This window comes from Bacillus sp. WMMC1349 (assembly GCF_013155385.1).
Lineage (GTDB): Bacteria > Bacillota > Bacilli > Bacillales > Bacillaceae > Bacillus.
In genome coordinates, this window is record NZ_JABJUQ010000007.1 from 3,341,544 (window position 1) to 3,456,886 (window position 115,343).

Genomic DNA, 115,343 nt, shown 5'->3' on the forward strand with positions numbered 1-115,343 from the left:
ACGTTTTTAAAAACTCATTGTACCGATTTTTGTATTGTCTTTGGACTTGGTCAATATTTCGAATAGCACTGAGTAATTCTCCATTATCAGTTAAAATTGGACCAGGCAAATCTTTTTTCATATCAAGATAAAAACCTCTTATTTTATCTTTATAAAGTTCAAAATCATACGCATAAAATAGAATTGGACGTTTTGTATGAGCATACTCGAAAAATACCGAAGAATAATCGGTAATTAAAATATCTGAAATCAGATAAAGTTCTTGTATATCATCATAAGAGGAAAGATCAAATACCGATGATTGAAGCTCTTCAGCAATTTGAAGAGATTCAGAAATTAAGTGATGCATTCTTAAAATCAGAACATGATCTTCTGATAATTGTTCTTGAAATTGTTCAAGATCAATCTTCAGATCAAAAACATGATTCCACGAACCGGAAGCTTGATTATCTCGCCAAGTCGGAGCATATAAAATGACCTTTTTATCTTTCGGAATCCCGATTTTCTCCTTAATTTGCGCAGCTTTATCGGCAGCATTTTCATGATAAAATATATCATTTGAAGGATAGCCTGCTTCTAGCACCTGCTTCTTAAACTTAAACGCCCTTTTAAAAATGTTGCTTGAGTATTGATTAGCAGACAACATGTAATCCCAATTTCGCGATTCTATATAAAAATTTTCTCTTGCCATTTTTTCAGGACCGTCTACTTCAATATCGTATCCAAGTTTTTTCAAAGGTGTACCATGCCATGTTTGCAGATAAATATTACCTTCTCGTTTTCGGTGTACGGGAAAAATAATATTGCTAACCCAATATTTCGAAAGTGCCAAATACTTATAGTATTCTTCACTTTCACGGTTCACAATAATTGGATGACCGGGAATCTCGCCATCTCCTGAGTATGACCAAACAAATGTAAACCGATCGCCGTAACCCAATTTGAGCATTTCTTCATAAATATATTTAGGGTTGCCTGAATAACTTTTCCCTAAGAAACTTTCAAAAAAGACCATCTCTTTTAAAGAAGCTGTTTCACAAATTTCATTGAAAACTGTTTTTCCTTTTGCAATGCCATACGTTCTTTCAAATTGCTGCTTATCCGTGTACCAAAGTGCAAGGCTTTCTTTCCCCATTGTGGCATAAAGAATCGAATGAAGATCATCGACATCCGGATTAATCAGCAAGTATCTATCTTCTTCTTTATCAAAATTAGCGTAACGACTCATTTCGATTAGTTCTTTGAAAATCACCTGATTTGAGCCATTTCTAATTTGTAATAATAAGTCCCATCTACTGTTAACTGCTAAATCGCGTCTTAATTTATCAATCAGAATCAGTTTTTTAAACTGTATGCTATTCTGTTCATGTTGAATATCGAGATTAAATCCGTATGCTTTTTTATTGTCTCTTCTTATCAAAATCAGTTCCATTTTACTTACTTTATCTAAAGCGTTAAAACCTTCAATTTGTCCTTCAATATAAAAGTTTTTACCGACTGTTTTCAGTTCTGTTATTTTCTGAAAAAACAATACTCGTTGCATATTAAAGGATAAAAAGTTGTTTTTTGTTTTATAAGAATTGACTTTGAAATTCTGTTGTTTATTGATTGCTGAAAAACCATGGTTTTCTTTTGAAAAAGGTGTTCTTTTTTGAAAAAATTTATGCTGGAACTTGACCTGAACGTAAAAGTCTAATACATGGTAATCTGTTAATCCTAGCAGATCATTATATTCAAACTCAGCTTTGTTATTGACAATTTTTCTTTTTAACCTTCTGCCCGTTTTCCTATCTTTTATGACAAAAAATTTTTCGCCAATGAACGGAAGTAAACCCGAAAACTGAAATGATAGGATGTCATGATTAGAATGAATACTGACTCTATGATTTTCTATACTCCTGTACATTAGTTTTTTGATCAGTTTTTTTATCATATTTAAACTCCGCTTCAATTTGATTAATGTGTTCTCTTCATCACATTTTTCAGCCAATTTTGATTTTCTAGATACCATTTAATCGTTTCTTGAATACCTGTTTCAAAGTTTACATCAGGTGTCCATCCTAATTCTGTCATAATTTTGTTAGCATCAATCGCATATCTTCTATCATGGCCTTTTCTGTCTTTGACATATGTGATCAATTCTTCTGTAATCTTCTCATCGACTTGTTCATGCAAATATTTTATAATCGTTTTCACTAGTTCTACATTTGTCTTTTCATTCAGACCGCCTACATTATAGATTTCTCCTGGTGCTGCATCTCTAATGACAAGATCAATTGCTTTACAATGGTCTTCAACATATAACCAATCTCTTATATTCAATCCATCACCATACAAAGGGATATTTTTATGATTGAGACAATTGTTAATGACTAATGGAATGATCTTTTCAGGGAATTGATAAGGTCCATAATTATTAGAACATCTCGTAATATTAATAGGAAATTGATAAGTGTCAAAATATGATTTTACAATCATATCTGCTGATGCTTTACTTGCAGAATATGGGCTGTGCGGATCCAGAGGTGTTTGTTCAGAAAACAGTCCCTCTTCTCCTAGCGAACCATACACCTCATCAGTCGAAACTTGAATGAATTTTTTATTTGCTTTGAATTCTCCGTTTTCTAATTCCCATTTGTCCTTAGCTACATTTAACAAATTTGCAGTCCCTAAAACATTAGTTTTCACGAAGATTTCAGGGGTTTGAATACTGCGATCGACATGTGATTCTGCTGCAAAATTAACAACATAATCAATATCATGTGCTTCGAAAATCTCTTTTATCGCCTGTTTATCGGTAATATCCGCTTTCACAAACTGATATCGGTCGTTTCCATCAACTTTGGATAGGTTTTCAAGATTTCCCGCATAGGTTAAACTGTCGACATTAATAATGAATGCATCATGGTGATTGTTTAACATATAATGAATAAAATTAGCTCCAATAAATCCTGCTCCACCAGTTACCAAATAAACCTTCATGGCTTCTCTCCTTAAACTAAATTAAAATTATCGTTATTTTCCAGAATTTTTAGTAAATATTTCCCGTATTCTGTCTTGCACAACGGTTCTGCAAGCCGTCTTAGTTCTTCAGCATTGATATAACCTTTTCTAAATGCAATCTCTTCAAGAGACGCAATATAAAGCCCTTGTCTATTTTGAACAGCTTCAACATAGTTGCTCGCTTCTAACAAACTTTTATGAGTACCTGTATCTAACCACGCCATCCCTCTTCCAATTAACTCAACTTTTAAGTTTCCCTTTTTTAAATAAGCTTCATTAATTGAACTGATCTCAAGCTCACCTCTGGCAGATGGCTGAATTGTTTTCGCTATTTCGACAACATGACGATCATAAAAATATAACCCCGGTACTGCATAATTTGATTTAGGATTCTCTGGTTTTTCTTCTATACCTAAGACATTTCCTTCACGATCAAACTCAACAACACCATAATCACTTGGATTTTTCACATAATAGCCAAAGATCAGTGCGCCTTCTTTCAAAGTAACAGCTTTTTCTAGAACTTCTGTAAAACCTTGTCCATAAAAGATATTGTCACCTAAAACAAGAGCAACATGATCATTTCCGATAAACTTTTCACCGATGATAAATGCATCAGCAAGCCCTCTAGGATGATCCTGAACCGCATAACTAAACGTGATTCCTAAATCTTCCCCAGTCCCAAGCAAATTTTTAAAGTATGGAATATCTCTTGATGTAGAAATGATCAAGATGTCTCTAATTCCGCTTAACATCAAGACTGATAAAGGATAGTAGATCATCGGTTTATCATAAACAGGCACCAATTGCTTGGAAACTCCTCTTGTGATTGGATAAAGTCTTGAACCTGTCCCTCCAGCCAGTACGATACCTTTCATTTTTTACCTCCTATTTATATATAAAAAGTAGTGTATTTATAAAAAAAGAAGTTACTCTTCAATCATATTTTTGATAATACTATACTATAAAAATATTAACACTGATTTTTCCAAAAATGAATCTCTAAATTTTGTAAATAATCACCGAAGTATATTGAGGAAAAACAAAATAGATCAACGGTTATTCTATGTGGTCATCTCTTTAACTGAAAATTTGAATGTTTCGCAGTGTATTAAATTGCAAAAATAATTCCCATGTTATAAAATAGAACAAAAGAACCATTAATAACTAACTCCGAGTAATAATAACATAGATATACCGGAAAGTTAAGTTCTTAATATAGAACAAAGATTACTTTTGAACCAAGTCTTTGGAATCATAAATTACTTTTAGAAATGATTTCATCATAAAAAAACCTGAATAAACACCTATTAAAGGTCTTCATTCAGGTTTTTATTCAGTCGTTATACTTTATCATTAAAAACTTCTTTGACAACTTTTTCGGTTGATTGACCCGTTTCTAGATAGCAAAACTTTTTATAAAACGGAGCAAATATTTGCGGGAGACGGTATTCCGGTGCTTCTGTCTCCCTGATTTTTCCGATCACTTCATCCGTCGTTTTCACTAATGGACCTGGTGCTTCGTTTTCAAAGTCAAAATAGAAACCGCGCAATTTGTCACGATATGTTTCAATGTCAGGAACATAGAAGATCATCGGCCTTTTCAAGTTGGCAAAATCAAAAAATACTGATGAATAATCTGTGATCAGTAAATCAGATACCATATAAAGTTCACGAATATCTTCATATGACGAAAAGTCGTAGGCAAAGCCTTTATATGGTTCAAGATCAAAGTTTTCTGCAACTAAATAGTGCATTCTTAATATGATCACATACTCGTCGCCAATCTCTTCTCTAAGCATGTCAAGGTCTAAATCCAGGTCAAACTTATATTTGCCTTTTTTGTAAAATTGATCGTCTCTCCATGTTGGTGCATATATGATCACTTTTTTATCAAGTGGAATCTGCATTTTTTCTTTTAAAGCCCCGACTGTATCAGGATTATTATCCGTGTGCAGAAAATCGTTTCGCGGATAGCCTGATTCAATCATCGTTTTATTAAACTGAAATGCCCTCGCAAAGATTTCAGTTGAATATGCATTCGGGGAAATCAGATAATCCCACTTGGCAGCTTCCGATGTGAAATTTTGTTTATATTTTTCTGTATTTGTACCAGGCATGTGCACTTCTTCCATATCAACAGCAAGCCGTTTAAGAGGTGTACCGTGCCATGTTTGCAAATATGTGGTGTGCTTCGGTTTTGGAATCCATAAAGGCAAGCGACTGTTTACAACCCAATATTCCGCTCTTGCCATCGCAAACAGCCATTTCATTGAGAACCTTCTAATATAAGGAATGCCTTTTTCCTCAAAGATGTCTGTGTAATCAGCGTTAACACTCCAATATAAATGATAATCAGGAAGATTCTTCTGCATATATTCATATATCGCTCTCGGATTACAGCTATACTGTTTACCGGCAAAGCTTTCAAAGATAACAGATTTTCTTTTGACAGGTAAGTGCCCAGCCAATCCAAACATGAAGTGATATCCTTTTTTTAATCCTTTATCGATCTTTTTCTTTACTTTCTTTTTCTTCTTGCGGAAAAATGAAACAAGCTTATTTCTTTTTCCCTTAACAAAATAAACAGCGCGTGTTTTCAACGAATAGTCATTCATTCTTAGACGCATATGTCTTTTTTTCTTACGAGGATAAATGTAAAAACGAGCAAGCCCTTTATTTGTTTGAAGAATCGTAAACTGGTTTGAATGATTTTTAAATTGAATCGCTTTGCTTCTTCTGATAAATGGTTCACCTGATTCAGAGTCTTCACCGATAAATTCAATATGAAATTGAAACAATCCAGGCATTATATTTTCTTCATATAGCTTTTTAATATCAATTTTTGCGATAAAACCGACATTTTCATCAGGTATGTCTTTCTGTTTGAAATCTTCTAAAGGATATTCAAATATTCTTGCTTCCGTTTGCTTGACTTCCTTTAAGATGAGCCGTCTCTTCTGTACTGATAAAGTTGCATCTTCATGCAGTAAAAATGCAAATCCCTTAATGGTTAATAATCCTTCTGGAGAGAGATGAAAATCGCTGACCTCTGCGACAGCTTTTTTTTGTAGAACCTTTAAAGAGAAATTGCCTTTTTTTGTTGTGTAAGGCAAAAAGAAAACACCTTTTCTCTCATCCCATTCCCAGGAAAGCTCGATTGGCTTATGTTCTGCTTTGATTCTTTTTCTAAGGAGATTGCCTTCTGAATTTTTGTAGGCTGCGTAGAAATCAAGGCATCCTTTATCACTGACATGATCTGCAATCTCATCTAAATTAATCGCCACTCTATACTGTTCCTTTTCGGATTCTATCTTTTCGCATGGGATTGTCAGTTCTTCTTTTGTTTTTCGATTAACTGCCAAAAGATTAATTTCTTCAGCAGATAATGAATTGTCTAAGGCAAACTCATACTGCCAATCCTTCATTTTTAGGTTTATTAAATTGCATCTTTTCGGAACTTCCTTCACCATAAAATAAGTCTACTCCTCTTTTTATTGAAAAATTGTCAAATGAATATACACATTATATCATCACTTTATGTTCTTTAGTGTGTTCACTTGTCCAATGTCCATGAATAATTACCCTTTACAGTAGTATACGGAGTCACTTGATACTCATCCACTGAAAATAGCGGAGCCATCTCTGTTTGTTGAACAAATAATCGTTTTAAAACTTTAACATCGTTCTCATTCATAACTTCCAAATAAAAATCAACAGTTTTCACTTGATTTTTTCTGACCTTTTCAAGATGGATATCTTGATGATAGCGAATATTAAACCGTTTTGTCTCATCATCTGAAACTGCTTGATCCAAAGGTGCTAACACGATTTGTGCTTTGCTTTTTCTGTCCAGACCAATTAATGTGACAGTAACCTTTTCATCAATTTTAGTTGGCGCGTGAACTTGTATGGTGAGCATTTCTGAATCTTGCTGCTCAGACTCTATTGCAAATGGAAGACTGCTTGTTAATGTCTTCGACAGCTCCCGTTTTTCTTCTTTCATTGCTATCATGTTTTGAAGTGCAGATGACCAATGCTCTAAGTAATGGACTGGCAAGTATTTTTTTGCCGTTTCAAAAGCATGAAGTGAAAATTGTTCACGAAGTTGTTCATTTTTCATTAGTAAAATAATTTTTTCAGCAAGCTGTTCAATATGATACATTTCAACAACAAAGCCGTTTTGATTATCACTGACAAGGCTTCTGGCACCGTAATCATAGTCATAGGTCACAACTGGACAGCCATTGCTGAGCGCCTCCATATTTGAAAGCCCAAACCCTTCAAAGTGAGAAGTCGAAATTGTAAGCCATGCTTTTTGAAATTCGTTACTCGGATTTTGTGTATACCCTTTTAGAAAAACATTGTTTTGCAATTGGCATTTTTCAATTTCAGCTTTAATTTTATTTTCTTCTTCACCAGAACCGTAAATCTCTAATTTTGCCTCTGGAATTTGTTTGACGACAAGTTGAAAGGCTTTGACCGCATCAATCAAATTTTTCATCGGAGCTAATTTTGAAATAATAACAGCTTTATACTTTTCACTTGGCACTTTTAAGACTGCTTCATCAAGGGGCTTATCAAGTGCATGCGGCGTAAAGAAAAATGTTTCTTGCTCCCCAGTGATCAGTTTAAAATCCTGCAACTGCTCTTCAGTAATGAAAAACAGTGCATCTAACTGATGCAATTGATTAAAGAGTTCTTTATAACGACCTTTAATTTGGAACTTAGTTTTTCCATAATGTTTGTTGTGAATAATCGCGGCATAATATGTAGACGCAGCTTTTTTGACTTTGAAAACGTTCTGGTCCTGTAGGCGACTATCGACGAGGAACAATTTAGGACGTTCTGAATCGGTTTGAAGAACTTCAATCCAGTACCGCCTTATGTCAAATTCGTCGTAAAATTGTAATGTACCTTTATCTGAATGCCAATTAAAGCAAACATCTTGATTTGAATAATCTTTTTCTAAATAAATGATATTATCTTCATTGACAAATGCCTGCAGATACATTTGATTTGTTTCAGTATTAAAATAATTGATAAGCAATAAAGCACCGCTTTTTGTGTATTCTTCTCTTTTATAGTGCTTTTTTTCATCACTATAATAATCTACAAAACGAATAGACTGCTTATCTTCATAGTAAGTGATTTCAAGAGTATTTTCTCTCCGACCAAACAGTTTTCCTAGCTGTTTCATGAATGGGCTTCGGCTTGCTTGCTTTTTAATTTCTTGCAAACTGATTCTTTCTGAATATGGCTGGCCATTTGTGCGTTTACTTAGAAAATCATCATACATATTGATCACTTTTGTAAATTTCGGATCAATTTTCTGCTGATCATAAAAACTGCTTTTTTTAGCCGAAAATTCTTTGTCAAAACGAAATGTTAAAAAAAATGTAGGAATATTGCAGCCTTCTCCAAATAGTTTGGACCGCAATAACAAAGATTTTGTTAGTCCTCCATAATGATCCGGAATAAGACCAGAAATAAAATAATATTCCATGTCAGGGAATTTCAATCCTTTAAGTTGTTCTTGCTGAACTGGATAACCGGACATATTTTTCTTCCTTTCCTGAGTAGGATAACACTCGCAATTTATATTCACAACTTAGCAAAATATTGATTTAAGAATCAAAAAATACTTCTTACCTCTGTAAGAAGTACTTTTTAAAAATAAGCATTAAAACCGTTTTACAAACCGGCGATTTCTTCTTTAATCTTGGTTGTTGAAATCCCTTCAGTTCTTGGAAGATAGACAACCTCGCAATAATCTTTTAAGAAGTCAAACTTCCCTTCCCAGTCATCTCCCATGACAAAAACGTCAATATCATGGTTGACCACGTCTTGGACTTTCTGATCCCAAGTTTTCTCCGGAATGACTTCGTCTACATAACGAATCGTTTCCAAGATGAGCTTACGATGCTCATAGCTGTGATACGCTTTTTTCTGTTTTTGAAGGTTGAATTCATCCGTGGAAATCGCTACAACAAGATAATCACCTAACTGTTTAGCTCGTTCCAATAGTTTAATATGTCCCCAATGCAATAAATCAAACGTTCCATATGTGATGACTTTCTTCATTGTAGAAATCATTCTCCTTTCTAAGAGCATCTTTAAAGGCTCATCAATAAACTTTATTTAACGAACAAATTGTCCATTTTCTTTATCAAAAATTAATATGAACTTTACACATAATACCACTGATCATAAATTATAACACATTGATTAACATTCGTTAAGTTCTATAACAGTGAACAATTTTCCATTCTTTGAAGATATCGAGTTAAAGCTTGATAACTCTTATTGTTTCAAATAGTAAATTTTCTTAATCTGCTGTAAAGATATTGTTAAGCTTTTATGAAAGATCTATGCTAAAATATACGTTAGACCAATAGATTTTACGTCTTGTCTATTACACTTGCAAATTAAAATTTTTTGTCATATATTTATATTTTTTGGAAGGAGGAATACCATTATGTTACCAACAGAAAAGATACAAAACCTTGCTTTTGTAAATGGAGATTTAACAGGTTTTATCAATCACCTTGAAGAAACCTTTATCAATCGAAGTACAGGCGCATATATCGCAACGGTAAACCCGGAAATTGGATATGCAGCTGCCAAGGATAAAGATTACTTTCAGACGGTTTCTTCGGCTGATTTTATCCTGCCTGATGGTATCGGCATCGTCCTGACTTCAAGGCTAACACATCATCGGCTAAAATCCCGGATCGCAGGGTATGATGTATTTATCAATTTGCTTGGCATTGCCAACCAAAAAAAGAAAAAGGTCTTTTTATTCGGTGCTAAACCGGATGTCATTCAAGCCGCGGCTGAGCGAATCTCACATGAGTATCCGAATATCGAGCTCGTCGGATATTCAGACGGTTATGTTAAAGACAGAGAATCCGTTGCCCTGCAAATCGCCCAAACCAACCCTGACATGGTTTTTGTTGCTCTGGGCTGCCCGCATCAAGAAAAGTTCATTTATGAGCATAAACACTTATTTCCACAAGCAATTGCAATCGGAGTTGGCGGAAGTTTTGACGTGTTTAGCGGAACTGTCAAAAGAGCACCTAAAATATTGATCAAACTAAATCTTGAGTGGTTGTATCGGTTAATGACAAACCCTTCGAGATGGAGAAGGATGTTGAATATCCCCAAATATGTCTTTTCTGTCTTGAAAGAGGAAAAGTTGCAAAAACAGCCTTTACTTTCTGAACCGATAAAAGAACAGTCTAAAATTGATGCATAGAAAAGAGATAGGATAACAGTATGAATATACGCTCATTATTGACTATGGTTTATTCAGTCGGCCTTTCTTTGATCGGCTTTATGTTTAAATGGGTGAAACCGCGAGATAAAGCTGTTCTTCTCGTTTCGTTTCCAGACAATGCAAGAGCATTGCTAAAAGAATATGAGAACTCAGAAAAACCTTTTGATCTAGAAGTGCTTTATACAAGGCATGCGATTCCTCTTAAGAGGGAATATCCATCTGTTAAAGCAAAAGTGATCAATGAAAAAAATCCGTTTCATCTCATTCAGGCTGTTTACAGGATGTTTAGTAGCAAATTTGTGATTTGCGATAATTATTTTTTATTAACAAGTACGCTAAACAATCGGTCTCAGACAATATGTATCCAGGTTTGGCATGCAAATGGGGCATTGAAGAAATTCGGTCTTGAAGATGTAACCAATCAACAGCGACATCCGCGGGATATCAAAAGATTTAAACAAGTATATCGTTCATTTGACTATGTTGTTGTCGGGTCTGATAAGATGGCCGATATTTTCAAGCGGTCATTCGGCATTAAAGATGATCAGCAATTTTTACGGACTGGTGTCCCTTTAACAGATCAATATTTTCAAGTACCACAATCTGTTTCATGTCCCAACAAAAAAATCATTCTCTATGCACCGACATACAGAGACTTTAATATTGAAAATATCACTCTCCCTTTTTCAAAAAAACAGCTTTCTGAAGACTTGAAGGGGGAATTTTTACTTCACGTGAAACTTCATCCTGCCGTGCGCCGTCATATCAGATTAGATGGGCTAGAAGGCTTTGTTAAAGATGTCTCAGATCTTCCTTTAGAAGAGTTGCTATATAAAAGTGATATTCTGATTTCCGATTATTCTTCAGTTGCGTTTGAATATGCCTTATTTCATAAACCGATGCTTTTTTTCACATATGATATTGAGGAATATGATGAAAAACGGGGATTAATCGATCATTATGAATCAGTGATACCGGGGAAAGCCTGCAAGAGCAGCGAGATGCTTCTAAAGGAGCTGAAACATCTCCATCTAAAAGATGATAAGACCAAACAGTTTGCAGAGGAATGGAATCAATATTCACAAGGCGATGCAAGCCGGCGGCTATTGGAGTTTGTCAGCCAGCAAATCCATGCCGGGTGCAAGCGCACTGATTCTGTATGATTTTTTTGGAAAGTTTGTAAAAATAGAACGTTCATATGTTAGAATAGGACTATATAAAAATAGCCCTTATGACTGAGTCTTTAAAACATTTTCTATTGATCTGAAGCTGATCAACAGGTTCAGTGAATTGGCATGCTCTGGCTTGAACAAGAGCGTTTTTTTGCGTGCTACTGAACCATTCTTATTTCGAATATGAATGTTAAAAGGAAGGAGTATTTTATGATCTACGCTGAGATTTTAGCCGGAGGTAAAGGTTCTCGAATGGGAAATGTGAATATGCCAAAGCAGTTCCTTTCCTTAAACAAGAGACCGATTATCATCCATACTGTTGAGAAATTTCTACTAAACGACCGCTTTGATAAAATTTTAATTGTCTCACCTAAAGAATGGATTAATCATACTAAAGATATACTGAAGAAATTTATTGGAGTAGACAGCCGTCTTATTGTTGTTGAGGGTGGAAGTGACCGCAATGAGTCCATTATGAATGGAATCCGCCACATCGATAAAGAATTCGGCATTCAAGATGATGACATTATTGTCACACATGACTCTGTACGCCCATTTTTAACCCATCGGATTATTGAGGATAACATCAATGCAGCCCTACAGTATGATGCAGTTGACACTGTGATTGCTGCTATCGATACAATCATTGCTTCCGAAGATAAGGAATTTATTTCAGAGATTCCTGTTCGGGATACAATGTATCAAGGTCAGACCCCTCAAAGTTTCCGCATCAAAAGATTAGTTGAGTTGTACGAGCAGTTGTCAGATCAACAAAAATCAGTATTGACTGATGCTTGCAAAATCTGTTCATTAGCCGGAGAAAAAGTCAAGTTGGTACGCGGAGAAGTCTTTAATATTAAAGTGACGACACCATATGATTTAAAAGTTGCGAATGCTATCTTACAGGAGCGAATTTCCCAATGATTAATCAAACGTATCGTCTAGTTTCACCTCGTCAGTTTGAAGTGACTTACAAAGATAAAATGATTAATGCGAATAAAGTTGTCGTCCGGCCCACACATCTGTCAATTTGTGCAGCTGACCAGCGCTATTACACAGGTTCCCGTGGTAAAGAAGTCATGGACAAAAAATTGCCAATGGCACTTATCCATGAAGGAATCGGTAAAGTCATGCATGACCCGACAGGTCATTTTAAGGTGGGAGACCGGGTGGTATTGGTCCCAAACACTCCTACAGAACGGCATGAAATTATTGCAGAGAATTACTTGCGCTCCAGCCGTTTTCGTTCTAGCGGATATGACGGTTTTATGCAGGATTATATGTTCATGGATCCAGATCGATTAGTCTTACTTCCAGACAGCTTAAATCCAAAGGTAGCCGCTTTTACAGAATTGATCACAATTACGATGCATGCGATCAGTCGTTTTGAAAGAATCGCACACCAAAAACGCGATATATTTGGTGTATGGGGAGACGGTAATTTAGGGTTTATCACTTCGTTAATTCTTAAAAAACGCTATCCAAACAGCAAAGTGTTTATTTTCGGAAAAACTTCATATAAGCTTGAACACTTTTCTTTTGTTGATGCTGCATATCAAATTAACGATATCCCTGCTGATATCTTAGTTGACCATGCATTTGAATGTGTCGGTGGCCGCGGCAGCGAAAGTGCGATTGAGCAAATGATTGATCATGTTCAACCTGAAGCATGTCTCGCCTTGCTCGGCGTATCAGAGTATCCGGTCGAAATCGAAACAAGAATGGTTCTGGAAAAAGGAATTACATTGATTGGAAGCAGCCGCAGCGGACGGGAAGACTTCGTCCGTACAGTTAACTTTTTAGCAGAATACCCTGAAGTCGCTGACTATTTGGAGACGCTCATAGGGGGATGTTATCCTGTTCGCAGTATTGAAGATATCACGAATGTGTTTGAAGCAGATTTAACATCTTCATGGGGTAAAACTGTCATTGAGTGGGAAATTTAAAAAGTGAAAAACGGTTTAACCTATGCAGTAAAATTACTGTTTCGTTTGACTTACAGTTTATTAGTGATGCTTTTTCCAGTTAATCAACGCAAAGTTGTGATCGCTTCCTACCGGGAAGAAAAAATGAGTGACAATTTCAAGTGGGTCTATGACCAATTGAGTCAAGACTCCTCTCTACATTTTACACTGTTGTTCAAAAAGATGGACAGCGGACTGCTCGGCAAATTCAAATATTTTTGCCATTTACTTAGCTCTCTTTACCATATCGCAACATGCCGAATGTTGTTGCTTGATGATTTTTATTTTCCTTTATATGTTATCAAAAAACGAAAAGAAACGATCAGCATTCAGCTTTGGCATGCTTGCGGGGCTTTTAAAAAATTCGGATACAGTTTGAAGGACAAACCATCTGGACCATCATCTGCTTACTTAAAAATCGTTCCGGTTCATTCCAATTATGATTATGCGATTGTCAGTTCACCGGCCGCTGTTTCTCATTTTTCTGAGGCTTTTCATATGTCTGAAGAAAGAGTTTTATCACTTGGAGTCCCGCGAACCGATTATTTTTATGACAAGGCTCGCCTCCAGTCGCTCAAAACTGATTTTGAGAAAGCTTATCCATCTCTTAAAGGAAAGAAAAAGTTATTATATGCCCCGACTTTTCGTGGAAGCGGGCATGATCAAGTAAACGAATCACTTCCTTTAAACCTGGACGAATTAAAACAAGCATTACATCAAGAGGATTATGTGGTAATGATTCATCTGCATCCATATTTGCGTCATCATCTGCAAATAAAAAAAGATGATTTTGTGATCGATTTTGGGGATCAATATTCATTATACGATCTTATGGCATTATCAGATGCCTTAATTACTGACTATTCATCGGTCATTTTTGAATACAGTATTCTTCAGCGACCGATATATTTTTATTGTCCTGATCTCGAAGATTACTTAAAGGAACGTGACTTTTATTATCCTTTTGAATCATTCGTCCCAGGGCCTATTTCAAAAAGTGTGACAGCATTGGCTGAAGACATTACCCGCTTTCAAAATCCTGATACGAAAAAGATTAAGGACTTTTCAAATACATTTATCGTTCATCAAGATGGCCAATCTTCTAAGCGGGTGGCTGATTTTGTCCAATCCTTTATAACCAGGACGAATGAGGAGAAAGAGAGGTATAATCGTGAAGAAGTTAGCGAGAAAAGTGAAGAACAAAATATTCCGCAAAAGAAACAACCGTAATCAGCAAGAACCTGAGCTTAAACAAGATAAAGTTTATTCACTTTTTGATAGAACAAAAGTCATTAAAGAAAATCAACAGGTTCCTGTTCGAAAAATTTCAAAATTTTCTTGGAATGGTTCAATATTGAATATTTCTGGTTACATTTATATAAAGGGTTTGCCATTATTAAAAGAGGATCAAGTCCGAAAAAGACTCCTTCTTGTAAGCAATGGCTATCTTTTTAAAGCTGTATCATTGCGTGATTGTCCCTTAAGTAAAACGGCAAATCCCGCTGATATTCATGAGAAAATGCTGAAAGATTACAAATGGGCAGGCTTTGAACAGCAAATTAATTTTTCTACACTTGTCAATGATAAACCGATTCCAACAGGAGAATATAAACTTTTCCTAGAAATTGAAGTCGTCGATGATCAAAATGTGAAACATCAAGAAGTTCATACTGTTGGAAATGTCAGCAAGTTTTTGAAGAATGACGTTTACTCTACAAAAATGGAATTTCACTCAGCTAGAAAATTGATGAAATTTAATCTGATTGTGAATTATGATGAAGATGAGAAAACGATTAATTTATCGAGCCACAAGCTCCAAGAAATTGATCCAGCCCTGTTAGAATTGGATACTGGGAAAGAGGCAAACCGCTTCCTTCGTAAGCTGAATACATGGATTTTCAATCTAGCTTACCGAATGTTCTGTCTCCTTCCAATTCAAGCGAACAAAATTGTGTTTGCATCTGACAGTCGTGTTGATTTATCAGGAAACTTTGAGTTTGTTTATGAAGATCTCTTAAAACGAAATGATGACTTTGATTTTAAGTTTTTCTTAAAAGGAAGTATCCGTAACCGAAAAAGTTTATTTGAGTTAATATCAATGGCTCGTCATTTTGCAACAAGCAAAATGATTTTCCTTGATGACTTCTATCCTTTAATATATCCGTTGAAAATTCGGAAAGACGCAGAGCTTGTTCAGCTTTGGCATGCGGTCGGAGCTTTTAAAACATTCGGATACAGCAGGATCGGGCTCCCTGGAGGACCATCTCCTTTTTCAAAAAACCATAAAAACTATACAAAAGTCATCGTCAGCTCTGAAAATATTCGCAAACATTATGCTGAAGGGTTCGGTGTGGATATCGATAATGTGATTGCAACCGGTATTCCTAGAACAGATTTCTTTTTTGACGAGGCAAAAAAAGCCTTTGTGAAAGAGCGGCTTTATAAAGAGTTTCCTTTTCTTAAACATAAAAAAGTGATCTTGTTTGCACCAACATTTCGGGGCAATGGTCAACAATCAGCCTATTATCCATTCGATGTACTGAACTTTGATCAGTTGTATCAAGAATTAAAAGATGAATATATCTTTTTGTTTAAAATCCATCCGTTTGTTAAAAATGATATTAATATTTCTTATCAATACAGTGATTTTTACTATGATTTCTCATCATTTAGAGAAATTAATGAGTTGCTGTTGGTGACAGATATTCTTGTAACCGATTATTCATCTGTTTGCTTTGAGTACGCTTTACTGAACAAACCGATGATTTTCTTCAGCTATGATGTTGATGATTACATTCGCAAACGTGATTTTTACTATGATTATTTTTCATTTATTCCAGGACCGCTTGCCAAAACAACAGAACAAATGATTTCAATTATTCAGAAGCAAGATTATAATTTCGAAAAAATTGATTCCTTTGTTCGCTATTTCTTTGATGATCTCGATGGAAAGGCAAGCGAACGCGTGATTGATCAAATTGTCTATCAGACAGATGAAGACCAAACTTTTGAGGGCAAATCATGCTAGACAGACTAAGAGACTCGGAAAACCGAGTCTCTTTTAGTATTTAGCGATAAACAGGAATATCGTAATACAACGTGTAGTTGTCAAGCATTGTGTAAAGGCTGTACATTCTTCCCACCTGTTTGTAAGCCCAGCCAACATCTGTTGCATATTGATGAATCGCATTTGCCGACCATCTCATTTTATAAAGAGTGTCTTGCTGATAGGTCTGGTGGTGAATGTATTTTTCCCCAATAAATTTAGCTCCGCCAATAATTGCAGCTTCTGGAGTAAACCAACCTTGTTCATAGGCATATTTTGCACCAAGGTAGAGAGGATTACTGTCATAAGCCCCAACACCGTACATATTGTAAACAATTCGTCCATTATAGAGCGTCCCCTTCGCCAAGGCAGAAGTTCCATTTCCTGTTTCAAGTAGTGCATGGGCAATCAGATATAGCTCATTGATTCGATATTGAGTAGCCGCATTTATAAAGGCTTGACCCCTTCCAATTAGGTTTCCTTTATTATAAAGAATTTTTTCGTTTACTTCTGCTGCATTCAAACCAGCTGTTTCTGAAAGCTTTAAAAATTGGAAATAGGCTTGACTGTCTTGGGTAAAGTTTTTCGGATTTACATAGTGCTCAACTTCTTCTCTGCTGGCATTTCTCCAATTCATTCGAATTTTGCCCCAGCCATTTTCCTGTGAGATCACATTAACCTTATCACCTTTTTTCAATTGACCAATAATATTACCGCTACTTATGGTATTAGGGCTTGATCTAACATTCAGCACATCAGCCGTTACAGTTTGATTTGTCATGTCGATATAAGTTAATGAAACATATGCAGGAGAATCTGTTTGCGGGCTGACTTTCATTTGTTTATCGATCATATTATTCAGTGTAATCCCATAATCAGTCGTCATGATTTGTGGACCGTTTTTAATTTTAATGATAGTTGCGGACCAGCCATAATTGGTTTTAAGCTTTTGGACCGCTGCTTCTGCTTGACTATAGCCTGTAAATTCTTCATTGATGATGATTGAAAAAAGTTCAGGTGTTTTCGTGTGATAGGAAGCACTTATTGCGTTTTTCTTGAAAAAATTCACGCCCTTGTCAAGATCTGTTTTGCTTAAAATCGGGCTTGTTGTGATCTTGTACAATTTGTAGCCAGATTGTCCAGTTAACTGCGTTTCACCCGCGATATGTCTCGCACTGAAAAATGCGAGGGCTTGATTTAATTTTTCTTGACTGAGTGAAGCTTCAGATTTCAGCTTGTAATGTCCGTAAAATTGACCCGTTTTAACAGTCGTTGCTTGAAGACCATTTGTTTGGAAAAAACCTAATGCTTTTGTGATTTCACTCTCTTGAAAAACAGCTTCAGATGTCAGTCGAAACTGGCTGTATACCTTCTTCCCTGTTGGTGCAGCAGTCCCTGTTATACCATTTTTCTTAAAGAAGTTGAGCCCTTTTGAAATTTGATTTTGTTCTTTTGTTTCGCCGGAGACAATCCGATACCGGTAGCTAGTCAAACGCCCTGCGGTTGGAGTTGACGCTTTCACTTTTTTATTTTTGAAAAATTGAACACCCTTCTTCAATTTATATTGATCTGTTAATGAAGAAGAAACAATTCGGTAAGTGGTTTGTTTTTTTCCAGCGCTTGTCTTGTTATAACGCCATTTTTTCTTTTTAAAAAACGCGTTCATTTTATTAAGGTTTTGTTTGTTAAGGTTTCTCATGTTTAACATCCAGTATCGCTTTCCTCTCACTTTTGTAACACTTGAGGAAATGCCTGTGCTGCGTTTGAGCTGACTGGCAGCCGTTTTTGCACTGCGATTGTCTTTAAAATAGCCTGACTTTACATTGTAAAATGGTTCACGTTGACCAATCGGCTGGTAAGAGCTTTGGATTTTCAGTTGTTTTTTAAACTGATTTAACATGTTCTTAACGTTTGCTTCACCTTTGATCGTACCGGTAACGATTTTATATTGAACTTGTTGTTTTTTGACCGATTGAACTGAGCCAGTAAGAGCAGTCTCTTTTTTAAATTGTGAAAGTAGACTTTTTGCCTTACTTTGACTATCAATTTCCTTTGATAACAACTTAACAATACTTTGACCTGTTCCATATGGACTGTATGTTCCTTTTAATCCAGTCGCATTTTCAAACAGAGCCAATGTCGATTTTGCTTTCGCTTCACCTGTTATGACTCCTGAGACCACTTTTACATACGGTTCTTGTTTTGTTATCATGTATGAAGCTTTCAAACCAGTCTCTTTTCCAAATTGGCTAACGAGTTCTTTTGCTTTTGCTTCTCCAACAAATTCACTTGAAATCGCTATTGCATAGGGCTCACGCTGACCGAGTGGACTGTATGTTCCTTTCAAACCTGTTTCTTTTCCAAGTTGAAGGAGGAGATTATTTGCTGTGCTTTCCCCTTCAATATCACCTGTGACAATTTCATATGTTGTACCGCTTTTTACTTTATACTTTGCTTGCCAGCCCGTTTCTGCTTTTAATTTCTCGACAGCCTTAGCCGCCTCACTTTCACTTAAAAATACTTGTGAAGTGTCGATTTTATAGACGGAAGTATCCGTATATGATGCAAATGAAGGATTTGCAGGCACTGTCATTTGAATGATCAGTAGAATGACAGTAAATAAACTAAACATCTTGATTTGTTTAAACACTTTTTTCTCCCCCGATCTCAGCCTCCCAATTTTTTAATCTTGCTTTCTCTTTTTATCGTCATCACAACAAAAAAGCTTAATGACCCTTTTGCGGATCATTAAGCTTTTTGATTAAATGTGTGAAACAATAAGTTCACATTTCCCTTCAAGCTTAAAGGCATTCGCTTCAGCCGGCAAAATAAAATTTGTCCCTTTTTGGATTGAGAATGTTGTATCTCCTTGGATCAGCTTAGCTTCACCCTCAATCACACTACATAAGAGGAACGGCGCAGTTTGTGTAAGCTCAGCAAGACCGTCAACCTTCCAATTATACACTGAGAAATACTCCGCTTCTACAAGTGTTTTCATCGTGATTCCTTGTCGGATTTCTGTTGATTGATTAGCGTGTCCGTCAACATGTGGAACGGTTGTTACATCAATAGCTTGTGTAAGGTGTAGTTCGCGTTTCTCTCCGTTCTGATCTGTTCGATCATAATCATATACCCGATAGGTTGTATCAGAACTTTGCTGAGTTTCGAGAACAAGCGTACCTTCACAAAGAGCGTGAATAGTTCCGCTTGGCACATAATAAAAATCACCCGGTTTGATTTTAATTTTTCTTAAGAGGCCATCCCAATCTCCGCTATTCACCATTGTGACAAGCTCTGACTTTGTTCTCGCCATATGACCATAAACTAATTCCGCATCTTCTTGACAATCAATAATATACCAACATTCAGTCTTTCCAAGTTCACCATTCTCGTGCTCTCTTGCATAGGTATCATCAGGATGCACTTGTACGGAAAGGTCTTGATTAGCATCAAGAATTTTTGTTAACAAGGGAAAACGGTCTCCTTCAACACCACCAAACAATTCCCGATGATCCTTCCATAGTTGTGCAAGTGTTTTTCCTTGATAAGGTCCTGACGCGACAACATTCGGACCATGTGGATGGGCGGAAATCGCCCAACATTCACCAGTTTTATCAGAAGGGATGTCATATCCGAATTGATCCCTTAAAGCCGTTCCTCCCCAAATTCTTTCTTTAAATTCAGGTCGTAAAAATATCGGTGCTTTTGTCATGAAGCACTCTCCTTCCATTGTCTGATTTTCAGGAGTTAAAACGCTTTCTTTTATTCCAATCTAGCTTTTCATATTTATTATGAACTTATCTGAAAAGAAGTCAACCTGCTCGAGAGTCTGTGGGACAGTAAAAATATTAACCTTTTAATAAAAGAATCAAAACACTCAAGTAGTGTGGATGAATAAATATGGGGGATTTGCTCGGTTTCCGCAGGAGTCTCGCAAATCCCCCTGATTCACGTTGATAAAGGACTTTTTAGACAGCCCCATCTTTCAAATTCTTCTAGTCGATTATAGCCCGCCATCCGACTCCATTCCTTTTTAGTGCCTTTACTAAATTAACTGAAAAGAAAAGGGTATCCCAAAATGAGAATACCCTTAAAACGCTCTGCTTTATGCTAATTTAATAATTTTCTGGTTAGAACTACCTCTATAAAGCAATGTCAAATCACGTTTATCAATTTCAAATCGACCATCGACTAAGACATCACAATAAGGTAATAATGCACGATGTTTCTCATTGTTTAAAATTTGTTCATACGTAAAGCCACTGTACAGCCAAATATCTTTTTCTGAATGCTGTTTAATTTTCTTAGATAATTCAATTAGCTCATCAACATGTAAGAGAGGTTCTCCTCCTGAATAGGTTACATTTGTGAGCGGGTTTTTCATGATTTCCCCAAACACTTCATCTACACTCATGTCAAACCCATTATTGATATTCCAGCTTTGTTTATTGTGACAGCCTTCACACATATGAGGGCAGCCCGCTAAGAAAACAACGGTTCTTAAGCCCTCCCCATCTACGATGCTGTCATGTATGATATTCATCACTTTCATAGGTGCTTCACTCGGTCCTTTTCTTCCTGTCTTTTGGCGGAATTCCATTTTGACATGTCTCCAACTAAATAGCCGGTAATCCGTCGAATCCGTTCAATTAATGCTTCATCTTTGTTTTTGCATTGTGGGCATTCATTATCAATAATGCCGGTAAATCCACAACTCCTGCAATGATCAACGGGATGATTAATTGATGAATATCCCATCCCTTCTTGACGCATAGCATTAACAAGCATGTCCATCGCTTTAATGTTTTTCTTCGGATCTCCATCAAGCTCAATATAACTGATGTGTCCACCATTGCACATCAGATGAAAAGGAGCTTCTCTTCTGATCTTTTCAAAGGCCGTGATCTTATAATGAACAGGAATATGGAATGAATTCGTGTAATAGATCCGGTCTGTAATATTTGGCAGGGAGCCAAATTGAATTTTGTCTTTTTTTACAAATTTCCCCGATAATCCTTCAGCAGGTGTTGCAATTAATGAGAAATTCAACTTATGTTCCTCTATTGCTTGATCTGCTCGATCTCTCATCATCTGAATAATTCTTTTTCCTAATTCGAATGCTTCATCGCTCTCTCCATGGTGTTTACCGATCAAAGCTGTTAAAGCCTCAGCCAATCCGATAAATCCGATGCTTAATGTGCCGTGTTTTAAAATGTCTTCTAGTGTATCATCTGGTTCTAATTGGTCACTTTCATGCCAAATATGTTGTGAATAGAGGAATTTAAAGTCTTTTGCTCTTTTCTTGCATTGAAAAGCGTACCTTTCTAATAATTGCTCAATCGTTAAATCAATATAATGATTTAATGATTCAAAAAATTGTTCGGTATTTTCACTCAATAATGCAATTTTAACAATATTAATGGAGGTAAATGATAGATTCCCTCGACCAATCGAGTTTTCTTCCCCATTAATATTAGACATCACGCGTGTTCTGCATCCCATATAAGCAATTTCACTTTCCGGTGTCCCATTGTAAAAAGGTTTGTTCACAGGGGAATCAATAAAGCTAAAATTTGGGAACAATCTTTCGGCACTCGTTTCTAACGCTAGTTTGTATAAATCATAGTTTTTGTCTGTCTCGTAAACATTAATTCCTTCTTTCATTTTGAAAATCTGAATTGGGAATATTGGTGTTTCGCCTTTACCAAGACCAGCTTTTGTCGCTTTCAGTACATTTTCAATCAGCATACGACCTTCTTTTGAGGTATCAGTTCCATAGTTTATCGATACAAATGGAACTTGACCGCCTCCTCTTGAATGCATGCTGTTTGCATTATGTATGAAAGCTTCACAGGCCTGATATGTTGAGCGATCAGTCTCTTGCCATGCTCTTTCAATGATTTCTTCTTCTGTTAATGTAGTTGGATATTCTTTGATCCGCTTCAAATGTTTTTCAAATGTTTTGTGAACATATGGTGCCAAATCATAGTCAAACATCGGAAATGACTGGCCTCCATGCTGCATATTTTGATTTGATTGAAAAATGATAGATGCCAAAGACATTGCGCTCATAATATCTTTCGGTTCTCTTAATGAACCATGACCCGTATGAAACCCATCTTTAAGTAATTTTCCTAATGGAATTTGACAACAAGTCGTTGTCCCGCTAGCCATAAAATCCAAATCGTGCGGATATAAAAAGTTATCATCAATTGCTTGCTTAATTTCTGGAGACATAAGATAATGAAGTGCATAATGTCTTGCACTTTCAGATGCAAATCTGCTCATCTGCCCCATTGGAGAACGGCCATCTACATTTGCGTTTTCCTGCATAATATCGTGGTTTCCATATCCCACAATCTCATGAAATGTCTCTGTTAATTGTGATAATTTATCTTCTTGCTCTTTTATGCTCAATGCCATCCTGACCTCTCCTATCAATGCCATATATTGTGTCTATTTTATTTAAAAACACTATATATAGATATTAGCACAAATTTTATTTTTTGAATTTATCAATTTAGTGACCATTATGTGAATATATAATTTAAGATTGCCGTTAAGGCTTTAAGACTACTTTGATACAGTTATCTTCACGTTTCTGAAATAAATGATAAGCTTTCCCAGCTTCTTCTAGAGGAAGTTGATGTGTAATAATTTCTGCAGGGTTAAGTTCGCCTGTTTCAATTAAACGAAATATTTCCGGCATTAAATGAATGACTGGAGCCTGTCCCATTTTCAATGTTACATTTCTTGCGAAAAATGCCCCGAGTGGAAACAGGTTATAATTCCCGCCATAAACCCCTGTCATTTGCACAGTTCCGCATTTTCTGACCGCCTTTGGTAATTTCTTTCAAATGTTCTCCCATATCGGGATATTTTGTAAAGTCAAAGACTTCGACATGGTTTAAGCTTTCAGCCTGTTTTAAGCGGTAATCTAAATAGTCAACAGCTATAACCCGTTTTGCTCCTTTTTTCCAGGCGAATTTTTGTGTCATTAAACCGACTGGTCCAGATCCGAGGACAATGACAGTATCCCCAGCTTTCACACCAGCATCAATCACACTCCAATAGGCAGTAGGCAGGACATCTGATAAAAATAACAGAGATTCATCAGCAAGTTCACAAGATTGAGGAATAACAAACGGGGTAAAATTTCCAAATGGTACTTTTAAATATTCAGCTTGTCCTCCCGGATGGTTTCCGAATTTTTCTGAATAACCAAAATACCCGCCTGAGTCATAGTGCGGATTGGAATGATCGCATTGGCTTTCAAGATTATTTTCACAAAAAAAGCAATGACCGCAAGCGACTGTAAACGGAATGACAACCCTGTCGCCTTTTTTCACCTTTGTCACATCCGGTCCTGTCTCTTCGACGATTCCCATCGGTTCATGACCAAGCTGAAAGCCTTTGGGTAAAGGAAAATTTCCTTGATAAAGATGCAAATCAGACCCGCAAATTGCTGTAGAAGTAATTTTGACAACAATATCGTCCTTTTTCTCAATCTTAGCATCCTCCACTTGGCTTACTTCAATATGTTGAGGACCTTGAAAAGTCACCGCCTTCAATTGAACACACTCCCTTTATTCATTATCTATGATAGTTTTGAACAAAACTGTGATCTTATTCACTTTTTAAACAAACGTTTGATGAAGCGATGGATCTACGACTCTTAAACTTTCAATATAAAATTGAAACGTTTTAACGTCTCTATCGTCATATTAAAGATCGTAGAAAACGATTTAAATTCCAGCAACCCCCATATAGCCAAAAAATGAATTGTCTTGTAAAATCAAACATTAGAAGTTAAGTTAATTGAAATTTTCATATGAATGAACGGACTAATATAAATAAAAGAGGAGTTTACACAATGTCAAGATCACAGCGAACGAAGAAAAAGAAACGAAGTGGATGGGCTAAATTTTTCATTTCATTGACTGCTATTCTCGTAGCCTCTACAGTAGCTGTGGGGGCTTACGCCTACTTTAAAGTTTCGAATGCTGCAAAAGAAGCACATGTCGATCTTTCAAGAGGAAGCCAATCCGTGAAACGGATTAAAGAATTTAATCCTGATAAAGATAATTTTTCCATTCTTCTGATGGGAATAGATGCTCGTCCCGGTCAGAGCATGGAAAAAGAGCGAAGCGATGCAATGGTTCTTGCATCCTTTAACCGAAAGAACCATTCTGTTAAATTGCTAAGCATTCCGAGGGATTCCTATGTGAACATTCCAGGACATGGTTATGATAAAATTACACATGCACACTCATTAGGTGGACGAGACCTAAGCGTTGAAACTGTTGAGAATTTGCTTGATATACCTGTTGATTATGTCATTGAAAGCAACTTTACAGCTTTCGAAGAAGTTGTCAATGAATTAGGTGGTGTTCCGATTACCATTAAAGATGAATATGTTGTCAAACAAATTAAAAAAGATACGAAAGGTAAAGTCGTTCTTCCAACTGGTTCTCAGACCTTAAACGGTGAAGAAGCCCTAGCCTATGTTAGAACAAGAAAAGCGGATACTGATTTAATGCGCGGTCAAAGACAAATGGAAGTGCTGAAAGCGATCATTGGAAAATCAAAATCGATCACTTCAATCCCAGCTTATGATGACATTCTTGATACCGTTGGAAAAAACGTTTCAATGAATTTGACATTACAAAATGCCATCGGATTGATTCCGTTTATGGCATCGATCAAATCGATTGATACTCTCCAACTAAAAGGCAGTGATTATCAACCAGGCAAAACTTATTATTATCAACTTGATCAAACCAAGCTTGCTGAAATTAGACAACAATTAAAACAGCAGTTAGGAGTATAACCAAGGATGATTTATCCTTGGTTTTTTGTTTTTTCGCTTGAAAAAATCCAACTTTAAGTTTAGCCTTTACTTATCAGTTCCACTCACTTTTGGAAATACTGCTAAAAAACAGTAAACCGTTTTAATAGGAGGTCATTTTAGCACCATGAGACTAATTGCAATTGATTTAGACGGAACTCTTTTAAATACAGAAAGCATCATTTCTCCTGAAAACCGAGCAGCTATTAAAAAGGCACTGGTTTCAGACTGTATTGTAACTATTTGTACAGGCAGAGCCACTTTTGATGTAAAAGCATTACTGAATGACCTGGATATTCCGATCATTGCAGCCAATGGCGGAACAGTTCATGATTTTAATTATAAGCTGTTAAGCAGAACATTAATGGATCGTGAAGCTGGGCAGAAAGCGGCTCAATATTTAACAGATCATCATATTTATTTCGAAGTTTATACAGATGATGCCCTCTTATCCCCTAATGATGGCAAACAAAAGCTCGAAGCAGAACTGGATATTATTGCGAGTGCAAATCCAGATGAAGACAAAGATACCCTTTGGCAAGGTGCTCTAACTCAGTTTAAACAATTCGGCATTAAACCAGTCCCAAACATTCAAGACATTTTTAATGGAGAAGAAAACATTTATAAACTACTCTGTTTTTCATTTGATCTGGACAAGTTAGAAAAAGCAAAAGCTGAACTCTCTACATATCCAAAACTCGCTCTCACATCCTCAGGAAAGCATATCATTGAAATACTGCCTGATATGTCTGGAAAAGGCCGTGCTCTAAAAGAACTGGCCAAACATTATGGGATCGATAAAAAAGATATTTACGCGATCGGTGACAGTCCGAATGATTTGTCAATGTTTGAAGAAGCTGGCCACCGAATTGCGATGGGAAATGCGATTAATGAATTAAAACAAATGAGCACATTTATTACAAAAAGCAATGATGAAAATGGTGTCGCTTATTTTATTAATCAATTGTTAGAAAATGAATATTGTTAAAGCAAAAGACATGATAGGTGGAATCGTCAACCTACCATGTCTTATTTAAATCCATCGTAGTCGTTACATCATGCACATAAAGTTTTCACCAATTTTTTATTGCCTTTTTTAACTGATCATGATACCTTTTATGTAAACGGTTACACAAGGAAGAGGAGCTGTCATATTTGGCTACGATTAAAGATGTCGCAATTGCAGCAAAAGTATCTGTCGCCACGGTTTCGCGTGTTTTAAATGAAACCGGCTATGTTCATGAAGACACTAAAACACGCGTGATCAAAGCGATGAAAACATTAAATTACCGTCCTAATGAAGTGGCCAGATCCCTCTATCATAGAGAATCAAGACTAATTGGATTGCTGCTCCCTGATATAACAAATCCTTTTTTTCCACAACTTGCCCGTGGTGTTGAAGATGAAATCCATCAGCATGGCTTCAGGCTTATATTCGGTAACAGTGATGAAAATCTTGAAAAAGAGCTCGATTATTTGCAAACATTTAAACAAAATCAAGTCGTTGGTGTGATTTCTGCGACAAATGATCCTGAAGCAACAATTAATCAAGATTTATCAATGCCGATTGTTTTTTTAGATCGCACCGGTGATGAACATGTACCGTCTGTTTTTGCAGACAGTAGAAAAGGCGGGCAACTCGCGGCTTCAGAAATGATGAAAAGAAACTCAAAACGAATGACACTTATAAAAGGCCCGGCTCACTTACGGACTGCAAAAGATCGATTTAACGGGGCACTTGATATTTTAAGCAATGCAGATGTTGATTTTCATGTCTTAACAACTGAGACTTTTTCTTTTCAAGAAGCCCAACAACGGGCAGAGGATTTATTCTCGATCTACCCGAAAACAGATGGGATCATTGCCAGCAACGATATCGTTGCAACAGCAATTTTACATGAAGCCTTAAAACGAGGAATTCAAGTACCTTCTGACCTGCAACTGATCGGATTTGATGATATTCCGCATAGTGAATGGTTATTTCCTCCATTATCAACGATTAGGCAGCCTGTTTATGAAATGGGTAAAGAAGCAGCTAAACTGCTGTTAAAACTAATAAAAAACGAATATATTGAAAAATCAACTGTGCAGTTGCCGGTTTCTTTTATTGAAAGACAGACAACAAGAAAGGTGGATAACAATGAGTAAAATCTGTGTGATTGGCAGCTCTTCAATGGATTTAGTCGTCACTTCAAAAAAGCGTCCAAAAGCTGGGGAAACAGTACTGGGAGAATCGTTTAAAACCGTTCCTGGGGGGAAAGGGGCAAATCAAGCTGTTGCAGCAGCCAGGTTAGGTGCGGAAGTATGGATGGTTGGGTGTGTCGGTGATGATCAATATGGAAAAACGATTCTCGATAATTTTCAAGCTAACGGTGTTTTGACAGACTATGTGGAAACGGTTACACATCAAACAACTGGGACCGCTCATATTGTTCTTTCGAACGGGGACAACAGTATCATCGTTGTCAAGGGCGCAAATGATGCTGTAACACCTCAATTTGTACAAAAAGCAATAGCAGCCATCAAACGAGCCGATATCGTCCTCATCCAGCAGGAAATTCCTGAAGAAACCGTTGATTATGTCAGCGAGCTCTGCAAAAAACTTAGGATTCCTTTGCTTCTCAACCCAGCTCCTGCCCGGTGGCTTCGAGAAGAAACAATTGAAAACGCAACATACATTACACCGAATGAACACGAAGCTTCTCTCCTCTTTCAGGACCTCTCTCAAAAAGAAATGCTGAGAAGACATCCGGGAAAGCTATTGATTACAGAAGGCAAAAACGGTGTTCGTTATCATAACGGAACTGAAGAAAAACTCATCCCTTCATTTCCTGTAAATGCAGTCGACACAACTGGAGCTGGAGACACCTTTAATGCTGGATTTGCTGTCGCTCTTTCAGAAGGACAAAATATAGAATCTGCCCTGCGATTTGCCAATCGGGCTGCCTCTTTGTCTGTCCAAAAATTCGGTGCTCAAGGGGGAATGCCAACTAGACAAGAAATGGAGTGTGACCATTCATGAAAAAACACGGTATATTAAACAGTCATATTGCAAAATTACTTGCCGATCTCGGGCATACTGACACTATTGTTATCGCAGATGCCGGTTTGCCTGTCCCCCAAGGTGTTCCTAAAATTGACCTCGCTTTGTCACTGGGAACCCCCAGTTTTAAAGACGTAACCGAACTGCTTGCGAAAGAAGTGGAGGTGGAAAAACTAACAATTGCCAAAGAAATGGAAACAGACAACCCGAAACAAGCTGAATTCTTAAGAAAACAATTTTCTAACCAGCCGATTGAACACCTTTCACACGAAGCATTAAAAAAAGCAACAAAACAAGCGAAAGCAGTGATTCGGACAGGTGAAGCAACACCTTATGCAAACTGCATCTTACACGCGGGAGTGATCTTTTAGATGAACAAATCTTTCATCTGGAAAGCAGGGATAACCGATGCACATTGAAATGATCGACATTTATAAGGCATTTGGTCAGAATCAGGTTTTGTCAGGTGTTTCATTCGAACTTCTTGAAGGTGAAGTCCATGCCTTAATGGGCGAAAATGGTGCTGGAAAGTCAACATTAATGAATGTATTAACAGGGCTTCATAAGCTTGATAGCGGCACAATTAAAATAAACAGCCATGCCAAACAGTTCTCCGATCCGAAAGAAGCTGAAAAACACGGAATTGCTTTCATTCATCAGGAACTAAATATTTGGCCGGAAATGAGCGTACTGGAGAACTTATTTATTGGAAGGGAACTTTCCACAACACTAGGATTTTTAAATATCAAAAAAATGAAAGCGCTAGCAAATAGACAACTTCATAAACTGGGAGTCTCCCTGTCTCTTGAAAAAGAAGCTGGTCTCCTAGGCTCAGGACAACAGCAAATGATTGAAATAGCAAAAGCGCTGATGATAGATGCCAAAGTGATCATTATGGATGAACCGACAGCGGCTTTAACAGACAAAGAAGTCAAAAAACTGTTTCATGTGATTCGGTCTTTAAAGAAAAATGGAGTGTCGATTATTTATATTTCACACCGTATGGAAGAGATTTTTACAATTTGTGACCGCATCACAGTGATGCGTGACGGGAAAACCGTTGATACGAAAAAAATGGCTAACACCGATTTTCATGAAGTGGTAAAAAAAATGGTTGGTCGTGAGCTGACAGAACGCTACCCTGAAAGGCATTCAAAGCTTGGGGACATCGTATTTGAAGTGAAAAACGCATCTAAAAAAAGAGTCTTTGAAAATATTAATTTTCATGTACATGCTGGTGAAATCGTTGGAATATCTGGGCTTATGGGTGCCGGTCGAACAGAATTGATGAGAGCCATTTTCGGTCTTGATCCCCTCGACAGAGGAGAACTATTGATTAACGGTAAACAAGTGAACATCAAAAAACCAAGTGATGCTGTTCAAAAAAGAATCGGTTTTATTACTGAAAACCGGAAAGACGAAGGACTGATTCTTGACACATCTATTCGCGAAAATATTTCACTTCCGAATCTTTCTAGTTTTTCTCCGAACGGTTGGATTGATCAAAAAAGGGAGCAGGAATTTGTTGATCTTTTAATCAAACGGCTGACAATTAAAACGAATTCACGCGACATTCAGGCGAGCAATTTATCCGGCGGCAACCAACAAAAAGTAGTTATTGCTAAATGGATCGGTATTGGTCCAAAAGTGCTGATTTTGGATGAGCCGACTCGAGGTGTTGATGTCGGAGCAAAAAGAGAGATTTACCAGTTGATGAATGAACTGACAGACCGAGGTGTTGCAATCTTAATGGTATCATCAGAGCTGCCTGAAATCCTCGGTATGAGTGACCGCATCCTTGTTATCCACGAAGGAAATCTCAGTGGTGAGCTATTAAGAAAAGATGCAACACAAGAACGGATTATGACACTCGCAACAGGAGGACAATCATATGAAAACACAAACGGCTAAACCTTTTGAAAAAAGCCTTAATGTTGACTCTGTATTGCAAAAGCTTGGGCCATTTCTTGGTCTTATCATTCTTGTTGTCATCGTCTCATTGTTGAACCCAGGATTTTTGGAACCATTAAATATTTTAAATCTATTAAGACAAGTCGCAATCAACGCGTTGATTGCTTTCGGAATGACTTTTGTGATTCTGACCGGAGGCATTGATTTGTCCGTCGGGGCAATCCTTGCTTTGTCAAGTGCACTAGTTGCTGGAATGATCGTCGGTGGAATTGACCCTGTTTTTGCGGTTATCATCGGCTGTTTGATCGGCGCCGTTCTTGGGGCAATAAACGGTCTTTTGATTACAAAAGGGAAAATAGCTCCATTTATTGCAACACTAGCGACAATGACTATGTTTCGCGGTTTGACAATGGTTTATACAGATGGAAACCCTATCACAGGACTTGGAGCTAACTACGGATTTCAGCTGTTTGGACGTGGATATTTTTTAGGTATTCCTGTCCCTGCAATTACGATGGGCATTACTTTTATCATTCTTTGGATGATCCTCCACAAAACACCGTTTGGGCGACGAACTTATGCAATTGGCGGAAATGAAAAAGCGGCATACATATCGGGTATTAAGGTGGCCCGTGTCAAAGTGCTGGTCTATTCCCTTACTGGTCTTCTATCAGCGCTAGCTGGTGCAATTTTGACATCCCGTCTGAATTCTGCACAACCAACAGCAGGGACATCATACGAACTTGATGCGATCGCCGCAGTTGTATTAGGTGGCACAAGTCTTGCCGGAGGTCGGGGACGAATAGCTGGTACCTTAATTGGTGTACTGATTATCGGGACGTTGAATAACGGTTTAAATCTACTTGGTGTCTCTTCCTTTTTCCAAATGGTTGTTAAAGGTATTGTCATTTTAATCGCAGTCTTGCTAGACCGCAAGAAAACAGCATAAGGAGGTTATTTTTCATGAAAAAATGGCTGCCCGTGATCACAATTCTATCGCTTATCTTAGTGTCAGCTTGTTCGTTGGAACCGCCAGAGTGGGCGAAAAACAAGCAAGAAAAAGGAAAAACGATGAAAATTGGTTTATCTGTTTCAACTCTAAAAAATCCGTTTTTTGTTTCATTAAAAAATGGTGTTCTTACCGAAGCGAAAAAACAAGGAATTGAAGTGATCGTTGTTGATGCACAAGATGACTCAGCCAAACAGACAAATGATGTAGAGGACCTCCTTCAACAAGGGGTTGATGCTCTTCTTATTAATCCAACTGATTCAGCAGCCATTTCAACTGCAGTCCAATCTGCCAATTCACTCGGAATTCCAGTGATTACGCTTGACCGCTCAGCTGAAAACGGCAAAGTAGAAACACTTGTTGCTTCAGATAATGTGAAAGGCGGTCAAATGGCAGCTGACTATATCGTCAAACGACTTGGAAAAGAAACAAAAGTTGCTGAACTAGAAGGTGTTCCAGGAGCATCAGCAACTCGTGAACGCGGCTCAGGTTTTCATAAAACAGCTGACAAAAAATTAAAAGTTGTTGCTAAACAAACCGCCAATTTCGATCGGACAAAAGGATTAAATGTGATGGAAAATTTACTTCAGGGCAATCCCGAGATTCAAGCTGTCTTTGCACATAATGATGAAATGGCGCTCGGTGCGATCGAAGCGATTAGAAGTTCTGGAAAAGATATTCTAGTTGTCGGCTTTGATGGAAATGAGGACGCAATCAAAGCGGTCAAATCAGGAGAGATGGCAGCAACCATCGCCCAACAACCTAAATTGATTGGCAAACTTGCCGTTCAGGCTGCACATGATGTTCTGAACGATAAAAAAGTTGACAAAACCATACCAGTACCACTAAAACTTGAAACAAAAAAATTTTAAACGATGCACAAAATGATGTGAGCCATCTAGCGATTATCATCAACTAAGAAAGGGCAGTCTAAAAGGTCTTTATCAACATGTCAGGGGGAATTGTGAGACTCTTAAAGGAACAGTGAACCAGCTTCGCGGAGAACCCGCGAAAAGCGAGCAAATTCCCCAATTTTCAATCATGCACACTACTTTTAGGACGCCCTTTCTTTAATCATAGACGTATTTTAACATTTTCAATTTTTCATAGTTAAAAGCATATATAATCGAAAATGATATCAAATATCTGTTTTGTAAGGAGACTTTATGTTTGATTCTCAAATTTATTAAAATCTATCATTGGTTTAAAATTCTTTGTTTGATTTTTCATGTTTTTGAGATATTTATCAAAAAAGTGTTTATCCAATCTTGTTGGTATGTAGCCTAATTTTGTTTTTATAATGTTTTCGATCACATACATTTTTTTGTGAAAACTCATAGTCTTTATTGAGAGCTCAAAATCCTATTTTCCATGAAGACTTGATCATCATCTCCCTATGAATTCTCGATTCTGACCGGTTGGCAATGGTTTTTAGTGGCTCAAATGAGGACATTAAACTGACGCATAAAATAAATTAATAAATGGTACATCAAAAAAATTATTTTCTGGTACACTTTTTTGGTCGATTTTCAGAACATAAAATACGTCTCGTTTGTGGACATGTTATGTGTTTGTTGCTACAATAAAACTACGTATTAATATATAGTCAATATACAATCAGTATACGCTTCTTCTCAAACACAAACAGAGCTAACATGAATATAATTTATTCTGAAGAGTATACTGTAAATACAAAAAGATCGAAGATGCTCTCAACATCTCCGATCAGCAATAGAATAGCTCCTGTAAGGGAGTCGGCTTTTTATCCAGAAAACTCATGAGTGAGAACGCTTAGATGTGGGAATCGGGGGCGTTCTTACTTTTTTTGTTCGAAAAACTATGGGCAAGCGACAGAATCCCTACAATCACGATTCCAAAAGAAATCATCAATTGAATTGCGCTTTCCACGGTCATATTCTCACCTCCCCTCTTTCTAAACTGAAGGTGAGCCGAACGCCCCTACAAAAAACCGATCTATTGTTATTTTTTACTTTAATGGAAATACCCACAAAACACAAGACCCGCTCCCATAAGACTTGATGGATGAATTCATCATAAATTTCTTTTTTAGAAGACACCATGCGAATTATCGTCGTTTCATTCTTGCTCCACCACCTCACAATTTTTAAAATCCTATTTTTCATGAAGACTTGATCATCATCTCCTTATGAATTCTCGATAATGTTTATCTATCACCCATCTAGAGTCATCTATTCTTTGTTAACCTTTTTTCAATTTTCAGTGAAAAAAGACTGAACTTAAGTTTCAACATTATAAAAAAGTGAGTAATCACTTCCATTGAGATTGCGAATGTGTTATTTTTATAGTGAGTAATCACTCACTATGTGTAAAAGGAGCGATCAACAGTGAAACAAGTCATTCAGTTCATCAATACGAGCAAACACTTTGGCTCAAAAACGGTCTTAGAACAAATGAATTTCTCCATTAAACAAGGTGAGATATTCGGTTTATTAGGACCTTCCGGGGCAGGTAAAACAACCTTGATTAAAATGCTGATCGGAATGACCTTACCTTCAGCAGGGCATGTGAAAATTTTGGGTACTAACATGCCTAATCTGGAGATGCTCAATAAGATTGGCTATATGGGACAATCTGATGCATTGTATGAAGATTTAACAGCAAAAGAAAATTTAGCTTTTTTTGCAAATTTGTATGGACTTAAAAGTGCTGAAAAACGACAAAAAATGAAAGAAGTTTTGCGTCTCGTAAACTTAACTGATGATGAACATCGAAAGGTCAGTCAATTTTCTGGCGGGATGAAAAGGCGGTTATCTCTGGCCATCACCTTGATTCATGAACCAGCTGTTCTCGCCTTAGATGAGCCAACTGTGGGGATCGACCCTGTCTTAAGAAGATCGATTTGGAATGAGCTGCAACATTTAAAATCAAAAGGAGCTGCAATTCTTGTTACAACACATGTCATGGATGAAGCTGAAAAGTGTGACCGGCTCGGTTTGATTCGGGACGGTAAATTAATTGGTGTTGGTACACCAGAAGAATTTAAAACAGCATACAAAGTCAACTCAATAGAAGATGTCTTTCTTGTTTCAGGAGGTCAATCAAATGAGAATTAAAGCGTTAGTCATTAAAATCATTCAACAATTTTTTCGCGATAAACGGACACTAATGCTGATGCTACTCGCTCCGCTATTCGTGTTAACCCTTACTGCCCTTGTTCTTGACAAGGATAAAACCGATTTTCAAGTTGGTGGTTACCAATTACCAGATCAATTGGTACAAACACTTGAAAATAATCATGTTGAAGTGACTTCATATTCGAAAAATGAACCTAAAAAGACAATTGATCAAGACGGATTGGATGCTTTTATATCTCTAAAAAAAGACAATCTACTAATCACTCTTGATGGAAGTGATCCAAGCACAAAAGAGGTGGCAGCTATTCTCCAGAAATCCCAGACGCCAAAACAAGCTAGCCAGCATATTGAGATTGCTTATGCTTATGGCTCTGAGGATCTCACGACTTTTGACCATGTCGGTCCGGTCCTTGTCGGTCTGTTTATTTTCTTTTTTGTCTTTTTGATTGCTGGGATCTCCTTTTTAAGAGAAAGAACAAGCGGCACCCTTGAACGTATTCTTGCAACTCCATTAAGACGTTGGGAAATCGTTTGCGGGTACTGTATTGGTTTCGGATTATTTACAACCTTACAAACTGTGTTAATTACGTGGTATTCGGTTGAGATTCTCGGACTTTACCAACAGGGATCGATCTGGATCGTTTTATGTTTGACATCACTGCTCTCTTTAACTGCACTGACATTGGGCACATTTCTTTCCACATTTGCAAACAATGAGTTGCAGCTGATTCAATTTGTCCCTCTTGTCATTGTTCCACAAGTCTTCTTTTCCGGCATGTTTGCTATGGATGGGATGGCCGATTGGCTCCAAGGTTTCAGCTATATCATGCCAATCTATTATGGGGCAGACGCATTAAAACTTGTCATGATGAAGGGACAGGGATTTACTGAGATTATCAATGATATTGTCTTTTTGCTCGGATTTGTGATTTTGTTTGCTTCACTGAACATTTTAACTCTTAAAAAGTACCGAAAGCTCTAAAGCCGACAGTTGAGTTCCTTTTTTAACTTAATTATAATAAAAGGACAGAAATCCGAAGGAGATATTATATGGATCGTGAAGCTTTGGAACAATTATTACAGATCAATGATCAAGAAGTCAAAATGAGTGAGAAGCAGCGAAAAATTGTCATGGCAGCAATTGAAATGTTTTCCGAGAAAGGTTTTGCATCCACTTCGACAAGTGAAATTGCCAAAAAAGCGGGTGTTGCAGAAGGAACGATCTTTAGGCACTATAAAACAAAAAAAGACCTATTGCTGTCAATTGTGATGCCAACGATTATCAATACTGCTGCACCTAAATTTGCGAAAAGCTTTGCAAAAGAAGTGTTCGACCATCAGTATGAATCATATGAAGATTTTGTCAGAGAAATATTATCAAATCGGTTTGCTTTTGTTAAAAAATATTTTCCTGTAGTAAAAATTTATTTTCAGGAAGTATTTTACCACGAGGAAATGCGAAACCTGTTTAAAACCATTTTCAATGATCATGTCTATGAAAAATTCAAACAGATTATCGAATATTTCAAGGAAAAAGGCGAGCTTGCCGATCTGCCTGCTGAAAGCATTATCAGAATGACAATTACTTCAATTGTTGGTCTGATCATCACCCGCTTTTTGATTAGTGAAAATATGGATGAAGAGCAAGAGAAAGAACGGACGATACAGTTTATTATGAATGGTGTTAGAAAAAGATGAAAGGGCTTTTCCTTTTCCGAAAAGAGTTAAATTGTTAAAAATTAATGATTCAAAACGGCTGACATATCAGTGAAAAGGGCGTCCAATAATCAAAATTGACTTATTGGACGCCCCTTCTTTTATATAATCCCCGGTGGAAAGTTCACTCCCGTCCCCTCAGTTGCTTGTTAATCAATTCACATGATCACGAATGGGTTCATTCAGGATTTCCTTCTGTTGCTTCAATACCAGCTTCAAAATCATGACTGTTTAGATCGGCTTGCAGGAAATCAGTTGTATCCGGCAGTTTTAAGTTCATGTTTAGTTTTTGAGATATTTGCACTGTGCCTTTTTCAATTTCATAGTCAAATACATGACCACCGCTACTGCGTTTCTCATCAATAAAGTGCAGATGAAACCCGGCTACTGCGATACCATTGGCATATTGCGGCGTCCAAAAACCGACAATAGTTCCTTTAATATGATCAAAATCAAAGATCGGTTGGTCTTTGACCACTTCGACCATCGGCTGATATGGCTTTTCCTGCACTTCAACTGTTCTTGTTTTTACTTTTTTAAAGACACCATCAATGCGAATGGCATAAAATAAATTTTCACTCGGCATCAATTGTTTTATTTCTTGTTCAAATTGCTCACAAGTCATCGGCTTGTTGATCTCGTGCAATGCATCTGGGCGAAAGAAAGTCAGTGAACAAAAAGGTGAGCAATCGGTCTCTTTAACTGGATAGGCTTTTCCGTCAGAACGGAGACGATAAAACTGATCATCAAAACCGATCAATTCCCCATCAAGTTGATTAAATGTTCCAATCCCAAAATCGCCGTGAGCTTTTATTTCTGACATGTAAAAATCTCCATCATAGATACCATCTAGTAAGGAAATCATTGTTGAGACTTGATAAACCTGATCAATGTTTTGACAGCTTAATTGAGTCTGTGTTTGTTTACTCATCATTTTCATTTTCCCCTTTACACTCCCTTGATGTTTTTTATAATGTATGGGCATGGCTGTGATCAAGATTGCTTAGAGGTTTCTTTATTGAATTGTTCGGCAAACGCTTTGGGAAAATGCCCGCTCGCCAAATGAATATTGTCACTGTAATCAACTGGAATATCAATGACAACAGGTCCCTCTAAATCCAGTCCTTTCTGCAGCACTTCTTTCAGCTCTTCAGGTGAATGTACCCGCAGACCTTTGGCTCCAAAGCTTTCAGCATATTTTACAATATCAATCTCACCAAAGTCGATTCCGGAAGTTCGGTGATATTTCATTTCCTGTTGAAATGCCACCATATCATATGTGCTGTCGTTCCAAACGAGATGGACAATCGGCGCTTTTAATCTTACAGCAGTCTCTAACTCCATTGCTGAAAATAGAAATCCGCCATCACCTGAGACTGAGATAACTTTTTGACCAGGATTGACAAGTGTTGCAGCAATGGCCCAAGGTAGAGCAACACCAAGTGTCTGCATACCGTTTGAGAATAGCAGCCCAAGCGGACGGTATGACCGGAAATATCGTGCCATCCAAATCGAATGGGAACCGATGTCACAGGTGACTGTTGTTTCGTCTCCTATGAGATGGCGTAAATCTTTCACAATTTGTAACGGATGAACGCGATCCGTTTTTTTCTCTTTAGGAGGTTCTTGATGTTCAACCAGTGCCGCTTGCAATTGGGCAAGCAGATGAATATGCGGTTTGGAAAATTGGATTGGCAGTGAATCATGCTCAATTTGAGCAACTGTCATGGCGATATCACCAACCAACTCCAGTTCAGGTTGATAGTGATGATCAATATCGGCTTGGATTTCATCCAAATGAATAATGCTGCGCTTTCCTTTTTGATTCCAAAGTACTGGATCATATTCAATTGGATCATAACCAATTGTCAGAACAACATCTGCTTTTTCAAGCAAAATGTCCCCTGGCTGATTGCGGAACAATCCGATTCGTCCGACATATTGATCTTCCAAATCATGAGAAAGTGTTCCTGCCGCCTGATATGTTTCAACAAACGGAAGCTTCACTTTTTTAAGTAAACGGCGCACCGCTTTTACAGCTTCAGGTCTTCCGCCTCTCATTCCAACAAGAACGACGGGAAGATTAGCATTATGAATTTTGGCGATCGCCGCACTGATTTGTTCAGCTGGGGGTGCACCAAGCTTTGGTACTGACATTGTTCCAATCTGTGTGGCTGGTACAGAAGATGTCATAACATCCTGTGGAAAGCTGATAAAAGCTGCTCCCGCCTGTCCAGAAGCCGCTGCTCTGAATGCATTTGTTACAGCTTCTTGGATATTATGAGGGTCTTCTACTTCAACACTGTATTTTGTAATCGGCTTAAATAATGCTGCATTATCCATAGATTGGTGCGTTTTCTTGAGACGATCAGCTCTTTTAACAGCACCAGCAAAAGCGACAACCGGATCTCCCTCTGTATTGGCTGTTACAAGCCCTGTCGCTAAATTAGAAGCTCCCGGACCTGAAGTCACCAAACAAACTCCTGGTTTTCCAGTCAATCGTCCAACTGCTGCAGCCATAAATGCTGCATTTTGTTCATGACGGCACACGATCAATTCAGGTCCTTTGTCTTTTAACACATCAAACACTGCATCAATTTTAGCTCCCGGAATCCCGAAAACGTGTTTAACATCTTGTTGAAGGAGACAATCTACCACAAGCTCCGCTCCTCTAACAACAAGGGGTTCATTTTTAGCGGCTACATGATTCAAAACACTCACTCCTTCGTTTTCAAACTTTTTCAATGAATTTTTAATAAAATTATTGTATTATTAATATACATCTTGTGGAAATTCATTTCCAATACTTATTAGTCTTGCTATTAATATGTAAAAAGACTGAAATCGCATTCAGAAAGGAATGAGTGATTATGGAGCTGCGCCATCTTCGCTACTTTATTGTTGTAGCCGAAGAGTTGCATTTTGGAAAAGCAGCTCTTCGGCTGAAAATGACCCAGCCGCCGCTCAGCCAGCAGATCAAACAACTTGAAAGTGAAATTGGCGTAACCTTGCTTAAAAGGTCAAAGAGGACCGTCAAATTGACATCTGCAGGCAGTGTTTTTTTAAACCAGATCAAGGAAGGCCTGTCTCAGATTGATCAAGCGGTTGACATGGCACAACGTACTGCCAGAGGTGAACTTGGCAAACTTGTCATTGGATTTGTCGGTTCTGCCACTTATGAAATTATGCCTCCTATTATTAGGGAGTATCGAAAAAAGTATCCTGATGTGAAAATCGATTTACGGGAACTTTCAACATTAGATCAAACGAAAGCTCTGTTGAATGGTCATATTGATATTGGAGTATTGCATCCTCCGTTAAAGTACAATGAGCTGAAAACTTATACAGTGAAAAGAAGTCATTGTGTACTCGTACTTCCCAAACACCATCCACTAACAAAAAAATCCCGAATCAAGCTCCGGGATCTTGAAGGTGAAGGACTGGTCGCAATTGCCAAAGAAGCATGGCCTTCTTTATACACAGATTTCGAACTCACCTGTAAAAAAGCCGGTTTCATTCCAAATATTGCTCAGGAAGCTACCGAATACCAAATGGTGATTGGCTTAGTGTCAGCCGGAATGGGAATTGCCTTAGTACCAACTCCTACACATCAATTATTTAAAATTGATGTCGTTTACAAGGAAATTGAGGATTTGCCAATTTATGCAGAATGGGTTGCCGCATACAGACAAGATAATCGAAATCCAGCTTTGAAACATTTCTTAGATGTTTCTGTCCAGTCTCCAGAGTAGAAATTTGAATGACCCCCAATTGTTATTAAACAATTGGAGGTGATTTTTCGACATTAACTATGAACTGGAACAACCTCACGCCTACCTACTGAATGATACTCAACTCCCGCCCTTTCAGCGTCTCTCAATTCATAACAATTTCGTCCATCAAAAATAATTGGTTCAACCATCAAATCTCTGTAAGAGGTTAATGGAAAGGTTTTAATCTCTTCCCAATCTGTTAAAACCATGACTGCATGAGCACCTTTTACTGCATCTTGAATGGTTTCCCTATACTGTACAGATTTCGGTAAAAAGTGTTTAGCATTGTTTGTTGCAATCGGATCAAATCCGATAATGGTTGCACCAAGGTCTGTTAATTTTTCAGCAATTACCACCGAGGGAGATGCTCTCATATCATCAGTTTTTGGTTTAAAAGATAGCCCCAATAATGTAATGGTTTTATTCCGCAAACAACCTAACCGTTTGAGCGCTTTTTCAACCAATAGCATTTGCTGTTTTTGATTGACTTTGATCACTGATTTAAGCAGCTCAAAATTGTGCTCTACATGGCCGGCGATTTGGACGAGCGCATTTGTATCTTTAGGAAAACAAGAGCCCCCATATCCAATACCTGCTTTGAGAAACTGCTCGCCGATTCTTTTGTCCTGACCCATCCCATAAGCGACCGCTTCAATATCAGCCCCAACTTTTTCACAAATATTTGAGATTTCATTGATAAAACTGATTTTTGTTGCCAAAAAGGCATTTGATGCATATTTGATCATCTCAGCACTTTTAATATCTGTTTTAAAAACTGGAATGCCAAAGGGCTGAAAAACTTGTTCAAGTATAGCGGCGGTTTGTTTATCATCTGTACCGATAACAATTCGGTCACCATGAAACGTATCATAAATTGCCGATCCCTCCCGTAAAAATTCCGGGTTGGATGCTTTTGATATTCGGACTGAACATGATAAATGCTGGTTGATAATTTCAAAAATCCGCTCAGTCGTACCAACAGGAACAGTACTTTTGGTGACAATCAGACAATTGTTTTTCAGGTGTCGACCGATCAGTTCTGCTGCGCTCTCAATATAACGAAGATCTGACTGACCATTTTCTTTTTGTGGTGTCCCAACAGCAATAAATATGATATTTGCTTGAGAAACACCTTTTTCAAAACTAGTTTCAAAGGTTAGCCTTCCACTAGCAAGATTTGTTTTCACCATGTCTTCAAGCCCTGGTTCATAAATAGGTGAAACACCTTTTTTTAATAAGCCAATCTTTTTTTCATCAATATCGATGCATGTGACATGATGACCGACCTCTGAGAGGCAAACACCTGTCACAAGGCCCACATAACCAGTGCCAACAATCGAAATGTTCATGCCGCTCCCCCTCTGCTTCAGTAAATGCCGGTTAGCACAGCAACTTATCAGCCCTTTTTCTACAACAGACCTAACCGTCTTCACTGGACTGGATGCGGCTGTTTTTTATAGACCGCTCGATTCTTTAAGAGAAGCCCGGCATTTTCTATAAACATACTCAAAAGATCATGCCCATATTCTTTTAACTAAAACATCAAATCTGAACGAGGGGAGATTCCTACTTCAAAAAGCTTGAACATGTGATATTGAGACGAGAGCAGGAAGATGATGGAAGAGCACTTAATGATTGAGTTAAATGTGACCATGATTTTATTCCTGTACCACGCAATCTTCATCAGCCTTATGATTCGAACGAAGGGCCTGTCCTTTTTTTGTATATAAGACACTACCTAAAACAGGAAGTTTTAAAGTATTTTCTATGTCCTTCTCACTTTTTAGTGTATTTTTAAATAATTCAAATAGAAAAGCAAGTCCTGTACCTGCTAACAGACCTAATACTGTAAAAATAGAAATATTGAATATTTTATGAGGGCTAACTGGCTCTGGTGAATGATGAGGCAATGCTTTTGCGACAATTTGAATCTCGTTGTTGCCGTTCATGATTTTTTTAACATCCTTCTGAAAAACAGTAGCTATCTTGTTTGCGATGTTCATCGCTTTAGAATAATCTTTGTCTTTTACTGAAAAGCTGATAAACTGTGATTCTTTTTCATTAACAACTGTGACTTTTTTCTCCAGTTCCTCTGCTGTCTCTTGAAGACTAAGCTCTTCTTGCACTTTATTTAAAATAACTGGACTTTTGATCATTACTTTATATGTGTTGATCAGTTGAAGATTAGTTTGGAGTTGATTGATACTTGTCGATTGCCGTCCATTGATGAGGATTTGAACAGATGCTTGATAGATCGGTGTGAGTAATAAATAATTAATGGCTGTACTTGCCGTTAGTGCTGTAATGGTCATCAACATGATGAAAACAAATCGTTTTTTCAACACGAGGAACACATCTTTTCCACCAATTTGCTCTTGCATGAACATCCCCCCTTTATTTGAATTTTCAGTCAATTAAAATGTTACCTTCATTATACACATTTATCCTTCTTTTGTAAGAAATTTGTATTGACAAATAACGGGGATATTCGAGTGTAAGTCTATACGAAAAAAACGAAAAAAGCCGCAAACTATTGTTTGCAACTTTTTTACGTTGTATATCCATTTTTAATATGAAAAATCAAATCTTCAAGTAATTCCTGTGTCGTAATGTCTTTAGACTTTTCTCCAATGTCATAAGCATGCATAAGAATCTTTAAAAATTCCTCTTGATTTAATTCCTTTTCATTCATATCCGTTTCCTTTCAGTTTCCATGAATTAAAACATTTCCGATACATTTTTCATTATATGATGTGAAATCTTATTTTGCCATAGGTCTATTACATGATTCGACAGCCATTCCTTTTTATGTCCTTTTTTAGAAAATCTTTTTTGAATAAATAAATTAAGCTATAATAAAGAGATTGGAAACTTTTCAAAAGTGATTCGGTTAGGAGCGATAAATATGCTTCAGGAAATGATTTCAAAGACAGTTGTTATGGAAGCAGGTGAGCAGTTAAAGCATGTTTTGCCAAGCAATCAAGAAAACATTCAACTGATGAAAAAGGCACTTATTTTATACAGACAAGATTGTGTATATCGTGTCAAGCCGCTTACCAACAATTCTACTGCTGCTTATGTACAAGATGTCGTTCCAGTTAAAGTTCATATCGATCTTTCTAATGTCATAAAAAGCAACTGTTCATGCCCTGCAATACAGCCTTGCCGCCATGTGCTAGCTGTTTACTTATATTTATATGCACAATATGATCAATTGGGAACATTTACAGAAAATTGGAAGAAACATAACCAGCAGCACTTGTCAGTCAATCAGCTTCAGTTCAAACTTAAAGATGATTCTCAAACGCTGGAAAACTGGATCCGTTTTTTCGAAACGGAGTTTGAGCGTTGGGAAGAGCGAACACCAGAAAAACAGCAAACCATACAATCCCTTTATTTTGGATACTACACAGTGATAAAAAAACGCTCACCATCAGAGCCAGAACTAAACAAGATCTATCAAATTCATGCAGCACTTGCTACATGGTTTTCAATTAATCAGCTATTTGAAAATGGTCGAATTCATCCCGAACAAGATTTTTTTGGTGTAAATCCATATATCGAACAGCTCATGGATACAATTCACAGCTCAATTGATGAATTAATCACCTATGCACTATCATTTTCACTTGATCCATTTTTAGAAGAAACTCCTGCTGTGATTCGAAAGCTAATACTCGTAAATGATCCTTTTCATTATGAAAGACTGCAAATATTTCAAATGATGTGGAGCGCCCTGCTTGCCCGGCCAAAATGGCTGAAAAAAGAGCTTGAAATCTTGACTGAAATGGAACCGTCGCCTACCATACAATTCGGACGGTATCATCTTGAATTTCTCTTAAAGAATGATGATCTTATATTAGAGAAAATAGACGACTTTTCTCCTGCCATGCTGCCATATACTTTTCAATGGCTTAGTATGATGACCATGAAAAAGGATTGGAAACGTCTAAAAAAATGGTATGCATCCCTTGAAAGCTTGACAATTCGTTTTTGCAAACTGGACAGACCATACAAAGATATTCGTGAAGTATTGAGTGAATTTTTGCTTATGATGGGGGATTATAGTCGTCACACAAAAGATGACCATTTGTATGAAAGGTATTGTCAACATTGTCTACCATATACTTTTACAGAATATAGCGGTTTTCTCTATGGGGAAAACCGGTTTGTCGAATGGATGGAGCTCCATAGTCTTATCGGTTTTTCAATTGCCGAAGTCGGGCAGGGAGCGCTCAAAGATATTGCCGTTTCAGCACCTGAAGCTTTAATTCCTTCCTATCACCGGGAAATTTCTGCGCTGATTGAGCAACGAAACCGCACGGCTTACAAACAAGCCGTTAAATATTTAAAAAAACTGCGCACCCTTTATAAAAGAACGAAAAAACAACACATCTGGAAGCGGTATATAAAGCAACTAACAACCCGCCATAAGAGACTGCGAGCATTTCAAGAGGAGCTTAGGAAAGGAAAGTTGATTGATGAATCTTAACCAAATCGTGATACATGTCGAACAATTAAACGATTTTAAGTTTACTTTGTCTTGCTATGATCAAAATAGACATTATCTTTCACAAGATCAGATGGAAAGGCATTTGTTCCAATGGCATGAATCTTCCTTTTATGGAACTTTTCTTGAAGATGCAGATATGGACAAATCAGCCGTCCTTCTGTCACCTTGGATGGCAGTCGAATTTCTCGGTAAAAACTCGTTCAACTCTTTTAGTGAAGTCGTGCTTACGAAAGAAACAGAATCTTTGATGAAAACAGCTTCTACGATCTATGAATTTATCATTGAAGATGATTTTTTACCCGATTATGATGCATGGACTCAAGGTGTATTCCGCTGGAAGGATCAAGAAGAACTATTGGAAGGATTTACAGCTGAATGGTTTTCCCATACCGTTGATGATTATATGAATTACCATGATGATCTAAAAGCAAAATGGGAAATGATGATGAAGCATTTCTCAACAAACAGTTCATTTAATGATTATTTTCTTGATGAAAAAGACTTTCTCGAAACGATCGGGTGGAATGAAACTTCTGTGCCGTTTACGATTGGACTCCGTTTAAATGAACCTGATCATGATGGTGATGATTGGAAAATTGAACTGTTTTTGCGTGATCGAAAAAACGGTGAAATCCAGTTTTTCGACGGTTTGCAAACATTGAAAAGGTCTTGGCGGAGATATGCTGATAAAATTAGTCGTGAACAAGAACGGTTTCAGAAAATGGTTCCATGGCTTACGTTTGATTCAGGTACGACTTTATTATCAGAAGAAGAAGCCTGGGTCTTTTTATCTGAAGCTAGTGAAAAATTTGTGAATATCGGTACTGAAATTTTACTTCCATCATGGTGGCAAATCGTGAAAGACAGCAATATATTGCTAAAAGCGAAAGTGTCATCTGCTCGGCATGGTGAATCTTTTGTCGGAATAAATGCTTTAATGGACTTTAACTGGCGGTTTGCCACAAATGGAATTGAATTATCTGAGGAAGAGTTTCAGCAGCTTGTTGCCAATAAAAGACGGCTTGTTCATATTCGCGGTCAATGGATCAAAATCGACCCGAATTTTATTAAACAAATGAAAAAACTGATGGAACGTGCCGAAACCGAAGGGCTGCACATGTCAGATGTGTTAGCACGAGAGCTGACAGATCAAAAGGGACAAACTGAAGAAAGCGACGTCATCGATACCTCTGCGTTCAAGGAAGTTCAATTTGAATTGTCATCTCAGTTAAGAAACATGATCAGAAAATTGAACAAGCACGAGGATCTCCCACCATATCCTGTCAGCGAACATTTCCAAGGACAGCTTAGGACTTATCAGAAAGAAGGTTTGGATTGGCTGCTTTTTCTTCGCAAGTGTGGTTTTGGCGCCTGCCTTGCTGATGACATGGGTCTTGGGAAAACCATTCAAATGATCGCTTATTTTGCTTATTTAAAAGAGCAGAAACAAAAAACACCATCATTGATTATTGCACCGACTTCGGTTCTTGGAAACTGGCAGCGTGAGCTTCAGTCATTTGCTCCACACTTAACAGTTGTCCTCCACTATGGACCAAAGCGGCCTAAAGACAAAGCATTTCAGCAACTTTATCAAGATGCAGACATTGTTTTAACATCATACGGTCTTGCCCAATCAGATGTTGACGATTTTCTTCAGATGGCATGGAGCTGTATTTGTCTTGATGAAGCACAAAATATTAAAAACGCTCATACAAAACAGTCCCGCGCGATTAGAAAACTGAAAGGACAGCATCATATTGCATTAAGCGGAACACCAATGGAAAACCGCTTGACAGAGCTATGGTCGATCTATGATTTTATTAACAAAGGTTATCTCGGAAGTCTCAGTAGATTCCAGAAACGCTTTGTTTTGCCAATTGAAAAAGATCATGATGAAAAGCGAATCCATCAGTTGCAACAGCTGATTCAACCATTTCTATTAAGACGGACAAAACAAGATCAAGAAGTCGCCCTCAACCTCCCGGAAAAACTGGAGGAAAAAGAGTTTATTCCATTATCTGCAGAACAGGCTTCACTTTATGAACAGCTTGTAAAAGATACGTTTGACTATATGTCAAGCCTTACAGGCATTGAAAGAAAAGCCTCGATTCTCAGCATGCTCGGCAAATTGAAACAAATCTGTGACCACCCTGCTCTCTATCTAAAGGAATATGAAACAAAACTCCTTGGAGAACGGTCTGTCAAGCTTGAAAAACTGGTGACATTGGTGAAATCGCTTCGTGAAAGTCGTGAAAGCTGTCTAATCTTCACTCAGTATATCGGAATGGGTGAGATGATCAAACGGCAACTTGAAGAATCTTTCAATGAGCCAGTTAAATTTTTAAATGGCTCATTATCTAAGCTTGAACGGGACAGAATGGTTGATCAATTTCAAAACAAGGAATTTCCGATCTTGATCCTATCTTTAAAAGCTGGTGGAACCGGTCTGAATTTGACAGCCGCAAACCATGTCATTCATTATGACAGGTGGTGGAACCCAGCAGTTGAAAACCAGGCCACAGACCGTGCATACCGAATTGGTCAAACACGGTTTGTCCATGTTCATAAACTGATTACAACAGGTACAATTGAGGAAAAAATCGATCAGATGCTCGAATCAAAACAATCATTAAATGATCAAATCATTCAAAGTGAAAGCTGGATTACTGAACTGTCTTCAGCAGAACTTGAAAAATTGTTTACGTTGTCAAGTTAAAAAACACCAGCTGCCTTCTTGGCAAGCTGGTGTTTTAACATTTTAGCAACAATCCCAATTGTATAGCACATTGGAAAAATCTTTTTTCTTTAAATCAGCCGGTTTGATAAAAAAATTGGCAATTCCAACATCTCCCCACATTGAATCGATCTCATCATCTGAATCAATTTGTAAAAGGAGCACTGTATGGTCAGAAAAGTCATCATCCCGAGGATCTGCTTGTGTAAAACAGGCATAACCACCGATTTTATGTGCGAAACCACCGTACATTTCATTATACTCTTCCATTACTGTTTCTTCATCATCACCGAATTGTTCAAAAAATGACCAAGCACCGATTCCGGCATATTGTTCAAATTGAAAGTCAGCTACCCCAACTAATTCCGACTGGATCTCAGCTGTCAGTGAAGCTTCACATGTAATAGGAAATTGATACTCATCTTCCAGTTCGACAAATGAAAAGTCATCAAGAAGCTGTTCTTCATTTTCAATAAGCGTTTCAAAGTATTTGACACAAAAGCCCGTCTGTTCACACGGGTTATCAAAATTCAATCCATACACATCATCACTAACTGATAAATAAAACTGCAGAATCCCGGTGCTAGGAAACCCATCAAGACACGGCAGTTGTGAGAAATTGATCTGTGCCAGAAGTTTCATTGGTTTCCCTTGTTCATCTAATGGATACACTTCTGATTTAGGAAAATAAGGATCACCAGCAATTTTGCTATCATATCGACCTGTTTTAGCTTTTTGTGCTGTTAATTTGATAGACGCCCTTGCTGATTTCTCAAACTTCTCGCGGAATGGAGCCATTTTCTCTGGTAATTGAAAGACTTTATCCATTGCCACCATCCTATTTGATCTTATTTTTCTTCATGTACTCAAGAACAGTTTGATATTCTTTATTTGCATCACTAAACATCGCATAGTTTTTCGCTGTCCCAAACCATTCTAAGGTCGAAGAAAGTCTTCCTTTCAGACTGTTTACCACATCAGTTTGGGTAACAGGTAACAGTTCGCCTTGTTGTAATGAGCGCTCAATCGCTTGATCTGACGCATCACTAATGAGCTGTTCTAAATCAGCTCCAGAAAAATGAGCTGTCGCTTTAGCAATTTCTTCAATTGCGATCTTTTCTTGCGGTTTGTTTAACAGTTTTAATTTTAAAATTTCAATTCGTTCCTCTTCTGTTGGAGGCGGTAAAAAGATCATTTTATTAAATCGGCCTGGACGGCGTAAAGCTGGGTCTAAATACCATGGTGTATTAGTAGCGCCAATCACATATACTCCATCATTAAAAGATCCTAAACCATCTAATTCGACTAACAATTGATTAACCAACACTCTATCATGATGCTGACTCATTCCTTGACGATTTCCGCCAATGGAATCCATCTCATCAATAAACAGGACACATGGACTGTTTTCACGGGCTTTCTCAAAAATATCGTGCAAATTATGTTCACTTTCACCTACATACATAGACAAAATCGCCTGAAGTTCGAGATGAATGAAATTAGCTTGAATTTCACCAGCAATTGCCTTTGCGATAAATGTTTTTCCACATCCTGGCGGTCCAAACAACAAGAGACTTCCTCCAGTTGCTTTGCCAAACGCTTTAAAGTATTCAGGGTTTTGCAATGGTAAAATAAAGTCCATTTTAATTTTCTTCTTCACATCTTCTAAACCGCCGACATCAGCAAATGTTTCACAAGGCTGTTCGGTTTCAGACAAAGTATGTTTATGTTGGTCAAATTGAATCACTTTCACTTTTGCACGTTTTTCTGTATCATCTTTTTTCATAAAAATCTCCTTATCTACCAGTTAGCAATCTCTGAATAATCTTAAATTTTGTTTGCGATCCAACTTTATCATCATATTGGTTTGCTAATTCCGCTTCATCACTTTGTTTTATTCCGCTGCGTTCAATATGTATTCCTTGTTGTTTAAGCAATTCATCTAATTTAACCGCATGTTCATAAAAATCATCAGACATGGTGAAACTGACTTTGTTTCCATTCTTTAATTCAAGATCATAATCGAGCATAAACGTGCCTGTTATCCTTTTGTGATAATTGGCATCAACAGAAACAATGTCTTTTATCGTGTAATGATTTGTAATGGAAAGCCACCCATCTCTTACGTACATATCATTTTTTTTAACCTCTTGATATTGAAACATGCCATTCCATAATAAAATGATTCCTACAACAAACAAGATTCTCGAAAAAGGCAGAAACCGGCTCCCTTTCTTTACTGTTTGAAGCGCAAACGGCATTAAAAAGAAAACTAAAAAAAGATAATAAAATTTAAATGGATCAGAACTAAAAAACAGACGATCAGAACTAGCTAATAGGCTTATTTGCAGTTTTTCATATAGTTGATAAAAAAGTAGGGCTGCTAAAAAACATAATCCACACCAAACCAATAAAATGATGAACCCCGATAAATCTATACTTTTTCTCATACTTCTCTCTTCCCTAAAATATCCAACGGATAAATAAAATAGATATAACAAGTAAAATGAGCAAATAACAACCAGCTAGAATGCACCCTGAATTGGGTTCCATTTGTTCAGGCATTTTTCTCTTGACCAACGGACCCGCTATATATTGCAAAACATGAGGTGTTCCGTATATTAGAATTAAATAGGGAAATATCAAGATTTTTAATATAAATGTAGCAACGATTAGGAGTGACCAAAATAATTTTCGATGTTTGAACCGTAATTTTTCATGGAAACGTTTGATCTTTAAAGGGTATTTCATAAACCAAATATTAATTCCCATAAAAAACATTAAATTATTTACAAGCCTTTGATTGTTTGGGTCTAACTTTATGGCTGCTTTGTTTAAATCTAAAGCTTGTGAAAAATCACCTCTATAAAAAGCTGCTCTAGCGGTTATTCCAAATATTTGGCTGTCTTCAATGTTTTGAGCAAGCGCCCTGTCCGAATACTCCTTAGACAAATGATCCTCATAGGAAAATGCTAGAATTTCACTATAGATAGCAAGGGAAGACGAATCGTTTGGCTCCATTTCGAGCGCTTTTTCAATATAAAAACGAGCTTTTTCATATTCCTGTTTATTTTTTAGTAAATAATATCCATACAGATAATATGGATAGTAACTTTCAGGATATTGAGATATTAATATTTTATTTGTCTCTAAATATTGATCAAACATGTCTGTTGCATAATATGCATACATTAAAAGAGTCAGAGCATCTTCATTTATTGGATCATATGTCACTGCTTTTTTGGCAAACTGGATTACTTTTTTATATTCATCTGCATCATAATATATCCTAGAAAGCAAAAAATAACCTTCATATGAATCCGGATAGTAGGCCAAAAACTGCTCTGCTGCTTTAACAGCATCATCAGTTCTTCCCCAGTTAGAAAGCTGCAATGCTTTCTCATACATTATATCCATTTGATCTTCCAAAGTATTTCCTCACCTATTTCCTTAAAACTAATGACAAAGTCCTTATCGCAATAGTTAAATAGTAGCAAAGTGAGTGATGACATACAATAATCCAAAAGTAACAGGAAAAATGATCTATATGTGTTGCATAGGGTGTTTTTGCATTCGGAATATTTCCTATTCTGCCAGTTTTCGAAACATTTTCTGCCCCTGCTTCTTTTTCCTAATCTCTTCACCATTGAATGGAACATTAAATGGATTCGATATTAGCTCAATCTAGTTTCATTTATTGATCAGTAAAATTTTAGTTTCCCATAGTTAAACATGGCGCTCAGCCACACCTTGTCGGGTGTATGACGAACGTATCAAATGCGAAGCGGTTAATTTTTGCGTATATGTTGTAGCGGCTTAATTTTAAAAATCTCTTTATCCGTTAACAATTTTTGAATAATATCAAACTTTGTTTGTGATCCAACTTTATCAAAATACCTTTTGATCAAATCATCTAGGTCACTTTGTTTAATTCCGCTTCGTTCGATATGTATTCCTTGTTTTAGTAGAAACCCATCTAATTGGGCGGCTTTTTCAAAAAATTCAATAGACCTGGCTGTACTGACTTCATTGCCATCCTTTAACTCGAGATCATAATGGATCACAAATGGATCTGTTAGCTCTTCTTTGTAATTGGCATGAACAGACGTAATATCCTTGATATTGTACTGTTTAGTACTGGAAAATAACCCGTCTCTTATAGAAATAGCGTCTCTTTGAACCTCTTGATACTGAAAAAAATCATTGCAAAATAATGAGACTGCCACAACAAACAGAATGAACGAGACTGGCAGCTGAGATCGGTCACCTCTCTTAAACTTGCGAATGGCATACGGTATACAAAAGAAACTTAAAAATAGATAGTAGAATTTAAATGGATCAGAACTAAAAACAAGACGATCAGAACTTGCAAATAGACTGATCTGTAGTTCTGCCAATTTTTGATCAAAAAACTTAGCTACGTAAAAACTGATTACACCATATACCAAAAACATAAAGATGTCATATAAACTTATATCTTCTTCCACTACTCCCATTACCTCTTCTTTCTCAATTTTTCACTAACTCTGATTTAGCCAACGAAAAATGATAATGATACAAATGACGACAGCACAAAATATCAAATATCCAATTGGCAAAGAACCGCCCACGTTCGTTCTCATCTGTTCAGGCATTTTTTTCATTGCCAGCCTAACTGCTAAGCCGTGCAAAATATGCGGTGTACCGTATACGATAGCCAAATAAGGAAATATCAACAGTTTTAATATAAATGTAGCAACAACTAGAAGCGGCCAAAATAAAATTGGCCGTTTAAGACGCAGTTTTTCATGAAAACGTCTGATTTTTAAAGGAAATCTCATAAACCATAAGTCACACATGGTATAGAGCATTAAATTAGATAAAAGCCCTTCGTCGTTTGGTTCTAGCTTAATCGCTGTCTTGTTTAATAGCAAAGCCTTTGAATAATCTCCTCTGTTATATGCTGAACTAGCCGCTGTTGCTAGCACCACATCATCTTCAGTGTATTGAGCGAGCGCCCTGTTTGAATACTCCTTAGATCGGGGATCCTCAAACAACAGGGCCAAAATATTACTATAGGTCATTAGTGTATATGGATCATCCGGTTCAATTTCAACAGCTTTTTCAATATAAAAACGGGCTTTTTCATAGTCCTGTTTAAAATCAGCTAGATAACTCGCATAGAAAGTATGTACACCCGGAATGTCGGGATACTCAGAAACGATAAATTCTGTTGTTTGTTCATATTCATCAAACATTTCCAAAAAATAATATAAGATGGCTAAATGGGTCAATCCTTTATGATTGAGCGGATCGAATGATAAAGCTTTTTTGACAAACTCAATAGCTTTCTCAAATTCATTTGCGTTAAAATATATCTCAGAAAGCAAATAATAACCTTCATATGAATCCGGATAGTAGGCCAAAAACTGCTCTGCTGCCTTAACAGCATCATCGGTTCTTCCCCAGTTTGAAAGCTGCAATGCTTTCTCATACATCATATCCATTTGATATTCCAAGTATTTCCTCACCTATTTTCTTAAACTGATGATAAAGTCCTTATTACAATAGTTAAATAGTAACAAATCAAATGATGACCTACAATAAACCAAAAGTAACAGGAAAAATGATCTATATGTATAAATAAAGGCTGCCGACATTGTCAGGCAGCCCGCGGATCAAGTCCGCTGCTTAAATCGTGCTCTCCCTAACGTTACGCTGTCTTTTCTTGACATGACGCCGAAATGAAGAGAAGCACGAGTTAAACCAAGTTTACAGTTTGTTTTTGTTTGATGATCTGGTGTATTATATGTGCCACACCATTTTCATCGTTTGTCAGTGTCACATCATCGGCAAGCTCTTTAATCTCCTTGCAGGCATTACCCATGGCAAAGCTTTTACCTGCTATTTTCAGCATCGAACAATCGTTTAGACTGTCACCGACAGTTGCCGTTTCCTCGAGTGGAATCCCGAGTTTTTGAGAAAGCCTTTTAAGAGCCAACCCTTTTGATGCTTGCAGATGCTCCAATTCAAAATTGTGTTCAGAAGAGGTGACAAGTGTGACATCTTCTGCCCCTTTAAATCGTTGCCTGCCTTTTTCAAGTTTTTCTTTCTGAAAAGAAAAAACCAATATGTTGTATATATTGACATGTCGGTTTGGTTGAAACAATTCGTGGTAGGAGCGGATGAATGAAAACCCATGCTGGCTGAATTGCTGTTTGGCAGCATGCTCCAACCTTGAAAGATCAACATCTGGATTGGCACTTCTTAAACGGTCTAATTCGATTGCAATCAGTTCTCTGCCATTGTTAGGTGTGAAGATTGCTTGATCACTGAATACCTCATAATAATAATCTTCTTTTTCAATCCACTCAAGTATTCCTGCTGCTTTTTCCCGTTCGAGTGGAATATTGTGATAAAGCGATCCCTCAGGATCGTGGATCACGGCTCCATTCGCACTAATGATCCAGGTTTTGATACCAGCTGATTGAAAAATTTTCTGCACATCAAAAGAAGCTCTTCCAGTGGCAATCACTACTTCTATTCCATTTTCTTGGGCTTTTTTAATTGCCGCAATACTCTCCTTCGTCAGTTTGCTGTCACTGTTTAATAAAGTTCCATCCAAATCTGTTGCTATCATTCTCATGAGCTGTTTCCTCCTCTAACATTCTTGTTCCGCGACAAGTATGTCGACCCCGTGTTGATCAAGGAGTCTGCGAAACTTTTCTTCAGGTAGCCGATCTGTTATGAGTAGATCAATATCACTTAATTCGGCATAGCGGTAAAAATTAGTCCGTCCCAATTTTGAGTGATCAGCAAGCGCAATCACTTGTTTTGCTTGAGCAATGATTTTTTTTTTGACTAGCCCATCCTCCTCATGTGCAATCGTCAAGCCTTGTTCAGATATTCCAACAACACCAATTAATGCTTTATCTACTTGATAACATGATAATTTTTCAATCACAGAAGCCCCATATAAAAAACGATGCTGTTTTTGAAGCTTGCCACCAAGAAGATGTATATCAACCCCTTCTTTGGCTGAGAGAACATCTGCCTGATGAATTGAATTTGTAATCACTGTGCATTTAACATCAGGAAAATGCTCGGCACAAGCTTGAACTGTTGTAGAAGCATCTAAAATGAGGCGGTCACCTTCTCTAATTAACGTGGTCGCAACCTTTCCGATCTTGTTTTTCTCTTCAGAAACCATGCTTAGTCTATGAGAATAATCCTTAATCTCATCATGTATGGAAGGTAGAATAGCTCCTCCTCTCGTCCGAATAATTGCCCCCTGCTCTTGAAGCCGGACGAGATCACGTCTCGCAGTATCTCTAGAAACTTGATATAGAGAACAGATTTGTTCAACAGAAATCCGTTTATGTTCCTTTAAATAGTCGATAATGGCAATTAACCTTTCCTCTTGATACACGTCATCATTTCCTTTGTTTTTAAGTAATCTCACTCATTTATAAGTAATTATAAGTTTATACAACTAAAATAGCAAGTATTTATAAGTTATTTTAAGCAAAAAAGCCTGAGAGCTGGATGATGCACTACAGCTGAACTCAGGCTATTCACTCATATATGATGTTAATGCATGACCTGTCCACCGGTCACATTAATTGATTGCCCCGTCATATAAGATGCTTGATCAGAAGCGTAAAATAAGATCGCATTTGCAATATCATCGTACGTACATCCTCGTCCTAGCGGAACTTTCTCTGTATAAACACGTTCCACTTCGTTTTCTGGGATACCGAGTTTTTTTGCGTATTGCGGAATTAAGCTTTGAAACATTGGTGATTTTAATAGATTTCCCGGCATAATACTGTTGACACGAATATTGTGTTCAGCAAGATCAAGTGCAAGACTTTGGGTTAAGCCGACACCGCCAAACTTTGAAGCTGAATAAGCTGTATTATGCTTGCTACCGACTTTTCCTGATTTTGAGTTCACTTGAATAATTGAACCGCCGCCTTGTTCAATCATGACTTTTGCAGCTTCTTTTGCACAAAGAAAGTACCCGGTCAGATTAACATCAATTGTCTGTTCCCAGTCTTGCAAGTGAAAATCGATCACTTTATTGCTTTTTGCGATTCCTGCGTTATAAACCATGACATCAATTGTCTTAAACTCGGTAACGGTTTGCATCATCATGTCCTTGACATCTTCTTCTTTCGTAAAATCAGTTATTAGTGCTAACGTTTTCCTTCCATATCTTTTAGCCGCTTGAGCAGCTGTTTTTTTAGCATTTTCACCGTTGATATCTGCAATTGCAAGATCATATCCTGCTTCTGCCATTCGATAACAGAGCGCTTCTCCGAGACTTTGGCCGCCTCCGCATATTAATGCTGTTTTACCTTTATTGCTTTCCATATCGAACTCACTCCTACATCATCTTTTAATTTGAATACGATCTCCAACAAAAACTTCAGGTAGTTCTTTCTCTTCAAGATATAACGTGCCCGGAAGTTCAGCGAATTGTGAGCCATCAAACTTTAGTGTAATGTGTCCAAGACGTTCCAAGTTGTTTGTCACAGCATCTCCAACAGCAGTTACTTTGTACGATTTCCCGTCAACTAAAAGTTCATCGCCTTCCTTGAAGCTGTCTTCAACAGGTTGGACATCAATGGATAAACAGTAATCTTTTAATTCTTCCGGCGCCCCATCACCGAATAAGATAAGCATTTTTTCCTCTGTAAAAGCGGATGCAAATGCTCCGATCTTATTTATTTTTGTTTGAAATAACATCGCCATGGTTTGTTTCCTCCCCTAAAAATACTCAGCTTTCATATAGACCAAAGCTTGCCAGCCACGCAATAAATACTGTCGGCGCTCCGGTTAGAAATCGTGAATACAACACAGATGGTACACCAACTTCAACCGTTTCGACTTCCGCTTCAGCAAGACCGAGACCGACCGGTATAAAATCGGCTGCAGCTTGTGAGTTAATGGCAAACAACGCCGGCAGCGCCAAACTCGGCGGAATATTCCCTTTTCCAATTTCGACACCGATCAATGATCCGACAACTTGGGCAATAACAGCTCCCGGTCCAAGAAATGGTGACAGCAATGGAAAAGAACAGATAAGTGAAATCAATAGTAAACCCGGGAGAGAACCTGCAAAAGGAGAAAGAAACTTTGCAAAGATATCACCAATTCCCGACTCTATAATTACACCAATCAATAATGAGACAAAGGCCATAAACGGCAAAATCGTTTTGATAACGGTTTCAATCGCATCTCTTCCAGCCTGATAAAAGACACTGACAACAGAGCCCATTGCCATACCGACTCTTGCCATCACTCCTTTTGGTATTTTTTGTTCACTAATCTTTTTCTCTGTGCTATAATGGGTTTGTTTATTTTCATTATGATTTTCTGTTAGAATATTAGACTGATCAGGCTGTTCTTCAGCCTCATGCAGTCTGATATTCTCTTTTTTTACAGCGGATACATAAATATCTTCAGTAATATGTGCAGCAAGCGGTCCGCTTTTTCCCGTTGCCATGATATTGATGGTCGGAATTCGTTTTTGCGGATAAAGACCACATCGCAGTGTCCCACCGCAATCAATGATCACAGCAGCCATTTCTTCTTCTGGTACTGCCTTTTTAAAACCGTCAACAAGTGTACAGCCTGTCAGCTCTGCCAAATCATCTGCAAATTCCGGCTTATTCCCGCCGGTAATATAGACAATTTTATTTTTCTTATCATCAGGAGTGATAAGAAGCGGTCCCCCATATCCTCCTGGGCCTTTTGAAATCATGACTGAATGATAGGAACTCATCTATAAACCGCCCTCCTATTTAAGATGTATGGAATCCTTCAATACAATGCCTTGTTGTTTTGCCACATATGCTGTGGTGAAATCTGTTACCCAGCCTCTTAAAAAGTTGGTCACAATCCCGACCAAAAAGTAACGGAGGGCAAGTTCTGTTGTTTCATGTCCTAAAGTCGTAATACCTGCAGCAATTCCTAGAAAAACAAACAGCTCACCAGGATTGACATGGGGGAAGAGCCCATTGTGCGTATGGCAGGAATAGGAGGCTGCAGCATAATAGCTTGGTTTATATTTTTCAGGCAGAAATTTTCCTAATGACAGTGTCATCGGGTTCGCGAGCATGAACGTACCAAGGACAGGCAAGACCAAATACCTTGTCAAGGGATTTTTCCCTGATTTTTTCGCAAGCGCTTCAATGCGATTTTCTCCAATTAACCGGATGACTGCATTCATTGCAACAAGCAGCATGATTAATAGCGGAACGATATCCGTCACCATATTGACAAAGACTTCTCCGCCATGTCTGAACAAATCCATAAACTTTTCTGCAAACCATGTGATGTTTTTCATACTTCACCTCTTTTTTTAGTATGACTTAAGTATTTTTTGAAGCCATGTTTTCTTTTGTGGGACATCACCTCCTTTAGCGACAATATTGAACGTTTTCAGCGCATCTTCAATCGCCATTCTTGTCAGCCGGTCATGCCGAACAAGATCATCCCGGTCAATTTTTAATAAATACTTCCCTTCAAACCCTTTTAACGGCTTTACCCTTGAAAAAACGGTTACTCCTTGCATTTTAGATGCTTGAATAATTTTGTTTCGCTGATCAATGACAAACATCACGACAGTCCCTGCTCTGAATAGTCCAGTTCTTCTGCCAATTGCAACCCTTCCTAAACGCCTGGATTCCGCAAATTTTTGATTAAAGTGTCTGATTTGCCAAAATCCAAAAATACTTTGAAAAAGCCAAGCTAACCCGAGGGCTAGGATCAAATAAATCATCATGTTTTTTTTACCTCCTCAATGATGTCTTGAGCAGTTTCAGCTGTCGTCACCAAAATATTGATATATCTACCTTTTGCTGCTCCAATAATTGACGGTACTTTTTCACGGGATTCAGCTAGCCCAATAGAGTATTCCAAATTCTTTAAACGATTGATATCTATTGCAATCGTCCGATAATTAATCTCTGTATCTAGTAATTTTCCAGAATGATCGAAAAAACGAGAGCAAATATCCCCAACCGCATGTTGTTCTTTTAAACTTTCCCTGTCCTTGTCTCCATAAAAGCCCGTCCAAATCATATTGGATGAGCTAAAAGGTGCTCCAATTCCAACCACTGCTACTGTCAGTCTATCCCAAAGAGCCTGGATCTTTTGGAAGTAATGGGATTTCACAATCTCATCTTTTGTTTCTTTTTTCTCAACAACAGCTGCTGCATCAATAAAATATGGAGTTCCGCCAAAATCTCCGGCAATACTGTAAACGATACTGTTCACATGATATTTCGTATCCATTGTGCCAGGACCTCCGACAAGCGGGACAAAAGAAGCATTGCGTTTTTTTGCACCATGGAATTCTCCGATCATTCCCGCCATCGTTGTTCCCCAGGCAAAACCGACCGTATCGCCGTCTTTTATGACTCGCTTTAAAATCGCAGCTCCGCCTTTACCAACACTTTTTTTCTTTTCTGCAGCAGTTTGCTGAGAAATAGTCTCACATATGTATACTTCTTTTAATCCTAAGAGCTGCTCTAATTCCTGTTCCATATCGTAATATGCTCCGACATGATCATCGATAGTAATTTTGACAATCCCTTCTTCCCGTGCCTTTTTTAACATGCGTCCAACAGTTGTTCGGTATATCCCCGTTGCTTTTGCAATTTGATTTTGTGTCATATCCTCTTCGTAATACATTTTACAAATTTTAATTAATAACCGTTTATCATCTGTCTCCATAAAAACACCTCTATTTTGCACATTTGTGCATGTACTGATCATATGTTGTGTATTCGCTTTCATTATACAACCAGGAAAAATGTTCGTCAATTTAAATTTGTATTTTTTGTGTCGAAATAAAAAACCAGTCAAAATAGACTGGTTAGATAATGGAGAGAAATTGAGGGGGTCATTGATTTTATTTAAGCGGGAGAATATTGGGGAAATTCATTAAACTTCAGCAGGTTCACGCGGTTTTCCACCTAAGAAGCGGACAGATTGAGCAACGACTTCTGTTAAAAAAATCCGTTTCCCATCTGAATTCACATAATTTCTCGTTTGAATTCTTCCATTGAGTCCAATGATGGTTCCTTTCCTGCAATAATCCGTTGTTTTCTCAGCCGTTTTCCGCCAAAGTGTACAATTGACAAAATCTGTTTCAACTTCACCGGCAGCATTTTTGAAATGTCTGCTGACAGCCAAAGTAATATTTGCAACCGGAACACCATCTGATGTATACCGAAGCTCTGGGTCTCTAGTCAAGCGGCCAACCAGCATGATCTGATTAAACATCAGGTCCCTCCCTTCATCTTCGATATTCACAGTCTACAAAAGAAAAGCCCATCTGAAAAATATAAATAAACAAGAAATGCTCCTCGAAAAAATGTTATTCTTTTCAATTCCCCTTTTTATTGCGATAAATCATAAACATCATTCCTTTTTTGTTTGACAAATATGTATTTTTTAGAAATTGTGAAAAAACAGGAGATGTTAACCACTGACTGGTGTATACCCGGACATATGAGCCACCGTCCCAAGCAAGGAAGCGAAATGTTAGTTTTTTTTCTTTGAAAATTAATTGAAATTCATAAATTTCCATTCTATCGTCTGTTTCATAGCGAAACAAGATATCTTCATCATGGCATACATCAATTTCGTATTTTTTGAAGTTATCTGATAGAAAGCAAAATATAAGTGGCTGGCGGCGTTTAGCATGTATACTACTGCTATTTACATATATTTCTTTTAAACGAAAGTAGTTCATAAGTCACCCCCTATTTCATATAAGTATAATTAAAAATCAAAGATTATAAAATATGTTTCTATGAAAAATAAAGGATGTTCTCGTTCCGGTGTTTCACTAATATCGTGATATAATGGTGATACAACTATGGAAGCTTGTGAGGTGAAAGTTATGAAAACCTTTAGGCTGATTGATTTGAAAATTGTCCGCCAGGATGAAACAGCCAAGCAGATTGAAGAGTTTCCTTTGATTGACGGCTTGATTATTAATAAAGAAGACGGGGAAAACCATTGGATGATAGAAGGACTTGTCTCAAAGAAATATCGATATTTTTTTGAATATCTTCTCCAAGAAAAAAAAGAAGTGAAGGTTTATGTAACAATCACCAAAAAAAGTAACTTGCCAGCCTTGCTTTTGGCAAAGGTAAAAAAAATCACCATCCTTGGTGAACACGTTTCCGTTTTATTGGACGGTAAAATGATCACTTCTAAACTGAGACAAGGTTCTGAAAAAGTTTTAGAAGGATTGATGAAAGAAGGATTTACAGGTGATAAACTCCTTGAAGCGTTTAAACAACATATTTAGTCCAAGGCTGTCTAAACGATGACAGCCTACACCTTAGAATGCCTTGTCTGCTCCTTTAAAAGATCGCGAATTTCCTTCAGTAGCTCTTCCTCAGGTGTTGGAACAGCTTTTTCTTCCTGAACATCTTTTTTCTTTATCTTTGATATATACCGAATAAAAATAAAAATAGAAAATGAAATAATAAAGAAATTCATAATTGATTGAATAAACAATCCGTACTTCATTTCTGCATTGCCAAGCGTGAAGGAAAGCGCTGAAAAATCCAGTCCGCCAAGCAAAAGACCAAAAAGGGGCATCATCATATCATTAACCAGTGAGGTAACAATTTTTCCAAAAGCTCCTCCAATAATCACCCCTATTGCAAGATCGATAACATTTCCTTTAATCGCGAAGTTTTTAAATTCTTTCCACACGCTAAAAGTCTCCTTTTTTCAAGATAAAAAAACAAATGGGTTCATCATAAACCCATCTGTTGTTTATTATGCCTGTTTTTCTCCAAGTGAAAACATCAGCTCTGCTTCACATACAACCTCTCCATCAACCTTTGCAACCCCTTTTCCTTTGCCGATTGCACCTCGGAAACGAGTCACTTCAAGTTCAAGATCCAAACGATCCCCAGGTTTCACTTGTTTTTTGAAACGGCAGGAATCAATTCCCGCAAAAAAAGCAAGTCTACCGCGGTTTTCCTCTTTCATTAAGAGTGCCACGGCTCCTACTTGTGCTAGTGCTTCAACAATTAATACGCCCGGCATAACCGGGTAATCTGGAAAATGTCCATTAAAAAACTCTTCATTTGCTGTCACATTTTTATAACCTACAGCCCGTTTCCCTTCTTCTACTTCTGTCACCCGATCAACTAGCAAAAACGGATAACGATGGGGAATAATGTCTTTAATTTGCTGTGTATCAAGCATGCTTACATCTCCTTTACTGAAAGATATGTATAGAATGACAAATCAAGTCCTATCTGTACAACTGGAAGTATATTATGAAACCGAATCTTTTTCAATCACGACCAATCCTCTAGAAACTAAAACGGTGGTGACCTGAAAGTAGTATGGATGAATAAAAATTGGGAATTTGCTCGCTTTCCGCGGGCGATCCGCGAGCCTCCTCGGAGCTCGTTCCTTGCTCCTGCGGTGTATCACCTGGCTCGCTGTTCCCATCAAGAGTCTCGCAATGCCCGATTAGACAGCTCCTTTGGATTACAAGAAATTTAAAAAAAATCGGCGTTCCGCAGGTTTTCTTTTCCAGGTATCGAGTTTGGAATTGCGGTATTAGTCCACAGCATACTGAAAGTAGCAGGCATCCGCCAGCTCCTTTCAGAGAAAAAACGAAACAAAAAATTAGCAAGTGGAGAAACACTGCTCATGTTTCTTCACTTGCTTTATTTTTTAGACTTATTGTACTGTACGGTCCCATTTACATCTTAGCGCACTGAATTGATCAATCCCATCATTTGATCACCCATTGTGATTGCACGGGAGTTCATTTGATAAGACCTCTGTGTAGCGATAAGATCGGTCATTTCTTTTGTCACATCTACATTTGATCCTTCAAGAAAACCTTGTTTCATCGAAATATCCCGGCGATTAGCACCGACTAAATTGATAAGCGCTGTCGGGCGTAACTCATCCTGAACAGTGAAAAGATTGCTTCCTGTAGCTTTAAGGGCCTGCGGTTTTACCGCCTTCACAATACCTAAAGTAAATCTTAATGGCGCTTCACCTTGATTGCTGGATGCTACCGTGATTTGTCCTCCAGCATCAACTTTAAAACTGCTAAAACGCTGATCAAAACGAATCGGATTCCCATTCTGATCTAGTACTGCATGTCCATCTTGAGTAACGAGTTGAACTTGATTGCCCTGCCCAGGTGTCAAATAAAATGAGCCATCTCGTGTATATTGAACTTCACCACCGACATCAACTTGAAAATATTGATATGGTGAAGTCAGTGCAAGATCTAGATCGCGTTTTGTCTCTTTCAGATTTCCTTGAGCATGTGTCAGCCGTTCGGTTAAAGCAGCTCCGACACCAAGACGCAGCCCCGGTGGCGTTTTTCTGCTTTGGGCTACTTCATTATTTTTTTCATCCACTTGTTTCATCTCTTGTCTGACAAGCTCAGAGAAACTTGAATGTTTAGACTTATATCCCGTCGTGTCAACATTGGCAAGATTGTGACTGATATTATCAATCTGTTTTTGCAGCTCATACATCGTGTTTGAAGCTGTTACCATAGATCTTAACATTGTTTTATCATAGCCTCCATTTATTGTTTAGCTGGACACTTATCCAATTCTTCCAATCTCATTCGCTGCTTTTTCCATGCTTTTATCATAAGCTTGAAGGACTTTCTGATTGGCTTCAAATGAACGGTAAGCAGCTGTCATATCTGTATAAGCTCTTGTTATATCAACATTTGAACGTTCAGCCATCCCCTGTTTGACCGAGTAAGTGACATCAGGACGATTGACTGCGCTCGGCAGATTGTCTCCATTTTCCGTCCGATACAAATCATTACCTTCTCTCGCTAAATTCCTTGTATCAAGCGCAATCCTGACATCGATTTTGCCAAGATTTTGACCGTTTTCAGTTACGGTTCCATCCTCGGCGACTTTAAAGTTCTCGCTTCCGACAGTAATCGGTTGACCAGTTGTGGAAAGAATCGCATTCCCATTGATTGTCAGTTGATTATTTTCATTTAAGGAAAAACGGCTGTTTCTTGAATAGCGAATATCTCCATTTTCGAGCTTGACAGCATAAAACAGAGCCGCTTTATCATTCGTCTCTTGATTGACAGGTACTCTTGATTCACTAATCGCAATATCTGTCGCCTGATTAGTACTTTGGAGATCCCCTTGGGAAAATTGGGGTTTTAACTCTTGGAGATAAACTCCTGTATTGATGGAACCAATTGGTGTGTTTTTAGAAAATGATCGTGAATAGCCACCAGCTTTGAATGATCCAGATTCCATTCGGCTTAGTAACATTTCCGGGAACGAGCGAATGGAACTTTGGTCTTCTTTATAACCAGGTGTATTCGCATTTGCAATATTGTTGGTCAGCATCTCTGTACGACGTTGCTGGGTAATCATTGCTGATGTTGCTGTATAAAGACCTTTTAACATCATTTCACCTCAAAGAATCTATAATTGACTTAAAACGAGAAATTTCTCAAATTATCTATTTACAAAAAGAGAACATTTGTTCTATAATAGTATTTAAATATGGCACTCTTATTATCGGCAACTTTCTGATTCTTTTAAGTCTTTTAAATAAAAAAACCTCATTCTCGGGAGAATGAGGCTTTTGATTAACTGAGCTTCCTTTTTGGGAGCTTGTCCATATTATCGAGCATAACACCTGTACCAACAGCTACACAATCCATCGGATTTTCAGCAACAAGCACCGGAACTTTAAGCTCTTCTGCTAAAAGTTGGTCAAGACCGTTAAGCAATGCGCCGCCTCCGGTAATGATCACACCTCTGTCAATAATATCAGCTGACAGTTCAGGCGGTGTTCTTTCAAGCACTTGTTTGGCAGCCTGAACGATGACATATACAGATTCACGAAGTGCTTCCTCAACCTCTTTACTTGTTACTGTAATCGTTCTTGGCAAACCTGTAACCATGTCACGGCCACGAATGGTGATTTCCTCATGACGTGCGTCTGGGAAAACAGTTGCGACTTTAATCTTGATGTCTTCTGCTGTCCGCTCACCTATTAATAACTTGTACTCGCGTTTAATGTAATTTAGAATTTCAAGATCAAACTTGTCCCCAGCCATTTTGATAGAAGCGGCGGTGACAATATCGCCCATAGAGATCACTGCGATATCTGTCGTTCCACCGCCGATATCAACCACCATGTTTCCACTTGGCTGAAAAATATCCATTCCCGCTCCGATAGCAGCTACCTTAGGCTCTTCCTCAAGAAAGACATGCTTTCCACCGCTTTTTTCCGCAGCTTCTTTAATCGCTTTTTGCTCTACAGATGTAATATTCGTAGGGCAGCAAATGAGCATACGCGGCTTTGAAAAAATACCTTTTACATTCAGTTTATTAATGAAGTACTTCAGCATCGCTTCTGTTACTTCAAAGTCTGCAATCACACCGTCTTTTAATGGGCGTATCGCAACAATATTCCCAGGTGTACGTCCTACCATTCTTCTCGCTTCTTCACCAACAGCAAGAACCTTTCCAGTGTTTTTGTCTAGCGCAACAACTGACGGTTCATTTAAGACAATTCCTTTCCCTTTAACATGGATCAGCACATTCGCTGTCCCAAGGTCAATACCAATATCCCTTGCAAACATCTATCTATATCCTCCTTGAAATCTGTTTCACAGCAATGTCCATATTCTGCCCTGATTATATATTTTATCATAAATAATAGAAAAAAAAGCATTCTTATTAAAGTTCTTCATAAATTTTTGTGGCTTTTTATCGAAATAAAAATGGAGGATATTAAATTACAGTTTTCTTTTCTAAGGCAATATCCCTATTTCACCGGCTCTCTCTCAAGAATTTCCTCTTTCTTATATTTTAGTTTTGTTGCTTCCCCGCCTCGTAAATGTCTGATTGATTTATGATAATCAAGAATTTCTTTTACCTCATTAGCTAAATCAGGGTTAATCTCTGGCAGTCTTTCTGTCAAATCTTTGTGTACGGTACTTTTGGAAACACCAAACTCCTTCGCTATGACACGAACTGTTTTTTTTGTCTCCACGATGTACTTTCCTATCTTGATTGTTCGCTCTTTGATGTAATCGTGCACACCACTCGACCTCCCTAAAATGGATGTGAGAAGTGTGAAATGAGATCCGTATTTTGAAAGAATTCATTATGAATACAACTTTTTCGTTTTATGCTTTTCCAAGTAGAATTTTGAAATACTCCCACGATCCCTCACCTCAAACACTCTCTTTGTTAGGTTTGTATCAGTGTATTAGCATTTGATTGGGAATATGCTAAAAACTCAAGGAGGACAAGGGTTTCATCACAATTTTATTTCATGCTTCATGTCGTTTTCACTTTACAGGAGCGAGAACATCCATTACAATAAAAAATATTAATTACCTAGGTAAATATTTAAAGGAGCATTCATGGAAAATATTAATCGAATGATTATGCATCAACTGAATCAAAGCACACGGTTACTCTCGAAAAAGATGAATGAGCAACTTGAAGCCTATGAACTTTTCGGAGCGCAATGGTCCATTTTGTATACCCTTCATACCTTTGGTCCAATGACACAAAAAGACATTTGGACTTACCTGCACGTTGAAGCCCCGACCATCACAAGGACAATTCACCGGTTAGAAAAAAAAGGATGGGTACAAAGGATACAGGGAGAAGATAAACGCGAAAAAGTCGTGAAATTAACCGATGAAGCCATGATTAAATATAAAGAAATCCAACTAAAAATAAAACAGTTTGATGAGGAAATACTTTCCGTGTTTGATGACAATGATAAAGAAACATTTTATCATTTATTAACCCGTTTTCTTACCGAACACAGGAAGGAGAAATAACCTATGGAATCTGAATCGATTTGGACAAAAGACTTTATAATGGTTGTCCTCATGAATTTATTTACATTCATTTACTTTTATGCCTCTTTAACAATACTGCCTGTTTATACACTACAGGAACTCGGAGGCACTGAATCTGAAGCAGGGCTCTTGATTAGCGCATTTATGCTTTCCGCCATCTTAGCAAGACCTTTTTCTGGGGCACTGATCGACCGGTTTGGCAAAAAGCAAATGGCACTTATCAGTGTTATATTATTTGCATTATCATCTTTCCTTTATATTGTCATTCAAGACATTTATCCACTCATCGGAGTTCGTTTTTTTCAAGGCATTTGGTTTAGCATCATGACAACAGTGACAAGTGCGATTGCAGCCGATTTGGTTCCAGTCAAACGCCGGGGTGAAGGGCTGGGCTATTTCGCCATGTCAATGAATCTGGCTGTTGTGATCGGTCCATTTATTGCTCTCAGTCTGTTAAATGATATCGAGTTTCCTACAATGTTTGCTTTATTTTCGGGAATTGTAACGATTGGCATTCTCTGCACTATTTTCATTCGGGTTCCTCACAAAAATGAGCAAACTGCAGCCGTTGTCAAATTATCCTTTTCCAATATGTTTGAAAAAGGAGCAGTGCGAATTTCCGTTGTCGGGCTGTTTGTTGCCTTTTGTTATTCCAGCGTGATTTCGTTTATTTCGGTTTACGCTAAATCTCTCGGGCTCATCGAGACGAGCAGCTATTTCTTTCTCGTTTATGCGATGACGATGATTTTGACGCGTCCGTTTATTGGAAAACTGTTTGATAAAATCGGGCCTGGAATTGTCATTTATCCAGCGATCATCATTTTCAGTATTGGACTTTGTCTGTTAGCCATGACAAACAGCGGACCTATGCTGTTAATTTCAGGAGCGGTAATCGGAGCAGGTTATGGTTCAATCACACCTTGTTTACAAACGCTCGCCATTCAAGCTTCTCCAATCAATCGCAGCGGATATGCGACAGCTACTTATTTCGCTTTTATGGATACAGGAATTGCAGTCGGATCGTTTGTATTTGGGTTGATTGTTGGAGACATCGGTTTTGCCAATATTTATTTATTCACAGGAATGTTCGCTATCATCAATCTGTTCTTGTATACATGGAGCCGCAAGCCGATCAATCGTGAAAAATCAAACAGTGTATCAATCACTGAGTCATAACAATTTAAAAAGGAGCTGTCTAAAAAAAGTCCTTTTTCAACATAAATAAGGGGGAATTGCGAGACTCCTGCGGGAACAGCGAGCCAGGCGAGACCCAAGAGGAGCAAGGAACGCGCTCCGAGGAGGCTCGCGGATCGCCCGTGGAAAGCGAGCAAATTCCCCAATTTTTATTCATCCACACGACTTTCAGGATAGCCCCTTTTTTGATATTTCAATTATCCTTTTAATACTTCTGTTAATGGCGGGACAATTTGTTTTTTACGGGAGACAACACCTGTTAATGTTGCTGTACGATCTTTCAATGTCACAGCAAAGGCTTGTTCAACTGCAGCTGTTGCTTGACCTGAGACAATCACAACGGAATCGTTTGTTAAAATGTCAGTGATAACAAAGACAAATAAATCCAATTGTTTCTCAGCAACAATGTTTGCAAGTTCGCTTTCTACTTCCGCCTTGCGGGAAAGGACATCATTCGTATCAACTGTATTCACTTGAGCAATTTCCACTTTACTGCTTCCCATTGTAAATTCTTTCGCATCAAGAGAAAGTAACTGCGGAATTGTTTTTGCACTTAGATCAGCACCCGCTTTTAGCATAGCTAATCCATACGTTTCAGCGTCAACACCAGCAATTTCAGCTAGTTCTTTTGCTGCCTGAACATCTTCATCAGTACAAGTAGGTGATTTAAATAACAGGGAGTCTGAAATGATAGCAGACAACATGAGCCCTGCAATGTCTTGTTTGATTTCAACACCGTTTTCTTTATAAAGCTTGTTTAAAATTGTTGCCGTACACCCCACTGGTTCAGCCCGGTAGTATAAAGGATCACTCGTTTCAAAATTAGCGATCCGATGATGGTCAATGACTTCTAATACACGAACTTGGTCCAAATCATTGACACTTTGCTGCCTTTCATTGTGGTCAACTAAAATCACACTGTCTGTTTCATTTGCAACCGCTTCAACCAAACGAGGCGCATTCGCTTTAAACTTCTCAAGTGCATATTGGGTTTCTCCATTAATTTCTCCCAAACGAACAGGTTCTACATCCATACCTAACTGTTTTTTTAATTCAGCATAGGCGATCGCTGAACAAATCGTATCTGTATCCGGATTTTTGTGGCCAAAAATAAGTACTTTACTCATGTTCTAACTCCTTACCTTTTTTATAGTAAGCTTACCTGACAATAAAAAAATCTGCAAACCTGACACTTCAAAAAAAGCTAACAAAAAACCATGTAAGAAGATCTGACATAGTTATCATGATCTTATTGTATAACCACTATAATGAGAGAATAATACTTTTATACTACGGAGGAATGATATATGCAGATGGGGGATACAGTATTTATGTTCTTTTGCGCTCTACTCGTTTGGCTAATGACACCGGGTATCGCTTTGTTTTACGGAGGACTGGTCAGAAGCAAAAATGTATTGAGCACAATCATGCACAGTTTATCAGCGATTGCCATCGTATCGATTATATGGATCCTATTCGGTTATTCTTTTGCTTTTGCTCCCGGAAATGCTCTGATCGGAGGACTCGATTTTGTCGGTTTAAAAGGTGTCGGTTTCACCCCTAATCCCGACTATTCCGAGACAATTCCACATACATTGTATATGATGTTTCAGTTGACATTTGCTGTTTTAACAACAGCCATTATATCCGGCAGTTTTGCTGAACGTTTGCGGTTTCCGGCATTTCTTATGTTTTCGGTCTTATGGGGAGTGCTTGTCTACTCACCTGTTGCCCACTGGGTATGGGGAGGCGGTTGGCTAGCTCAATTAGGAGCCCTTGACTTCGCGGGCGGAAATGTTGTGCATATTTCATCAGGTGTAGCAGGACTAGTGATCGCAATTGTGATCGGCAAACGGAAAGATATGAGCCATACAGCTCCACACAACTTACTGATGACATTACTCGGAGGCGCACTGATCTGGTTTGGCTGGTTCGGATTTAATGTCGGAAGTGCACTGACCATTGATGAAATCGCGATGACAGCGCTTATCAACACCAACACTGCTGCGGCAACCGGGCTGATGGGCTGGCTTTTGGTGGAATGGCTTGTTCACAAAAAACCGACAATGTTAGGCGCTGTATCAGGTGCGATTGCCGGACTTGTCGCCATTACGCCTGGAGCTGGTTTCGTTACTCCATTTTCATCGGTCTTGATTGGATTTATCGGTGGTGCTGTCTGTTTTTGGGGCGTGTTTTTTCTCAAGAAAAAGTTCGGCTATGATGATGCGCTTGATGCCTTTGGTCTTCATGGGATCGGCGGAATTTGGGGCGGAATTGCAACTGGCATATTTGCAACAACTTCAGTCAATTCAGGTGGAGCAAATGGTCTTTTCTACGGAGACATCAGTTTACTCTGGAAGCAGCTAATTGCGATTGGGGCAACTTGTTTATTTGTTGGGGTTGCCACTTACGTTATTATAAAGGTAGTCAGCTTTATGTTTAAGCTTCGTGCATCAGAAGATGAAGAATCTTTAGGTCTTGATTTAACGATGCACGGTGAAAAAGCGTACCAAGACTAACTTAGAGGAGTGAAGGTATGAGCGGTCAAATGTATAAGGTGGAAATTGTCACTCGCCCGACGAATTTTGAAAAGCTGAAAACAGAGCTAGGCAATATCGGTGTCACATCGATTACATTTTACAATGTACACGGATGCGGCCTCCAAAAAGGACACACAGAACTTTACCGTGGAGTGAAACGAGAAAGCAATGTATACGAACGACTAAAAGTTGAAATTGTCGTCAGTAAAGTCCCAGTGGAAAAAGTCACGGAAATCGCCCAACATGTGCTCAAAACCGGGGAACCAGGCGATGGAAAAATCTTTATTTATGAAATCCAAAACACGATTAATATTCGGACAGGTGAAGAAGGACCTGAGGCTTTATAAATGCAGCTCCCGGCACGTTTATGCCGGGAGCTGTTTTTGGGTTAGAACAAAAATAAAAGAGGTCATTTGATTTTTTTAAAAGATACGCAAATTGATGTACACTACGAATGCGGTTGAAAGTATACACGCTAGCTTTAGAAAAGTGACTAAAAAAGGAGCATTCCCCCTTGAGAATGCCCTCCTAAAAATCTTGTTTTTACGGACAAAAGAACTTGAAAACAAATGGATAGGTGGCCATGTTCAACGATGGGCTATGGTGATGAATCAACTTTTAATTCATGACCACATAAAGCAGCGTGTGTTGAAATATTTAGAATAACTTACACACTTTTCTTGACAAATCCTATATCCCTACATTCGACTGGTAGACGAAAAAAACACCTATCATCTTGATAGGCGTTTCAATCACATGTCTTATGGCTGTTTTGAATCTTCTGTTTGGCTTCCGTCTTCAGTTTGGGAACCTTCAGAAGAATCTTCTCTTTCTGTTTTTCCTTCCATATCACTTTTCTGTTCTTCCGTTTTTTCTTCTGTTTTTGATTTTTCATCAACAGATGGATGTGCAGGCTCTTTTACTTTTTCACTCGCCTGTTCTTCTACCGCTTTCTCAATGCTTGATACAGGTTTGTCCATGAAGTTTAGCGGATTGACAGCAACTCCGTCTTTACGGATTTCAAAGTGTACATGGTTTCCGCTTTCTTCATTGTAAAGGTTTTTACCTGCTTTACCGATGACTTGATTTTGTTCAATTTGATCACCTTGTTTGATACTCACTTCAGATAGAGATTGATACACTGTTGATAAACCATTTTCATGCTCAATTTCAACGACATAGCCTAGCACAGGGTCTTTCGCAGCTTTGACAACTGATCCGCTTAAAGATGCTGAAACATCGAAAGTTTTACCATCTTTCTTAGCCAAGTCAATACCTTTGTTCATGCTGTACGTGTTATCATAGTTTACAAGTGCTGCTTCTTTCTCTTCTCTCGTTGCATCAGTTTCAAAGAATTTTTTGACTACAGCTACATTTGCTGAATCAACAACTGGCATAGCTACATTTTCAACCGGCTTTCCTACTTCGACCGCGTCATCACGGTTATCATAGGCTGAATTCTTACCATCATCTGCAAGCTTATCTTTAGCATCTTGATTTGTTGCTGATTGATACCAAAGAACAGCTGTTAATACAACGACTGCACTCATTAAATAAATAGCTGGAAATACCCAACGTTTACGGAAAAACTTTTGTAGCTTTGTGATTTTGGAAGTACGATTCTTTTCTTCCTCTTTCATGACTCATCACCTCAGCAACATTCTGAACACTTTTCAGAAAATATATACATTTACAAAAAAAATTTTTTCTGCTGAAAGTCTGCTTGAACATAAATTCATCTGAACGGGAGAATATTAGACATACTCAAACGGCACTAGTGCGAGGTGTACAAGTCGACTGATAACCAAAAATAGAAAGGATAGAAAAAGACCATGAAATTGCGCATCGCCACTCAAGAAGATCTTCCAATCATCGTCGAGATATATAATTCAACGATCCCTTCGCGTATGGTCACTGCCGATATTGAACCAGTGACAGTTGAAGATAAAATCAATTGGTTTTTGAGCCATAGTGAAACAAGACCGCTTTATATCATTGAAAATGAAGCCAATGAAGCCATCGGCTGGATCAGCTTTGAGTCTTTTTATGGTAGACCGGCATATGCCAAAACGGCAGAAGTCAGCATCTATCTCCATGAAAAATATCGCGGCAAAGGAATGGGGTCAGCCGTTTTAAACATGGCTTTAGAAAGAGCGCCTATGCTCAGGATCCGTTCCTTATTGGCTTTCATTTTTGCACATAACGAACCTAGTATAAAGCTTTTTCAAAAGTATGGATTTACTGCATGGGGACACTTTCCAAACGTTGCGGAGATGGATGGTCAGCTTTACGATTTAAAGATTATGGGGAGGGAAATACCAGAAGGTCGTTAGAAGAAAAGAGCTCGTAGCTAGCTCTTTCCCATCTTATTCTTCAGACAATCGTCGTCTTCTGTTTTCTTCTTCATTTAAAAACTCAATAAAACTGCTCATCACACTAAACGGTTGTTCTTTAATCGTTCTAACATATTGGTTTTTGCGTTCAGCGGAAAGCACTTCACTTTTCTGCATCCGCTCTAAAATATACTGAACGACTGTTTCTCGAATATATCTTTTTTGATAGGAGGACTCTCTGAACAAGGCCATACCAAAAGCCGCTCCTAATGTAGCAATCCCAATTTTAATGGTCATGTCCATTCCATTGAACGTCTGCCCCCAGAAAGTTGAAAGATAAACGATTGAAACAATGACTAACGGTATCGCCGTCAACAGAAAAATCATTCTTTTCTTTAAAATTGGGGCAGCTGCCAGTTTCAAGTTTTCCATTTCTTCTTTCATAAATGCGGGCATTTGATAAACTGATTTATTTTCCATTAACATTTCTCCTCCTGAAAAAGAGACCTTGCTTTTAAAAATGTTCTTTTTGTATTTATATCGTAACTTACTTATAAAATGTTTGACAGTTTTTTGCTTGTAACCAAACAATATTTAGAAACCTTCTGAACTTATTTACGTATTACTTGACATAGTTGCTTGAAAGTTCAGTAACTGATATAAATGGAAAGTGTAAAAACAAATCGGCTTGTGAGGTTTATCATGGATATTATTCAAAATCTTAGTATAACGTCAATTTTTCTTGGTTTTATATTAGTTTTAAATATTTTGTTAGCGACTGTTGTTATTTTTAGAGAACGCCGTGATGCAAGTGCCTCATGGGCTTGGCTTCTCGTGATGTTCTTTATTCCGGTGTTTGGCTTTCTTCTCTATTTGCTTTTTGGAACTAAATTAAGGGGCACTCGTCTTTTTCAATGGGAAGACCGTAAAAGGATTGGAATTGAAAAGATTCTAGAACAGCAGCTTAAAAAACTGAAAAGCAGTGAATTCCAGTTTCGTAACAAGGCAACAGCAGACAGCAAAGATTTAATTTATATGCAAATCATTAATAATCATGCTGTCTTTACAGAAGACAATGATGTTGAATTATTAACAGATGGACGGCAAAAATTTGATCGACTTCTTCATGACATTGAAAATGCAAAAGATCATATCCATCTGCAATATTATATTTATAAAGGGGATGATATTGGAAAAAAAGTACGGGACGCACTCATCAAAAAAGCTGAAGAAGGTGTGGAAGTACGCGTTCTTTACGATGACTTAGGTTCAAGAAGCTTGAGAAAAAGCTTTTTTAAAAAGCTGGTCAAAGCCGGTGGATATGTTGAAGTCTTTTTTCCATCACGATTTAAATTTATTAATTTAAGAATGAACTTTCGCAATCACCGCAAGCTCGTCATCATCGATGGAATGATCGGTTATGTTGGAGGATTTAATATCGGAGATGAATATTTAGGGCTCAACCCTGATTTTGGTTATTGGCGAGATACACACCTTAGAATTAAAGGAACAGCCGTCCATTCTATTCAAACGCGATTTATCCTTGACTGGAATCAGGCAACAGATACTCATAGCATTACATATCAAGCCAATCACTTTCCCGAGACCAGTCCCCAAGGGCACATTGGTATGCAAATTGTCACTAGCGGCCCAGATTCGGAATGGGAACAGATTAAAAACGGCTACATCAAAATGATTTCTACAGCCAAGCAATCGATTTTGATTCAAACACCATATTTTATCCCTGATGCCAGCCTCCTTGACGCGCTGAGAATCGCCTGCCTTTCAGGTGTAGACGTCAGAATTATGATTCCCAACAAACCAGACCATCCTTTCGTATACTGGGCGACACTTTCATATATCGGGGACCTGCTCAAAGCAGGAGCTTCTGTTTTTATTTATGATAATGGCTTTATTCATGCGAAAACCATTATTGTCGATGAAGAAATTGCATCGGTCGGTACAGCAAATATTGATATGCGCAGTTTCAAGCTTAATTTTGAGGTGAATGCTTTTTTATATGATGAGAACATTTCAAAAAAACTCGTTTTATCATTCGAAAAAGATCTAGAAGTATCAAGAGAACTGACTTATGAAGAATATCAGAATCGAAAACGAAGAATCCGCTTTAAAGAAGCCATTTCAATCCTTCTGTCACCCATTTTATAGAAAAAAAAAACGAAGCGAGTGGAGAAACATGTGTCGTGTTTTTCCACTCGCATTTTGATTATGTTTATTTTCAAGAAACATGTTGCATGATGTATTTTCATTCTACCATTTGTTAAACGTGAAAAGGGCGCCAATAGTCAAAGATCGACTTACAGATTATTCAAGAGCAGAAAACCGCAAAGCAAAATATGTCAACCCTTGCCGATTCTGATATCATGAACGGCTGGCCGCCTCATGAATTTTTATGAACAACAGCCTTCAAGCTGTTCGGCTGAAGATCAGTCCAATGTGAACGGATATAGTCTAGACAAGCACTGCGGCTCATTTCATCGCAAACTGCGATCCAGCCGGATGGTGCATCAATAAAGGCTGGCCAGAGCGAGTACTGGCCTTCTTGATTCTTCAGCACGACAAATGTTCCGTCTTGGGTTTCAAAAGGATTTGTCATCTTTGATTTCTCCTTTCATTTAGAACAGTCAATTTTTTCGCTAGCTCACGTCCAATGATGGCAAGCGGTCCCGGCTGGCACAAGTCTTTATGCCGGCAATCGATGGGATACTCCTCGATCTTCCCATTCAGATAAGGAAGCCATGCTTCGGACTCAATCGGATCAAACCATTCTGGTATAATAGTTGACCGGAAGAAAAGAAGATCCCCAGTAAATGATTGAGGCTTATAAGTACTCAAAATACGGACCGAGTTCACATATGTTTCTTTCAGATTCAAAATGGTCGATTCATTAAGACTAGCAAGTGCGCTGCCATCACGGCGCAATATCTCAATTGCGCTGGACAGTTCGAGCGGCGCTCCATCGAGACTATCAGGGTCATATCCTCCCAATGCTAAAAGAGCAATAAGAGCTTCCTGCTCATCAGGAGCAGCTTTGATCGGAAGAAAATGATTCGGATAAGCATCCAGCATGACGAGAAGCGAAACTTCTTCACCTTGATTTTGTAACTGAGTTGCCATTGCATGAACCACATTCCCTCCGAGAGACCACCCTAGCAGGTGATAAGGCCCTGTTGGCTGAACCTGACGAATATGATTGATATAATCCTCAGCCATCTCATCTAGTGTTTTCGGTAGTTTTTCCTGTTTTCCGATTCCGCGGGCTTGCAAACCATAAAGAGGATATTCTGTTCCGAGAGATGTCATCAATCCCGCATAACACCAACTTAATCCTCCCGCAGGATGAACACAAAACAATGGCAATTGATCACCACTTGTTCGAAGAGGGAGCAAAACATCCAGTGCACTATGACTGCTTCCCGCTTCAAGTCGTTCGGTAAGACCGCTGACTGTTGGTGCTTCTAACAAATCACCAATCCCTAGCTCAACCCCGAGTGATTCACGAATCCGGCTCATCAGTTGAACAGCGAGTAGAGAATGTCCGCCAAGCTCGAAGAATCCGTCATCAATCCCAACTTTAGGCAAATTCAAAACAGCTGAAAACAGTTCACATAACATTTCTTCTTGCGGTGTTCTAGGACCGCGTCCTTTTAAAGTCACAGTCAAGTCCGGTGCAGGCAACGCTTGTTTGTCAAGCTTTCCATTTGGGGTGAGCGGCAGTTTGTCAATCGTCACAAAAGCTGATGGCACCATGTATTCAGGTAAAGTTCGGGCCGCATCATGACGCAATTCAGCGAAATCAAGTTCTGTTGTTTTTGAGACAGGAACGATATAAGCCACAAGGCGTTGATCTCCTGGTTGATCTTCACGAACAACAACAGCCGTCTGAGCAATTTGATGATGATGGACAAGAACTGCTTCAATTTCGCCTAATTCAATTCGGAATCCACGGATTTTAATTTGTTGATCAGCTCGTCCCATATAGTCAAGAGAACCATCTGAACGCCAACGGGCCAAATCCCCAGTACGATACATCCTCGTACCGGACGGTCCGAATGGATCAGCGACAAACCGCTCAGCTGTCAAATCAGGTTTCCCTAGATAACCGCGGGCAAGACCGTCTCCTGATACATATAATTCACCAGTGACTCCAGGCGGTACCGGTTTAAGATAACGATCTAGCACATAGATGCAAAGATCTGGGATTCCGTAACCAATCAGACTGTTCGCTTGCAAAGATGTTTTCTTCTGATCGAGACCAACGTAAGTGACATGCACCGTCGTCTCTGTAATTCCGTACATATTAATTAACAGCGGATAGTTTTCAGGATGACGCTGATACCAATCATCCAACCGGCTTAACTCAAGCGCTTCTCCTCCAAAAATCACAAACCGCAGTGAAAGCTTTTGGCCAAGCTCTGGATTGTCACGATCAGCTTGCATCAACTGATAAAAAGCTGATGGTGTTTGATTCAAAACTGTGACACCTTCGCGAATAACCAATCTTAAAAATTCAACAGGAGAGCGGCTGATCTCATGTGGAACGATAACAAGCCGGCCGCCGTGAAGCAGCGGTCCCCAAATTTCCCAAACTGAAAAATCAAATGCATAAGAATGAAACAGTGTCCAAACATCTTCCGAACTGAAGTGGAACCAGTCATTTGTCGCTTTAAACAGTCGAACAACATTATGATGCGGAATGATGACTCCTTTCGGTTGCCCCGTTGATCCCGAAGTATAAATCACATATGCGGGATGCAGCGGTAACAAAGGTGCAATACGGTCACTATGACTCGGATTATCGCTAGAATACTTTTTCAGTTCTTTTTTAATCTCTGAATCATCAAGTATCATCTTTTCAACAGCACCTGCATCTAGAAGGCTTGAAACCTCAGAGTTTGTCATGATGCAGACCGGCTCCGCATCTTTCAGCATATATGCTATCCGCTCAGCCGGATAATTCGGATCAAGCGGTACATATGCTGCACCTGTTTTAAGTACAGCCAACAAACAGACAACCATATCCAATGATCTTGGCATAGCCAAAGCCACGAATTGTTCGGGACCAATTCCTTTATGAATTAGCCAATGGGCAAGACGATTTGCCCGCTTATTCAGTTCATCATAGCTAAGAGATGTATCCTCAAATATAACAGCTGTTGCTTCAGGATACTTCTCAACCTGCTCTTCAAATAATACTGGCAAACAAGTTTCAGGTGCTTTTTGAAGCGTGTTGTTTCCCTGATGAAGCAGCATTTGTCTTTCCTCTTGCATAAGAATATCGAGATGCTCAATTGGCTGATCAGGATTAGTTGCAGCCGATTTCAGCAGTTTCAAAAATCGCTCGACAAGTGCCATAGCAGTCTGACGTTTAAATAGGTCTGTACTATATTCCAAGAAACCAGTAATACCGGAACCTGTTCCATTTGCAAGACGATGTTCACGAAGTTCGAATGTTAAATCAAACTTTGCCGTCCCAACACTTTTCATCTCGAGATCTGCTTGAAGACCAGGTAGATTTAACGCTGGCTCGGGTGTATTTTGAAATGCTAACATGATTTGAAATAGCGGGTGTCTAGCTCTTGATCGAGTAGGATTAAGAACTTCAACAAGCCGCTCAAAAGGAAGATCTTGATGTTCATATGCAGCAAGATTCACCTGTCTAACCCGACTGAGAAGCTCACGAAAACTCGGATTACCAGACGTGTCCGTTCGGAGCACTAACGTATTGACAAACAAGCCAATCAGATCACCGAGCGAATCATGGCTTCTCCCTGCAATTGGGCTACCAATCGGAATATCACAACCCGCTCCGAGCCGAGTAAGCAGTGTTACTAAACCTGATTGCAATACCATAAATAAACTCACTCCATGATCACGGGCCAAGTCTAGCAATTGGTTGTGTAACTGTAAATCTATGTTAATCTGAATTGTATCACCACAATAACTTGATTCTGCAGGTCGCGGGTAATCGGTCGGCAATTCAAGCTGATCAGGCAGATCAGCAAGTGTTTTCGTCCAGTAGTCCATCTGTCTTTCAAGATAACTCTCATGATGAAGCAAGTCTTCCTGCCAAAACGCATAATCGGCATACTGGACAGGAAGCGGCTGCCAATCTGGTTCCTTGCCATGACAGCGGGCTTCATATGCAGTTTGCAAATCACGAGTCAACGGTGTCAAAGACCAGCCATCACTGATCATATGGTGCAAAAGTAGTAATAAAACATATTGATTGCCTTCAAGCTGAAACAGTTGAACACAAAATGGCGTTTCTTCTGCAAGGTTAAAGCTGTATCTGGCAGCTTCATCAAGTATTTCAGGCAGATCAGTCTTGTTCACTTGGGAAACGATCAGTTTTGGACGTGCACTGGCAATGTTCAATATATGTTGGTATGATCTCCCTTGTGTCTCGGGAAAGATCGTTCTAAGTGATTCATGCCGTACCGCTAAATCATAAAGTGCAGCTTCAAGTGCTTCATGATTCAGTTGACCAGACAAATGAATAACAACTGGAATATTGTACGTCGGACTAGGACCTTCCAAACAATGCAAAAACCAGAGACGGCGCTGAGCAAAAGACAGCGGAATCTTTTGTTGACGCTCGATTTTTTGTAAAGCCGGTCTAGTGTCTCCTCCATGATCAAGCTGTTTAGCTAGTTTTTCCGGTGTTGGTTGATCAAATAATCGACCGATCCCTAGTTCGGTTCCTAATACTTCACGAATTCTGCTGACGAGTCGACCGGCAAGCAAAGAGTGTCCGCCAAGCTCAAAAAAGTTATCATCAATGCTGACATGAGAAACTCCAAGAATATCAGCAAACAAACCGCATAAAATGTCCTCTTGAGGTGTTCGCGGCTCTCGGCCACCTGTTCGTCCGGAAAACTCCGGTTCTGGAAGAGCTTGACGGTCAAGCTTTCCATTTGGAGTTAGCGGAAACTCAGAAAGAATGACAACTGCTGATGGTACCATATAATCAGGCAAGGTTTTCTGCGCATAACTGCGTAGTTCAGTCGAGTCAATTGTCTCTCCCGAAATAGGAACGACATATGCCACCAAACGCCGATCACCTGGTTGATCTTCACGGACTAAGACAGCCGCTTGTTTGATGTCAGTATGTTTGGCAAGGACTGCCTCAATTTCTCCAATTTCAATGCGAAAACCCCGTATTTTAATTTGATGGTCTGTACGGCTGATATAGTTCAGTGAACCATCAGATCGCCATTTGACAAGGTCACCGGTTCGATACATACGAGACCCTGGCGGACCGAATGGATTGGCGATAAAACGTTCAGCAGTCAGCTCTGGTCGCCCTAAATAACCGTGTGCTACCCCGGCTCCCGCTATATAGAGCTCTCCGATCGTTCCCGGTGGTACAGGCTGTAGGCAAGCATCTAGAACATATACTTGTGTGTTCCAAAGCGGCTGGCCAATTGAGGGAGATTCTACCTCGGTATTTTCCAGAGCAGCTGCTGTTGACCAAATTGTTGTTTCCGTTGGACCATAGAGATTAGTCATCTGACAGCCCAGGTTTTGTAATTTGAATACAAGTTCTCGAGGAAGCGCCTCACCACCGACAAGCACCTTTAACCCTCGAAGCTGTTCAGGTTCGGTTGACACTAGTGACTGCCATAGTGTCGGTGTTGCCTGCATCATTGTGATCTCATGCTCTGTTATCATGTTTGCCAAAGCTGATGGATCTTGAATTGTTTCTTTCTTGGCAATGACAACATGCGCTCCGCTAATCAGCGGTAGAAAAATTTCTAAGGCTGAGATATCAAAAGCGACTGTAGTAACCGCCAATAACCTATCATGATGATGCAAAGGAAACCGTTTCTTCATCGATAACAAAAAATTCTTTAAGCTTTCAAATGATATGACAACACCTTTAGGTCTACCAGTCGAACCAGAAGTGTAGATCATATATGCCGGATGAAATGATGTGACCGGCTCTTTCCAATCTTTTTCGGTTAAATCTCCAGAGGAATACAGCCCAAGCTCTTTCATGACATCTTCTTTATCTATGACAATGACGTTCAGATTTTGAGAAAATGGCACTTCTCTTGTTTTACTTGTCATGACGAACAAAGGTTGCGCATCATGAAGCATATAATCAATTCGCTCACTCGGATAATCCGGGTCTATTGGTAAATAGGCTGCTCCTGATTTAAGAACAGCAAGCATCGAAATGACCATCTCTTGTGAACGGGGCAGGACTAAAGCTACGAACTTTCCGGGACCTGCTCCTTTGGCAAGCAGCAAGCGAGCCAGTTGGTTTGCTTGCTCGTTCAGTTTGGAATAAGTAAGAACATCGTTTTCAAATACGACAGCTGCAGCATCAGGAGTTTGTGCTGCCTGATCTTGAAACACTGTAGGTAAACTGACTGTGGGTAAAGGGTGATGCGTCTGATTCCACTCAACTAGAACTTGCCGTCGTTCCTCAGGAAGCAACATTTCAATTTTGCCAATGGGTAATTCGGAAATTGTTTTTAAAATACGATGGAAACGGTGCAAATGTTTCTCAAGGTCTTGTTCACTGTATACATCAGGGTTTGCATCAAGATTTATTGTGAAAGAGCTCCCCCCCGGTTTTCCATAAATATTCATTGATAGATCATCTACAGGACCTGCCGCTAGATTGTGGACTTTCCCAATATGACCGGCAAAGTTTAAGCTGTGATCAAACGGCATAATATTAATTTGGGGACCAAACAGCCTGTGATTTTCACCAATCAATTTGAGATCTCGCCGCAGCTCCTCATGTCGATAATGTTGGTGACGCCGCATTTGAAGAATTTCTCGTGAGACCTGGTGAACAAGTTGATGAATCTCCATCTCAGAGGTAACTGCTAAACGAAGCGGCAGGACATTCATCACCATTCCAGGAACATTCAGTGAAGCAGATCCTAAACGGCACATCATCGGTAATCCAAGTACTACATCACGCGCACCCGTTAGACGATGAACATACACCGCAGCAGTAGCAATCACAAGCTCATGCCAACCAGCACCGAGCTTAGCCGCCAAAGACATAAGGTGTTCTGTGCTGTTCAAGGACAAAGACTGACGAATAAAGCGGTTAGACGTTCTTGATGCCCTGTCAGCAAGGCTGACCACTTCCGGTTGATCCCGAAAGCGGTCAAGCCAAAATTGGCGATCTTGCTTATATTGATTTGAGTCTCGATAAGCGGTATCTACCTCAAGAATCGAGTCAAGTGAGCCAAATGTACCCTCTTCGACAGGAAGTTGATGAACCAAAGCTGTATAAACTTTTGACAATTGCTCAGCGATAAGTGTAAAACTAAAGCCATCAGTTGCAATATGATGAATTCGCTGGTACCACAAATAAACATCAGGAGCCACTTTAAACAAGGCTTCAGTAAAGAGCGGACCTTGTGTTAAATCAATCGGTGTTGCTAAATCGGACTTCATCCATGCTTCAGCTGCCTTCTGCGGCTCAAGTTCTGAGCTAACATCTATCACATGGAGCGGAAAATCTTTAGATAAATCGATCACCTGCCAGGGACCATCTCCATCTTCGCCAAAACGCGCATGCAAACTGTCAGCTTCGGCAATGACATGACGCAGTGCTGTCTCAAAAAGCTGCGGGTCGATAGAGCCATGGATTTCGACATATTCACCAGTATTATAAATCGGATTTTCAGGATCAAGCTGTTGAGCAAACCAAATACCAGCCTGTGCTCCAGTCAATCGTTTACCGTTATTTGGACATTTCGTCATGACCATGACCTCCCTTACTGATAATCTGTGTTGGGTAAAGGCATTGTTGGAACAGCTGACAACAGTCTCCACCAATTGTCAATTGTCGGCTCCTGGGCAAGCTCGACAAACGTTACTTCAGCTCCAGCATGACGCCAGCGTTCAATCAAACTCATCATTCTAACTGAATCAAGCCCTCGATCAATTAAGTTTTCGTTATCACTAATGTTTGCAGGTGATTCAAGAAGTAGATTAGCAATTTGTTCGCGAATCGTTTGTTTTGTGAGCACTTGCGTCTGATGAGTTGCTTGTCCATTGCTTAATTCTTCGAGCAGATTTGCGGTAGTGATCGTGAAAGCACATCGTTCAGCAGCATAGTGAATAGCCGTTTTATGATATGAGGCTGAGAAATCTGCCATCGCATCTGCTACGAAAAATGTCTCTATATCCTGCATAAATGCATCACATGCTGTCAATAAACAGCCGATATGTGCGTAAACACCTGTGACGATCAGTTGGTCACGCCCGTGTGTTTGCAGGACATCTAAGAGGCTCGTTTTTTTAAAAGCATTATATCTCCACTTTGTCAGAACAATGTCATGTTCATTTGGTTTAAGTTCTTCAACAATCTTTTGCTGATTAGGGTCTGTCCCAATTCCCTCTCCCCAAAAATCTTGCAGAAGTCCTCGTTCTTCAGGGGTCTGCCCGCCGGGCTGGGCAGTATAAATGACGGGTATACCAAGTTCTCTGCATTGATCCTTTAACTGTGTGATATTTGCAAGTAGTTCTTTTACTGGTGAATCGTCTAATCTGTAAGCGCTGAGAAAGTATTGCTGCATATCATGAATAAGAAGTGCGGTACGCTTTGGATGCGGTGTCCATGAAACCTTATTTTTCGGTAAATCTGAGGCTTTTGGCATTTGGTAAGGTGTGATGGCAGGAATGGCCATCAAATCACATCCTTTCGTTCTGTTTTCATTACATTTTTATTTTCTGAGCCGTTTTCAACTTTTCAGCAATGACTTTTCGCAATGCTTTTTTGCTCACTTTCCCCACACCTGTCTGTGGAAATGAATCGATCAATTCAACGCGGTCAGGGATTTTGTAAGCCGCAAGCCCTCTCTCCCTTAAAAACGCTTTAATCTCCATCGTGGTCAGTGTCTTGTCACACGGGATAATGTATGCACATGACCTTTCTCCAAGAAATTCGTCTGGCATAGAAACGACTGCAGCATCATGGACTGCGGGATGAGCAAGCAGATGATTTTCTACTTCTTCTGCAGCTACCTTTTCCCCGCCTCTGTTAATTTGATCTTTAGCGCGACCTTCGACAATCACATGACCTGATGGAGTCACCCTGACCAAATCGCCGGTTCGGTAAAACCCATCTTTGGTAAAAGCTTTTGCATTATGCTCCTCAGCTTTATAATAACCGCGAATTGTATAAGGACCGCGAGTCAACAGTTCACCGGTTTGCCCTGGTTCCACTTCACATCCGTTTTCATCAACGACTCTAATTTCATCAAAGGGTGACATTGGTCTTCCTTGTGTATGGATGATGATTTCTTCTGAGTCATCAAGCCTCGTATAGTTGACCAATCCTTCTGCCATACCATATACCTGCTGTAATGTGCAGCCTAACACTGGTTTGACACGTCTAGCAGCTTCAGCACTGAATTTCGCCCCACCAACCTGAAGTACTTCAAGGCTTGAAAGATCATCGCGACGTGCTTGTGCAGCATCAAGCCAAATTAAAGCAAGGGGTGGCACAAGAGCTGTGATCGTCACCTGCTCCTTCGCTATGAGAGAAAAAGTCTCATCAGGACTTCCACCCTGAGCTAGAACGACTCTACCACCTGCATACAAAGTGCCAAGTACACCAGGTGAACTCAGTGGATAGTTATGGGCAATCGGTAATGCGGCAAGATATACACTATCTTGATCAAGCTGACAAATTTCCGCACTGATTCGCAAACTATAGATATAATCATCATGAGTTCTTGGGATCAGCTTGGAGAGCCCAGTGCTTCCGCCTGATAATTGAAGAAAAGCAACATCAGCAGGACTCACATCGGGATAGCTAACAGGATCGTCATACAAGCTAGTAAGCGGTTGAAATTCTTCTGGATCACCTGCGACAATCACATGCCGTAATGCAGGCGATTTCTGACAAATACCCCTTGCCAGATGACGGTAATCAAATCCTGCATATTGATCTGGAATGATGTAAGCAACCGCTTCGGTAAACTCACAAAAATAACTGATTTCATTTTGTCGGTGTGATGGTAGAGCAAATACCGGAAGAGCACCAATTCGAAACAAAGCGAAACACACTTCGAAAAACTCAGGAATGTTCGGTAGCTGTACAACAACTCGGTCTGCTTTTTTAATTCCTAGCTTTAATAAGCCTGCCGCAAGAAGATCAGCTTTCATATCTAACTCCTTGTAGCTCATCTGCGTTTCTCCGCATGTCATTGCAATTTGACTGCCATATTGCTGAGCCCGTTCTCTGAGCATGCCACCAAATGTCTCACCACGCCAACACTCCATCTTCCGATACTTCTCAGCAAACTCTTTCGGCCATGTCGGACATTTCGTCAGCATCTTTTCATCTCCTTTTCACCTTGACTTTAATCATTCTCTTCAAGACCCATCGCGAGAAGCATCGTCCGAAATTTGGCTGATGTCTCAGCAAGTTCCTCTTCAGGACTTGATCCGGCAACAATACCTGCTCCTGCAAACAGACGGAGAGAGCGTTCTTCAGCCTCAGCACAGCGCAATGTCACAATCCATTCTCCATCCCCTTTGGCATCGCACCATCCAACGATTCCTGTGTAAAAACCGCGATCAAACGGTTCAATTTTCTCAATAGCCGTTTTTGCTAGATCTGTCGGTGTGCCACAAACAGCTGGGGTTGGATGCAACGCTAAAGCTAATTCAAGCGAAGATATAGATGGATCGATCAGCTCCCCAGTCACCTCTGTAGAAAGGTGCCACATCGTCTCAGTATTAATCAACGAAGGGGTCGACGGTACCTCCAACGTTTTGCAAAAAGGTTTGAGCGAAGCAGATACTGCCTCAACAACAACTGCATGTTCATGAAGATCTTTTTCTGAAGACAGCAATTCCTCTGCACGCCGCCTATCTTCAGTCATATCATGACTTCGGGGTCTTGATCCTGCCAAAGGGTTCGCTAAAACTTTAATTCCTGACCTTGAAACCAACAGCTCAGGGCTAGCGCCTATTAAGGTTCGTCTCTTTGTTGTCCGTGAAATCCGTTCAGACACATCTACCGCAAAGGTATATCCGCTTGGATTATGCTGTGCGAGTTTGTACAACAATGGACCAATATCGACTTTTTCTGATGAGTCCAACTGTAATGACCTTGACAGCACGATCTTGCTTAATTCACCGGTGCCTATCCTGGCCAAGCCTTGTTCAACACAGCGCATATATTCCTCAGGTTCAGGAACAGGAGCAACTCCCCAGACCATCGAGCTGTCCATTTCCTCCCCTTTCTGATCAGCCTGTAGCGGATCTGTCTGCCACACCTCTGTTGGTACTGTCAGTTTGATCGATCTTGACCCATCAAAAGGTACTGCACCGACAAGAATAGGATGTTGGAGTCCCGACTGCTCTGCATCTTTAAGGATTGACGCAGCACGTTGCGGCAAATTGGATGTGTTCGGTTCAGAAATGGCTGCAAATGTACCTTTCGTAAGAATTGTCCGTTTTGGCGAAGATAAGAAAAATGAAGCATCAGCCTGATATTCACGAAGAAGTTGTAGTGCCGTCACTTCTGTAACAATGTGATGATCCATGATGAAACCCTCCTTAAAATGAATTAAATTCCTAAAGTAGCTCCTCCATCAACACGCAAATCATGCATTGTAATATGGCTTGCCTGGTCTGACAGCAAAAATATAACAGCGTTCGCGATATCTTCAGGAACTGCTATTTTCCTGAGTGGAATTCCAGTCTTATATGTTTCAAGGGATCCAGTGATCACAGTTTCAGCCCCATCATGATTAGCGAAAAGCGAGCTTAACATAGGGGTATCCGTTGAACCTGGTGACACGATATTACAACGAATATTGTACTCGGCAAGCTCAAGTCCAAGACATTTCGTAAACATCAATGCCGCTGCCTTTGAAGCGGCATATGCAGCCATATGCATTCGCGGGACCGCCGCCGCATTCGAACCAACTGTCACAATTGATCCAGACCTGCGGGACATCATATAGGCAGAAACAGAGCGTGACACATAAAAAACTCCAGAAGTATTTACACTAAATGTTTGCTCCCAATCTTCATCACGAAAAGATGTTATCAATCCTGTTCGAAGCACACCGGCGACATTCACCAACATCTCTATCGGACCGATTTCTCGTTCGATTCGGTCTACCATCTCACTAACAGCCGTGCTATCACCTACATCTACACAAAAACTCGTCATTTGCGAAGCTTTATTTCTAAGATCTGACACTAGCTCTTGAAGCTGTTCTCTATTTTGGTCTACCGCTACAACGAACACACCGCGGTCTATCAATGATCGAACAATAGCTTCACCAATGCCTTGTCCAGCACCTGTCACTAAAGCAATCCTGTCATTCATCTCGCACCATGTCCTTTCGATGTACTAGTTTCCAAGAGTACACTCTTTCTATTGAGAATGATTATCATTACCATTCAAAAATATAATATACCAATAAATGCTAACGGTCAAATCATTTTCGATTTTTTCCGTCATCTTTTCGGTATATTTTCTTTACTCTCTCTATAATTGGAGGAAACATGGAGCTGTCTAAAACGTCATTTATCAACATGAATCAGGGGGAATGGCGAGAATTTTGTGGAAAGTGGGCAAATTCCCCCATTTTTATTGCTCCACACTATTTTCAGGATCCCCCCCTGCTTCAGATCAGTTGCGACTGACGGGATTTAATGCAAACCGCAGCGCTCTGCTGATTAACACCGGCAAAACCGTGATATGACCTTCTCCTTTAAATTCAGTAAATTCTGCTCGGACACCAAAGTTTTCAAGCGCTGATAAGCGTTTAGCCAAAGTTTTTGCATTGTCATTCATCCGGCATGGATGTGTTTTCTCTAATTCTCCTGCTCCAAGCAAGACATCCACCTTGAGATTTGTTTTTTGTAAACGTGATATAAAATCAGCTTCGTTAGCAAAAAATGACCTGTTCCAATGAATCGATGGACTTCCAGCAATATATGTTTGAAATAAACCGGGGTTCCTAAACAAAGCTTGCAAGACAAACAGTCCGCCGAGAGAATGACCAAAAATGGTCTGTCTATTTTTATCAACTTTAAATTCACGTTCAATTTGCGGTTTTAAGTCGTTTTCAATGAAAGACAGAAATGTTTCTGCTCCGCCCGAAACAGGCCATTCTCTCCCATCAGGTCTTGGAGGTAACTCATCTTTGGACACTGGAAGCGTAAAGTCGTAAATTCGTCTTTGATCAAATGGAGCATCTGTCTGATAACCAATTCCAACGATTAAAGCTGGTATGACTCCTGTTTTCTCGGGTCGGCGCGCCTGCATCCGCATCGCCTCAACCATTGTTCCAAATACTGAGTTGCCATCAAGCAAATAGATGACAGGGTATCCCGTTGGCGGCGGCTCTTCACTAGGTTTTGCTATAAAAATACGGTAATCACGGTTCCCCTCTCGCGAACGCATCAGGCACTGTTGAGCCCTGGGAATCGTCACAGGCGAACAATCAGCCACGCCCATACTCTGAAGATGTTGATCATGAACCATTTACTTTCTCCCCTTTTTATCCTAATGAACCGCCTTTTTTTGTTTGAAAAGCAAGTATAAGAAGTAAGGTACACCGAAAATTGCGAGAATAATTCCAGCTGGTACCTCTGTTGGTTGAAACAACAATTTTCCTGCCAAATCAGCCGACAGGACAAGAAACATCCCAATCAGTCCACTTAATGGCAATGAATAGCGATGCAAGACTCCTGCCAACCTTCGGGAAATATGCGGTGCAATTAAACCGACAAACCCCATGCTTCCCGATATGGAGACACAGGCACTAATAATCCCGACACAGGCGCAAAGCAGGACCAATTTTTCGAGATTAGATGATATACCCAAACTTTTGACAATATCCTCATCAAAACGGATTGTATCAAGCACATGACTTTTTGCAATCAAAAATGGGATAAATAACAAAAGCCAAGGCAATGCAGCCTGAATATATGTCCAATTTGCCGCTGATATACTTCCATTTCGCCACAACATAGCCATTTCAAAATCGTTAGGATTCATTTTTAATGATAAGTATAATGAAATAGCACTAAAACCTGAGTTAATTGCGATTCCTACCAAAATAATTCTACCGCTATCAAACCCTCCACCATGCCAAGCAAACATCATAATGAAAATAGCTGCCAAAAGCCCTCCTATTAATCCGAAAAAAGGCATACCCATTGCAGATAGAAGGCTCTGTGAATCCATTTGACCTTTAAACATTAACAAATAGCCGACAATCGCTGCACCTGCTCCCGCATTAATACCCAGTATCCCGGGATCAGCCAAGCCATTTCTTGTGATTGCTTGTATGACAGCACCAGCAATTCCCAGCCCGAGCCCGACAAGGCCAGCTGTAACAATGCGTGGCAGTCTTAATTCAAACAATAAAATGCTATTCTGTTCATTTGGATTGATTTGAAAAAGGGTAGCAAGCAGATCTAATGGATGTACTGAGAAAACACCCATTGTTATACTAAAATAACAAACAAGTAATATAAGTGCAATGAATACAATGTAAATCATTGCTATTTTTTTAGGCATGTTGTTCCCCTCCTTTTCTCTTTATCAAGTAAAGGAAGAAAGGAACACCGATGATTGAGGTGACCACTTCAATTGGTGTTTCAAACGGATAATTGATAAATCGACTAGCAAGATCACTCATTGTTAAAAAGACACCGCCAATGATACAAGAACAAGGGATCAACCGGCTATAGTCAGAGCCAACGAGAAAGCGCGTTATATGTGGCACAACTAAACCAACGAAGGCAATTTTTCCCGCTATAGCGACAGAACTGCCTGTCAGGATCACAACTGATACCATCGCAATTAATTTAACGGCTTTTTTCTGTTGCCCAAGACTTTTTGAAATATCGTCACCCAATGAAAGAACCGTCACTCTTTTGCTAAGGGAAAGTGCCAGAATGATGCCGATTATGAAAAAAGGAATAGCAAACTTCAAAAGGTCCGAATTGATTTGATGAAGTCTTGCGCTATACCAAAAACTTAGATCTTGTGAAACTTGAAAATAGATGGACATTGCCGCTGACACACTGCTGAGCAACATGCTTGTCACCGTTCCAATAATCGCTAGCTGAACAGGTGTAAAACCGTTTGGAATCACCGATGCCAGACCAAAAACGAGCAGTGCTCCGACGGCAGAACCGATAAAGGAGTACACCATCATTTCAAGCGATGTCGATTGCGGAAGCATAATCATGAAAAGTGTGATGATAAACGCTGAACCGTCAGAAACGCCCATAATCGATGGAGATGCCAAGTAATTTCGAGTTATTCCCTGCATAAGCGCTCCGGACACAGCTAGCGCTGCTCCAATCAAGAGAGCGCCAACAGCCCGCGGAAGCCGGGAATACCAGATAATTTGATGATCGGTATTCCCTTTATCAAAATTTAGAAATGCTGAAACAATGACATCTGTATCAAGTTGTTTTGCTCCATAGCATATAGAGAGAAAAACGGACAATATCACCAAAAATGGAGCGGAAATGATGATCATCTGTGTCATTCGCTTTGAACGCATAATGAAAAACCTTTTCTATTTTAGTTTTTTGCCAATTTTTCTGACGCCGCTTTTAGAAATTCAATTTTACTCCACGCTGTACCTCCTTGAGCAAGCGGATCTACAGCATTAACGAACACATGATTCTTTTGAACGGCTGAAATGTTTTTCCAAATTGGATTTTTCTCTAAATCTTTGAGCGCATTTGGCTTGTCTGCATTTTCGTTGTCGGCAAATTGAACAAACATATAGTCAGGATTGATTTCACTTAATTTTTCAATCGAAATCAGTTCTTGCGTTTTTGCTGCTTTCACTTCAGCAGGCGCCGTAAATCCTAACTCACCGTATAGTGTTGAATTGAAAAATACTTCTTTTGGATAAATAAACACATTTCCTTTTCTGATTCTAACAACGATTGCTTTCTTATTTTTTGCAGTTTTCGCTAATTTCAATTTTGCTTCTTTCAGATCACTTTCATAATCTGAAATAATCTGTTTTGCTTTGTCCTCTTTTCCTGTTAATTCAGCCAACAGGTTCAAATTATCTTTCCAGTTGGATGAAATATGGGAGACAGGGATTGTCTTTCCTGTTTGCTCGAGCTTTTTAACCATTTTTTCTGGAAATTTTGTCGATGCTAAAATAACATCCGGATTTAGTTCAAGAATTTTTTCAAGGTTCGGTGTTATTTTTTCACCAACTGGTTCTGCCTGATCTGTTATGCTTTCAAACAATGGTGGGAACTTTCCTGAGAAAGACATCGCACCAACTGGATGAACGTCTAGAAGCTTAGCGTCTTCCATTGACTCAACGCTTCCGGTAATGACAATTTTTTGGGTTGGAACCTTCACCTTATATGTATGACCAAGATATGTAATATCTTTCTCTGTTGAATCAGAACCTTTTGTCTCACTGCTTGCCTTCTCTTTTTTGTCTCCGCAAGCTGCAGCGGTTAGGGCAAGAAGCAAGACCAATAAAAATATAGAAAGTTTTTTCACAAATGTGACCTCCTCAATTAATTGATAATAATTATCAATTAAAATTATAGGTAAGCCTTCCTTAGAAAACCATGGACAATATACGGCAATTAAAATGGATTTTTTCCGGATAAGTACTTTACAGCTTGGCGAATCAGTCGTTCATGGCTACATGCCGAATATTCACGCCAAGGATCAGACTGGATTTGATGAACTTGCTTTTGCTGCACAGCTTTAAGATTTTGCCAAAAAGCTGTCTGTTGAAGTTGTTGATAGTATGCCAATGTTTCCGGCTCTTTGAAAATAAACATCATAATCTGATCCGGACCATAAGCCGCAATTGTCTCAAGCGAAATGGCCTGATTTGTCGGCTCATCTAGAGAAACAGCTGATAGAAACCCTAAATCACCAAAAAATACTTCTTGAACAGAGCGATTGTGAGCAAGGTAAACATCTTGTTTATGGAGACGCAAAAACAAAAATTTTTGTTTTCGTACAGCTGAAAGATGCTCTCTTGCCAACTCAACTTTCCGTTCATAAGTAGCCAACCATTGGCGTGCTTCTGTTTCCTCCTTCAAATATGAGGCAGTCGTCCAAAGATTCGTTCTCCAGTTTTCCTCTGAACGAAGATAGAGTACATCTGTTATTTGATTCAATTGCTCCTGTTGCTGTTTAGAAATATCGTTCATGCTGATAATGAGCTCAGGCTCAGCAGCTACTAACATTCGCAAATTTTCTTCCCATGGCTCATGAAAACGATACGCGCTAAGATGAACGGGGATGTCATGTGCGTAATGTTTATAATAGTATGCTGTCCATTTCGGGTGAAGTGAGGCTGCATAAGGAATAAGATGAAGTGGGATGAGCTGCCCAATTGTGTTTTGTCCGTATGCTGCCAATTTCTTTCGTCTTTTTTTCATATATGCTGTCGGTGATAGTCCAGTTTGTTTTTTAAATGTCCTACTAAAATAAAATTCATCCTGATAACCGATCTGATTGGCAATTTCTCTAAGCTTATAGCTAGCTTTCGCCATTAAGCGTTTTGCCTTCGTGATTCTCGTTTCTGTAATAAACTCTGTCACACTTTGCCCGTAAAGTCTTTTAAAAGTTTCACTATAATGTTTAGCACTAATCCCGGCCATTTTTGCCAGTTGATTCAGTGTGAATGAAGCATCTGAGTGGGCTTTAATAAATCCCTTTGTTTCTGCAATTGCTGATGCGGTATCGGCAGAATGAAATTGTTTCGTTAAACAGATGTCGTAAAGAAGCTGTTGCAATTCAATCTGAGATTTCATTGCTTGAAGTGTTGAAGAAACAGGCCATAAGTCAGATAATTCTTGAAGACGAGCGGCAAGATTTCCGACAGACTGAACATCAATCATCTGTGAATCAGAGAAACGCTTGGAATTTGTAACAGTCATTTGACGCTGTTCATCACATTCATATATCTGTAACCGAAGAAGATACATATTCATGGTAGCAGATGCAGAGGTGATTCCAAATGTTTCATAGGGAGGACAAATATAAAGTGTTTCTTTTTTCAGCAGGCTCTCAGTCTGTTTCATATTAATCTTTCCATCACCCTTCAAGTGAAAAATAAACACGAACGAATCGGTAAGTTGTTGTTCATTCGGAAGATCACTCATTTTGACGATATGGTCAATTTGTAACAGATGATAGAAATAGGATTGCATAAAAAAACCGCCTTTCATTAGCTAAAAACAAAAATGCGCCTAAACAATATGTTAAATTGACAATGCCAGTGCATTTTTCAGTGAAAGTGCTTCTCATTATACTATAACATATGACAATCGTACTTCCTTCCAGATGAACCAGAAACCTTCTCTCGTTACAATCGTATTATAATAAAAGGAGGAGTGTTTGATGAAGGAGATCAATCAAGGAAAAGCCGCTATTCAAAGCCAACTTGAGCCAAACGAGGAGATTAAATCTAGTATTCTTTGTACATATAACGCGAAGATGTTTGCGAGATATACCCCATACAGGGGGATACTTGCTGCAACCGATAAAAGGTTGCTGTTTTATTCTTCACTATTAGGTTCTTCATTTTATCTGAATATCGATTATAAAACGATCTCGTCTTTCCGTTATAAGAAAGGTTTGGTAGGTGGTGATCATTTGATCATTATGAACGATGGAAACCAGGAAGAATTTATCTATATGGATGGATGTGACCGTTTACAAATGTTTTTAAAGGTGATCCAAGCCACGAATCAGCTCTCCGAAGACTGTCTGCATTTGTAGTGAAAACAGACTGCCGAGTACTTCCCGGCAGCCTGGTGTTATTCCTATCCGCCAATGTATGACATCTCCACTTTATTTTTTGATATCGCTTTTGAATGTGTACGATCAAGTGAATATTGATCATCACGGTTTTGCCACACTGTACGGACAGCCTCTTCAATCTCTTGCTCAGATTGTCCACTTCTGAGCAATGCTCGAAGATCGAAGCCTGTTGATGCGAACAAACATGTAAAAAGCTCGCCCTTTGCTGATAGTCTTGCTCTGTTACATGTACCACAAAAAGCATCAGATACTGAAGAAATAAAACCAACCTCGCCGCCACCATCCCGATAGCGAAATCTTTGGGCAACTTCCCCTTTATAATTGGGTTCAAGCTCTTCAATTGGCAATTCTTGATTGAGAATCTCGATGATATCAGCTTTTGTTATGACTGACTGCTTTTTCCACTCATTTGTATTACCTACATCCATAAACTCAATAAACCGTAAAATCTCGCCCTTTTCCTTAAAGTAACGAGCCATCGGTAGTATATCTGTTTCATTGACTCCTTTTTGGACAACCATGTTGATTTTAATGCCTAAACCAGCTTGTTTTGCCGCTTCGATACCGGCTAGTACTTTGCTTACGGAAACCCCTCTTCCGTTAATCGCTTTAAAACGTTCATCATTCAGTGAATCCAAGCTAATGGTCACCCTTTTTAAACCTGCTTTTTTGAGTTTCTCAGCATAAACCGGCAATAACAGTCCATTCGTTGTCATCGCAATATCGGAAAGTCCAGGTATGTGGGACAGTTTTTTAATGAGATCAGGCATATCTTTTCTCATTAAGGGCTCTCCGCCAGTAATGCGAATTTTTTCAACACCAAAAGTTTTGACAAACAAATGAGCTAACCGTTCAAGCTCTTCAAAGGAAAGAAGCTCACTTTTTGGTAAAAACAGATGATCACGTCCAAAGATTTCAGCAGGCATACAATATGTGCACCGCAAATTACAGCGATCGGTTACAGAAATTCTCAAGTCTCGAAGCGGCCGGTCTTTTTTATCAAATACATGTTCATGATTGGTGACCATCCACACTCCCCCTTGTCGTCTATTGTAAACTTTTTCATCTCTTTTTCAAATTGTTCTTCTTTAATCATATCGGAAAAGGAGATCATCTGGTGTGATGTACACCACTCGTTAAAATAATAAAAAAGGGCTGCCAATCGTCAAAAAATCGACTGATTGGACTGCCCTTTCGTGTTTATTTTTTAGCCATATACCGATTTACAAATTCAGTAGCGTTAGAAATATTTGTTCCCTTATAATAATATTTGACGATATCCTCAGCTGTTTTACCGTCTTTCGCCATATAATGAGCCCCATATTGGCTCATTCCTACGCCATGACCATATCCTCTCGTTGTGACAATGATTTGGTTTCCTTTACGCTTCCAATCAAAATCAGCTGATTTCAAACCTAACTTTTCACGAATATCTCTGCCATCCAGTTTTTTCCCATTGATGACAACACTTGCGACGCGCTTTCCAGGTGTTCGTTCAGTGATCTTACCAATTTCTGAACCTCCCAGTTTAACACCAAGTTTTTGCTCAAACTCAGATGCCGCAAATGTTTGATGATTCAAAAACTTTGGGGATTTTTTGTCCCAAGCACTTTTCACACTTTTTAAATATGGAATATCACTGGTCCAATAAGCAGCTGCATTCTCAGTATAGCCATTACTTGTAGAAAAGAATGAGGCATCAATTGGCTTATGATTATACGTTAAAATTTTCCCTTGCGTTTCGGCAACAGCTTCTGTTACCTTTTTAATCTTCCAACGATAATCATCTTTCCAAATTTTTTGTAGTTCTGCATTGTTTTTATACACTTGAAACATTTGAGTATCATCAACAAGTGAGCCTTTTGGTGATCGAACTGTTTGATCAGCTACCATCTGCCTCACAATATAAGTACGTGCTGCGAGTGCCTGAGCTTTTAAGGCTTCAATTTCAAAGTCAGCCGGCATCTCTGAAGCTACAACACCAACCACATACTCTTCAAGCGGAATGTGTTCAACCTGGCGGTCAGCCGTTCTGTAAACCGGAATTGAAACGGGAGACTCTTTTAATGTCGTTGTCACTTTTTTCTTTTGGTGTTGAGTCTGCTTTTCTGTTTTTTTGATTCCGGATCCTCCTTGGAAAGGGATAACAAGCAGTGTTGGCACAAGTACAATCAGTATACATATTCCTGTTAGTACGACTATTAGCTGTTTCAAATCATTAGCCCCCATTTCAACATTGATCTATTTTTATTTTATGGGCGGGGACAAGCTAATATGACTGTACATTTTGTACACAGTTGATGTATTAATTTTGTATTTTTGGTGCATAATGATAGCAGAAAATAAAAATCAGTATGCCAAATTGACATACTGATTTGAATTTGTTTATGCGTTTAAGTCAGTTACAACTTCTTTCGGTTCAAAGTGAACGGTTTCTTCATCATTTATACGTTCAATATCAGCACCGATGTTTGCAAGCTTTTGATGGAAGTTGACATACCCGCGATCTAAGTGTTTTAACTCTGTTACACGCGTATGTCCATCAGCGACCAACCCTGCAAGAATAAGCGCAGCACCGGCTCTAAGATCAGTAGCCGCTACTTCTGCACCTTGAAGATCCACTGGACCATTAATAATGACAGATCTTCCTTCAATTTTAATATCTCCATTCATACGTCGGAATTCTTCCGCATGCATAAATCGATTTTCAAAAACGGTTTCTGTAATCATACTGGTTCCATTAGCGCGCATCAAAAGAGCCATCATCTGTGACTGCATATCAGTCGGAAATCCAGGATGCGGCATTGTTTTAATATCGATTGATTTTAATTCAGCTGGACCGATAATCCGAAGACCATCAGCTTCTTCCAAAATCTCGACACCCATTTCTTCCATTTTGGCAATCAATGATGTCAGGTGTTCCGGCACTGCTCCTTGCACAAGAACATTTCCTTGCGTAATGGCTGCAGCTACCATAAATGTTCCGGCTTCAATCCGATCAGGAATAATGTTATGCTTAGCACCATGCAGTGTTTTAACACCTTCAATTTTAATAGTGCCTGTACCGGCACCTCGGATTTTTCCACCCATAGCATTAATATAATTAGCTAAATCAACAATTTCAGGTTCTTTAGCAGCATTTTCAAGAGTTGTCGTGCCTTCAGCTAAAGCTGCTGCCATAATCAAGTTCTCCGTTGCTCCAACACTAGGGAAATCAAGGTAGATTTTTGCCCCTTGAAGACGACCTTCTACGATTGCTTCAATAAAGCCGTTCCCAACCTTAATTTTTGCCCCCATTGCTTCAAAACCTTTCAAATGCTGGTCAATTGGTCTTGATCCAATTGCACATCCTCCAGGAAGAGCTACTCTCGAATGGCCTGTGCGAGCAAGAAGCGGACCCATTACTAAAACGGATGCACGCATTTTTCTTACATATTCAAACGGTGCCTCTGTTGATAATGAACGAGATGCATCAACCGTTACTGTATTATTTTCAAAATGCACATTTGCGCCTAAATGACGTAACACTTCATTAATCGTATATACATCGGAGAGCGTAGGCACATCACATATTACGCTTTTTTCTTCACTTGCTAATAAAGATGCAGCGATAACTGGTAAAACGGCGTTTTTTGCTCCTTCAACTTTGACTGTGCCGCTTAACCTTTGACCGCCGCGGACGATGATTTTTTCCAAGGTATTCCCCTCCGCGTCCCAATTTCTCTATATTAATATTCAGTCGTTATGATTGGTGTTCCAACCGTAACGGTAAGTTTTTCGCCCATTCCCGCATTTCTAAGTGAAATTTGCAAGTTCATTTGCTGATTTTCAGTTTTTATGGATCTCCACTCATTAGTATAGGCAGAAATAGATACGAAATTTGGTTCAATTAATTTTTCAACTAACTTTCCTTTAAATTCATTTATTAGATCATTTGCTTTTTTTTGCAAAACAACATTCATCATACCACTTAAGTGACCCTTTAGACAAGTGAAAATTATGGTATTTTCTCTTAATATGTCGAATGCTTTGCGTTCAAACTGTTTATATGTATGATTCCAGTTTTCCCGTTGGCCCGCACCTTTTTGCTCATATAGTAAATACGATACAAATCCTTGTTTTTTGAGGGTTGATTCTAAACGAATCGTCGATTTTATATTATTTTTTTGATCTGTATGAATGCCTGTTGCTTTTACAGACTGGTTTGTTTGTGTAAAAGTCCATTGATATTGTCGGTATTGCTTCTTAAAATGTTTCACTTTTTCAATAAGTTCTTGTTTTGAGGAAATAAACTGTTTTTTCGTATGAAGTGTCCATTCATCAAGCTCAACATGGTGCTCTGTTAAACCTGTGACAAGCTGTAAAAGCGGTGTGTTTTCTGCAGCTTCAAGCGATTTGAATGAGTAGACCCCAATCATTAAAATTCCAAAAAGAATTATGGCATTGACCAATTGTTTTTTCTTCATTTCCTATCATCCTCTCCTACTTTCCATTTTTGACGGATTGCAGGAAAAGAATACGTGGAAAAACAAGGTCAGTCCCGCATGATTGGCAGAACTTGACCATCCTTTTCAAAAATTTAAGAAAATAAATTATGCAATTGTCTTGAATAATAAAGATAATCCAAGAAAAAATTACTGACGATTGAACCGATAGCAATCGTCAGTATAATCATTAATACTCTCGCTTGAATGATTTTACCTTTCTTGATCAGAGGATCGATATTTACCGCTAGAAGAGCCCACCATGTCAAAGCGATAAAGAAGAGATGAACGAGAATACTGATAGCTGCTTGTTGGCCAATACCTTCCATATGAAATGACGCCTCCTTACATTCAAACTTGACTATTCGCCCTAAGGTTCTCTGCTATAGGATAAAGATAAACATTGCTCATTTCAAGTGATTTGGGTAGAAATCTTTGACGATTATACAAGTCAAAAAAATCCTTCCCACCAAATGGGAAGGATTTAAACTTTTTACTTTGTAATTTCTAAGCGATTAATCGCGCGTCTTAATGCAAGTTCCGCCCGCATGATGTCAACATCAGGAGTGTGCTTTTTCAAGCGTTCCTCTGCACGGTGTTTAGCCTCCAAAGCACGTCGTTTATCAATTTCCTCAGATGTTTCCGCTGTCTGTGCCAAAATGGTGACATGATCAGGGCGTACTTCAACAATTCCCCCACTGACGGCAACCAGCTCAGTTTCACCGTCTTTTTTTAGACGGACAGCGGCAATTTTTAGCGGAGCGACCGTCGGAATGTGACCTGGCAAGATACCAAGTTCACCGCTCTCTGCCCGAACGCTTACCATTTCTATATCATCTTCATATACTGGGCCGTCGGGAGTAACGATATTGACTTTTATGGTCTTCATGTTTTTGCCCTCCTAGGTCCAGATTAAACTTCTACACCCATTCCTTTTGCTTTTTCGACAGCCTCTTCAATTCGGCCGACTAAGCGGAAAGCATCCTCAGGAAGATTGTCATGCTTACCGTCAAGAATCTCTTTAAAGCCTTTTACAGTTTCTTTAACAGGAACATAAGAACCTGGCTGTCCTGTAAACTGTTCAGCTACGTGGAAGTTTTGTGACAGGAAGAATTGAATACGACGTGCGCGGCTTACGACAAGCTTATCTTCATCAGAAAGCTCATCCATACCGAGAATCGCAATAATATCCTGTAGTTCTTTATAGCGTTGCAAGATTTGCTGTACTTGACGAGCAACTGTATAATGCTCTTCTCCAACAACCTCTGGAGCAAGCGCACGGGAAGTAGATGCCAACGGGTCAACCGCAGGATAAATTCCCATTTCAGACAACTTACGATCAAGGTTTGTTGTCGCATCCAAGTGAGCAAATGTTGTTGCTGGCGCTGGGTCAGTATAGTCATCGGCAGGGACATAAATAGCCTGAATCGATGTTACAGAACCGACGTTTGTTGATGTGATCCGTTCTTGAAGCTGACCCATTTCAGTCGCAAGTGTTGGTTGATAACCAACCGCTGAAGGCATGCGGCCAAGAAGCGCAGATACTTCAGATCCCGCTTGAGTAAAGCGGAAGATATTATCGATAAAGAATAAAACGTCCTGACCTTCTTTATCACGGAAATGCTCAGCCATTGTCAAACCAGTCAAGGCAACACGCATACGTGCACCTGGCGGCTCGTTCATCTGACCGAAAACCATCGCCGTTTTTCCGATAACACCGGAGTCTTTCATTTCATGGTAAAGGTCATTTCCTTCACGAGTACGTTCTCCAACACCCGCAAAAACAGAAATACCGCCGTGTTCTTGAGCGATGTTATTAATAAGCTCCTGAATTAATACTGTTTTTCCTACTCCTGCTCCACCAAAAAGACCAATTTTTCCGCCTTTAATATATGGAGCAAGCAAGTCAACAACTTTAATTCCCGTCTCTAAGATCTCTACTTCTGTTGAAAGTTGATCAAATGTCGGAGCCAGTCTATGAATCGGATCTTTAGCTGTATCCGCAGGTAGTGGCTCATCCAAATCAATGTTCTCTCCAAGTACGTTGAATACGCGTCCAAGTGTCACGTTTCCAACAGGTACAGAGATCGGTTCTCCCATATCAATAGCTTCCATTCCGCGTGTAACACCATCAGTAGAAGCCATGGAAATTGTACGAACTGTATCGTCACCTAGATGGAGCGCAACTTCAAGCGTCAGTTCGATGTCTACTTCATTTTCGTTTTGCGCTTTATGTGAAATTTTAATCGCATTATAAATCTCAGGTAAGTGACCGTCTTCGAAACGAATGTCAACGACCGGTCCCATTACTTGGCTTACGCGTCCTTTTTTCATCTCTATCCCTCCTGACAAAAATTCTATTCTAAGGCAGCTGCGCCGCCGACAATTTCTGTAATTTCTTGTGTGATCGATGCCTGACGAGCACGGTTATATGATAGCTCAAGATTACCAATAATCTCTTTCGCATTATCCGTGGCATTTTTCATCGCAGTCATTCTTGCAGCATGCTCACTTGCTTTACTGTCAAGAATTGCACCAAAAATCAAGCTTTCTGCATATTGAGGAAGCAGCACTTCCAAAATTTCTTCTTCATCAGGCTCAAATTCATATGAAGTCTTTTTCGTGTTAGCTGCAATGTCGGTTAACGGCAATAACTTTTTCTCTGTTACTTCTTGAGAAATGGCACTGACATAGTGGTTATAGAACAGGTATAGCTCATCAAACGTTTCATCGATAAACATTTGAACTGTACTGTTTGCCACATCCCTAATTTCCGGGAATGTCACTTCATCCCGTACTCCTGTTATTTCAGAAATAACGGTAATTCCTCGTTTTTTAAAGAAATCACGTCCGACCTTACCAATCGCAATGACAGAATACTCGTCTTTTGACTGATGACGTTCTTGAATTTTTTGATACACTTTACGAAGCACGTTTGCATTAAATGCACCTGCCAAACCTCGATCAGAAGTGATCACCAAGTACCCGGTTCTTTTGACAGGACGGCTCGACATCATTGGATGTGTTCCAGTATATCCAAGGGCGATATCTGCAACAACTTCCTGCATTTTTTCCATATAAGGAACAAATGATTTAGCTTTCACTTCAGCTTGGTTTAACTTTGAAGCAGAAACCATCTGCTGAGCTTTTGTAATTTGACTCGTTTTTTTATTTGAAGTGATTCTGGACTTAATATCCCGTAAAGAGGCCAAAAGGTTTCACCACCTTTTTGTTTTCAAATTCATCGAATCTAAGTGAAAAGAGAGAAAAAGAAACTCTTTTTCTCACTTGTATTGGTTTACTTGCTTGGTGCAAAGGTGCGTTTAAATCCTTTGATTGCACCAGAGATTTCCTCATCTTCAGGAAGATTTCCTGTTTGTGCGATTGAGTTGAGCATGTCTTTATGGTTTTGGTCAAGATACATATACATTTCCGCTTCAAAGCGTTTAATGTCCTCAACAGGTACATCATCAAGGAATCCTCTTGTTAATGCATAAAGAATGGCAACTTGTTTTTCAACAGGTAGCGGCTCATGCAAATCTTGCTTAAGAACTTCAACTGTACGTGCTCCACGATTCAACTTGGCTTGTGTCGCTTTATCCAAGTCTGAACCAAACTGAGCAAACGATTCAAGCTCACGGTAAGATGCCAAATCAAGACGCAGTGTACCGGACACTTTTTTCATCGCTTTGATTTGCGCAGATCCACCAACACGCGATACTGACAAACCAGGGTTGACAGCTGGACGTACACCTGAGAAGAACAAATCTGATTGCAAGAAAATTTGTCCATCTGTAATTGAAATCACGTTTGTCGGAATATAAGCAGAGATATCACCGGCTTGTGTTTCAACGAATGGAAGTGCTGTTAAAGAACCTCCACCTTTAGCATCACTCAACTTAGCCGCGCGTTCAAGCAGGCGGGAGTGAAGATAGAATACATCCCCAGGGAATGCCTCACGACCTGGTGGACGACGAAGAAGCAAAGACAATTCACGATATGCCGTTGCCTGTTTAGATAAGTCATCATAAACAACTAAAACATGCTTGCCGTTGTACATGAATTCTTCTCCCATTGCAACTCCTGCATATGGTGCAAGGTATAGAAGTGGAGCAGGTTGTGATGCGGAAGCTGTCACAACAATGGTATAATCAAGTGCTCCCCTTTTACGCAATGTTTCAACAACGCCTCGGACAGTTGATTCTTTTTGTCCGATTGCTACATAAATACAAATCATATCCTGATCTTTTTGGTTCAAGATCGTATCAATCGCAATTGATGTTTTACCTGTTTGACGGTCTCCAATGACCAGCTCACGTTGACCGCGACCGATCGGAATTAAAGCATCGATTGGTTTAATCCCTGTTTGAAGTGGTTCATGGACGGATTTACGATCCATAACCCCAGGTGCAGGGCTTTCAATTGGGCGAGTTTTGCTTGTTAAAATCGGTCCAAGTCCATCAACAGGTTGGCCGAGTGGATCGACAACGCGTCCTAGCAGTTCTTCACCGACAGGAACTTCCATAATCCGGCCGGTTCTTTTGACTTCATCACCTTCACGGATTTCTTTGTATGGACCTAAGATAACGATACCTACATTTGATTCTTCAAGGTTCTGAGCTAAGCCCAGGACACCGTTAGAAAATTCAACCAGCTCACCAGACATACAGTTGTCAAGACCGTGTACGCGTGCGATACCGTCACCGACCTGAATAACTGTACCAACATCGTGAACTTCTATTTCAGACTGATAATTTTCAATTTGCTGTTTAATAAGCGTGCTAATTTCTTCAGCTTTGATGCTCACTTAGGTTTCACCCCTTCTTTCGATTTTGACCAGCTAATTGACGTTCGATCCGAGCAAGCTTTCCGCTTACACTGCCGTCAAATATGCGATTTCCAATGCGGATTTTCACTCCGCCGATAAGATCTGGTTTCACTTCATTTCTGACGCGTAATGAAGTGGCTCCGACTTTTTTAGCAAACACTTGCGAAAAAGACGTAATCTCCGCTTCACTAAGCGGCTTTACAGAGTAGACAATCGCATCTTCTGTTTTACGATAAAGGTTTGCTTTTTTAATATATTCATCTACAAGATCTGGAACGATAGTCGTTCTGCTTCTGTCAATCAGTAGATAAAGTGTATGCAGAACCGCAGTTGATACGGTCTCAAGAGAATCTTTCAAGATTTTCTTTTTTCGATCAGCTGACACTTTAGGGTGACCAAGCACGATACCTAATTCTTTATGATCAGAAAACAATTGTTTAATCACAATCAGCTCTTCTTCTATTTGATTGACAAGCTTGGACTCAAGCGCAATTTCAAAAAGAGCGGCTGCATAACGTTTGGAGACAGCAGATTGGCTCATCGGCTTTCTCCCACTTCTTTAAGATAATCTTGAATTAATTTTTCTTGAGCTTGATCATCCAGTTCTTTTTCAATCACTTTAGACGCGACCATAACAGACAGTGATGCTACTTGCTCACGCAATGCGTTTACCGCCTGTTCTTTTTCTTTAACGATTTCGTTTCTTGCAGATTCTTTCAGGCGTTCTGCTTCCTGGCGCGCAGCTTGAATGATATCATCCTTTTGCTGTTCACCCAGTTTTTTCGCACTTTCTATTAGAGCATGAGATTCTTCACGCGCTTCTTTCAAAAGAGCTTGCTGCTCTTCAATGAGCTTTTTCGCTTCTTGATGCTTTGTCTCAGCAGACGTGATTTCACCATTGATATGGTCCTCACGTTCCTTCATTATATTTAATAACGGTCCTAAAGCGTATTTCTTTAAGAGCGCTAATAAAATTAACATGGCGACAAGCTGGAATAGCATCGTACCTCCGTTAAAGGAAATCCCTGCTCCCATAACCTGTGGTATATAAGACATCGTATACGGCAACTCCCTTCGTGCAGATTATCTCTAAAAGGCCTTGTGAAGAATCCCTCAATTCAAGAGGAATTCTGACGGGCCGAAATGTTATAGTACAATCAACCATAAAGCAATGGCGAAGGCCTCATTTGTGATCTTCGCCATTTACCAAGTACATATTCATTTTTATTTGAAGAATGCTAGGAATGCGATAACAACCGCGATGATTGGAAGGGCCTCAACTAATGCAACCCCGATGAACATAAGAGTTCTTAATTCTTTACCAGCTTCTGGCTGACGAGCGATTCCTTCCACCGTACGAGAGACAATTAATCCGTTACCAATACCTGCACCAAGTGCACCTAATCCAATTGCAATTGCAGCTGCTATTAAACTCATGAGAAAGTTCCTCCTTTGAAATGTTATCCTTTTGGGATATGTCAATTTTTTTAATGATCATGACTTACTTTGTGGGACATATAAACCATCGTTAACATTGTAAAAATAAACGCTTGGATGGTACCCACAAACAAACTAAACGCTTGCCATACCATCATTGGAATGACAGCACCTACTGTTCCAACTAGTCCTAAAAAGACGCTCTGAGAATAGAAATTCGTTGCAAGACCGGCAAGCAGACCCAGCAGAATTTCACCAGCGAATATATTACCATAAAGACGCAATCCCAATGTTAAGGTGTTTGCAAACTCTTCAATAATTTTAAGTGGTATCAAATATGGAATTGGTTTGAGAAAATCTTTGGTGTACTCAGATAATCCTTTTCTTTTTATTCCGTAATAGTGAGTCAATGAAACAACCATTACTGCTAGCGTTAATGTAACCGCTGGATCAGCTGTCGGCGATTTCCACCATAGATTATGGTCTACTGTAATGGAAAAAGGTAAGCCGAGCATATTCGCAACGAATATATACATCAGCAGTGTTACGCCAAGCGTAAGAAAGTCTTTACCGATTTTAAGATCCATTGCACTGTCAATAATATTGCGCACAAAATCAACAATCCACTCCATAAAATTCTGTGCTTTTGTTGGACGGATTGCTAATGTTCTTGTTGTGAGTACAGCTATAAGAAAGACGATAACACATGTCACAGTAATCATTAAAACGCTTGCTAAATCAAAAGTTAGACCAAAATAATCTACTGTTTTAGATCCGTGATTCAAAGGTTTTCACCTCTCTTCCATTGACGAACGTTTTAACTGAATAATGGAATCTATCATAATAACAGGATAAATTGTCATTAACCCCACAATGACACCTGCCATATGAACATCTTCATTGTATTTAAACGCAATGGCCACAGCTATTATGGCATTGCAAAACCTTGAAGCAGTTCCGAGTGAGCGAATCATTTTGCCTTTTGCAACTGCTTTATCAAAGGCTTGCATTCTTCTCATTAGCAGCCAAAGATTAAAATAACTAAAAGCAGTTCCGATGATCAAACCTAAAAAAAGCGCCTGATATGGCAAAATTCCATAACCTAACACATAGGCTGCCAAAACATACATCACATATTTTTGTTGCCTACGAAATGAAAGGCTTACATCGGTCATCACATACGCTCCTGATGGTATAATTTCAAAATCTATTTTGCCAGGATGTGGATAAGAGGCGGCCGACCATTCCACAGAAAAAAGTGTTCCGATTACGTCACACTCATCTTCTTGCAAATGCGGGGTGAGATCCGTCTGTCGCCTGTTAACATGGGGTTTCCAAAAGGATTTTAACAGAGGACTGGTCATTATGATATCCGCTTTGCATCCCTAATCATAATAGCCTATTTTAGCATACAATAGCCCCCCCAAGGTGTCAATCTGTTTAGAATTAAAAAAGTTTTCACAATCTTGTTATCCCTCCACAAAAAATTCATGAATATGACCTAGTTAGGACACATGTTAATTATGGGATAAACTTGAAAAAAAGAAAACCCTTTTTTAGGATTTTCTTTGTTATTTCGTTCCGAACATTCTGTCTCCAGCATCTCCTAAACCTGGAACGATATAACCTTTTTCATTCAATTTTTCATCTAATGCTGCAATATATATATCGACATCAGGATGATATTTTTTAACTTCTTCTACACCTTCAGGTGCCGCAATCAAGCACATGAAACGAATATTTTTTGCACCGCGCTTTTTCAAACTGTTGAGCGCTTCGACAGCAGAACCACCTGTCGCAAGCATTGGATCGACAACAATAAAATCACGTTCTTCTACATCTGTCGGTAATTTGACATAATATTCAACAGGTTTCAATGTTTCAGGATCGCGATAAAGTCCGACATGACCAACTTTTGCCGCAGGGATTAGCTTTAAAATTCCATCTACCATACCAAGACCTGCTCTTAATATTGGAACAACCCCAAGTTTTTTCCCGGCAATAACACTTGATTTAGCTTTTTGGACCGGTGTTTCAACATCGACTTCTTTCAGCGGGAGATCACGGGTAATTTCAAAAGCCATTAATGTTGCAACCTCATCTATAAGTTCCCTGAATTCCTTCGTACCAGTTCTCACATCGCGAATATATGTAAGTTTATGCTGGATAAGAGGATGGTCAAACACATATACCTTTCCCATATCAATTTTCAGCTCCTTTTTGTTGTTTGCACGAAACCAGCAGTCATTTTTTTCACACTTCTATTGATTCTACATAAAAAGGCAGCAGGTTTCAACATCTATTCAATGACAAAAAGCCGCTCCCTTAGAAGGGAACGGCAGAATGTAATTAATAATCTAATTCAGTATATAAAGGAAATTGATCTGTGAGTGCTGTAACACGTTTTCTTGCTTCTTCAAGCTTCGTTTCGTTTTCAGTGTTCTGAAGAGCAAGTGCGATAATCGCTCCTGTTTCTTCCATTGCTTCAAGATCAAAGCCGCGGCTTGTTACCGCTGCTGTACCGACACGAATTCCGCTTGTTACAAATGGTTTTTCCGGATCATAAGGGATCGCATTTTTATTGACAGTAATGCCGACTTCATCAAGTACATGTTCAGCCACTTTTCCTGTAATTCCAAGTGAGCGCAAGTCAATCAACACAAGATGGTTATCTGTTCCGCCTGATACGAGTTGAATACCTTCTTTTTTCAATGTTTCAGCCAACCGTTTTGCATTGTCGATAACGTTTTGGGCATATGTTTTGAAATCATCTTTTAAAGCTTCACCGAAGGAAACGGCTTTCGCTGCAATGACATGCATTAATGGACCGCCTTGAATTCCCGGGAAGATTGATTTATCAATTTTCTTAGCGAATTCTTCACGGCAAAGAATCATTCCGCCACGTGGACCGCGCAGTGTTTTATGGGTTGTTGTTGTCACAAAGTCAGCATAAGGAACCGGATTCGGGTGAAGACCAGCAGCCACAAGTCCAGCGATATGCGCCATATCAACCATCACATATGCTCCGATTTCATCTGCGATTTCACGGAACTTTTTAAAATCGATTGTACGGGGATATGCACTTGCTCCAACTACGATCAGTTTAGGCTGATGTTGCAGCGCTTTTTCACGGACATCTTCATAATCAATATATTGGGTCTCTTTATCAACCCCATATTCAACAAAGTTATATTGAACACCGCTGAAGTTTACAGGGCTGCCGTGTGTTAAATGTCCGCCATGGGCAAGATTCATTCCCAACACTGTATCTCCGTGTTCCAAAATCGTGAAGTATACAGCCATGTTAGCTTGTGCCCCTGAATGCGGCTGAACGTTTACATGGTCTGCGCCGAAAATTTGTTTAGCTCGATCTCGTGCGATGTCTTCAGCGACATCTACATATTCACAACCTCCGTAGTAACGCTTACCAGGATATCCTTCTGCATATTTATTTGTTAACACGGAGCCTTGAGCTTCCATTACCGCTTCACTTACAAAGTTTTCAGAGGCAATTAGCTCAATCTTCGACTGTTGACGTTTCCGCTCATTTTGAATGGCACTAAATATTTGTTCATCTTGCACACGTAAGTATTTCATCAGCGAGATCCTCTCCTATCCGTTTCCATTTCGTTAAACTTACCATCTCATTGTACAAGTTTTTTCATGCAAATGTAAGAGAATATTTTAAAAAATCGTTTTTAATTTCGTTAAATCCGAATATTAAAAACTGAAACAAAACGTATAGTTCGCTTTGTTATTGTTAGCTACTCCTTTTGATACACCGTGCGAACCCCGCCAATAAGTTTAGGTCTTGTCCGAGCAAGTGTGACATGGGCTTCACCAAGCTGCTTTTCAGTTGGACGTACGGGAACAGCAACCGATTTTAAGTGCATCCCAATAAATGTATCTCCTATATCGACCCCTGCGTCAGCTCTTATTTCTTCTACAAGCACAGGATCCTTCATTTGCTTAAAAGCAAATGAAGCCATTGAACCGCCAGCTTTCGCTACTGGAACGGCAAAGACCTCTGGAAGACGGTTGGCTAGAGCCGTCTCTTTTTCGACAACTAGAGCTCTGTTTAAATGTTCACAACACTGAAAAGCAAAGACTACACCTGTTTGCTTCTGAAGTATCTCAAGTCCTTTATAAATCATTTCAGCAATGTCTTCGCTTCCGGAAGTACCGATATGCCTTCCCGCTACCTCACTCGTGCTGCAACCGATGACAACAATCTGACCTGCCTGCAATCCAGCTTCCTGAGTAAACTCATCCAATATGATCCGCCATGTCTGTTCGAGTTTTTTCATGTTCACTGACACCTTATTGCTTTTCCTCATAATCAGCAATTTTCCCAATTCGGATGGCATGACGTCCTGCTAAAAATTCAGTTGTCAGCCATACCTTAGCAATTTCTCTTGCAAGACCTGGACCAATCACTCTTTCACCCATTGCCAAGATATTTGTGTCATTATGCTCTCTTGTCATTTTGGCACTAAATACATCATGAACAAGGGCACAGCGAATCCCTTTCACTTTATTAGCGGAAATACTCATGCCGATCCCAGTGCCGCATATTAAAATTCCTCTGTCCGCTTCACCATTCGCCACTTTCTGAGCAACCGGAAATGCATAATCTGGGTAATCCACAGACTCTGAGCCGCATTCACAACCTAAATCTTCATATTCGATGTTTAATTCATTCATTAAAGAAATAATGTCTTTTCTAATATTCATTCCACCGTGATCTGAAGCAATGATTACTTTCATAGATTGGTACCTCCCCAGTTTTGATTTCATCAGAGTTACAACATTGTGATTGATATGGTGCTAATACAGTTAAATCTTATTTTACCCACTGCTATTTGTTTCGCAAACAGTCATTGTTCGGAGAGCTTTTCAGCTAACATATTGATCAAGCGTTCAAGTTCATCCCTTGTTTTTTGATAGTCGCTAAGAGAACCGCCAAATGGGTCGACAACATCCCCAGTTTCACCATTTGCATACTCTTTTAACGTACAGACCTTTTCTTGATACTCCGAAAATTGTTGTATGGCTAAACGTTTATGCTGCTCTGTCATCGTTAAAACGAGATCAGCCCATTCGAGCTTCTCGTGAGAAAGTTTTGATGTTGAATGATTCAGAGCAATACTTTTTTCAAAAAGAGCCTCAATCGCATACACAGAAGCTTTCCCATGGTCAGGAGCAAACAAACCAGCAGATTTCGCAGCTGTATTTAGATTTTTTTGCGAGGCAACAGATCGAAAAAGTGCCTCAGCCATTGGGCTTCGACATGTGTTTCCTGTACAGACAAATAAGATATTCAATGTCGCTCACTCCTTTCTATTATTATAATGGATTTTATCGAAAAAAAATAAATTTAGATAAAAAAAAAGGACCGACCCTTTTTTAGATTCAAACAGTGAGTAACAATTTAAGCCCAAAACTAAGTAAAATGGTTCCGCCTAAAGCTTGACTATAAGCCCCAAGCCATGATTGAACTTTTTTCCCAAGTAAAAGACCTGCCCATGTCAAAAGCATACTAATCAAACCAAACAAACTAATTGTTAAAATCGGTTTTGTGCCATAAAGCCCTAGACTAAGACCGACCGAAAAGCTGTCAAGACTTACACCAACAGCAAAAATCAACAGGTTGAAACAGGTCGGAGAAATGACCCGTTCCCCATTTTTATTGAAAGATGCAGAAATCATTTGAATACCGAGCACTAAAAGTAGGGCACTGCTCATATATGTCGCAATGACTCCAAGCGTATCAGAGAGAAACTGTCCTGCCACCATTCCGCCAAGAGGCATGATGACATGAAACAGTCCAATAAGCACACTTATTTGACCATATTGTTTCCTTGTCAACTTTGTCATTCCAATGCCAAGTCCCACTGAAAAAGCATCCATGCCAAGTGCAAAGGCCATAATACTTAGCGTCAGGATTTCACCTAATACTACATCAACATTCATGAAATTCCCCCTTGGACACGCCTGCTTTTCTAGCCTATGCGTGTCCAAAAGGTGATAGAACTCTCTCTTAGCTTACACTTCAATAATCCGATGTCCAGCCGCTTTTAACAATCTGTTCATGACTGCGTGCCCGACACCTACTTCTGGATAAGACTCAGCAAAAATAAAATCGAGTTTTTTTTCATCTAAACTACGAAGACTGTTATATAATCCAGCTGCAACAGTTTCTAAATGATCTCGCCTGCCGCATGCCCAAACAGCATCCGCTTTGTAGGCATCAGCATACTCTTCAGTAGTCAAAATACCCACCTTCCTGCCATCTTTCTGATATTGCTCAATCAACCGCTGAATATTTTCACGGTTTCCTTTCACAATGGCAAGCGGGGCTTCTGGTGCATAGTGAGTATATTTCATTCCCGGTGACAATGGCGCCACATGCTCATTTGCGATTCCTTTATCGATTCTGACCTGACCGATTACATCTTCAAGTTGTTCTGTTGTGACGCCGCCAGGTCTTAAGATGACAGGTACATCTCCTGTACAGGAGATAACAGTTGATTCAATTCCTACACCAGTAGGACCGCCATCAACAATACCAGCAATCCGACCGTTCAAATCATGAACAACATGTTCGGCTCTTGTCGGGCTCGGTTTACCAGATAAATTGGCACTTGGAGCCGCTACTGGAATGGCAGCCCGTTTTATTAACTCAAGCGCAACTGGATGAGCCGGCATCCTCACGGCCACGGTGTCCAATCCAGCTGTTACTCTTGTGGATAACACACCTGGTTTACAAGGCAAAACAAGTGTCAAAGGTCCTGGCCAAAAATGTTCTATTAAGATGCCAACCTGCGCTGAAGACATATCAGCAAACTCTTTTAATTGCTCAACATCTGCGATATGAACAATTAGAGGATTGTCACTTGGCCGACCTTTCGCTTGATAGATTTTAGTAACAGCATCCGTATTCTTGGCATTAGCTCCCAATCCATAAACGGTCTCCGTTGGAAAAGATACGACTTCATTATTCTGAAGCATTTGAGCTGCTTCTGTCAGTTGTGGACAGTTTGTGGACAAGTCAGTTGTTACATCCACAGTCCATGTGATTGTATCCATTTACATCAAATCTCCCTTAACAAAACACTAAAAACCTTCATTTTTTATGTAAATCCTGTTGAAAGTATAAAAGATGAAAGAAAAGAAAACAAGCGTTATCCACATTTTGTGGACAACGCTGTTAAAATTGTGGATATTCCTGTGTATAAGTAAAACATCATGTTAACTTTTTCATCATTAAAACGGCTTCATTTGCTTCAAGTGACACTGAAGCATGCTGTGATTGATTCAGTTCATTCGGTTTATTTTCAGTTTGCTTGAAACCTAGCACTTCTAATAAATTGACAGATGTTTGTTTGTTAGTGACTAAATATAACGTATGAATCTCCCTTTTTTCACAAAACACTTGCATACTTTGGAATAGTGAAACGACATGACCTTGATTTAACTGATCAGAAACGACCAATGACCGTAAAAGTCCCTTTTCATTTTCAATTTTCTCCATTCCGAGGCAAGCGACGATTTTTTTCTGGCAATCTTCCATGAGAATAAAGTGATTCTTATCTTCGTTAATTCCTTTATGGCTTGTCCCCGCCTCTGTTAAGAACGATTGAATCGCATCCTTATCTCTTTTTTCCGCTAACCTCAATTGGTAGAACATCTTTTCACCCCGTTTTTTCGCTTCTCTATTCATTCTATGAGGGCGACAGTAAAATATACCTTTTGATTTGATAGAAATATGATTAGCAGGAACTTCTTTTTAAAAAGTAGTCAACAATTGATAGGTTCTTTACACATCTGCCGCGAAAATCATGACGGTACCCTCCTGAAAAGAATTTTTATACCGTTTTGGAAAATTATATCACATCATGAAGCGACAAAATAACCTTCTACTAACTATATCAAGAAAACAATCCTGACACCCATTCAACAAGGAAAAACTTAACCTCGGTTTCTTCTCCTTTTGCTTCTTCAGTCTCAGTCTTTTTTTCTTCTCGTTGCTTCTCTTCATCCTCTTCAGGTGCTTTAACAGCTTCTCCATTGGAAAAGTCAAGAAAACAGAGCGGCGGAAAGAGAACACACCACCAGTTGGCTCCCTCTCCCTTTCCTAATGTAATTAACACCGCTTCATATTCTCCAGCTGGATATACCATATTGCCGTAAAGCTTGGTCGGAAAAGAAACTTTATCAAAACTGACTGCAACAGATTGCTTACGATTCTCACGCTTTATTACATTTCTTGCGATTTGTTTAATTTCGGGTAATTTTGAACGAATCACCTTTCTTGCTTTCTCAACTGACGTCAAATTTTTGACCCAGTTTGTCATTTCCCGATTCACTTCATCTCTAATTTTGCGCTTTATATTTTGATCACTTTTATTATTGCTATTTGCTAAAATACGAAAACGAATCGCTTCATCAGGAATAACAGCTGGATCTTGACTAGATGACTGGGCTGTCTCTTCCAATGACAAATTCGCAATCGCACCTATTAATAACAAAAATATATAAATAATAGCTATCAATGATTTTTTCATATTCTCCCCGCTCCTCACCGTTAGTTTGAACCTTTTCTAGCCCTATTATGGTCAAAAACAAAACGGTTTAAACGGGTAATACAAAAAAAGCTAGTAAGCTTTTAATCTAAAAAAGAGACATTAGGTTATGTCTCTTAAAATGAAGTGAGCGGTGTTCTGAAAAGCAGTGTGGATGAATAGAATTTGCTCGCTTTCCACGGGCGATCCGCAAGCCTCCTCGGAGCTGTTTCCGCAGGAGTCTCGCAATTCCGCCAGATTCGTTAATAAAGGGCTTTTTTGTTTGTATGTTAAATGACCGCATATACAATGCGATCCTTTCCATTCAAATCTTGTTTTACCTGAACTTCTGCTTTTGGAAAGAATGTCAGAAACATGTCCCGTACAGCCTCTCCCTGTGTCCAGCCGATTTCAAAGACGATAAGCGCTTTTTCTGAGATGACATTGGGAATTTCCTTCATAAAACGCTGGTAAAATTGCAACCCATCTGCTCCATCCGTTAAGGCATTAACAGGTTCATGAAGACGGACAACATCAGACAACAGCGCCATCTCCTCTTCTGAAATATAAGGAGGATTAGAGACGATAATATCAGCCTTTTTATTTCGTGAAATCAGCGGTTCCAGCAAATCACCGCTGAAAAAATCAACTTGCGCTCCAAGTCGATCAGCATTATTCATCGCCACCTTTAATGCTGCTTGTGAGATATCTGTTGCCGAAACAGACATGCGCTGACATTCAAGAGCTAGGGTAATTGCAATCGCCCCGCTCCCAGTCCCAATATCAACTGTTTGCAAACATTGCTTATCAGGAAAAACACGGTTTGCCTGAAAAAGAACAGTCTCAACAACTTCTTCTGTTTCAGGACGTGGAATCAATACATGATGGTTCACTAAAAATTCTCGGCCATAAAAAAATTCTTTCCCTGTAATATATTGAACAGGGACACCAGAGCAATGAAGTTCAACTTGTTTTTCAAATTGCAACAAGTCAGCTTCAGACATCACATCGTGAAAATTTGCCAAAAGTTGGCTTCTTTCCAATTGAAGTTGATCAATTAGCAAGATTTCTGCAGCATTTCGGTCCCTGCCCGCTTCGGTCAAATAAGAAGAAGCCCAGTTGAGGGCTTCAAATATCGTTTTCATGTTTTAATTCCCTGCCTGCTCAAGCTTGCTGGATTGATCTTCGACAATCAACGCCTCAATCACTTCATCAAGCTTGCCTTCAAGGATTTGATCAAGTTTTTGGATTGTCAAACCAATCCGGTGGTCTGTGACGCGATTTTGCGGGAAGTTGTAGGTACGGATCCGTTCGGAGCGATCACCTGTACCAACTGCTGATTTACGGTTTTGATCATATTCAGCTTGTGCTTCTTGCTGAAATTTATCATAAATTCTTGCACGCAATACCTTCATCGCTTTCTCTTTGTTTTTAATCTGGGATTTCTCATCTTGGCATGAAACGACGACACCTGTTGGAAGGTGTGTCAGACGGACTGCCGACATCGTCGTATTAACGCTTTGTCCTCCCGGTCCACTTGAGGCAAAAGTATCGACACGAATATCTTTTTCATGTATGTCAACTTCGACTTCTTCAGCTTCAGGCAGACAGGCAACTGTTGCCGTTGAAGTATGGATGCGTCCGCCTGATTCTGTTTCAGGAACCCGCTGAACACGGTGCGCCCCATTCTCATATTTCAACCTTGAATAGGCACCATTACCATTGATCATAAAAATAATCTCTTTATAACCGCCTGTTCCAGTCACATTGGCTTCCATCACTTCTGTTTTCCATCCTTGAAGCTCGGCATAGCGACTATACATACGATAAAGATTTCCAGCGAATAAAGCGGCTTCTTCCCCGCCTGCTGCACCACGAATCTCCATGATGACGTTTTTATCATCGTTTGGATCTTTCGGGATCAACAATACTTTTAGACGCTCTGTCAAAGTTTCAACTTCTTCCTGCAGTTCAGAAATTTCTTCTTTAACCATTTCACGCATGTCAGAATCAAGTTTTTCTTCAAGCATCGCTTTTGCATCATCTAACTGCTCTGATGCCGTCCGGTAATGTCTATATACCTCAACTGTTTCCTGTATATCAGATTGTTCTTTTGAGTACTCTCTAAGCTTCTTCGGATCATTGACGACCTCTGGATCGCTCAATTTTTCATTTAATTTTTCATACCGATCTTCAATTGATTTTAAACGGTCTAACACGGTCTTCACCTCTGTTTACTGTGCGTAACATTCTAATTATAGTATAGGGATTCCTCTTCGTCAAAACAACTTGGAAGTGTTGACACAGACGACGCCTACGTCCTAAGGATACTTTTTGTTATACTTTTAAATAAAAAGGAGTTGATCTGATGCTAAAATCGATCCATCACATTGCCATCATCTGTTCAGATTACGAAACCTCCAAAACTTTTTATGTTGATAAGCTGGGCTTGGAGATCATCAGTGAGACCTACAGAAAGGATCGGAATTCATACAAGCTTGATTTAGCATTGGACGGCCGCTATTGTCTTGAACTGTTTTCATTTCCAAATCCCCCTGAACGGATCTCATATCCAGAAGCAGCCGGGCTTAGACATTTAGCCTTTACAGTGACAGATCTTGATCAAGCCATTAGCCAGCTTTTGCAAAATGGTATAACAACTGAACCAATCCGAATTGATCCAGAAACAGGCAAGCGGTTTACTTTTTTTTCAGATCCTGATGGTTTACCGCTGGAGTTATATGAAGAAACAGTCTTTCCCCTGAAGAAATAACACTTTCTTTGCCGAATCCCTTCTTCTTTTGTCTAACAGGAAGGAAGCTTATCTTTCAAGTCGAATATCCCTTTTAGATGATCAATGACAGCTAAAAGGAGGTATGCGAATTGAATACAGCAGATGTGGCACATAAATTGGGTGTCTCCACAAAAACAGTACAGCGTTGGGTGAAGCAGCTCGAGATTCCTGCTTCTCGAAATGAACTTGGCCACTACTCTTTCACAGATGACGACATGACCATTCTGGAAAAAGTAAAAGAACAATTGAAAAACGGAATATCGATGCAGGATATCATAATAGAAAGAAAGAAAAAATCTTTTTTAATCGAAAGAAATGACAATTCTCTTTCAAATCACCCAAAACAACTTGATGAATGGCTT

107 protein-coding genes and 2 pseudogenes (2 of these 109 cut by a window edge) are annotated in these 115,343 nt (G+C 39.1%); 31 read left to right on the plus strand and 78 right to left on the minus strand.

What is annotated here, in order from left to right:
• The 6 genes from HOO54_RS19520 to tagD form a co-directional block, all read right to left on the minus strand.
• Positions 1-1,933, minus strand: partial view of a CDP-glycerol glycerophosphotransferase family protein gene (locus HOO54_RS19520; protein WP_172298202.1) — the 5' portion only. Its footprint begins 62 nt before the window's first position; only the first 1,933 of its 1,995 coding nucleotides appear in the window; the start codon lies at positions 1,931-1,933; its stop codon lies beyond the left edge, outside the window.
• Positions 1,934-1,956: 23 nt separating this feature from the next.
• Positions 1,957-2,982, minus strand: coding sequence for a dTDP-glucose 4,6-dehydratase (gene rfbB / locus HOO54_RS19525; protein WP_172298204.1), 1,026 nt, complete (start codon positions 2,980-2,982; stop codon positions 1,957-1,959).
• Between the two features lie 11 nt (positions 2,983-2,993).
• Positions 2,994-3,881, minus strand: a complete 888-nt coding sequence (rfbA, locus tag HOO54_RS19530; RefSeq protein ID WP_172298206.1) for a glucose-1-phosphate thymidylyltransferase RfbA — start codon at positions 3,879-3,881, stop codon at positions 2,994-2,996.
• Positions 3,882-4,346: 465 nt separating this feature from the next.
• Positions 4,347-6,476, minus strand: coding sequence for a CDP-glycerol glycerophosphotransferase family protein (locus HOO54_RS19535; RefSeq protein WP_172298208.1), 2,130 nt, complete (start codon positions 6,474-6,476; stop codon positions 4,347-4,349).
• An 83-nt stretch (positions 6,477-6,559) separates the two neighbouring features.
• Positions 6,560-8,563, minus strand: coding sequence for an alpha-glucosyltransferase N-terminal domain-containing protein (locus HOO54_RS19540; protein WP_172298210.1), 2,004 nt, complete (start codon positions 8,561-8,563; stop codon positions 6,560-6,562).
• Positions 8,564-8,697: 134 nt separating this feature from the next.
• Positions 8,698-9,087 carry a glycerol-3-phosphate cytidylyltransferase gene (gene tagD / locus HOO54_RS19545; RefSeq protein ID WP_172298212.1) on the minus strand — a complete coding sequence of 130 codons (390 nt, stop codon included), beginning with the start codon at positions 9,085-9,087 and terminating at the stop codon, positions 8,698-8,700.
• A 394-nt stretch (positions 9,088-9,481) separates the two neighbouring features.
• Here tagD and HOO54_RS19550 point away from each other — a divergent pair, with 394 nt between their 5' ends.
• The 6 genes from HOO54_RS19550 (at position 9,482) to HOO54_RS24970 (ending at position 16,446) form a co-directional block, all read left to right on the plus strand.
• Positions 9,482-10,261: a WecB/TagA/CpsF family glycosyltransferase gene (locus HOO54_RS19550; RefSeq protein ID WP_172298214.1), complete on the plus strand. Its 780-nt coding sequence runs from the start codon at positions 9,482-9,484 to the stop codon at positions 10,259-10,261.
• Positions 10,262-10,281: 20 nt separating this feature from the next.
• Positions 10,282-11,445 (plus strand): CDP-glycerol glycerophosphotransferase family protein, encoded by a 1,164-nt coding sequence (locus HOO54_RS19555; protein ID WP_172298216.1) that lies wholly within the window; start codon positions 10,282-10,284, stop codon positions 11,443-11,445.
• 219 nt (positions 11,446-11,664) lie between these two features.
• Entirely contained in the window at positions 11,665-12,378 is a 714-nt protein-coding gene (locus HOO54_RS19560) for an IspD/TarI family cytidylyltransferase (RefSeq protein WP_172298218.1), read from the plus strand.
• Positions 12,375-13,400: a ribitol-5-phosphate dehydrogenase gene (locus HOO54_RS19565; protein WP_172298220.1), complete on the plus strand. Its 1,026-nt coding sequence runs from the start codon at positions 12,375-12,377 to the stop codon at positions 13,398-13,400. The genes HOO54_RS19560 and HOO54_RS19565 overlap by 4 nt, the downstream gene beginning before the upstream one ends.
• A gap of 3 nt (positions 13,401-13,403) precedes the next feature.
• Positions 13,404-14,648, plus strand: coding sequence for a CDP-glycerol glycerophosphotransferase family protein (locus HOO54_RS19570; protein ID WP_309244889.1), 1,245 nt, complete (start codon positions 13,404-13,406; stop codon positions 14,646-14,648).
• Positions 14,590-16,446, plus strand: coding sequence for a CDP-glycerol glycerophosphotransferase family protein (locus HOO54_RS24970; protein WP_309244890.1), 1,857 nt, complete (start codon positions 14,590-14,592; stop codon positions 16,444-16,446). Before HOO54_RS19570 ends, HOO54_RS24970 begins: the two co-directional genes overlap by 59 nt.
• A 40-nt stretch (positions 16,447-16,486) precedes the next feature.
• Here HOO54_RS24970 and HOO54_RS19580 read toward each other — a convergent pair whose 3' ends face one another.
• From HOO54_RS19580 to HOO54_RS19600, 5 genes and pseudogenes are all read right to left on the minus strand, one after another.
• Positions 16,487-19,096: a glucosaminidase domain-containing protein gene (locus tag HOO54_RS19580; RefSeq protein ID WP_172299737.1), complete on the minus strand. Its 2,610-nt coding sequence runs from the start codon at positions 19,094-19,096 to the stop codon at positions 16,487-16,489.
• A 129-nt stretch (positions 19,097-19,225) separates the two neighbouring features.
• A complete protein-coding gene (gene manA, locus HOO54_RS19585; protein ID WP_172298224.1) occupies positions 19,226-20,176 on the minus strand; it encodes a mannose-6-phosphate isomerase, class I in 951 nt (316 codons plus the stop codon).
• A 393-nt stretch (positions 20,177-20,569) separates the two neighbouring features.
• Positions 20,570-21,016 (minus strand): anaerobic ribonucleoside-triphosphate reductase activating protein, encoded by a 447-nt coding sequence (gene nrdG / locus HOO54_RS19590; protein ID WP_172299738.1) that lies wholly within the window; start codon positions 21,014-21,016, stop codon positions 20,570-20,572.
• Positions 21,013-22,887, minus strand: a complete 1,875-nt coding sequence (locus HOO54_RS19595; protein WP_172298226.1) for an anaerobic ribonucleoside triphosphate reductase — start codon at positions 22,885-22,887, stop codon at positions 21,013-21,015. The genes nrdG and HOO54_RS19595 overlap by 4 nt, the downstream gene beginning before the upstream one ends.
• A gap of 136 nt (positions 22,888-23,023) precedes the next feature.
• Positions 23,024-24,035, minus strand: a pseudogene (locus HOO54_RS19600) (alcohol dehydrogenase catalytic domain-containing protein).
• Positions 24,036-24,337: 302 nt separating this feature from the next.
• On the opposite strand from HOO54_RS19600, the gene HOO54_RS19605 reads away from it, so the two are divergent.
• The 8 genes from HOO54_RS19605 (at position 24,338) to rbsB (ending at position 32,147) form a co-directional block, all read left to right on the plus strand.
• Positions 24,338-25,294: an LCP family protein gene (locus tag HOO54_RS19605; RefSeq protein ID WP_172298228.1), complete on the plus strand. Its 957-nt coding sequence runs from the start codon at positions 24,338-24,340 to the stop codon at positions 25,292-25,294.
• 145 nt (positions 25,295-25,439) lie between these two features.
• Entirely contained in the window at positions 25,440-26,300 is an 861-nt protein-coding gene (locus HOO54_RS19610; protein WP_172298230.1) for a Cof-type HAD-IIB family hydrolase, read from the plus strand.
• Between the two features lie 167 nt (positions 26,301-26,467).
• The gene (locus tag HOO54_RS19615) at positions 26,468-27,460 is read left to right on the plus strand and encodes a LacI family DNA-binding transcriptional regulator (protein WP_172298232.1); all 993 of its coding nucleotides are present in this window, start codon (positions 26,468-26,470) and stop codon (positions 27,458-27,460) included.
• On the plus strand, positions 27,453-28,334 hold the full coding sequence (gene rbsK, locus HOO54_RS19620; protein ID WP_172298234.1) for a ribokinase: 882 nt from the start codon (positions 27,453-27,455) through the stop codon (positions 28,332-28,334). The genes HOO54_RS19615 and rbsK overlap by 8 nt, the downstream gene beginning before the upstream one ends.
• Positions 28,331-28,726, plus strand: coding sequence for a D-ribose pyranase (gene rbsD / locus HOO54_RS19625; RefSeq protein ID WP_172298236.1), 396 nt, complete (start codon positions 28,331-28,333; stop codon positions 28,724-28,726). The genes rbsK and rbsD overlap by 4 nt, the downstream gene beginning before the upstream one ends.
• Positions 28,727-28,763: 37 nt before the next feature.
• Positions 28,764-30,266: a sugar ABC transporter ATP-binding protein gene (locus HOO54_RS19630; protein ID WP_172298238.1), complete on the plus strand. Its 1,503-nt coding sequence runs from the start codon at positions 28,764-28,766 to the stop codon at positions 30,264-30,266.
• The gene (gene rbsC, locus HOO54_RS19635; RefSeq protein WP_172298240.1) at positions 30,247-31,215 is read left to right on the plus strand and encodes a ribose ABC transporter permease RbsC; all 969 of its coding nucleotides are present in this window, start codon (positions 30,247-30,249) and stop codon (positions 31,213-31,215) included. The genes HOO54_RS19630 and rbsC overlap by 20 nt, the downstream gene beginning before the upstream one ends.
• Before the next feature lie 14 nt (positions 31,216-31,229).
• The gene (gene rbsB, locus HOO54_RS19640) at positions 31,230-32,147 is read left to right on the plus strand and encodes a ribose ABC transporter substrate-binding protein RbsB (RefSeq protein WP_172298242.1); all 918 of its coding nucleotides are present in this window, start codon (positions 31,230-31,232) and stop codon (positions 32,145-32,147) included.
• A 919-nt stretch (positions 32,148-33,066) separates the two neighbouring features.
• On the opposite strand, the gene comI is transcribed toward rbsB, so the two are convergent.
• Positions 33,067-33,189 (minus strand): competence inhibitor ComI, encoded by a 123-nt coding sequence (gene comI / locus HOO54_RS24495; RefSeq protein WP_253907719.1) that lies wholly within the window; start codon positions 33,187-33,189, stop codon positions 33,067-33,069.
• 518 nt (positions 33,190-33,707) lie between these two features.
• Here comI and HOO54_RS19645 point away from each other — a divergent pair.
• The 3 genes from HOO54_RS19645 (at position 33,708) to HOO54_RS19655 (ending at position 36,089) form a co-directional block, all read left to right on the plus strand.
• Positions 33,708-34,370 (plus strand): ABC transporter ATP-binding protein, encoded by a 663-nt coding sequence (locus tag HOO54_RS19645; protein ID WP_172299739.1) that lies wholly within the window; start codon positions 33,708-33,710, stop codon positions 34,368-34,370.
• A complete protein-coding gene (locus HOO54_RS19650; RefSeq protein WP_172298244.1) occupies positions 34,360-35,373 on the plus strand; it encodes an ABC transporter permease in 1,014 nt (337 codons plus the stop codon). Before HOO54_RS19645 ends, HOO54_RS19650 begins: the two co-directional genes overlap by 11 nt.
• Before the next feature lie 68 nt (positions 35,374-35,441).
• Entirely contained in the window at positions 35,442-36,089 is a 648-nt protein-coding gene (locus HOO54_RS19655; protein ID WP_172298246.1) for a TetR/AcrR family transcriptional regulator, read from the plus strand.
• A 196-nt stretch (positions 36,090-36,285) separates the two neighbouring features.
• Here the strand turns inward: HOO54_RS19655 and budA are convergent, their stop codons facing one another.
• Complete coding sequence (gene budA, locus HOO54_RS19660; protein ID WP_172298248.1) at positions 36,286-37,047, minus strand: acetolactate decarboxylase; 762 nt, start codon at positions 37,045-37,047, stop codon at positions 36,286-36,288.
• Positions 37,048-37,100: 53 nt separating this feature from the next.
• Positions 37,101-38,819: an acetolactate synthase AlsS gene (gene alsS, locus HOO54_RS19665; protein ID WP_172298250.1), complete on the minus strand. Its 1,719-nt coding sequence runs from the start codon at positions 38,817-38,819 to the stop codon at positions 37,101-37,103.
• Between the two features lie 158 nt (positions 38,820-38,977).
• On the opposite strand from alsS, the gene alsR reads away from it, so the two are divergent.
• Positions 38,978-39,859, plus strand: a complete 882-nt coding sequence (alsR, locus tag HOO54_RS19670) for an acetoin biosynthesis transcriptional regulator AlsR (RefSeq protein WP_172298252.1) — start codon at positions 38,978-38,980, stop codon at positions 39,857-39,859.
• Between the two features lie 53 nt (positions 39,860-39,912).
• Here the strand turns inward: alsR and HOO54_RS19675 are convergent, their stop codons facing one another.
• The 3 genes from HOO54_RS19675 to HOO54_RS19685 form a co-directional block, all read right to left on the minus strand.
• Positions 39,913-41,229 (minus strand): UDP-glucose dehydrogenase family protein, encoded by a 1,317-nt coding sequence (locus HOO54_RS19675; RefSeq protein WP_172298254.1) that lies wholly within the window; start codon positions 41,227-41,229, stop codon positions 39,913-39,915.
• Positions 41,230-41,538: 309 nt separating this feature from the next.
• Complete coding sequence (locus HOO54_RS19680; protein ID WP_172298256.1) at positions 41,539-42,261, minus strand: YveK family protein; 723 nt, start codon at positions 42,259-42,261, stop codon at positions 41,539-41,541.
• Between the two features lie 167 nt (positions 42,262-42,428).
• The gene (locus HOO54_RS19685) at positions 42,429-42,572 is read right to left on the minus strand and encodes a YwzD family small protein (protein ID WP_172298258.1); all 144 of its coding nucleotides are present in this window, start codon (positions 42,570-42,572) and stop codon (positions 42,429-42,431) included.
• A gap of 213 nt (positions 42,573-42,785) precedes the next feature.
• Here HOO54_RS19685 and HOO54_RS19690 point away from each other — a divergent pair, with 213 nt between their 5' ends.
• Positions 42,786-44,372, plus strand: a complete 1,587-nt coding sequence (locus HOO54_RS19690; protein WP_172298260.1) for an SWIM zinc finger family protein — start codon at positions 42,786-42,788, stop codon at positions 44,370-44,372.
• On the plus strand, positions 44,362-47,109 hold the full coding sequence (locus tag HOO54_RS19695; RefSeq protein WP_375335816.1) for a DEAD/DEAH box helicase: 2,748 nt from the start codon (positions 44,362-44,364) through the stop codon (positions 47,107-47,109). Before HOO54_RS19690 ends, HOO54_RS19695 begins: the two co-directional genes overlap by 11 nt.
• 42 nt (positions 47,110-47,151) lie before the next feature.
• Here HOO54_RS19695 and HOO54_RS19700 read toward each other — a convergent pair whose 3' ends face one another.
• The 16 genes from HOO54_RS19700 to HOO54_RS19775 form a co-directional block, all read right to left on the minus strand.
• Positions 47,152-47,955, minus strand: coding sequence for a YwqG family protein (locus tag HOO54_RS19700; RefSeq protein ID WP_172298264.1), 804 nt, complete (start codon positions 47,953-47,955; stop codon positions 47,152-47,154).
• A gap of 10 nt (positions 47,956-47,965) precedes the next feature.
• Complete coding sequence (locus tag HOO54_RS19705) at positions 47,966-48,913, minus strand: ATP-binding protein (protein ID WP_172298266.1); 948 nt, start codon at positions 48,911-48,913, stop codon at positions 47,966-47,968.
• Positions 48,914-48,923: 10 nt separating this feature from the next.
• Positions 48,924-49,577, minus strand: coding sequence for a hypothetical protein (locus HOO54_RS19710; RefSeq protein ID WP_172298268.1), 654 nt, complete (start codon positions 49,575-49,577; stop codon positions 48,924-48,926).
• Positions 49,578-49,590: 13 nt separating this feature from the next.
• On the minus strand, positions 49,591-50,556 hold the full coding sequence (locus tag HOO54_RS19715; protein WP_172298270.1) for a tetratricopeptide repeat protein: 966 nt from the start codon (positions 50,554-50,556) through the stop codon (positions 49,591-49,593).
• Between the two features lie 359 nt (positions 50,557-50,915).
• Complete coding sequence (locus tag HOO54_RS19720; protein ID WP_172298272.1) at positions 50,916-51,623, minus strand: hypothetical protein; 708 nt, start codon at positions 51,621-51,623, stop codon at positions 50,916-50,918.
• Positions 51,624-51,647: 24 nt separating this feature from the next.
• A complete protein-coding gene (locus HOO54_RS19725) occupies positions 51,648-52,625 on the minus strand; it encodes a tetratricopeptide repeat protein (RefSeq protein ID WP_172298274.1) in 978 nt (325 codons plus the stop codon).
• A 242-nt stretch (positions 52,626-52,867) separates the two neighbouring features.
• Positions 52,868-53,752 (minus strand): Cof-type HAD-IIB family hydrolase, encoded by an 885-nt coding sequence (locus HOO54_RS19730; protein WP_172298276.1) that lies wholly within the window; start codon positions 53,750-53,752, stop codon positions 52,868-52,870.
• Between the two features lie 15 nt (positions 53,753-53,767).
• The gene (locus tag HOO54_RS19735; RefSeq protein ID WP_172298278.1) at positions 53,768-54,535 is read right to left on the minus strand and encodes a transcriptional regulator GlcR; all 768 of its coding nucleotides are present in this window, start codon (positions 54,533-54,535) and stop codon (positions 53,768-53,770) included.
• A 161-nt stretch (positions 54,536-54,696) separates the two neighbouring features.
• On the minus strand, positions 54,697-55,482 hold the full coding sequence (srlD, locus tag HOO54_RS19740) for a sorbitol-6-phosphate dehydrogenase (RefSeq protein WP_172298280.1): 786 nt from the start codon (positions 55,480-55,482) through the stop codon (positions 54,697-54,699).
• An 18-nt stretch (positions 55,483-55,500) separates the two neighbouring features.
• Positions 55,501-55,863, minus strand: coding sequence for a PTS glucitol/sorbitol transporter subunit IIA (locus HOO54_RS19745; RefSeq protein ID WP_172298282.1), 363 nt, complete (start codon positions 55,861-55,863; stop codon positions 55,501-55,503).
• Positions 55,864-55,888: 25 nt separating this feature from the next.
• The gene (srlE, locus tag HOO54_RS19750; RefSeq protein WP_172298284.1) at positions 55,889-56,896 is read right to left on the minus strand and encodes a PTS glucitol/sorbitol transporter subunit IIB; all 1,008 of its coding nucleotides are present in this window, start codon (positions 56,894-56,896) and stop codon (positions 55,889-55,891) included.
• A gap of 15 nt (positions 56,897-56,911) precedes the next feature.
• Entirely contained in the window at positions 56,912-57,460 is a 549-nt protein-coding gene (gene srlA, locus HOO54_RS19755; RefSeq protein WP_172298286.1) for a PTS glucitol/sorbitol transporter subunit IIC, read from the minus strand.
• 15 nt (positions 57,461-57,475) lie between these two features.
• Entirely contained in the window at positions 57,476-57,898 is a 423-nt protein-coding gene (locus tag HOO54_RS19760) for a transcriptional regulator GutM (RefSeq protein WP_172298288.1), read from the minus strand.
• On the minus strand, positions 57,895-58,851 hold the full coding sequence (locus HOO54_RS19765) for a sugar-binding transcriptional regulator (protein ID WP_172298290.1): 957 nt from the start codon (positions 58,849-58,851) through the stop codon (positions 57,895-57,897). Before HOO54_RS19765 ends, HOO54_RS19760 begins: the two co-directional genes overlap by 4 nt.
• A gap of 210 nt (positions 58,852-59,061) precedes the next feature.
• Positions 59,062-59,403 (minus strand): single-stranded DNA-binding protein, encoded by a 342-nt coding sequence (gene ssb / locus HOO54_RS19770; RefSeq protein ID WP_172298292.1) that lies wholly within the window; start codon positions 59,401-59,403, stop codon positions 59,062-59,064.
• 103 nt (positions 59,404-59,506) lie between these two features.
• Entirely contained in the window at positions 59,507-59,875 is a 369-nt protein-coding gene (locus tag HOO54_RS19775) for a hypothetical protein (protein WP_172298293.1), read from the minus strand.
• Between the two features lie 150 nt (positions 59,876-60,025).
• Between HOO54_RS19775 and HOO54_RS19780 the strand changes: the two genes are divergently transcribed.
• A complete protein-coding gene (locus HOO54_RS19780) occupies positions 60,026-60,439 on the plus strand; it encodes a YwpF-like family protein (protein WP_172299740.1) in 414 nt (137 codons plus the stop codon).
• Positions 60,440-60,465: 26 nt separating this feature from the next.
• On the opposite strand, the gene mscL is transcribed toward HOO54_RS19780, so the two are convergent.
• The 6 genes from mscL to spoIIID form a co-directional block, all read right to left on the minus strand.
• The gene (gene mscL, locus HOO54_RS19785) at positions 60,466-60,852 is read right to left on the minus strand and encodes a large conductance mechanosensitive channel protein MscL (protein WP_172298295.1); all 387 of its coding nucleotides are present in this window, start codon (positions 60,850-60,852) and stop codon (positions 60,466-60,468) included.
• A 66-nt stretch (positions 60,853-60,918) separates the two neighbouring features.
• Positions 60,919-61,353 carry a 3-hydroxyacyl-ACP dehydratase FabZ gene (fabZ, locus tag HOO54_RS19790; protein WP_172298297.1) on the minus strand — a complete coding sequence of 145 codons (435 nt, stop codon included), beginning with the start codon at positions 61,351-61,353 and terminating at the stop codon, positions 60,919-60,921.
• 515 nt (positions 61,354-61,868) lie between these two features.
• Positions 61,869-62,690 (minus strand): flagellar hook-basal body protein, encoded by an 822-nt coding sequence (locus tag HOO54_RS19795; RefSeq protein ID WP_172298299.1) that lies wholly within the window; start codon positions 62,688-62,690, stop codon positions 61,869-61,871.
• A 39-nt stretch (positions 62,691-62,729) separates the two neighbouring features.
• The gene (locus HOO54_RS19800) at positions 62,730-63,569 is read right to left on the minus strand and encodes a flagellar hook-basal body protein (RefSeq protein ID WP_172298301.1); all 840 of its coding nucleotides are present in this window, start codon (positions 63,567-63,569) and stop codon (positions 62,730-62,732) included.
• Between the two features lie 185 nt (positions 63,570-63,754).
• Positions 63,755-64,756 carry a cell shape-determining protein Mbl gene (gene mbl, locus HOO54_RS19805; RefSeq protein ID WP_172298303.1) on the minus strand — a complete coding sequence of 334 codons (1,002 nt, stop codon included), beginning with the start codon at positions 64,754-64,756 and terminating at the stop codon, positions 63,755-63,757.
• Between the two features lie 185 nt (positions 64,757-64,941).
• A complete protein-coding gene (gene spoIIID / locus HOO54_RS19810; RefSeq protein ID WP_172298305.1) occupies positions 64,942-65,217 on the minus strand; it encodes a sporulation transcriptional regulator SpoIIID in 276 nt (91 codons plus the stop codon).
• A gap of 328 nt (positions 65,218-65,545) precedes the next feature.
• On the opposite strand from spoIIID, the gene HOO54_RS19815 reads away from it, so the two are divergent.
• Positions 65,546-65,974 (plus strand): MarR family winged helix-turn-helix transcriptional regulator, encoded by a 429-nt coding sequence (locus tag HOO54_RS19815; protein ID WP_172298307.1) that lies wholly within the window; start codon positions 65,546-65,548, stop codon positions 65,972-65,974.
• A 3-nt stretch (positions 65,975-65,977) separates the two neighbouring features.
• The gene (locus HOO54_RS19820; protein ID WP_172298309.1) at positions 65,978-67,171 is read left to right on the plus strand and encodes an MFS transporter; all 1,194 of its coding nucleotides are present in this window, start codon (positions 65,978-65,980) and stop codon (positions 67,169-67,171) included.
• 215 nt (positions 67,172-67,386) lie between these two features.
• Here HOO54_RS19820 and HOO54_RS19825 read toward each other — a convergent pair whose 3' ends face one another.
• Positions 67,387-68,316, minus strand: a complete 930-nt coding sequence (locus tag HOO54_RS19825; protein ID WP_172298311.1) for a manganese-dependent inorganic pyrophosphatase — start codon at positions 68,314-68,316, stop codon at positions 67,387-67,389.
• Between the two features lie 180 nt (positions 68,317-68,496).
• Here HOO54_RS19825 and HOO54_RS19830 point away from each other — a divergent pair, with 180 nt between their 5' ends.
• From HOO54_RS19830 to HOO54_RS19840, 3 genes and pseudogenes are all read left to right on the plus strand, one after another.
• Positions 68,497-69,708: an ammonium transporter gene (locus HOO54_RS19830; RefSeq protein WP_172298313.1), complete on the plus strand. Its 1,212-nt coding sequence runs from the start codon at positions 68,497-68,499 to the stop codon at positions 69,706-69,708.
• A gap of 17 nt (positions 69,709-69,725) precedes the next feature.
• Entirely contained in the window at positions 69,726-70,076 is a 351-nt protein-coding gene (locus tag HOO54_RS19835; RefSeq protein WP_172298316.1) for a P-II family nitrogen regulator, read from the plus strand.
• Between the two features lie 82 nt (positions 70,077-70,158).
• A pseudogene (locus HOO54_RS19840) lies at positions 70,159-70,395 on the plus strand (transposase); the annotation flags it as partial.
• Positions 70,396-70,490: 95 nt separating this feature from the next.
• Here HOO54_RS19840 and spoIIQ read toward each other — a convergent pair.
• Entirely contained in the window at positions 70,491-71,369 is an 879-nt protein-coding gene (gene spoIIQ / locus HOO54_RS19845; RefSeq protein WP_172298318.1) for a stage II sporulation protein SpoIIQ, read from the minus strand.
• A 192-nt stretch (positions 71,370-71,561) separates the two neighbouring features.
• Between spoIIQ and HOO54_RS19850 the strand changes: the two genes are divergently transcribed.
• Positions 71,562-72,062 carry a GNAT family N-acetyltransferase gene (locus HOO54_RS19850; protein WP_172298320.1) on the plus strand — a complete coding sequence of 167 codons (501 nt, stop codon included), beginning with the start codon at positions 71,562-71,564 and terminating at the stop codon, positions 72,060-72,062.
• Positions 72,063-72,095: 33 nt separating this feature from the next.
• Here HOO54_RS19850 and HOO54_RS19855 read toward each other — a convergent pair whose 3' ends face one another.
• Complete coding sequence (locus HOO54_RS19855; protein ID WP_172298322.1) at positions 72,096-72,542, minus strand: DUF5392 family protein; 447 nt, start codon at positions 72,540-72,542, stop codon at positions 72,096-72,098.
• A gap of 222 nt (positions 72,543-72,764) precedes the next feature.
• On the opposite strand from HOO54_RS19855, the gene cls reads away from it, so the two are divergent.
• Positions 72,765-74,231, plus strand: coding sequence for a cardiolipin synthase (gene cls, locus HOO54_RS19860; protein ID WP_172298324.1), 1,467 nt, complete (start codon positions 72,765-72,767; stop codon positions 74,229-74,231).
• Positions 74,232-74,463: 232 nt separating this feature from the next.
• Here the strand turns inward: cls and HOO54_RS19865 are convergent, their stop codons facing one another.
• The 11 genes from HOO54_RS19865 to btr form a co-directional block, all read right to left on the minus strand.
• The gene (locus tag HOO54_RS19865) at positions 74,464-74,679 is read right to left on the minus strand and encodes an MbtH family protein (RefSeq protein ID WP_172298326.1); all 216 of its coding nucleotides are present in this window, start codon (positions 74,677-74,679) and stop codon (positions 74,464-74,466) included.
• Positions 74,676-81,818, minus strand: coding sequence for an amino acid adenylation domain-containing protein (locus tag HOO54_RS19870; RefSeq protein WP_172298328.1), 7,143 nt, complete (start codon positions 81,816-81,818; stop codon positions 74,676-74,678). Before HOO54_RS19870 ends, HOO54_RS19865 begins: the two co-directional genes overlap by 4 nt.
• A 14-nt stretch (positions 81,819-81,832) precedes the next feature.
• Positions 81,833-82,747: an isochorismatase family protein gene (locus tag HOO54_RS19875; protein WP_172298330.1), complete on the minus strand. Its 915-nt coding sequence runs from the start codon at positions 82,745-82,747 to the stop codon at positions 81,833-81,835.
• Between the two features lie 28 nt (positions 82,748-82,775).
• Positions 82,776-84,401 (minus strand): (2,3-dihydroxybenzoyl)adenylate synthase, encoded by a 1,626-nt coding sequence (locus HOO54_RS19880; protein WP_172298332.1) that lies wholly within the window; start codon positions 84,399-84,401, stop codon positions 82,776-82,778.
• Positions 84,402-84,427: 26 nt separating this feature from the next.
• Entirely contained in the window at positions 84,428-85,621 is a 1,194-nt protein-coding gene (dhbC, locus tag HOO54_RS19885) for an isochorismate synthase DhbC (protein WP_172299741.1), read from the minus strand.
• A gap of 20 nt (positions 85,622-85,641) precedes the next feature.
• The gene (locus tag HOO54_RS19890; protein ID WP_172298334.1) at positions 85,642-86,412 is read right to left on the minus strand and encodes a 2,3-dihydro-2,3-dihydroxybenzoate dehydrogenase; all 771 of its coding nucleotides are present in this window, start codon (positions 86,410-86,412) and stop codon (positions 85,642-85,644) included.
• A 306-nt stretch (positions 86,413-86,718) separates the two neighbouring features.
• Positions 86,719-87,576, minus strand: coding sequence for an alpha/beta hydrolase (locus tag HOO54_RS19895; protein WP_172298336.1), 858 nt, complete (start codon positions 87,574-87,576; stop codon positions 86,719-86,721).
• A gap of 21 nt (positions 87,577-87,597) precedes the next feature.
• Positions 87,598-88,605, minus strand: coding sequence for a FecCD family ABC transporter permease (locus HOO54_RS19900; RefSeq protein ID WP_172299742.1), 1,008 nt, complete (start codon positions 88,603-88,605; stop codon positions 87,598-87,600).
• Between the two features lie 4 nt (positions 88,606-88,609).
• The gene (locus HOO54_RS19905; RefSeq protein ID WP_172298338.1) at positions 88,610-89,614 is read right to left on the minus strand and encodes a FecCD family ABC transporter permease; all 1,005 of its coding nucleotides are present in this window, start codon (positions 89,612-89,614) and stop codon (positions 88,610-88,612) included.
• A gap of 20 nt (positions 89,615-89,634) precedes the next feature.
• A complete protein-coding gene (locus HOO54_RS19910) occupies positions 89,635-90,588 on the minus strand; it encodes an ABC transporter substrate-binding protein (protein ID WP_172298340.1) in 954 nt (317 codons plus the stop codon).
• An 89-nt stretch (positions 90,589-90,677) separates the two neighbouring features.
• Positions 90,678-92,261: a bacillibactin transport transcriptional regulator Btr gene (gene btr / locus HOO54_RS19915; RefSeq protein ID WP_172298342.1), complete on the minus strand. Its 1,584-nt coding sequence runs from the start codon at positions 92,259-92,261 to the stop codon at positions 90,678-90,680.
• Between the two features lie 190 nt (positions 92,262-92,451).
• Between btr and HOO54_RS19920 the strand changes: the two genes are divergently transcribed.
• On the plus strand, positions 92,452-92,832 hold the full coding sequence (locus tag HOO54_RS19920; protein WP_172298344.1) for a PH domain-containing protein: 381 nt from the start codon (positions 92,452-92,454) through the stop codon (positions 92,830-92,832).
• A 44-nt stretch (positions 92,833-92,876) separates the two neighbouring features.
• On the opposite strand, the gene moaA is transcribed toward HOO54_RS19920, so the two are convergent.
• The 25 genes from moaA to prfA form a co-directional block, all read right to left on the minus strand.
• Entirely contained in the window at positions 92,877-93,902 is a 1,026-nt protein-coding gene (gene moaA, locus HOO54_RS19925) for a GTP 3',8-cyclase MoaA (RefSeq protein WP_172298346.1), read from the minus strand.
• Between the two features lie 172 nt (positions 93,903-94,074).
• Positions 94,075-95,088: a stage II sporulation protein D gene (gene spoIID, locus HOO54_RS19930; RefSeq protein ID WP_172298348.1), complete on the minus strand. Its 1,014-nt coding sequence runs from the start codon at positions 95,086-95,088 to the stop codon at positions 94,075-94,077.
• 171 nt (positions 95,089-95,259) lie between these two features.
• The gene (gene murA / locus HOO54_RS19935) at positions 95,260-96,570 is read right to left on the minus strand and encodes a UDP-N-acetylglucosamine 1-carboxyvinyltransferase (RefSeq protein WP_172298350.1); all 1,311 of its coding nucleotides are present in this window, start codon (positions 96,568-96,570) and stop codon (positions 95,260-95,262) included.
• Between the two features lie 32 nt (positions 96,571-96,602).
• Entirely contained in the window at positions 96,603-97,340 is a 738-nt protein-coding gene (locus HOO54_RS19940) for a YwmB family TATA-box binding protein (protein WP_172298352.1), read from the minus strand.
• A gap of 113 nt (positions 97,341-97,453) precedes the next feature.
• Positions 97,454-97,687, minus strand: a complete 234-nt coding sequence (locus HOO54_RS19945; RefSeq protein WP_172298354.1) for a DUF1146 family protein — start codon at positions 97,685-97,687, stop codon at positions 97,454-97,456.
• A 164-nt stretch (positions 97,688-97,851) separates the two neighbouring features.
• Complete coding sequence (locus HOO54_RS19950) at positions 97,852-98,247, minus strand: F0F1 ATP synthase subunit epsilon (RefSeq protein WP_172298356.1); 396 nt, start codon at positions 98,245-98,247, stop codon at positions 97,852-97,854.
• A 23-nt stretch (positions 98,248-98,270) separates the two neighbouring features.
• Complete coding sequence (atpD, locus tag HOO54_RS19955; RefSeq protein WP_172298358.1) at positions 98,271-99,692, minus strand: F0F1 ATP synthase subunit beta; 1,422 nt, start codon at positions 99,690-99,692, stop codon at positions 98,271-98,273.
• Positions 99,693-99,715: 23 nt separating this feature from the next.
• The gene (atpG, locus tag HOO54_RS19960; RefSeq protein WP_172298360.1) at positions 99,716-100,570 is read right to left on the minus strand and encodes an ATP synthase F1 subunit gamma; all 855 of its coding nucleotides are present in this window, start codon (positions 100,568-100,570) and stop codon (positions 99,716-99,718) included.
• A gap of 86 nt (positions 100,571-100,656) precedes the next feature.
• Positions 100,657-102,165, minus strand: a complete 1,509-nt coding sequence (gene atpA, locus HOO54_RS19965; RefSeq protein ID WP_172298362.1) for a F0F1 ATP synthase subunit alpha — start codon at positions 102,163-102,165, stop codon at positions 100,657-100,659.
• Positions 102,166-102,172: 7 nt separating this feature from the next.
• The gene (locus HOO54_RS19970) at positions 102,173-102,727 is read right to left on the minus strand and encodes a F0F1 ATP synthase subunit delta (RefSeq protein ID WP_172298364.1); all 555 of its coding nucleotides are present in this window, start codon (positions 102,725-102,727) and stop codon (positions 102,173-102,175) included.
• Positions 102,724-103,242, minus strand: a complete 519-nt coding sequence (gene atpF / locus HOO54_RS19975) for a F0F1 ATP synthase subunit B (protein WP_172298366.1) — start codon at positions 103,240-103,242, stop codon at positions 102,724-102,726. Before atpF ends, HOO54_RS19970 begins: the two co-directional genes overlap by 4 nt.
• Before the next feature lie 168 nt (positions 103,243-103,410).
• A complete protein-coding gene (gene atpE, locus HOO54_RS19980) occupies positions 103,411-103,623 on the minus strand; it encodes a F0F1 ATP synthase subunit C (RefSeq protein ID WP_172298368.1) in 213 nt (70 codons plus the stop codon).
• A gap of 50 nt (positions 103,624-103,673) precedes the next feature.
• On the minus strand, positions 103,674-104,408 hold the full coding sequence (atpB, locus tag HOO54_RS19985; RefSeq protein WP_172298370.1) for a F0F1 ATP synthase subunit A: 735 nt from the start codon (positions 104,406-104,408) through the stop codon (positions 103,674-103,676).
• 6 nt (positions 104,409-104,414) lie between these two features.
• Positions 104,415-104,798, minus strand: a complete 384-nt coding sequence (locus HOO54_RS19990) for an ATP synthase subunit I (protein WP_172298372.1) — start codon at positions 104,796-104,798, stop codon at positions 104,415-104,417.
• Positions 104,799-105,194: 396 nt separating this feature from the next.
• Positions 105,195-105,824 carry a uracil phosphoribosyltransferase gene (gene upp, locus HOO54_RS19995; RefSeq protein ID WP_172298374.1) on the minus strand — a complete coding sequence of 210 codons (630 nt, stop codon included), beginning with the start codon at positions 105,822-105,824 and terminating at the stop codon, positions 105,195-105,197.
• Between the two features lie 148 nt (positions 105,825-105,972).
• The gene (gene glyA, locus HOO54_RS20000; RefSeq protein ID WP_172298376.1) at positions 105,973-107,220 is read right to left on the minus strand and encodes a serine hydroxymethyltransferase; all 1,248 of its coding nucleotides are present in this window, start codon (positions 107,218-107,220) and stop codon (positions 105,973-105,975) included.
• A gap of 167 nt (positions 107,221-107,387) precedes the next feature.
• Complete coding sequence (locus HOO54_RS20005; protein ID WP_172298378.1) at positions 107,388-107,930, minus strand: TIGR01440 family protein; 543 nt, start codon at positions 107,928-107,930, stop codon at positions 107,388-107,390.
• A gap of 13 nt (positions 107,931-107,943) precedes the next feature.
• Entirely contained in the window at positions 107,944-108,390 is a 447-nt protein-coding gene (gene rpiB / locus HOO54_RS20010) for a ribose 5-phosphate isomerase B (RefSeq protein ID WP_172298380.1), read from the minus strand.
• A 110-nt stretch (positions 108,391-108,500) separates the two neighbouring features.
• Complete coding sequence (locus tag HOO54_RS20015; protein WP_172298382.1) at positions 108,501-108,947, minus strand: low molecular weight protein arginine phosphatase; 447 nt, start codon at positions 108,945-108,947, stop codon at positions 108,501-108,503.
• Between the two features lie 88 nt (positions 108,948-109,035).
• Positions 109,036-109,596, minus strand: a complete 561-nt coding sequence (locus tag HOO54_RS20020; protein ID WP_172298384.1) for a manganese efflux pump MntP — start codon at positions 109,594-109,596, stop codon at positions 109,036-109,038.
• Between the two features lie 72 nt (positions 109,597-109,668).
• Positions 109,669-110,712 carry an L-threonylcarbamoyladenylate synthase gene (locus tag HOO54_RS20025; RefSeq protein ID WP_172298386.1) on the minus strand — a complete coding sequence of 348 codons (1,044 nt, stop codon included), beginning with the start codon at positions 110,710-110,712 and terminating at the stop codon, positions 109,669-109,671.
• 157 nt (positions 110,713-110,869) lie between these two features.
• The gene (locus HOO54_RS20030) at positions 110,870-111,313 is read right to left on the minus strand and encodes a GNAT family N-acetyltransferase (protein ID WP_172298388.1); all 444 of its coding nucleotides are present in this window, start codon (positions 111,311-111,313) and stop codon (positions 110,870-110,872) included.
• A 241-nt stretch (positions 111,314-111,554) separates the two neighbouring features.
• On the minus strand, positions 111,555-112,190 hold the full coding sequence (gene spoIIR, locus HOO54_RS20035) for a stage II sporulation protein R (protein WP_172298390.1): 636 nt from the start codon (positions 112,188-112,190) through the stop codon (positions 111,555-111,557).
• 287 nt (positions 112,191-112,477) lie between these two features.
• Entirely contained in the window at positions 112,478-113,332 is an 855-nt protein-coding gene (gene prmC, locus HOO54_RS20040) for a peptide chain release factor N(5)-glutamine methyltransferase (RefSeq protein WP_172298392.1), read from the minus strand.
• Positions 113,333-113,335: 3 nt separating this feature from the next.
• A complete protein-coding gene (gene prfA / locus HOO54_RS20045; protein ID WP_172298394.1) occupies positions 113,336-114,406 on the minus strand; it encodes a peptide chain release factor 1 in 1,071 nt (356 codons plus the stop codon).
• A gap of 149 nt (positions 114,407-114,555) precedes the next feature.
• Between prfA and gloA2 the strand changes: the two genes are divergently transcribed.
• Together gloA2 and HOO54_RS20055 are read left to right on the plus strand one after the other, a co-directional pair.
• Positions 114,556-114,960, plus strand: a complete 405-nt coding sequence (gene gloA2 / locus HOO54_RS20050; protein WP_172298396.1) for an SMU1112c/YaeR family gloxylase I-like metalloprotein — start codon at positions 114,556-114,558, stop codon at positions 114,958-114,960.
• Between the two features lie 110 nt (positions 114,961-115,070).
• On the plus strand, positions 115,071-115,343 hold the start of the coding sequence (locus tag HOO54_RS20055) for a MerR family transcriptional regulator (protein WP_172298398.1). The gene runs 279 nt beyond the window's last position; 273 of the gene's 552 nt are visible here — the first part of the coding sequence; the start codon lies at positions 115,071-115,073; its stop codon lies off the right edge, out of view.

What these genes read in the sequence shown, in the direction of transcription:
- rfbB (WP_172298204.1), bottom strand. Translation starts at nt 2,982, where the DNA reads ATGAAGGTTTATTTGGTAACTGGTGGAGCAGGATTTATTGGAGCTAAT.
- rfbA (WP_172298206.1), bottom strand. Translation starts at nt 3,881, where the DNA reads ATGAAAGGTATCGTACTGGCTGGAGGGACAGGTTCAAGACTTTATCCA.
- HOO54_RS19535 (WP_172298208.1), bottom strand. Translation starts at nt 6,476, where the DNA reads ATGGTGAAGGAAGTTCCGAAAAGATGCAATTTAATAAACCTAAAAATG.
- HOO54_RS19540 (WP_172298210.1), bottom strand. Translation starts at nt 8,563, where the DNA reads ATGTCCGGTTATCCAGTTCAGCAAGAACAACTTAAAGGATTGAAATTC.
- tagD (WP_172298212.1), bottom strand. Translation starts at nt 9,087, where the DNA reads ATGAAGAAAGTCATCACATATGGAACGTTTGATTTATTGCATTGGGGA.
- HOO54_RS19550 (WP_172298214.1), top strand. Translation starts at nt 9,482, where the DNA reads ATGTTACCAACAGAAAAGATACAAAACCTTGCTTTTGTAAATGGAGAT.
- HOO54_RS19555 (WP_172298216.1), top strand. Translation starts at nt 10,282, where the DNA reads ATGAATATACGCTCATTATTGACTATGGTTTATTCAGTCGGCCTTTCT.
- HOO54_RS19560 (WP_172298218.1), top strand. Translation starts at nt 11,665, where the DNA reads ATGATCTACGCTGAGATTTTAGCCGGAGGTAAAGGTTCTCGAATGGGA.
- HOO54_RS19565 (WP_172298220.1), top strand. Translation starts at nt 12,375, where the DNA reads ATGATTAATCAAACGTATCGTCTAGTTTCACCTCGTCAGTTTGAAGTG.
- HOO54_RS19580 (WP_172299737.1), bottom strand. Translation starts at nt 19,096, where the DNA reads ATGTTTAGTTTATTTACTGTCATTCTACTGATCATTCAAATGACAGTG.
- manA (WP_172298224.1), bottom strand. Translation starts at nt 20,176, where the DNA reads ATGACAAAAGCACCGATATTTTTACGACCTGAATTTAAAGAAAGAATT.
- nrdG (WP_172299738.1), bottom strand. Translation starts at nt 21,016, where the DNA reads ATGAAAGTGATGAATATCATACATGACAGCATCGTAGATGGGGAGGGC.
- HOO54_RS19595 (WP_172298226.1), bottom strand. Translation starts at nt 22,887, where the DNA reads ATGGCATTGAGCATAAAAGAGCAAGAAGATAAATTATCACAATTAACA.
- HOO54_RS19605 (WP_172298228.1), top strand. Translation starts at nt 24,338, where the DNA reads ATGTCAAGATCACAGCGAACGAAGAAAAAGAAACGAAGTGGATGGGCT.
- HOO54_RS19610 (WP_172298230.1), top strand. Translation starts at nt 25,440, where the DNA reads ATGAGACTAATTGCAATTGATTTAGACGGAACTCTTTTAAATACAGAA.
- rbsK (WP_172298234.1), top strand. Translation starts at nt 27,453, where the DNA reads ATGAGTAAAATCTGTGTGATTGGCAGCTCTTCAATGGATTTAGTCGTC.
- rbsD (WP_172298236.1), top strand. Translation starts at nt 28,331, where the DNA reads ATGAAAAAACACGGTATATTAAACAGTCATATTGCAAAATTACTTGCC.
- HOO54_RS19630 (WP_172298238.1), top strand. Translation starts at nt 28,764, where the DNA reads ATGCACATTGAAATGATCGACATTTATAAGGCATTTGGTCAGAATCAG.
- rbsC (WP_172298240.1), top strand. Translation starts at nt 30,247, where the DNA reads ATGAAAACACAAACGGCTAAACCTTTTGAAAAAAGCCTTAATGTTGAC.
- rbsB (WP_172298242.1), top strand. Translation starts at nt 31,230, where the DNA reads ATGAAAAAATGGCTGCCCGTGATCACAATTCTATCGCTTATCTTAGTG.
- comI (WP_253907719.1), bottom strand. Translation starts at nt 33,189, where the DNA reads ATGACCGTGGAAAGCGCAATTCAATTGATGATTTCTTTTGGAATCGTG.
- HOO54_RS19645 (WP_172299739.1), top strand. Translation starts at nt 33,708, where the DNA reads ATGAATTTCTCCATTAAACAAGGTGAGATATTCGGTTTATTAGGACCT.
- HOO54_RS19650 (WP_172298244.1), top strand. Translation starts at nt 34,360, where the DNA reads ATGAGAATTAAAGCGTTAGTCATTAAAATCATTCAACAATTTTTTCGC.
- HOO54_RS19655 (WP_172298246.1), top strand. Translation starts at nt 35,442, where the DNA reads ATGGATCGTGAAGCTTTGGAACAATTATTACAGATCAATGATCAAGAA.
- budA (WP_172298248.1), bottom strand. Translation starts at nt 37,047, where the DNA reads ATGAAAATGATGAGTAAACAAACACAGACTCAATTAAGCTGTCAAAAC.
- alsR (WP_172298252.1), top strand. Translation starts at nt 38,978, where the DNA reads ATGGAGCTGCGCCATCTTCGCTACTTTATTGTTGTAGCCGAAGAGTTG.
- HOO54_RS19675 (WP_172298254.1), bottom strand. Translation starts at nt 41,229, where the DNA reads ATGAACATTTCGATTGTTGGCACTGGTTATGTGGGCCTTGTGACAGGT.
- HOO54_RS19680 (WP_172298256.1), bottom strand. Translation starts at nt 42,261, where the DNA reads ATGCAAGAGCAAATTGGTGGAAAAGATGTGTTCCTCGTGTTGAAAAAA.
- HOO54_RS19685 (WP_172298258.1), bottom strand. Translation starts at nt 42,572, where the DNA reads ATGAATGAAAAGGAATTAAATCAAGAGGAATTTTTAAAGATTCTTATG.
- HOO54_RS19690 (WP_172298260.1), top strand. Translation starts at nt 42,786, where the DNA reads ATGCTTCAGGAAATGATTTCAAAGACAGTTGTTATGGAAGCAGGTGAG.
- HOO54_RS19695 (WP_375335816.1), top strand. Translation starts at nt 44,362, where the DNA reads ATGAATCTTAACCAAATCGTGATACATGTCGAACAATTAAACGATTTT.
- HOO54_RS19700 (WP_172298264.1), bottom strand. Translation starts at nt 47,955, where the DNA reads ATGGATAAAGTCTTTCAATTACCAGAGAAAATGGCTCCATTCCGCGAG.
- HOO54_RS19705 (WP_172298266.1), bottom strand. Translation starts at nt 48,913, where the DNA reads ATGAAAAAAGATGATACAGAAAAACGTGCAAAAGTGAAAGTGATTCAA.
- HOO54_RS19710 (WP_172298268.1), bottom strand. Translation starts at nt 49,577, where the DNA reads ATGAGAAAAAGTATAGATTTATCGGGGTTCATCATTTTATTGGTTTGG.
- HOO54_RS19720 (WP_172298272.1), bottom strand. Translation starts at nt 51,623, where the DNA reads ATGGGAGTAGTGGAAGAAGATATAAGTTTATATGACATCTTTATGTTT.
- HOO54_RS19730 (WP_172298276.1), bottom strand. Translation starts at nt 53,752, where the DNA reads ATGAGAATGATAGCAACAGATTTGGATGGAACTTTATTAAACAGTGAC.
- srlD (WP_172298280.1), bottom strand. Translation starts at nt 55,482, where the DNA reads ATGGAAAGCAATAAAGGTAAAACAGCATTAATATGCGGAGGCGGCCAA.
- HOO54_RS19745 (WP_172298282.1), bottom strand. Translation starts at nt 55,863, where the DNA reads ATGGCGATGTTATTTCAAACAAAAATAAATAAGATCGGAGCATTTGCA.
- srlE (WP_172298284.1), bottom strand. Translation starts at nt 56,896, where the DNA reads ATGAGTTCCTATCATTCAGTCATGATTTCAAAAGGCCCAGGAGGATAT.
- srlA (WP_172298286.1), bottom strand. Translation starts at nt 57,460, where the DNA reads ATGAAAAACATCACATGGTTTGCAGAAAAGTTTATGGATTTGTTCAGA.
- HOO54_RS19760 (WP_172298288.1), bottom strand. Translation starts at nt 57,898, where the DNA reads ATGATGATTTATTTGATCCTAGCCCTCGGGTTAGCTTGGCTTTTTCAA.
- HOO54_RS19765 (WP_172298290.1), bottom strand. Translation starts at nt 58,851, where the DNA reads ATGGAGACAGATGATAAACGGTTATTAATTAAAATTTGTAAAATGTAT.
- ssb (WP_172298292.1), bottom strand. Translation starts at nt 59,403, where the DNA reads ATGTTTAATCAGATCATGCTGGTTGGCCGCTTGACTAGAGACCCAGAG.
- HOO54_RS19775 (WP_172298293.1), bottom strand. Translation starts at nt 59,875, where the DNA reads ATGAACTACTTTCGTTTAAAAGAAATATATGTAAATAGCAGTAGTATA.
- HOO54_RS19780 (WP_172299740.1), top strand. Translation starts at nt 60,026, where the DNA reads ATGAAAACCTTTAGGCTGATTGATTTGAAAATTGTCCGCCAGGATGAA.
- fabZ (WP_172298297.1), bottom strand. Translation starts at nt 61,353, where the DNA reads ATGCTTGATACACAGCAAATTAAAGACATTATTCCCCATCGTTATCCG.
- HOO54_RS19795 (WP_172298299.1), bottom strand. Translation starts at nt 62,690, where the DNA reads ATGTTAAGATCTATGGTAACAGCTTCAAACACGATGTATGAGCTGCAA.
- HOO54_RS19800 (WP_172298301.1), bottom strand. Translation starts at nt 63,569, where the DNA reads ATGTTAAAAGGTCTTTATACAGCAACATCAGCAATGATTACCCAGCAA.
- mbl (WP_172298303.1), bottom strand. Translation starts at nt 64,756, where the DNA reads ATGTTTGCAAGGGATATTGGTATTGACCTTGGGACAGCGAATGTGCTG.
- HOO54_RS19815 (WP_172298307.1), top strand. Translation starts at nt 65,546, where the DNA reads ATGGAAAATATTAATCGAATGATTATGCATCAACTGAATCAAAGCACA.
- HOO54_RS19820 (WP_172298309.1), top strand. Translation starts at nt 65,978, where the DNA reads ATGGAATCTGAATCGATTTGGACAAAAGACTTTATAATGGTTGTCCTC.
- HOO54_RS19825 (WP_172298311.1), bottom strand. Translation starts at nt 68,316, where the DNA reads ATGAGTAAAGTACTTATTTTTGGCCACAAAAATCCGGATACAGATACG.
- HOO54_RS19830 (WP_172298313.1), top strand. Translation starts at nt 68,497, where the DNA reads ATGCAGATGGGGGATACAGTATTTATGTTCTTTTGCGCTCTACTCGTT.
- HOO54_RS19835 (WP_172298316.1), top strand. Translation starts at nt 69,726, where the DNA reads ATGAGCGGTCAAATGTATAAGGTGGAAATTGTCACTCGCCCGACGAAT.
- spoIIQ (WP_172298318.1), bottom strand. Translation starts at nt 71,369, where the DNA reads ATGAAAGAGGAAGAAAAGAATCGTACTTCCAAAATCACAAAGCTACAA.
- HOO54_RS19850 (WP_172298320.1), top strand. Translation starts at nt 71,562, where the DNA reads ATGAAATTGCGCATCGCCACTCAAGAAGATCTTCCAATCATCGTCGAG.
- HOO54_RS19855 (WP_172298322.1), bottom strand. Translation starts at nt 72,542, where the DNA reads ATGGAAAATAAATCAGTTTATCAAATGCCCGCATTTATGAAAGAAGAA.
- cls (WP_172298324.1), top strand. Translation starts at nt 72,765, where the DNA reads ATGGATATTATTCAAAATCTTAGTATAACGTCAATTTTTCTTGGTTTT.
- HOO54_RS19865 (WP_172298326.1), bottom strand. Translation starts at nt 74,679, where the DNA reads ATGACAAATCCTTTTGAAACCCAAGACGGAACATTTGTCGTGCTGAAG.
- HOO54_RS19870 (WP_172298328.1), bottom strand. Translation starts at nt 81,818, where the DNA reads ATGACGAAATGTCCAAATAACGGTAAACGATTGACTGGAGCACAGGCT.
- HOO54_RS19875 (WP_172298330.1), bottom strand. Translation starts at nt 82,747, where the DNA reads ATGGCCATTCCTGCCATCACACCTTACCAAATGCCAAAAGCCTCAGAT.
- HOO54_RS19880 (WP_172298332.1), bottom strand. Translation starts at nt 84,401, where the DNA reads ATGCTGACGAAATGTCCGACATGGCCGAAAGAGTTTGCTGAGAAGTAT.
- HOO54_RS19890 (WP_172298334.1), bottom strand. Translation starts at nt 86,412, where the DNA reads ATGAATGACAGGATTGCTTTAGTGACAGGTGCTGGACAAGGCATTGGT.
- HOO54_RS19895 (WP_172298336.1), bottom strand. Translation starts at nt 87,576, where the DNA reads ATGGTTCATGATCAACATCTTCAGAGTATGGGCGTGGCTGATTGTTCG.
- HOO54_RS19905 (WP_172298338.1), bottom strand. Translation starts at nt 89,614, where the DNA reads ATGCGTTCAAAGCGAATGACACAGATGATCATCATTTCCGCTCCATTT.
- btr (WP_172298342.1), bottom strand. Translation starts at nt 92,261, where the DNA reads ATGCAATCCTATTTCTATCATCTGTTACAAATTGACCATATCGTCAAA.
- HOO54_RS19920 (WP_172298344.1), top strand. Translation starts at nt 92,452, where the DNA reads ATGAAGGAGATCAATCAAGGAAAAGCCGCTATTCAAAGCCAACTTGAG.
- moaA (WP_172298346.1), bottom strand. Translation starts at nt 93,902, where the DNA reads ATGGTCACCAATCATGAACATGTATTTGATAAAAAAGACCGGCCGCTT.
- HOO54_RS19940 (WP_172298352.1), bottom strand. Translation starts at nt 97,340, where the DNA reads ATGAAGAAAAAACAATTGGTCAATGCCATAATTCTTTTTGGAATTTTA.
- HOO54_RS19945 (WP_172298354.1), bottom strand. Translation starts at nt 97,687, where the DNA reads ATGGAAGGTATTGGCCAACAAGCAGCTATCAGTATTCTCGTTCATCTC.
- HOO54_RS19950 (WP_172298356.1), bottom strand. Translation starts at nt 98,247, where the DNA reads ATGAAGACCATAAAAGTCAATATCGTTACTCCCGACGGCCCAGTATAT.
- atpD (WP_172298358.1), bottom strand. Translation starts at nt 99,692, where the DNA reads ATGAAAAAAGGACGCGTAAGCCAAGTAATGGGACCGGTCGTTGACATT.
- HOO54_RS19970 (WP_172298364.1), bottom strand. Translation starts at nt 102,727, where the DNA reads ATGAGCCAATCTGCTGTCTCCAAACGTTATGCAGCCGCTCTTTTTGAA.
- atpF (WP_172298366.1), bottom strand. Translation starts at nt 103,242, where the DNA reads ATGTCTTATATACCACAGGTTATGGGAGCAGGGATTTCCTTTAACGGA.
- atpE (WP_172298368.1), bottom strand. Translation starts at nt 103,623, where the DNA reads ATGAGTTTAATAGCAGCTGCAATTGCAATTGGATTAGGTGCACTTGGT.
- HOO54_RS19990 (WP_172298372.1), bottom strand. Translation starts at nt 104,798, where the DNA reads ATGACCGATGTAAGCCTTTCATTTCGTAGGCAACAAAAATATGTGATG.
- upp (WP_172298374.1), bottom strand. Translation starts at nt 105,824, where the DNA reads ATGGGAAAGGTATATGTGTTTGACCATCCTCTTATCCAGCATAAACTT.
- glyA (WP_172298376.1), bottom strand. Translation starts at nt 107,220, where the DNA reads ATGAAATACTTACGTGTGCAAGATGAACAAATATTTAGTGCCATTCAA.
- HOO54_RS20005 (WP_172298378.1), bottom strand. Translation starts at nt 107,930, where the DNA reads ATGAAAAAACTCGAACAGACATGGCGGATCATATTGGATGAGTTTACT.
- rpiB (WP_172298380.1), bottom strand. Translation starts at nt 108,390, where the DNA reads ATGAAAGTAATCATTGCTTCAGATCACGGTGGAATGAATATTAGAAAA.
- HOO54_RS20020 (WP_172298384.1), bottom strand. Translation starts at nt 109,596, where the DNA reads ATGAATGTTGATGTAGTATTAGGTGAAATCCTGACGCTAAGTATTATG.
- HOO54_RS20025 (WP_172298386.1), bottom strand. Translation starts at nt 110,712, where the DNA reads ATGGATACAATCACATGGACTGTGGATGTAACAACTGACTTGTCCACA.
- HOO54_RS20030 (WP_172298388.1), bottom strand. Translation starts at nt 111,313, where the DNA reads ATGTTCTACCAATTGAGGTTAGCGGAAAAAAGAGATAAGGATGCGATT.
- spoIIR (WP_172298390.1), bottom strand. Translation starts at nt 112,190, where the DNA reads ATGAAAAAATCATTGATAGCTATTATTTATATATTTTTGTTATTAATA.
- prmC (WP_172298392.1), bottom strand. Translation starts at nt 113,332, where the DNA reads ATGAAAACGATATTTGAAGCCCTCAACTGGGCTTCTTCTTATTTGACC.
- gloA2 (WP_172298396.1), top strand. Translation starts at nt 114,556, where the DNA reads ATGCTAAAATCGATCCATCACATTGCCATCATCTGTTCAGATTACGAA.